The 89,546-nt window shown below is 66.0% G+C and carries 68 protein-coding genes, 1 tRNA gene and 7 pseudogenes; 28 read left to right on the forward strand and 48 right to left on the reverse strand.

Annotated elements, in window-relative coordinates; translation table 11 throughout:
- Positions 1–206: pseudogene (locus CDN38_RS11085) on the reverse strand (class I SAM-dependent methyltransferase); the annotation flags it as partial.
- A 212-nt stretch (positions 207–418) separates the two neighbouring features.
- Here CDN38_RS11085 and CDN38_RS11090 point away from each other — a divergent pair.
- A pseudogene (locus CDN38_RS11090) lies at positions 419–805 on the forward strand (ethanolamine ammonia-lyase light chain EutC); the annotation flags it as partial.
- A 2-nt stretch (positions 806–807) separates the two neighbouring features.
- Here CDN38_RS11090 and CDN38_RS11095 read toward each other — a convergent pair.
- The 9 genes from CDN38_RS11095 to CDN38_RS11140 form a co-directional block, all read right to left on the reverse strand.
- On the reverse strand, positions 808–2,025 hold the full coding sequence (locus CDN38_RS11095; RefSeq protein WP_075513193.1) for a vWA domain-containing protein: 1,218 nt from the start codon (positions 2,023–2,025) through the stop codon (positions 808–810).
- A gap of 4 nt (positions 2,026–2,029) precedes the next feature.
- Positions 2,030–2,662: an SRPBCC family protein gene (locus tag CDN38_RS11100; RefSeq protein ID WP_075513192.1), complete on the reverse strand. Its 633-nt coding sequence runs from the start codon at positions 2,660–2,662 to the stop codon at positions 2,030–2,032.
- 12 nt (positions 2,663–2,674) lie between these two features.
- Entirely contained in the window at positions 2,675–3,562 is an 888-nt protein-coding gene (locus tag CDN38_RS11105; protein ID WP_099318952.1) for an AAA family ATPase, read from the reverse strand.
- The gene (locus tag CDN38_RS11110; RefSeq protein WP_075513198.1) at positions 3,559–4,134 is read right to left on the reverse strand and encodes a nucleotidyltransferase family protein; all 576 of its coding nucleotides are present in this window, start codon (positions 4,132–4,134) and stop codon (positions 3,559–3,561) included. Before CDN38_RS11110 ends, CDN38_RS11105 begins: the two co-directional genes overlap by 4 nt.
- Positions 4,131–5,003, reverse strand: a complete 873-nt coding sequence (locus CDN38_RS11115; protein ID WP_075513197.1) for an XdhC family protein — start codon at positions 5,001–5,003, stop codon at positions 4,131–4,133. Before CDN38_RS11115 ends, CDN38_RS11110 begins: the two co-directional genes overlap by 4 nt.
- Positions 5,004–5,009: 6 nt before the next feature.
- Positions 5,010–7,418 carry an aerobic carbon-monoxide dehydrogenase large subunit gene (locus tag CDN38_RS11120; protein ID WP_075513190.1) on the reverse strand — a complete coding sequence of 803 codons (2,409 nt, stop codon included), beginning with the start codon at positions 7,416–7,418 and terminating at the stop codon, positions 5,010–5,012.
- Positions 7,415–7,894, reverse strand: a complete 480-nt coding sequence (locus CDN38_RS11125; RefSeq protein ID WP_075513189.1) for a (2Fe-2S)-binding protein — start codon at positions 7,892–7,894, stop codon at positions 7,415–7,417. The genes CDN38_RS11120 and CDN38_RS11125 overlap by 4 nt, the downstream gene beginning before the upstream one ends.
- A gap of 232 nt (positions 7,895–8,126) precedes the next feature.
- Entirely contained in the window at positions 8,127–9,017 is an 891-nt protein-coding gene (locus CDN38_RS11135; protein WP_075513188.1) for an FAD binding domain-containing protein, read from the reverse strand.
- 31 nt (positions 9,018–9,048) lie between these two features.
- Positions 9,049–10,209, reverse strand: coding sequence for an XdhC family protein (locus CDN38_RS11140; RefSeq protein ID WP_075513187.1), 1,161 nt, complete (start codon positions 10,207–10,209; stop codon positions 9,049–9,051).
- Between the two features lie 33 nt (positions 10,210–10,242).
- On the opposite strand from CDN38_RS11140, the gene CDN38_RS11145 reads away from it, so the two are divergent.
- Positions 10,243–11,208, forward strand: a complete 966-nt coding sequence (locus CDN38_RS11145) for a LysR family transcriptional regulator (protein WP_099318953.1) — start codon at positions 10,243–10,245, stop codon at positions 11,206–11,208.
- 17 nt (positions 11,209–11,225) lie between these two features.
- Entirely contained in the window at positions 11,226–11,444 is a 219-nt protein-coding gene (locus tag CDN38_RS11150; protein WP_023370097.1) for a dodecin family protein, read from the forward strand.
- A gap of 221 nt (positions 11,445–11,665) precedes the next feature.
- Here the strand turns inward: CDN38_RS11150 and CDN38_RS11155 are convergent, their stop codons facing one another.
- Genes CDN38_RS11155 through ttfA form a run of 5 tightly spaced genes read right to left on the reverse strand, consistent with a single transcriptional unit; the run spans position 11,666 to position 15,413 of the window.
- Complete coding sequence (locus CDN38_RS11155) at positions 11,666–12,310, reverse strand: TrmH family RNA methyltransferase (RefSeq protein WP_075513196.1); 645 nt, start codon at positions 12,308–12,310, stop codon at positions 11,666–11,668.
- Positions 12,307–13,200, reverse strand: a complete 894-nt coding sequence (locus CDN38_RS11160; RefSeq protein ID WP_075513185.1) for a hypothetical protein — start codon at positions 13,198–13,200, stop codon at positions 12,307–12,309. Before CDN38_RS11160 ends, CDN38_RS11155 begins: the two co-directional genes overlap by 4 nt.
- A 10-nt stretch (positions 13,201–13,210) precedes the next feature.
- On the reverse strand, positions 13,211–13,750 hold the full coding sequence (gene pyrE, locus CDN38_RS11165) for an orotate phosphoribosyltransferase (protein ID WP_036412481.1): 540 nt from the start codon (positions 13,748–13,750) through the stop codon (positions 13,211–13,213).
- Positions 13,737–14,510 carry an SDR family NAD(P)-dependent oxidoreductase gene (locus CDN38_RS11170; protein WP_075513184.1) on the reverse strand — a complete coding sequence of 258 codons (774 nt, stop codon included), beginning with the start codon at positions 14,508–14,510 and terminating at the stop codon, positions 13,737–13,739. Before CDN38_RS11170 ends, pyrE begins: the two co-directional genes overlap by 14 nt.
- Before the next feature lie 45 nt (positions 14,511–14,555).
- Positions 14,556–15,413, reverse strand: a complete 858-nt coding sequence (gene ttfA / locus CDN38_RS11175) for a trehalose monomycolate transport factor TtfA (protein ID WP_075513183.1) — start codon at positions 15,411–15,413, stop codon at positions 14,556–14,558.
- Between the two features lie 225 nt (positions 15,414–15,638).
- Between ttfA and CDN38_RS11180 the strand changes: the two genes are divergently transcribed.
- On the forward strand, positions 15,639–16,079 hold the full coding sequence (locus CDN38_RS11180) for a DsrE family protein (RefSeq protein WP_201258308.1): 441 nt from the start codon (positions 15,639–15,641) through the stop codon (positions 16,077–16,079).
- 56 nt (positions 16,080–16,135) lie between these two features.
- Positions 16,136–16,945, forward strand: a complete 810-nt coding sequence (locus CDN38_RS11185) for an enoyl-CoA hydratase/isomerase family protein (protein WP_275539810.1) — start codon at positions 16,136–16,138, stop codon at positions 16,943–16,945.
- Here the strand turns inward: CDN38_RS11185 and clpB are convergent.
- Positions 16,942–19,488: an ATP-dependent chaperone ClpB gene (gene clpB, locus CDN38_RS11190; protein WP_075513182.1), complete on the reverse strand. Its 2,547-nt coding sequence runs from the start codon at positions 19,486–19,488 to the stop codon at positions 16,942–16,944. The two genes, CDN38_RS11185 and clpB, sit on opposite strands and share 4 nt — an antisense overlap.
- 275 nt (positions 19,489–19,763) lie before the next feature.
- Here clpB and CDN38_RS11195 point away from each other — a divergent pair, with 275 nt between their 5' ends.
- The 4 genes from CDN38_RS11195 to CDN38_RS11210 all read left to right on the forward strand — a co-directional run bounded on the left by CDN38_RS11195 (position 19,764) and on the right by CDN38_RS11210 (position 32,937).
- Positions 19,764–20,411 (forward strand): GAP family protein, encoded by a 648-nt coding sequence (locus CDN38_RS11195; RefSeq protein ID WP_075513181.1) that lies wholly within the window; start codon positions 19,764–19,766, stop codon positions 20,409–20,411.
- A 137-nt stretch (positions 20,412–20,548) separates the two neighbouring features.
- Positions 20,549–21,715: an FAD-binding oxidoreductase gene (locus tag CDN38_RS11200; RefSeq protein ID WP_075513180.1), complete on the forward strand. Its 1,167-nt coding sequence runs from the start codon at positions 20,549–20,551 to the stop codon at positions 21,713–21,715.
- A gap of 89 nt (positions 21,716–21,804) precedes the next feature.
- Positions 21,805–22,695, forward strand: coding sequence for an aldose 1-epimerase (locus CDN38_RS11205; protein WP_075513179.1), 891 nt, complete (start codon positions 21,805–21,807; stop codon positions 22,693–22,695).
- Positions 22,696–22,872: 177 nt separating this feature from the next.
- A complete protein-coding gene (locus tag CDN38_RS11210; protein WP_099318954.1) occupies positions 22,873–32,937 on the forward strand; it encodes a PPE family protein in 10,065 nt (3,354 codons plus the stop codon).
- An 817-nt stretch (positions 32,938–33,754) separates the two neighbouring features.
- On the opposite strand, the gene CDN38_RS11215 is transcribed toward CDN38_RS11210, so the two are convergent.
- From CDN38_RS11215 to dnaK, 4 genes are read right to left on the reverse strand one after another with little or no spacing between them, the layout of a single operon-like run.
- Entirely contained in the window at positions 33,755–34,126 is a 372-nt protein-coding gene (locus CDN38_RS11215; protein ID WP_075512324.1) for a heat shock protein transcriptional repressor HspR, read from the reverse strand.
- Complete coding sequence (dnaJ, locus tag CDN38_RS11220) at positions 34,126–35,313, reverse strand: molecular chaperone DnaJ (protein ID WP_075512323.1); 1,188 nt, start codon at positions 35,311–35,313, stop codon at positions 34,126–34,128. The genes CDN38_RS11215 and dnaJ overlap by 1 nt, the downstream gene beginning before the upstream one ends.
- A gap of 58 nt (positions 35,314–35,371) precedes the next feature.
- On the reverse strand, positions 35,372–36,037 hold the full coding sequence (gene grpE / locus CDN38_RS11225; RefSeq protein ID WP_075512322.1) for a nucleotide exchange factor GrpE: 666 nt from the start codon (positions 36,035–36,037) through the stop codon (positions 35,372–35,374).
- Complete coding sequence (dnaK, locus tag CDN38_RS11230; RefSeq protein WP_075512321.1) at positions 36,034–37,908, reverse strand: molecular chaperone DnaK; 1,875 nt, start codon at positions 37,906–37,908, stop codon at positions 36,034–36,036. The genes grpE and dnaK overlap by 4 nt, the downstream gene beginning before the upstream one ends.
- Positions 37,909–38,374: 466 nt before the next feature.
- Here dnaK and CDN38_RS11235 point away from each other — a divergent pair, with 466 nt between their 5' ends.
- Entirely contained in the window at positions 38,375–39,805 is a 1,431-nt protein-coding gene (locus tag CDN38_RS11235) for an amino acid permease (protein WP_075512320.1), read from the forward strand.
- Between the two features lie 4 nt (positions 39,806–39,809).
- On the opposite strand, the gene CDN38_RS11240 is transcribed toward CDN38_RS11235, so the two are convergent.
- Complete coding sequence (locus CDN38_RS11240; protein WP_075512319.1) at positions 39,810–40,367, reverse strand: nucleotidyltransferase family protein; 558 nt, start codon at positions 40,365–40,367, stop codon at positions 39,810–39,812.
- A 46-nt stretch (positions 40,368–40,413) separates the two neighbouring features.
- Here CDN38_RS11240 and CDN38_RS11245 point away from each other — a divergent pair, with 46 nt between their 5' ends.
- The 7 genes from CDN38_RS11245 to CDN38_RS28940 all read left to right on the forward strand — a co-directional run bounded on the left by CDN38_RS11245 (position 40,414) and on the right by CDN38_RS28940 (position 47,701).
- The gene (locus CDN38_RS11245) at positions 40,414–42,753 is read left to right on the forward strand and encodes a xanthine dehydrogenase family protein molybdopterin-binding subunit (protein ID WP_099318955.1); all 2,340 of its coding nucleotides are present in this window, start codon (positions 40,414–40,416) and stop codon (positions 42,751–42,753) included.
- Positions 42,750–43,637 (forward strand): FAD binding domain-containing protein, encoded by an 888-nt coding sequence (locus tag CDN38_RS11250; protein ID WP_075512317.1) that lies wholly within the window; start codon positions 42,750–42,752, stop codon positions 43,635–43,637. The genes CDN38_RS11245 and CDN38_RS11250 overlap by 4 nt, the downstream gene beginning before the upstream one ends.
- Complete coding sequence (locus CDN38_RS11255) at positions 43,630–44,133, forward strand: (2Fe-2S)-binding protein (RefSeq protein WP_075512316.1); 504 nt, start codon at positions 43,630–43,632, stop codon at positions 44,131–44,133. The genes CDN38_RS11250 and CDN38_RS11255 overlap by 8 nt, the downstream gene beginning before the upstream one ends.
- Before the next feature lie 58 nt (positions 44,134–44,191).
- Positions 44,192–44,743, forward strand: a complete 552-nt coding sequence (locus CDN38_RS11260) for a hypothetical protein (RefSeq protein ID WP_075512315.1) — start codon at positions 44,192–44,194, stop codon at positions 44,741–44,743.
- A gap of 36 nt (positions 44,744–44,779) precedes the next feature.
- Positions 44,780–45,361 carry a hypothetical protein gene (locus tag CDN38_RS11265; protein WP_075512314.1) on the forward strand — a complete coding sequence of 194 codons (582 nt, stop codon included), beginning with the start codon at positions 44,780–44,782 and terminating at the stop codon, positions 45,359–45,361.
- 70 nt (positions 45,362–45,431) lie between these two features.
- Complete coding sequence (locus CDN38_RS11270) at positions 45,432–45,854, forward strand: oligopeptide transporter substrate-binding protein (protein WP_075512313.1); 423 nt, start codon at positions 45,432–45,434, stop codon at positions 45,852–45,854.
- 89 nt (positions 45,855–45,943) lie between these two features.
- The gene (locus CDN38_RS28940) at positions 45,944–47,701 is read left to right on the forward strand and encodes an Hsp70 family protein (RefSeq protein WP_075512312.1); all 1,758 of its coding nucleotides are present in this window, start codon (positions 45,944–45,946) and stop codon (positions 47,699–47,701) included.
- A 4-nt stretch (positions 47,702–47,705) separates the two neighbouring features.
- Here CDN38_RS28940 and iniC read toward each other — a convergent pair whose 3' ends face one another.
- The 4 genes from iniC to CDN38_RS11300 form a co-directional block, all read right to left on the reverse strand.
- A complete protein-coding gene (iniC, locus tag CDN38_RS11285; protein ID WP_075512311.1) occupies positions 47,706–49,187 on the reverse strand; it encodes an isoniazid-induced dynamin-like GTPase IniC in 1,482 nt (493 codons plus the stop codon).
- Positions 49,188–49,203: 16 nt separating this feature from the next.
- Positions 49,204–51,027 (reverse strand): isoniazid-induced dynamin-like GTPase IniA, encoded by a 1,824-nt coding sequence (gene iniA, locus CDN38_RS11290; RefSeq protein WP_075512310.1) that lies wholly within the window; start codon positions 51,025–51,027, stop codon positions 49,204–49,206.
- Positions 51,028–51,129: 102 nt separating this feature from the next.
- Entirely contained in the window at positions 51,130–53,496 is a 2,367-nt protein-coding gene (locus tag CDN38_RS31750) for an IniB N-terminal domain-containing protein (protein WP_204903242.1), read from the reverse strand.
- A gap of 271 nt (positions 53,497–53,767) precedes the next feature.
- Complete coding sequence (locus CDN38_RS11300) at positions 53,768–54,316, reverse strand: Rv0340 family IniB-related protein (protein ID WP_075512308.1); 549 nt, start codon at positions 54,314–54,316, stop codon at positions 53,768–53,770.
- A gap of 216 nt (positions 54,317–54,532) precedes the next feature.
- Between CDN38_RS11300 and iniR the strand changes: the two genes are divergently transcribed.
- The 5 genes from iniR to CDN38_RS11325 all read left to right on the forward strand — a co-directional run bounded on the left by iniR (position 54,533) and on the right by CDN38_RS11325 (position 64,951).
- Positions 54,533–56,989 (forward strand): isoniazid response ATPase/transcriptional regulator IniR, encoded by a 2,457-nt coding sequence (iniR, locus tag CDN38_RS11305; protein ID WP_099318957.1) that lies wholly within the window; start codon positions 54,533–54,535, stop codon positions 56,987–56,989.
- 179 nt (positions 56,990–57,168) lie between these two features.
- Positions 57,169–60,015 (forward strand): (Fe-S)-binding protein, encoded by a 2,847-nt coding sequence (locus CDN38_RS11310; RefSeq protein WP_099318958.1) that lies wholly within the window; start codon positions 57,169–57,171, stop codon positions 60,013–60,015.
- A gap of 30 nt (positions 60,016–60,045) precedes the next feature.
- Complete coding sequence (locus CDN38_RS11315; RefSeq protein ID WP_075512305.1) at positions 60,046–61,335, forward strand: pyridoxal phosphate-dependent aminotransferase; 1,290 nt, start codon at positions 60,046–60,048, stop codon at positions 61,333–61,335.
- A 183-nt stretch (positions 61,336–61,518) separates the two neighbouring features.
- Positions 61,519–63,186: a PE family protein gene (locus CDN38_RS11320; protein WP_075512326.1), complete on the forward strand. Its 1,668-nt coding sequence runs from the start codon at positions 61,519–61,521 to the stop codon at positions 63,184–63,186.
- A gap of 388 nt (positions 63,187–63,574) precedes the next feature.
- A complete protein-coding gene (locus tag CDN38_RS11325; protein WP_099318959.1) occupies positions 63,575–64,951 on the forward strand; it encodes a PE family protein in 1,377 nt (458 codons plus the stop codon).
- A gap of 289 nt (positions 64,952–65,240) precedes the next feature.
- On the opposite strand, the pseudogene CDN38_RS11335 reads toward CDN38_RS11325, so the two are convergent.
- The 10 genes and pseudogenes from CDN38_RS11335 to CDN38_RS11380 form a co-directional block, all read right to left on the reverse strand.
- Positions 65,241–65,831, reverse strand: a pseudogene (locus CDN38_RS11335) (molybdopterin-dependent oxidoreductase); the annotation flags it as partial.
- A 717-nt stretch (positions 65,832–66,548) separates the two neighbouring features.
- Entirely contained in the window at positions 66,549–67,415 is an 867-nt protein-coding gene (gene rfbA / locus CDN38_RS11340; protein ID WP_075512302.1) for a glucose-1-phosphate thymidylyltransferase RfbA, read from the reverse strand.
- Between the two features lie 10 nt (positions 67,416–67,425).
- Positions 67,426–67,800 carry a nuclear transport factor 2 family protein gene (locus CDN38_RS11345; protein WP_075512301.1) on the reverse strand — a complete coding sequence of 125 codons (375 nt, stop codon included), beginning with the start codon at positions 67,798–67,800 and terminating at the stop codon, positions 67,426–67,428.
- Between the two features lie 89 nt (positions 67,801–67,889).
- Complete coding sequence (gene ltrA, locus CDN38_RS11350; RefSeq protein ID WP_244307465.1) at positions 67,890–68,918, reverse strand: group II intron reverse transcriptase/maturase; 1,029 nt, start codon at positions 68,916–68,918, stop codon at positions 67,890–67,892.
- 517 nt (positions 68,919–69,435) lie between these two features.
- Positions 69,436–70,191, reverse strand: a complete 756-nt coding sequence (locus CDN38_RS11355) for a maleylpyruvate isomerase family mycothiol-dependent enzyme (RefSeq protein ID WP_075509359.1) — start codon at positions 70,189–70,191, stop codon at positions 69,436–69,438.
- A gap of 87 nt (positions 70,192–70,278) precedes the next feature.
- Positions 70,279–70,569, reverse strand: a complete 291-nt coding sequence (locus CDN38_RS11360; protein WP_142361273.1) for a DUF4190 domain-containing protein — start codon at positions 70,567–70,569, stop codon at positions 70,279–70,281.
- Between the two features lie 140 nt (positions 70,570–70,709).
- The gene (locus tag CDN38_RS11365; protein WP_075509357.1) at positions 70,710–71,513 is read right to left on the reverse strand and encodes a nucleoside phosphorylase; all 804 of its coding nucleotides are present in this window, start codon (positions 71,511–71,513) and stop codon (positions 70,710–70,712) included.
- Positions 71,510–72,691 (reverse strand): NAD(P)/FAD-dependent oxidoreductase, encoded by a 1,182-nt coding sequence (locus CDN38_RS11370; protein WP_075509358.1) that lies wholly within the window; start codon positions 72,689–72,691, stop codon positions 71,510–71,512. Before CDN38_RS11370 ends, CDN38_RS11365 begins: the two co-directional genes overlap by 4 nt.
- Positions 72,692–72,932: 241 nt before the next feature.
- Positions 72,933–73,133, reverse strand: coding sequence for a hypothetical protein (locus tag CDN38_RS11375; RefSeq protein ID WP_099318960.1), 201 nt, complete (start codon positions 73,131–73,133; stop codon positions 72,933–72,935).
- Positions 73,134–73,199: 66 nt separating this feature from the next.
- A complete protein-coding gene (locus CDN38_RS11380) occupies positions 73,200–73,799 on the reverse strand; it encodes a TetR/AcrR family transcriptional regulator (protein WP_075513568.1) in 600 nt (199 codons plus the stop codon).
- Positions 73,800–73,863: 64 nt separating this feature from the next.
- Here CDN38_RS11380 and CDN38_RS11385 point away from each other — a divergent pair, with 64 nt between their 5' ends.
- Entirely contained in the window at positions 73,864–75,231 is a 1,368-nt protein-coding gene (locus CDN38_RS11385) for a cytochrome P450 (RefSeq protein ID WP_099318961.1), read from the forward strand.
- A 9-nt stretch (positions 75,232–75,240) separates the two neighbouring features.
- Here the strand turns inward: CDN38_RS11385 and CDN38_RS11390 are convergent, their stop codons facing one another.
- On the reverse strand, positions 75,241–75,909 hold the full coding sequence (locus tag CDN38_RS11390) for a class I SAM-dependent methyltransferase (protein WP_075513570.1): 669 nt from the start codon (positions 75,907–75,909) through the stop codon (positions 75,241–75,243).
- Between the two features lie 234 nt (positions 75,910–76,143).
- Here CDN38_RS11390 and mddA point away from each other — a divergent pair, with 234 nt between their 5' ends.
- Complete coding sequence (gene mddA, locus CDN38_RS11395) at positions 76,144–76,923, forward strand: methanethiol S-methyltransferase (RefSeq protein WP_075513571.1); 780 nt, start codon at positions 76,144–76,146, stop codon at positions 76,921–76,923.
- A 23-nt stretch (positions 76,924–76,946) separates the two neighbouring features.
- On the opposite strand, the gene CDN38_RS11400 is transcribed toward mddA, so the two are convergent.
- The 3 genes from CDN38_RS11400 to CDN38_RS11410 all read right to left on the reverse strand — a co-directional run bounded on the left by CDN38_RS11400 (position 76,947) and on the right by CDN38_RS11410 (position 80,654).
- Positions 76,947–77,624 carry an Rv0324 family HTH-type transcriptional regulator gene (locus CDN38_RS11400; protein ID WP_075513572.1) on the reverse strand — a complete coding sequence of 226 codons (678 nt, stop codon included), beginning with the start codon at positions 77,622–77,624 and terminating at the stop codon, positions 76,947–76,949.
- 125 nt (positions 77,625–77,749) lie between these two features.
- Positions 77,750–79,099, reverse strand: coding sequence for a UDP-glucose dehydrogenase family protein (locus tag CDN38_RS11405; protein ID WP_075513573.1), 1,350 nt, complete (start codon positions 79,097–79,099; stop codon positions 77,750–77,752).
- A 76-nt stretch (positions 79,100–79,175) separates the two neighbouring features.
- On the reverse strand, positions 79,176–80,654 hold the full coding sequence (locus CDN38_RS11410; protein WP_075513574.1) for a DUF7159 family protein: 1,479 nt from the start codon (positions 80,652–80,654) through the stop codon (positions 79,176–79,178).
- Between the two features lie 220 nt (positions 80,655–80,874).
- On the opposite strand from CDN38_RS11410, the gene CDN38_RS32170 reads away from it, so the two are divergent.
- Complete coding sequence (locus tag CDN38_RS32170) at positions 80,875–81,051, forward strand: hypothetical protein (protein WP_306316088.1); 177 nt, start codon at positions 80,875–80,877, stop codon at positions 81,049–81,051.
- Between the two features lie 737 nt (positions 81,052–81,788).
- Here the strand turns inward: CDN38_RS32170 and CDN38_RS33540 are convergent.
- The 5 genes and pseudogenes from CDN38_RS33540 to pcp form a co-directional block, all read right to left on the reverse strand.
- A pseudogene (locus CDN38_RS33540) lies at positions 81,789–81,929 on the reverse strand (DUF7159 family protein); the annotation flags it as partial.
- A gap of 103 nt (positions 81,930–82,032) precedes the next feature.
- A pseudogene (locus CDN38_RS33545) lies at positions 82,033–82,394 on the reverse strand (DUF7159 family protein); the annotation flags it as partial.
- Between the two features lie 109 nt (positions 82,395–82,503).
- Positions 82,504–83,076 carry a dCTP deaminase gene (dcd, locus tag CDN38_RS11420; protein WP_075513577.1) on the reverse strand — a complete coding sequence of 191 codons (573 nt, stop codon included), beginning with the start codon at positions 83,074–83,076 and terminating at the stop codon, positions 82,504–82,506.
- Between the two features lie 95 nt (positions 83,077–83,171).
- A complete protein-coding gene (locus CDN38_RS11425; RefSeq protein WP_082277432.1) occupies positions 83,172–83,837 on the reverse strand; it encodes a VldE C-terminal domain-containing protein in 666 nt (221 codons plus the stop codon).
- A gap of 119 nt (positions 83,838–83,956) precedes the next feature.
- Positions 83,957–84,624, reverse strand: a pseudogene (pcp, locus tag CDN38_RS11430) (pyroglutamyl-peptidase I).
- Positions 84,625–84,666: 42 nt separating this feature from the next.
- Between pcp and CDN38_RS11435 the strand changes: the two are divergent.
- The 3 genes from CDN38_RS11435 to CDN38_RS11445 all read left to right on the forward strand — a co-directional run bounded on the left by CDN38_RS11435 (position 84,667) and on the right by CDN38_RS11445 (position 86,575).
- Positions 84,667–85,422, forward strand: a complete 756-nt coding sequence (locus CDN38_RS11435) for a ZIP family metal transporter (protein ID WP_099318962.1) — start codon at positions 84,667–84,669, stop codon at positions 85,420–85,422.
- Positions 85,423–85,451: 29 nt separating this feature from the next.
- Positions 85,452–85,525: transfer RNA gene (locus tag CDN38_RS11440), tRNA-Gly, on the forward strand.
- A 99-nt stretch (positions 85,526–85,624) separates the two neighbouring features.
- The gene (locus CDN38_RS11445) at positions 85,625–86,575 is read left to right on the forward strand and encodes a hypothetical protein (RefSeq protein WP_075513579.1); all 951 of its coding nucleotides are present in this window, start codon (positions 85,625–85,627) and stop codon (positions 86,573–86,575) included.
- Here CDN38_RS11445 and CDN38_RS11450 read toward each other — a convergent pair.
- From CDN38_RS11450 to CDN38_RS31760, 4 genes and pseudogenes are all read right to left on the reverse strand, one after another.
- Positions 86,513–87,235, reverse strand: a complete 723-nt coding sequence (locus tag CDN38_RS11450; protein WP_075513580.1) for a DNA methyltransferase — start codon at positions 87,233–87,235, stop codon at positions 86,513–86,515. The genes CDN38_RS11445 and CDN38_RS11450 overlap by 63 nt on opposite strands.
- Before the next feature lie 148 nt (positions 87,236–87,383).
- Positions 87,384–88,769 carry a tyrosine-type recombinase/integrase gene (locus tag CDN38_RS11455; RefSeq protein ID WP_306316090.1) on the reverse strand — a complete coding sequence of 462 codons (1,386 nt, stop codon included), beginning with the start codon at positions 88,767–88,769 and terminating at the stop codon, positions 87,384–87,386.
- Positions 88,770–88,921: 152 nt separating this feature from the next.
- Complete coding sequence (locus tag CDN38_RS31755) at positions 88,922–89,095, reverse strand: recombinase family protein (RefSeq protein WP_267888321.1); 174 nt, start codon at positions 89,093–89,095, stop codon at positions 88,922–88,924.
- 48 nt (positions 89,096–89,143) lie between these two features.
- Positions 89,144–89,329, reverse strand: a pseudogene (locus CDN38_RS31760) (recombinase family protein); the annotation flags it as partial.
- Between the last annotated feature and the right edge of the window lie 217 nt (positions 89,330–89,546).

Below are 89,546 nucleotides of genomic sequence, written 5' to 3' on the forward strand. Positions count from 1 at the left end.
AGCAGGTTCTCGGCGATCCACACCGTGGGCTGGTCCGCGTCGAAACCGACCCGCCACAAGGCCGCCAGCCAATCGTGGCGAAGGTCGATGCCGACCGCGCACCGCCCGTGCAACAAGCCGGTCTTGAATTCGATCACTCGGGGCTGGTCTATCTCGTACACCGTTGTCCCCGGTGGCCACCACAGCCGATACGGCCGGGCGGGGATTCGTCAGGCGGTGATCCTGGGGTCGGGCCTGGACGCCCGGCCCGCGTCGGCAAGGAAACCGTCGAGGAACCGGGTGTGCGTCACCAGGATGTCTCCAATACATGTCTACGTAATCGGCAGCCATCGGACGCGAAACACCTGCTCATAACGATGCAGACCCCTCAGGACCGCCCCGCAGGGGGGAACTTCGGACTAACCACGCGGTCGGCGTGGTTGAGGCGCTGGTCCGCGAATTCAACGGCCGGTATCGCATTGCCCCGCTGGTGATCGCAACCCAGGCGCGCGTCGCCCTCGGCGACCAGATTGGTCACGCCCTCGGGGTGAAAACACTGCTCGTGATCATCGGCGAACGCCCTGGACTATCGGTTACGGACAGTCTCGGCATCTACCTGACCCATCTGCCGGCGCCGGGACTCACCGACGCGGAGCGCAACTGCATCTCCAACATCCACCCGCCCGACGGCCTTGATTATCGAACGGCCGCGGCAACCGCTGCGGCGCTCATCTCGGAAGCCCGCAAACTTGGCCGCTCGGGTGTCGCCCTCAAAGACAACTCGCGCAACAAAGTGGTCGCCGGCGGCGTACTCAGTGTCGAATGACTTCACCGGGCTGGCGTCCTGGCCAGCGCCAAGAGCAGCTGGCGTAATCCGGTCCGGGAATGTGCCGGCAGAAAAAGATCGCAATAGGGCAGTGCCACCGCCATCGAACCGGTCAGCGGCCGGAACTCCGCCTGCGCGGCGCGCGGGTTGAGCCAGATCAGCAGCTCGGCGCGGCGACGCACCCGGGCCAGCGCGTGGTCCAGCACCTCGGGGGGATCGCTGTCCCAGCCATCGGAGGCGATGATCACCACCGCGCCGCGCAACGCATTGCCATAGGGCGGGGCCAACAGGGCGCCGACGCTGCGGCCGATGAACGTGCCGCCGTAGCGGTCGGTCACCTTGGCGTTGGCCCGTTGCAGCGCCACCTCGGCCGAGCGATGCGACAACACCGCGGTGAGCCGGGTCAGGGACGTCGAGAAGGCGAACACCTCGGGCCGGATTCCCGCCTGGCGCAGCGCCGCAGCTCGCATCAGATGCAGATAGATCGCGGCGTACGGCTGCATCGACCGGCTCACATCGCACACCAGCACAATCCGCCGCAGTCGGCGGCGCGGCCGGCTACGCGCCAGCAGCATCGCCTCCCAGCCGGTCGACCGCGACGCGTTGATGGTCGCGCGCAGATCAATGTGCTTGCCGTGCCGGCTAGACTCCAACCGCAGGCTGCGCCGACGCGGCCAGCGTTGCACCGCGGTCTCCAGCCACTCCCCGAGCAGCCTGAGGTCGTCGGGATCGAACCGGTCGAACGGTTCGTCGGCCAGGGCAGCGATGCGGCTGGGCAGGTACTGCGGCAGCTGGACACTGGGGCCGGGGGCGCCGGTCTCTTCGGGGCTGGTCCGGGTGGCCCACGGCAGCGTGTCGGCGCCACCGCCGGAACGGCTGCCTGCGCGGTGCACGGTCCCGGCCGCGGGGGTGCGGGGGCCACCGAGTGGCAGCGACGGCGCGGGCGGCCCCACAGCATCACCGTCGACGGCGCCGAACACCGCGGCAAACACCGCATCGAAGGCGACGAGATCTTCCATCCGGTTCACCAGCGTCAACCTGGCGGCCCAGTACAGCGTCGCCGCGGTGTGCGGCACCAGCTGACGCAGCGCCTGCACGAAACTTGCTGGGCCGCTTGCGGATACGTGAACCCCGGCGCTGCGCAGCCGTGCCACCATGGCGGCCGCGAACGCCGCCAGATCGACGCCCCGCAACAACGGCGTGTCGATGGGCGTGTTCATCTCGTCAGCGCCGCCGGCGCAGCACCCAGAGCAGCACCAGCACGGCCGTCACCGCCAGCGCCACCGCAGCGTACTTCTTCAGCCGGTCGGCGCCGGCGAGCTCCAGCAGGTCGATCGGAGCGCGTTCGGCGGCTGGACCTGCTGAGCGCGCGGGGCCGGCCGCGGGCTCAGGGCCGGTCGCGGTTGCCGGGCCCGTCGCCGCGAGTTCGGCTTCCAGCGAATCGACGAACTGGCTCAGCAACTTCTCCGAGACCTGCTGCAGCATTCCGCTGCCGAATTGGGCCAGCTTGCCGACGATCTTCAGGTCGGTGTCGACGGTCACCTGGGTACGCTCGCCCGCCTCGCGCAGCTGGGCGGTGACGGTGGCGGCCGCGTTGCCGGTGCCCCGGGCTTCCTTGCCTTTGGCGTCGATCACCGCGCGGTGCTGGTCGCGGTCCTGCTCGACGAAATGCACCTTGCCACTGAATTCGCTGGTCACCGGACCCACCTTGACCTTGACCTTGCCCAGGTAATCGTCGCCGTCGTGGCCGGTCAGTTGCGCCCCGGGCATCAGCGGGATCACCTTCTCGAGGTCGCACAGCACGTCCCAGGCCTGTTCGATCGGGGCGCTGACGCTGAACTCGTTGGCGATCTTCATGCTGCGGTCCTCTCATGTCCGGCTGCACTCGGTGAAAGCGGTGTACGCGTCACGAATCAGCGTACGGTCGTCGGGTGTCTTGGCCAGCGCCCCCAGGCTGGCGAGCGCCTCCGGAAACGATTCGTCCTGCAGGTCGGCGACGCCGAGCGACACCAGGGCGGCGACCCAGTCGATGGTCTCGGCCACGCCCGGCGGCTTGTCCAGGTCGAGATCGCGTGTGCGGCCCACGAATTGGGTGGCGTGCTGGATCAGCGGCGCGGTGGCCCCGGGCACCGTCCGGCGGACGATCGCCGCGGCCCGGGCCGGCTCCGGGTAGTCGATCCAGTGGTACAGACAGCGCCGCCGCAGGGCGTCGTGCAGGTCGCGGCTGCGGTTGGAGGTGAGCACCGCGACCGGCGGCCGCTCGGCGACGAAGGTGCCCAACTCCGGGACGGTGACGGCGGATTCGCCGAGGAATTCCAGCAGCAGCGCCTCGAATTCGTCGTCGGCGCGGTCGATTTCGTCGATCAGCAGCACCGGCGGGGTCGGGCCGCGATGGCGGACACAGCGCAGGATCGGCCGGTCCACCAGGTAGGCCTCGGTGTAGAGATCTGCCTCCTCAATACCGGTGCCCCGCGCTTCGGCCAGCCGGATGGCCAGCAGCTGGCGCTGGTAGTTCCAGTCGTACAGCGCCTCGCTCGCGGTCAGCCCCTCATAACACTGCAGCCGGACCAGGGTGGTATCCAGCACGGCGGCAAGGGTTTTGGCGGCCGTCGTCTTGCCGACGCCGGGTTCGCCTTCCAGCAGCAGCGGTCTGCCGAGGGTGACTGCGAGATAGATCGCCGAGGCGGTCCCCATGTCGAGCAGGTAGTCGTGCGCGTCGAACCGGTGGACGACCTCGTCGGGGTCGGTGAACATCACGATGTCACCAGCCGCTGGTAGTCGTCCCAGGTGTCCACGTCGAGCGGTACCGGGCCGTCGACCGTGAGTTCGCGCACCTGGTGCCGGCCCGACTCCATCAGCTTCCACACCCCCTTGTCACCGTGCAGTTGCGCCAGCTCGCCGAAGATGTTGCGGCTCAGCCAGAATGGATGTCCGATGCCGTCGGCGTAGCGGCACACCATGATTTCGGCGGCCGGTCCTCGGGTCGCCAGCTGCCGCAGCGTCGCGGGGTCCACGCCCGGCTGGTCGCCCAGCATCAGCACGATGCCGGCGGCCTGCGGGTCCACCCGTTGCAGTGCCTCCCGCAGCGACGCCGAACACCCGGCCCCGTGGTCGTCGACGACCACCACGTCGACCCCGGCCAGCGGCACCCCGTCACGCACCTTCTGGGCCGCGCCGCCCAGCGTGACGATCAGCTGATCGAATCCGGCACGGCGAGCGACCTCCAGGGTCGCTCCCAGCAGCGTCGTATCCCGGTATGGCAGCAGCTGTTTGGGCGTGCCCAGCCGTCGGGACCTGCCGGCGGCCAGCACGACACCGGTGACCGTCATCCGACCGGCCGGTTTGCGAATGCGGCACGGCATCCCGAACCGCAGAACCAGTAGTCGGTGCCTTCTCGCCGCAGGTGCTCGGTCGTGGGCCCGACGGTCACCGTCATGCCGCATACCGGGTCGACCGCCTCCGGCGGCGCGGTTGCGGGCGCGTTCAAATTGCCCTTGCGCAGCGCTGCGATCAGCTCGGCGGCGATCGACACCGCGATCTCCGCCGGGGTCTTGGCGCCGATCGGCAAGCCTACCGGGGTGTGGATGCGGGCCCGCTCGGCCTCGGACAGGTCCAGCGAACTCAGGATCGAGGCGCCGCGGACCTTGCTGGCCACCAGGCCGATATACCCGACGTCGTTATCCAGTGCGGCACGGATGGTTTCGGCCTCCGGCCCGCCGTGGCTGGCGATCACGACGGCGGTCGGCGAGGCGGTGGCATCACCCCGCTCGCTGTCGCGTTGCGCGTCGTACCCGAGCACGCCACACAGCTGGATCAGCGCGTCCGCGATCGGCGTGGCGCCGTAGACCCGGATCAGCGGCGCCGGCAGCTGCGGGGTCAAGAAGATCTCCAGCGCCCCGCCGGACAAACACGGGTTGACCACCACGCAGGCGCCGGGCGCTTCCGGGAAGTGCACGTCGCCGTCGGGAAGCACCCGCAGCAGCACGCTTTCACCGGCCTGCAATGCGCCCAGCGCCGCCTTGCGGACCGAGTGCTGCGCGCACTGGCCGCCGACGAAGCCTTCAATGGTACCGTCCGCCAACAGTATTGCCTCGTCACCCGGATAGGCGGAGGCGGGCGGCTGGGCCCGCACCACGGTCGCGTGCACGAACGGTGTCCGTGCCGCCAGTAGTTGCTGAGCCCGTTCGCTGATGGTCATCATGGTCTAAATCGGCGGTCTGGCGCGGCCTTGCATGGCCTCCCAGACCCGCGACGGTGTCAGGGGCATGTCGGCGTGGCGAACTCCGAACGGGGCCAACGCATCCACCACCGCGTTCACCACGGCCGGCGGGGATCCGACGGTGGCCGACTCGCCGATGCCCTTGGCGCCGATCGGGTGATGCGGTGACGGCGTGACGGTGTGGCCGGTCTCCAGGTGCGGCACCTCGAGCGCGGTCGGAATCAGGTAGTCCATCAGCGAGCCGCCCAGGCAGTTGCCGTCCTCGTCGAAGGCGATCATCTCCATCAGCGCCATCCCGATGCCGTCGACGACACCGCCGTGCACCTGGCCCTCGATGATCATCGGGTTGATCCGGGTGCCGCAGTCATCCACGGCCAGGAAGCGGCGCACCTTGACCACGCCGGTGCCCGGATCGACGTCCACCACACAGAAATACGCGCCGCAGGGGTAGGTCAGGTTCGACGGGTTGTAGCACACCTCGGCGTCCAGCCCGCCCTCGATGCCCTCCGGCAGATCACCGGCGCCGTGGGCACGCATCGCGATGTCCTGGATGGTCACTGACGCCGACGAGTCACCCTTGACGTGGAACTTGCCCTTCTCCCATTCCAGGTCGGCCACCGAGACTTCCAGCATGCCCGAGGCGATGATCTTGGCCTTGTCGCGCACCTTGCGGGCCACCAGAGCGGCGGCCCCACCCGATACCGGGGTCGAGCGGCTGCCGTAGGTGCCCAGCCCGAACGGGGTCTGGTCGGTGTCGCCGTGTACCACCTCGATATCGTCGGGCGGGATGCCCAGCTCCTCGGCGACGATCTGCGCAAACGTCGTCTCATGACCCTGGCCCTGGGTCTGAACCGAAAGCCGCACAACGGCTTTGCCCGTCGGATGCACCCGCAGCTCGCAGCCGTCGGCCATGCCGAGGCCGAGGATGTCCATGTCCTTGCGAGGCCCGGCGCCCACGGCCTCGGTGAAGAACGACATGCCGATGCCCATCAGCTCGCCCTGCTGCCGTCTGCGGCGTTGTTCCTCGCGTAACGCGTCGTAGCCGATCATGTCCATGGCCTTGCGCATGGTGGCCTCGTAGTCACCCGAGTCGTACACCCAGCCCGTTTTGGTGGTGTACGGGAATTGCTCGGGCTTCAGCAGGTTTCGCAGCCGCAGCTCGGCCGGGTCCATCTTCAGCTCGAAGGCCAGACAGTCCACCAGACGTTCGACGAAATACACCGCCTCGGTGATCCGGAACGAGCACGCGTAGGCCACCCCGCCGGGCGCCTTGTTGGTGTACACCGCCGTCATGTGGCAGTAGGCGGCTTCCAGGTCGTAGCTGCCGGTGAACACCCCGAAGAAACCCGCCGGGTACTTCGTCGGCGCCGCCTGGCCGTTGAACGCGCCGTGGTCGGCCAGCACGTTGCTGCGGATTGCGAGAACCTTGCCGTCCTTGGTGGCCGCGATCTCGCCGACCATGATGTAGTCGCGCGCGAAGCTGGTGGAGGTCAGGTTCTCGCTGCGGTCCTCCATCCACTTGACGGGCTTGCCCAGCACCAGTGAGCCGACGATCGCGCACACATAGCCGGGGTAGATCGGCACCTTGTTGCCGAAGCCGCCGCCGATGTCGGGCGAGATGACGCGGATCTTGTGTTCGGGCAGGCCGGCCACCAATGCGTACAGCGTGCGGTGGGCGTGCGGTGCCTGCGACGTGGTCCACAGCGTCAGCTTTCCGCTGACCGGATCCACATCGGCTACCGCACCGCAGGTTTCCATCGGAGCGGGGTGTACCCGCGGATAGACCATCTCCTGCTTGACGACGACATCGGCCTTGGCGAACACCGCTTCGGTGGCGGCCGGGTCGCCGGTCTCCCAGTCGAAGATGTGGTTGTCTTTCTTGCCTTCCAGATCGGTGCGGATCACCGGCGCGGCCGGGTCGAGCGCTTTACGGACGTCCACGACAGGATCGAGCGGGTCGTACTCGACGTCGATCAGCTCCAGCGCATCGCGGGCCGAATACCGGTCTTCGGCAACGACGAACGCCACCTCTTGGCCCTGGAAGCGCACCTTGTCGGTGGCCAGCACGGCTTGCACGTCGTTGGCCAGTGTCGGCATCCAGGCCAGGCCCTTCTCGGCCAGGTCGGCGCCGGTCACCACCGCCTTGACCTTCGGATGGGCCAGGGCCGCAGTGGTGTCGATGCTGACGATGCGGGCGTGCGCATACGGCGAGCGCAGGATCGCCAGGTGCAGCATCCCGGGCAGCGTGACGTCGTCGACGTAGGTGCCGCGGCCGCGGATAAAACGGGGATCCTCCTTGCGCAGCATCCGACCGTGGCCGCAAGGCTTCTGGTCGTTGTCAGCGGTGTCTTCCGGTGACGGAGGCCTTGATGCCCCCTCTTTAAAGGTGGTCATGACTCGGCCTTTGCGGTCTGGTGCTGGGCGGCCCATTGGATGGACCGCACGATTGTCGTGTATCCGGTGCACCGGCAGATCTGCCCGGAGATGGCCTCCCGGATGGTCTGCTCGTCGGGACTGGGGTTGCGGTCCAGCAGCGCCCGGGCGGTGATCATCATTCCCGGTGTGCAAAAGCCGCATTGCAGCCCGTGACAGCGCATGAACCCTTCTTGCACCGGGTCGAGTGATCCGTCAACCCCCGCCAATCCTTCAACGGTCCGCACGCTGCGCCCGGATGCCATGACGGCCAGCATGGTGCACGACTTCACCGGGACGCCGTCGACGTCGACCACACAGGTTCCGCAGTTGCTGGTGTCACAGCCCCAGTGAGTTCCGGTGAGCCCCAACTGATCCCGGAGGAAATGTACCAGCAGCATCCGGGGTTCGACCTCTGCGGTGACCTGTTCGCCGTTGACGGTCATGTTTACCTGCATGGGCTTGCTCCTTTCTGGTGGCGACCCGCCGCGCCCGGCTCCGCCGCGCTTGCGATCGCCACTAGTCCTGTCTGGCGGCGACCCGCCGCGCCCGGCTCCGCCGCGCTTGCGATCGCCACTAGTCCTGTCTGGCGGCGACCCGCCGCGCCCGGCTCCGCCGCGCTTGCGATCGCCACTAGTCCTGTCTGGCGGCGACCCGCCGCGCCCGGCTCCGCCGCGCTTGCGATCGCCACTAGTTCCCTTCCGGCTCAGGGATATTGCGCACCCGCTCGGTCGCGGTGCGCAGCGTACGGATGGTTAATTCGGAAGCCAGGTGGCGCTTGTACTCGGCGGTGCCGCGAATATCGGTCACCGGATCACAGGCTTGGCTTGCCTGCCGGCCCGCCTCGGCGAACGTTTCTTCGGTGGCCGGCCGGCCCACCAGCTCCTGGGAAAGCTCGGCGAGCGCTGTCCTATTGGGATTCACCGCGGTGAGACCCACCCGGACGGCGGCGATGGTGTCGCCGTCGAGCGTGATCGACGCACCGGCCGCGGTGACGGCCCAATCACCAACCCGCCGTTCAACTTTCGCATATGCGCTGGAGGTGTTGAGCCGCACCGGGATACGTACCTCGACCAGGATCTCGTTGTGCGCCACCGCGGTCTCGTATGGTCCCACCATGAAGTCGTCGATCGCGATCTCACGCTCGCCCGACGGCCCCCGCGCCAGGCACACGGCGTCCAGTACCGTGCATACCGTCGACAGGTCCTCGGCCGGATCGGCCTGACACAGCGAACCGCCCAGGGTGCCGCGGTTGCGAACCACCGGGTCGGCGATCACGCGTTCGGCATCGCGGAAGATCGGGCACACCGCCGCCAGCGTGTCCGACTCCAGGATCTCGCGATGCCGGGTCATCGCGCCGATGCGCACCAGGGTCGGGTCGGTGATCACGTATCCGAGTTCGGGCACCAGGTCGTTGATGTCGACCAGATACTCCGGGTTGGCGATGCGCAGCTTCATCATCGGCAGCAGGCTGTGGCCGCCGGCGACCACTCGCGCCCCCTCCCCCAACCGATCCAGTAATCCGATGGCGTGGTCGACACTGGTCGCACGCTCGTATTCGAAGGGCCCAGGTACTTGCATGCGCCCAGTGTCAGCCGCTGCTCAACGAGCGTCAATGCCGACTTAAGTGATCGCTGAACTCGCCTTCTACCTGCGGGTCATGGTGGATCCGCCCGTCGGTCTCGGCCAACGGGCGCCCGCGCCCGCCCCACCGCCGGGCGATGATGTCGGCGGCGATCGACACCGCCGTCTCCTCGGGCGTACGGGCGCCGAGGTCCAGTCCGATCGGGCTGGACAACCGGCTCAGTTCGGCGTCGGTCAGCCCGACCGCCCGAAGCCGCTGCACCCGGTCGTCGTGCGTCCGGCGCGATCCCATCGCCCCGACATACCCGACCCGGGGCAGGCGCAGCGCCACCTCGAGCACCGGCACGTCGAACTTCGGATCGTGGGTGAGCACGCAGATCACCGTGCGCTCGTCGACGGCGCCCGCCTCGGCCTGGGCCGCCAGGTAACGGTGCGGCCACTCGACGACGACCTCGTCGGCCGTCGGAAAACGCGCGGCCGTGGCAAAGACGGCGCGAGCGTCGCAGACGGTGACCCGATAGCCCAGGAACGATCCCTGCCGCGCCAGTGCGGCGGCGAAGTCGATCGCGCCGAACACCAGCATCCGCGGGCGCGGCGCGAAGCTGGACACGAAGACCTCCATGCCTTCGCCCCGGCGTTGCCCATCGGGCCCGTACTCGAGAATTTCGTTGCGTCCCAGCGCAAGCAAACCGCGCGCGTCGTCGGTCACCGCGGCGTCGGCACGCTCGGAACCGAGCGATCCGGCAATCACGTCGGGATACACGACAAGCCTTCGGCCAATCCATTGGGTGTCCGGGTGGGTGATCACGGTCGCGATCGCCACCGGCCGATGGGCGGCGATGTCCCCGGCCACCGCACCGAGTTCGGGAAACGTTGAGTGCGAGACGGATTCGACGAAGACATCGATAATGCCGCCACAGGTCAGGCCCACCGCGAAGGCGTCATCGTCGCTGACACCGTACCGTTCCAACCGGGGCGTCCCGCTGTGTACCACCTCGGTGGCGAGTTCGTAGACAGCACCCTCCACACAACCACCCGACACCGACCCGCTCACCGAACCGTCGGGTGCCACCACCATCGCCGCACCCGGGGGCCGGGGCGCAGACCGCAATGTCCGCACGACCGTCGCCAACCCCGCGGTATCACCGGCGCGCCAGATCGACAGCAGCTCGGCAAGCACGTCACGCACCCCCTTAAACTAAGCCAGAAGTAGGCTCTTTCCATGACTCCGGCTCAACTTCGGGCCTATTCGGCGGTGGTGCGGCTGGGCTCGGTGCGAGCGGCCGCCGCAGAGCTCGGCCTCTCCGATGCCGGTGTCTCCATGCACATCGCGGCGTTGCGCAAGGAGCTCGACGACCAGCTGTTCACCAGGACCGGTGCCGGGTTGGCGTTCACCCCCGGCGGGCTGCGGCTGGCCAGCCGGGCCGTGGAGATCCTGGGCCTCCAGCAACAGACGGCGATCGAGGTCACCGAGGCCGCCCACGGCCGCCGGCTACTGCGCATCGCCGCGTCCAGCACCTTCGCCGAGCACGCGGCACCGGGCCTGATCGAGCTGTTCTCGTCTCGAGCCGACGACCTGTCCGTCGAGTTGAGCGTGCATCCGACGAGCCGGTTCCGCGACCTGATTCTGTCTCGGGCGGTTGACATCGCCATCGGCCCGGCCAGTGAAAGCCGCCACGGTGCCGACGGCTCGCTCTTTGTGCGGCCCTTTCTGAAGTATCAGATCATCACCGTCGTGGCACCCAACAGCCCACTGGCCGTTGGCATTCCGACTCCCGCGTTGTTGCGTCAGCAGCAGTGGATGCTCGGCCCCTCGGCGGGCAGCGTGGACGGTGAGATCGCAATCATGTTGCGGGACTTGGCGATTCCAGAATCGCACCAGCGAATTTTTCAGAGCGATGCCGCTGCCCTCGAGGAGATCCGGCGAGTCGGTGGTGTCACACTGACCATCGGCTTCGCGGTCGCCAAGGACCTGGCCGCCGGACGGTTGGTGCACGTGACCGGTCCGGGACTGGATAGGTTCGGCGAGTGGTGTGCCTCGACGTTGGCGCCCTCGGCCCGTCAGCCCGCGGTGTCCGAACTGGTCCGGTTCATCACCACCCCGCGGTGCACCCAGGCGATGATCCGCGGCAGCGGGGTCGGTGTGGCGCGGTTCCGCCCGAAGGTCCACGTCACCTTGTGGAGTTAGCTATACGCTTTACCCCCATGAGCGTGTACAAGGTGATCGACATCATCGGGACCAGCCCGACCTCCTGGGAGCAGGCCGCGGCGGAGGCGGTGCAGCGGGCACGCGAAAGCGTGGACGACATCCGGGTGGCCCGAGTCATCGAGCAGGACATGTCGGTGGACTCGAGCGGCAAGATCACCTTCCGGATCAAGCTCGAGATCTCGTTCAAGATGAGGCCGGCCAAACCGCGCGATTAGCCTCAATCCGAGCCGTTGCGGTTGCCGGGCGGTTGCGCCGTCGGGCCGTCGCGCGTCTGGCTTCGAGTGTGCGCGTATGGCTTCGAGTGTGCGTCCACGGCTTTGACCGTGTATCCAGGGCTGAGAATTCGCCGCGAGCACGCCCCAGCCGCACACTCGGTGCCGCAGACGCACACTCGGCGCCACCAAAGCACACTCGGCGCCCCAGCCGCACACTCGATTCACCAAGCCCGCGACAAGTCGGCATGCTGCCTGATCCACGCATGCATCGCGATCCCGGCGGCCACGCCGGCGTTGATGCTGCGGGTTGAGCCGAACTGGGCGATCGACACCGTGATCGACGCCCCAACGCGGGCGTCGTCGGTGATGCCGGGTCCTTCCTGACCGAACACCAGCAGGCACTCGCGCGGCAGCGTCGTCTCCTCCAGCCGAGCCGCCCCGGGCACGTTGTCGACGGCGACCACCGTCAAACCGGCGCCCACGGCGAAGTCGAGCAACTCGGCGGTGCTGTCGTGGTGGCGCAACCGCTGATAGCGGTCGGTCACCATGGCGCCACGGCGGTTCCAGCGGCGGCGGCCGACGATGTGCACGGTGTCCACCGCGAACGCGTTCGCGGTGCGCACCACCGAACCGATGTTGGCGTCGTGACCGAAGTTCTCGATCGCGATGTGCAGCGGGTGACGGCGCCGATCAATGTCGGCGACGATAGCCTCCCTGGTCCAATACCGGTAGGCGTCGACGACATTGCGAGTATCGCCGTGGCGCAACAACTCTGGGTCATATCGCGCGTCGTCTGGAACCAGGCCCGTCCAGGGACCGACACCGCTGGCCGGCGTGCCCCATTCGGTGGGTCCCGCGTCGTTCATCGCGACGTCCACACCGCGGCGTGAGTACCCACGATCGCCACCGTCGCATACAGCAGCGCCTGGTTGATTTCACCCTGGGTGCACAGCGACGCGTCGACGTGTACGGCGTCGCGGGACGCATCCGGCAGGACCAGCACCGATGCGCCGTAGGTCGCGCAGGCCGGGCTCAATCCGCGGCCGGGCAACGTCGGCGCGGCAAGCAGCATCATCGGCCCGCCGCGGGCGGCGGAGTCGTCGCGATAGCGGGTCGCCAGCGCATCGGCCGCCAGCCCCAGCAACATGTAGCCGTTGCCGGTGAATGCCGCCGGGTCCCCGAGCTGGGTCTTGGTCACGGGCGTACCGTCGGCGCGCCAGGCCGACAAACTGGTGGTCTTGACCACCAGACCGGTGTCGTTCTGATTGGTCGGCAACATCCCCACCGGAAATGCGGCCGGATAAGCCGCCGCGGTATTGGGGATCCGATCATGAGGCGAATAGGCATACACACCGCGCACCGCGCTGCGGTCGGTCAGCGGGCCCAGACAGACCGTGCCGGTGAGCCGGTCCGGCGGCGCCGACAGCGGCTTGGCGATATCGCGCACCTTGGTCATCGCGTCGTCGCAACTGCCGATACCAGTCGACTCCAGCGGATGGGCCACGGCACCGTAGAGGCCGTAGCGAACGTCCTCCGGTTTGGCGTGCGGCGCATGGCGGTCGCTCGGCGCGGCATCGACGTCGACCAGCACGTAGTCAGCGGACCAGCGCAGATTCGACACCGCCATGTTCCACCCCAGCACCGGCAGCGACTCGCCCAGCCGGGCGCTCTGGGCGCCATAGATGCGATCGGGTCTCGAATCGGAGCAAGCCGCCAGACACGCCAACGCCATGATCAGCGCAACCAGAACACGCACCGCCGCCGGCCTAGCCCAGCCCCAGATCGGCAAGCCCCAGCACGCTGCGGTACGGCAGACCCGCGGCCTCGATAGCCTCGGCGGCACCGGTGGCGCGGTCCACGACAGTGGCCACGCCGACCACCTCGCCTCCGGCATCTTGGACGGCGTGCACCGCGGTCAGCGCGGAGTTGCCCGTGGTACTGGTGTCCTCGACCACCAGGACCCGCTGGCCGGACACCTCGGAACCCTCGATAAGTCGTTGCAGGCCATGGGTTTTCGCTGACTTGCGGACGACGAACGCGTCGATCGGGCGGCCGGGCGCGTGCATGATGGCGGTCGCCACCGGGTCGGCGCCGAGCGTCAGGCCGCCGACGAGCGCGTAGTCCCAGTCGGCGGTGAGTTCGCGCATCAGCCTGCCGATCAATGCCGACGCGCGGTGATGCAGGGTGGCGCGGCGCAGGTCGACGTAGTAGTCGGCCTGTTTGCCCGACGACAGCGTGACGCGCCCGTGCACCACCGACAACCGGCGCACCAGCTCGGCGAGCTCGCCGCGGTCAGCTTCGGCCACTGCCGCCACCGACACGTTTGACTGCCGCCCTGACCAGGCCCCGCGGCATCAGCCGCCCGGCCGTCACAATCGCCTTGTAGTGCAGGCCCGGGACACTGATCACCTTGCCGCGGATGACATCGGCCAGACTCTGGCTGACCACGTCGTCGACCTCGAGCCACATGAACGACGGGAGCTTGGCCATGTCAATGCCGGCCCGGGCATGGAATTCGGTGTGCACGTAACCCGGGCATACGGCGTGCACACTGACACCGGTGCCCTGCAACCCGTTGGCCAAGCCCTCGCTGAACGAGATCACCCAGGCTTTGGACGCGGAGTAGGTGGACCCGCGGCCGGAGAGCAGACCGGCGACGCTGGCGATGTTGATGACGGTGCCCGCGCCGGCTTCGAGCATGGCCGGCAACGCGGCCCGGGTCAGTTGCATCACCGCCGTCACGTTGACGTCGAGCTGCGCCTGCAGCAGGGCGGGATCGGTCGTCCAGAATTCCCCGGAGGTGCCCAGACCGGCATTGTTGACCAACACCCGCACGCCCCGGGAGAGCCGTTCGGCAACCTTGGCCCGGTCGGCCGCGTCGGCCAGGTCGGCGGGCAGGATCTCGACGCCGCCGGCCTGCGCTTCCAACTCGCCGGCCAATTGCCGCAACCGGTCGACATCACGGGCGACGAGAACCAGGTCGTAGCCGTCACGCGCGTAGCGTCGCGCGTAGCCGGAGCCAATCCCGGAAGTCGGACCTGTGATCAGCGCGACGGGCCGTGGCATGAGCGACAGTGTACTGACCGGCCGCCGGCCCCCAGGGCCCCGCTATCAGTGCTGGAAGTTGCTGGCTTGCCGGCCGTTACGACCAGCCGGCGGCGGACGCCGAACGCCTTCGGGACGACCTTCGTCACGACGCAGCGGCTCGGCCACCCGACGAGCCGGATCGGGTATCAGGCCGGCGGCCGGGTCCACCTGAGCGCGCCGGGGCGGCAGTTCGGCCTGACGCGCGGATGCCAGCGGACGCCCTGGTGCCGCGTTGCGCGCCGGTTCTGTGCTCTCTTGGGAGGTCTCGTCCTGCGGCAGCGGCGGCAACACCCGCAACAGGTCATTGAATTGGCGCACGGTACGCAGTCCCTCGTCCCACTGGGCGCGGGTGCTGGAGATCGGCAGGCTGACCAACGTCCAGTTCTGCTCGTTCCACATGATCTCGGCGCAGTCGGGCGCGGTGTGCGCGAAGGTGACCATGCGCCGGTCGCAGGCCCGCCGGGCCGCGTCGAGATTGGTGGAGTAGACCATCCGCGGCCCGATCGCGCCGAGCAACCAGATGTCGCTTTCCCGTGGTTCCTTGAGTCCCTTGAGCCGCAGGTCTACCACGACGTTGGTGCCCACCTTGCGGTGCAGGGCGATCACCGTGGCGACTTCCTCGAGATCGAAAATGTAGACGGCCTCGCCCCGGATCTGACCCAGCACGACGTTCTTGGCCGGGACATCACCGACCGTCGACATCACACCGCGCTTCCAGCGATGCAGGATTTCGGTCGACTCGCGCTCGTAGTCGAAGCCGTGCGACCGCGCCCACGACCTACGACGTCGGCTGCGCCCGCGTCGTCGATCGATGTCGACGTACAGCAACACCACCGCACCGACGAAACACAGCGCGGACAGCGTGAACCAAAGCGGGACCACGGGAGACAGCCTATCTGCTGATGGGCCCGAATAAAGAATCCGAGCAGGTCACAACCGAATCACAGGACTCAAAACCCAGGCGCGTCGGATGCCCGGTCTCGAGTGGCGGCCAAACGGCGGCTACCCGTATTTCCCCGTGGCCCGCGGCCCGCTGGTGGCCCGGGTGGATCATTGCCGACATCGAATCCGCACTATCGAATCGCACTATCGAGATAGGAGTCATCTGTGTCCCTGCCAGACGAGACGCTGCATATCGACGTTCCGGTCGAACTCGACGAGGTGAAGGTCGTGTTCAGCGTGGCATCGCTCACCTTCGAAGGGGACATGCCCGCCGTCCTGTTCCACCTGGGAATCGTGGTGGCCGACGCCGCCGCGTGGCAGGCCAGCTCGCACGTCGTCGCCGTGTTCCACACCAATGCCGGACACGTGACACTCGACGACCAGGCCTACAACGCCAACCGGCACGTCAGCACCGGCAATCCGTACAAGGCGGTGCTGGCCGACCTGATAGCCAAGGGAGTGCACATCGAGTTGTGCGGGGCCACCGCCAGGGCCAACGGCTGGCGCAACGCCGACCTGATCCCCGGAACCAGGATCAACAGAAACGCCATGGCCCGACTGACCCAGCTGGTGCAGCAGGGGTACGTGAAGATCTCGGAGGCTTAGGTCGTATTAGGGTCGTATTAGGGTCGTATCAGGATTACCGCCTCATCCGCATCTCCATCGCGAACGGTGTCTGCCGGGCGACGATCGATCACCCGCCGATCAACTTGCTGGACATGCCGTTGTTGACCGAGATCGACCGGCTCCTGGCCGAAGTCGCCAGCGACGACGGTGTGCGGGTGCTGATCGTCGACTCGGCCGATCCGCAGTTCTTCGTCGCACACGCCGACGTCGCGCTACTCGGCGACTTGGATGGCCGTCCCGAAAGTGCCGACACCGCGCTGCACGACGAGCTGTCGTTCTTCCACGCGATGACGCAGCGGATCCGAACCCTGCCCCAGGCAACCATCGCCGTCCTCGAGGGAGTCTGCCGCGGCGGCGGCTGCGAGTTCGTGATGGCCTTCGACATGCGTTACGCCGCGCTCGGCACGACCGTGCTGGGCCATCCCGAGGTTTCGCTGGGAATCATTCCCGGCGGCGGCGGCACCCAGCGGCTCCCCCGACTGGTCGGTCGCGGCCGGGCCCTCGAAGTGATCCTGGGTTGCCAGGACGTCGACGCCGCGACGGCCGAGGCCTGGGGATACCTGAACCGGGCGCTGCCGGCCGACGAGCTGCGCGGGTTCGTCGACCAGCTCGCCGCCCGCATCGCGTCGTGCCCGCCGACGGCGATCGCGGCCGCCAAACGCGCGGTGGACGCCGCCCTGGACGAGCGGCTGGACGTCGTGACCGGCCTGCGCATCAAGGATCAGCTGCTTCGCGAAACGCTGGCCGAACCAGCAGCGCGCCGACGGCTCCAGGCGATCATCGACGCCGGTGCCCAGACCCGAGAATTCGAGCTGGGCGCCGCGCCGAAACCGTCGGCGCGCTAGCCCAGGATCAGTGAATCGCCGTCGGCGCTGACATTGACGGGCACCACGTCGCCGTCGTGCACCTCGCCGGCCAGCAGCATCTTGGCCAGCTGGTCGCCGATGGCCTGCTGGACCAGCCGCCGCAACGGACGCGCGCCGTACACCGGGTCGAATCCGCGATGCGCCAGCCACTGCTTGGCTTGCAGCGACACCTCCAGCTGCAACCGCCGCTGGGCCAGCCGTTTCTGCAGCTGGGCCAACTGGATGTCGACGATCTGCACCAGTTCCTCGGGGTTGAGGCCCTCGAAGATCAGCACGTCGTCGAGCCGGTTGATGAACTCCGGCTTGAACGTCGCGCGCACCGCTGCCATCACTTGCTCGGGAGTGCCACCCGAACCCAGGTTGGACGTCAGGATCAGGATGGCGTTGCGGAAGTCGACGGTGCGACCATGGCCGTCGGTGAGCCGGCCTTCGTCGAGCACCTGCAACAGCACGTCGAACACGTCGGGGTGGGCCTTCTCGACCTCGTCGAACAGCACCACGGTGTACGGGCGCCGGCGCACCGATTCGGTCAGCTGACCACCTGCCTCGTAGCCGATGTACCCGGGCGGGGCACCAATCAGGCGGGCCACGGTGTGCTTCTCGCCGTACTCGCTCATGTCGATGCGGACCATCGCGCGCTCGTCGTCGAACAGGAAGTCGGCCAGCGCCTTAGCGAGCTCGGTCTTACCGACACCGGTCGGACCGAGGAACATGAACGCCCCGGTCGGCCGGTTGGGGTCGGACACGCCGGCCCGGCTGCGCCGCACCGCGTCAGAGACGGCCTGCACGGGCTTGCGCTGGCCGACGACCCGCTTGCCCAGCTCGTCTTCCATCCGCAGCAGCTTGGCGGTTTCGCCCTCCAACAGCCGTCCGGCCGGGATCCCTGTCCAGGCCGACACCACGTCGGCGATGTCGTCCGGGCCGACCTCTTCCTTGAGCATCACCTGCTCGCGGGCCTGCGCCTGCGGCAGCGCGGCGTCGAGTTGCTTCTCCACCTCGGGGATCCGGCCATAGCGCAGCTCGGCGGCCTTGGCCAGGTCGCCGTCGCGCTCGGCGCGCTCGGACTCGCCGCGCAGGGCTTCCAGCTGTTCCTTGAGCTCGCGGACGATCTCGATGGCGTTTTTCTCGTTCTGCCATCTTGTGGTGAGTTCGGCGAGCTTCTCTTTCTGGTCGGCCAGCTCGGCGCGCAGCTTTTCCAGCCGCTCCTTGGACGCTTCGTCCTCCTCCTTGGCCAGCGCCATCTCTTCGATCTCCAGTCGGCGCACCAGCCGCTCCACCTCGTCGATCTCGACGGGCCGCGAGTCGATCTCCATCCGCAGCCGGCTGGCCGACTCGTCGACCAGGTCGATGGCCTTGTCCGGCAGGAAGCGGGCGGTGATGTAGCGGTCGGACAGCGTGGCCGCGGCCACCAACGCCGAGTCGGTGATCCGCACGCCGTGGTGCACCTCGTAACGGTCCTTGAGCCCGCGCAGGATGCCGATGGTGTCCTCCACCGATGGCTCGCCGACGAACACCTGCTGGAAACGGCGCTCCAGCGCGGCGTCCTTCTCGATGTACTTGCGGTACTCGTCGAGCGTCGTCGCGCCGACCAGCCGCAGCTCGCCGCGGGCCAGCATCGGCTTGATCATGTTGCCGGCGTCCATCGCGCCCTCGCCGGTCGCGCCGGCGCCCACGATGGTGTGCAGCTCGTCGATGAACGTGATGATCTGCCCGGCGGAGTTCTTGATGTCGTCGAGGACAGCCTTGAGCCGTTCCTCGAACTCGCCGCGGTACTTGGACCCGGCGACCATCGAACCGAGGTCGAGCGCGATGATCGTCTTGTCGCGCAGGCTTTCCGGGACGTCGCCGGCCACGATCCGCTGGGCCAGGCCCTCGACGATCGCGGTCTTGCCGACCCCGGGCTCACCGATCAGCACCGGGTTGTTCTTGGTGCGACGGCTCAAAACCTGCACGACGCGGCGAATCTCGTTGTCGCGCCCGATGACCGGGTCGAGCTTGCCTTCGCGGGCGCGTGCGGTCAGGTCGGTGGAGTACTTCTCCAGCGCCTGATAGGTCGCCTCGGGTTCGGGGCTGGTGACGCGGGCGCTGCCGCGCACTTTGACGAAAGCCTCCCTGAGGGCTTGCGGGGAGGCGCCGTGGCCGGTGAGCAGCTTGGCAACGTCAGAGTCGCCGGTGGCCAGGCCGACCATCACGTGCTCGGTGGAGACGTACTCGTCGTCCAGCTCGGTGGCCAAATGCTGGGCGGCGGTGATCGCCGCCAGCGACTCGCGCGACAGCTGCGGCTGCGCACTGGCGCCGGTAATCTGCGGCAACCGGTCAAGCAGGCGCTGCGCTTCGGTGCGGATCGCGGCGGGCTCGACACCGACGGCTTCGAGCAGCGGCGCGGCGATGCCGTCGGTCTGGGTCAACAGGGCCATCAGCAGGTGCGCGGGCCTAATCTCGGGATTGCCGGCAGCCGAAGCCGCTTGCAGGGCCGACGTCAGCGCCGCCTGCGTCTTGGTGGTCGGGTTGAAAGAGTCCACGACAACTCCGTTCGGGATTTACGTTCGGTGAAAATGCTTGTCGGGTTGTGCAACGCCGTCAATGTTGAGTCTGTTCCGCTCAAGCCTAGGTTGTCGGCGAACGCCCGGCCATATGTCTGATACCACCTGGCTCAGCTTGGTAACAAGAGACCCCCGACGTCCGGGAAACCCGGCGGCGGCGACGGCCGGCGGACGCTCAGGCCCCCCGTGACGGCAGGTGCAACACCACGACGTCCGCTACCGTTCTTCGCGTGACGGTCGGAGAGCCTTCGTAAATGGTTGAAGTGCTGCCGCTTGCCCTGGTGATCACGGTTTCGCCGCTATCGATCATCCCGGGAGTGCTCGTCTTGCACGCGCAACATCCCCGGGAGAGCGGTCTGGCCTACCTGACCGGCTGGCTGCTGGGGCTGGCAGGGCTGACCGCGGTCTCCATCAGCATCTCCAACCTGCTGGGCGGTCTGCGTGAGGCGCCCCCCGCGTGGGCGTCCTGGCTGCGGATCGTCCTGGGAATAGCACTGATCGTGTTCGGCGTCATCCGTTGGCTGACCCGCCGCGGTCACGACCACATACCGGCCTGGATGCGAACGCTCACCTCGGTCACCCCGAGGCGGGCGGCGCTGACCGCAGCGGCACTGACCGTGCTGAATCCCAAGGTGCTATTCATCTGCGCGGCAGCCGGATTGGCAATCGGCACCGACGCGCTGGGTAACAGCGGGACCGTGATATCGGCCGCGCTCTTCGTCGCTGTCGCCGGGTCATCGGTCGCGCTTCCGGTGTTGGCCTACACCGTCGCCGGTGAGCGCCTCGACGCTCCGCTGGAGCGACTCAAGAATTGGATGGAAAAACACAACACCGCACTGGTGGCGGCGATCTTGGTGGTGATCGGGTTAGCGGTGCTGTACAAGGGAATTCACGCCCGGTAGGGCGTGGCGGGTTGCGCTCGCCGCTTGCTGTGCCAGCTCGAGGCGATGTTGCCCGCAGTCACCGGTAGTCACATTAGATGTTCGAAGATGTTCCAGACCGCTGAGCACCACGCCCGGCAAGCCTAGAATCGGGGTCCGTGGGCCTCGAGGACCGAGATGCATTGCGGGTGTTGCGCGACGCGTTCGCCCCTTCGGAGGGTCGCAACGACCTGGTCCGCCGGTTCTACACCACCTGGTTTGCCATCGACGTTTCGGTGCGCGACCTGTTTCCTCCCGAAATGGACAGTCAACGAGCAGCTTTCGCGCATGCGCTGCACTGGGTGTATGGCGAACTCGTCGACCAGCGCGCCGAGGAACCGGTGACCTTCCTGGCCCAACTCGGCCGGGACCACCGCAAATACGGCGTCCTCCCAACCCAATACGACACCTTGCGCCGCGCGCTGTATCAGACACTGCGCTTCGAACTGCGCGATTCCTGGACTGACGCCGTCGAACGGGCCGCCGAGCAGTCACTCAACCTGATCACCGGGGTGATGAGCGGCGCCGCCGACGCCGAGCAGGGGCCCGCGTGGTGGAACGGGACGGTGGTCGAACACACCCGGGTGTCGCGTGACCTCGCGGTCGTCCGCCTGCATCTGGAGCAGCCGCTGGACTACCACCCCGGCCAGTACGTCAACGTCCATGTCCCGCAATGCCCCCGCCGCTGGCGATACCTCAGCCCCGCCATTCCCGCCGACGCGGGCGGCCGGATCGAGTTTCACGTCCGGGTGGTGCCCGGCGGCCTGGTGAGCAACGCCATCGTCAACGAGACCCGCCCCGGTGACCGGTGGCGATTGTCCAGCCCGCACGGCGACTTCCACGTGGACCGCGACGACGGCGATGTGCTCATGGTCGCCGGCAGCACCGGCCTGGCACCGCTACGGGCACTGATCATGGCCCTCAGCCGGTTCGCGGAGAACCCGCGAGTCCACCTGTTTTTCGGAGCTCGTTATTCCTGCGAGCTCTACGACCTGCCCATGCTGTGGCAGATTGCCGCACACAATCCGTGGCTCTCCGTCTCGCCGGTCTCGGAGTACCCCCGCGACCCGTCCTGGGCCGCCGACTACCCCGACGTGTCGCCGCCGCGCGGCCTGCATGTGCGTCAGACCGGGCGGTTGGCCGACGTGGTCACCAAGTACGGCGGCTGGGGCGACCGGCAGATCCTGATCTGCGGTGGCCCGAACATGGTCCGCGCGACCAAGGCCGCTCTCATCGCCAAAGGCGCACCGCCGGACCGTATTCAGCACGATCCGCTGTTGCGGTAGGGTGACGCCGGCCGCGGTACCGGCCCATACCAGAAACGCCGGCGGCGGAAGCCGCCGATCAGGCCGGGCCGGCCGATTAGGCTGGCGGGGTGCACGTCGTCACGCTGCGCGACCCGTCCTCCCTGGTGGCAGCACAATTCGTGCCCGCGGCCGGGATGATCGGCAGCGCACTGACCGACGAGGGTGTGCAACTGCTCGGTCAACGAAAGGGCCTGGACGCCTACATCACCGCGGGAAAGACGATGGGGATACCGATTCTGTATCCGTGGGCGAATCGGCTGGGCGCCAATACCTATACCGCCGAAGACGCGACGGTAACGCTGACTCCGGGAGCAAACGGAGTTCGCACCGACTCCGCCGGGCTACCCATCCACGGCGTCTTGGCCGGATACCCGGGCTGGCGAGTGACGGCCGAATCGACGAACGAGCTGACCGCCGAGCTGGACTTCGGCGCAGACCCCAAGTTGCTGGCCAGCTTCCCGTATCCGCATGTGCTCGAGGTGGCGGTACGGCTGGCAGACCGGACGTTGACGGTGCGCACCACGGTCACCGCGACCACGGACCGGGCGGTGCCGCTGTGCTTTGGTTTCCACCCGTACCTGCACGTGACGGATGTCGCGCGCGGCGATTGGATGATCGAGACACCGCCGCTGCGGCATTTGTATCTCGACGAGCGGGGATTACCCACCGGCGAGACGGCCGAGCGACCGGCGATGTCACAGCAATTGCGTGACGAGGCTCTTGACGACTGCTACGACCAGGTTGGCGATGGTTCGGTGTTCGCGGTCTCCGGTGGCGGCCGGCGGCTGGAGGTGCATTTCGAATACGGCTTTCCGGCGGCGCAGATCTTCGCGCCCCCTGGTGAGGATGTGGTGTGCTTCGAGCCGATGACCGCGCCGACGGACGCGTTGCGCCGCGGCGGCTATCGGGTTGCGCGTCGCGGCGAAGCGGCGGTCGCCCGATTTTCCATCCGTGTGTGAGCGCTATAAATGCAAAAAGACCCGGATACGCCATCTCTGAAGTTTTTCTCCGAATCAAAGACGGTCCGCCGTCACACCTCTGAATAATCATTACGCTGGGACACTCACGGACCCGAGGGATGCGACGACATCACCTGCCTCTGCGACGGCGACCAACGGTTCCAGGCAGGAGAGCTGATGAATTTCGCGGTCTTGCCACCGGAGATCAATTCGGCGCGTATGCATCTCGGCGCCGGGCTGGGGCCGATGCTGACCGCGGCGGCGGCCTGGGACGGGCTGGCCGTCGAGTTGGGTTCGGCTGCGACCTCTTTTTCCACGGTAACCACGGGACTCACGGGTTCTCTGTGGCTCGGTCCGTCCTCGGCGGCGATGGCCGATGCCGCCGCGCCCTACCTGGGCTGGTTGAACGCCGCGGCGAACCAGGCCGAGCAGGCGGCCGTGCAGGTACGGCTGGCCACAGCCGCGTTCGAGGCGGCGCTGGCGGCCACGGTGCATCCGGCCCTTATCTCGGCTAACCGCAGCCAGTTTGTGTCGCTGGTGTTGTCGAACCTGTTCGGGCAAAACGCTACCGCGATAGCCGACGCTGAAATTCAATACGAACAGATGTGGGCCCGGGACGTGGCCGCGATGTTCGACTACCACGCCGGGGCGTCCGCGGCTCTGTCCACCTTGACGCCGTTTCCGTCGACGCTGCGGGGTCTGGCCAACCTGGCGGGTCCGACGGCGAGCGGGTACGGTACTGCCGCGGTCAACGCGGCCGCAGCCGCAGCCGCAGCCGCAGCGCAGGACATCACCGTCCCCTTCCGCAACGTGGGGTTGGCCAACGTCGGCCAGGGCAACCTCGGCAACGCGAACATCGGCGACTTCAATTTCGGCTCGGGCAACACCGGCAGCGGCAACATCGGCAGCGGCAACATCGGCAGCGGAAATGTCGGCTTCGGAAATTCCGGCTCACTATTGACCGCGGGCATCCGCAATATCGGCTTCGGAAACACCGGTAATAACAACATCGGTATCGGTAATACCGGCGATAACAACATCGGCTTCGGCAACACCGGCAACGGAAATAGCGGTATCGGACTCAACGGGGACCACCTGCGTGGGTTCGGCGGCATGAATTCCGGCACCGGTAACGTCGGCTTCTTCAACTCGGGCACCGGCAACGTGGGAATCGGGAACTCGGGCAGCGGCAACTGGGGCATCGGAAACTCGGGCAACGGCTACAACACGGGCATCGGCAACTCGGGCGACGTCAACACGGGCTTCTTCAACTCCGGCATCGTCAACACCGGTATCGCCAATTCCGGCAGCTACAACAGCGGCAATTGGAACTCGGGCAGCTTCAATACGGGCGGTTTCAACGTCGGCGACTACAACACCGGTTGGATCAACTACGGCAACTACAACACCGGCATCCTCAACGTCGGCGATGTCGACACCGGCGCTCTTATCTCGGGGAACTACAGCAACGGCATTTTGTGGCGGGGCGATTACCAGGGCGGCGGCCCGGGCATCGGAAATACGACGGGCGTCCCGTCGTCGGGCTTCTTCAACTCCGGCAGCGGCAGCACATCGGGCTTCTTCAACTCCGGCGCCAACAATTCGGGCTTCCTCAACTCGTCGACGGGGACCATCGGGAACACCGGAATCGATAACTACGGCGCGCTGCAATCGGGCCTGCTGAATACCGGGAACACCATCTCGGGCCTGTTCAACGTCAGCACGCTGAGCCTCACGGCAGCGGCCTTCGTCTCGGGCGCCGCGAACACCGGCAGCCAAATGTCCGGCTTCTTCGGTGGCCCGTCGAACTTCAACATCGGCTTCGCCGACACCGGCAGGCTGAACTTCGGCAACGCCAACATCGGCAGCTTCGATGTTGGCAGCGGGAATGTCGGCAGCGTGAACTTCGGCAGTGGAAATGTCGGCGACGCCAACCTGGGCAGCGGGAATGTGGGCTTTTTCAATGCCGGCTTCGGGAACTTGGGTAGCTATAACATCGGCTCGGCAAATCTGGGCAGCTACAACGTCGGCCCCGCGAACTTCGGCGAATTCAACATCGGCTTCTGGAACGCCGGCGACAGCAACCGCGGATTTGCGAACACCGGCGACAACAACGTCGGCTTCGGCAATACCGGCAGCAACAACATCGGTGTCGGCCTCACCGGCACCGGCCAGGTCGGGTTCGGTGCCCTGAACTCCGGCACCAACAACGTCGGCCTGTTCAACTCCGGCGCCAACAACATCGGCCTGTTCAACTCGGGCACCGGCAACGTCGGCATCGGAAACACCGGCACCGGCAACTGGGGAATCGGCAACCCGGGCACCGGCAACACCGGCATCGGCAACACGGGCAGCTACAACACGGGCCTGTTCAACGCCGGCATCGTCAACACCGGCTTCGCCAATACGGGCGACTACAACACCGGAGCCGCCAACAGGGGCAGCTTCAACACCGGCTGGTACAACCCCGGCGACTACAACACCGGATGGGCCAACCCCGGCGACTACAACACGGGCTTGTTCAACACCGGCAACGTCAATACCGGAGGGGTCAACTCCGGCGACTTCAATAATGGCTTCTTCATCAGTGCCGACAACCAGGGCCAGATCGCCGTCAACCTGAATATCACCACGCCGACCGTACCCATCGACTTCGATATTCGAATCCCGGTCTACAAGGTATATCAACTCGGCGGCCAGGTATATACCATTCCCGGCTTTTATTACCCCAAGACGGCTTTTGGAAACTTCTATCTCGGTCCGATGACCATTCCGACGTCCACGATCTCCGCTCCGTACGTGACCCTCACTACCGGCAGCCCCACTAATCCGATCGAGATATCTCTCCACGGCGCCCTCGAAGGGCGGACCATCCCGATCATCAATATCGTCGCGGCACCGGGTTTTGGGAATTCGACGAGTGCTCCGTCGTCGGGGTTTTTCAACAGTGGGTCGGGCGGTTCGTCGGGGTTCGGCAATTTTGGGGCCAACAATTCGGGGTGGCAGAATTTCTCGACGGGGGTGCTGGGGAATTCGGGGTGGCGAAATGTGGGGGCGTCGCAGTCGGGTCTGGCGAATCTGGGAAACACCATCTCGGGCTGGTACAACACCAGCACCGTCGATCCGGCCAGCGTGGCCCGGGTTTCCGGGGTGGCCAACATCGGCACCGATCTGTCGGGGGTGCTGCACAGGGCGTCGGGCACCTTGTTCAACGCCAGGCTGGGCAACGTGGGTCAGCTCAACCTGGGCTGGGGCAATCTCGGCAGCTTCAACCTGGGCAGCGGCAACATCGGCGACTACAACCTGGGCAGCGCTAATATCGGCGACTACAACCTCGGCAGCGCCAACATCGGCAACGACAACATCGGGTTCGGCAACACCGGCACCGCGGTGGTCTCGGGGCTAAACAACATCGGGATGGGCAACACCGGCAGCCACAACCTGGGCTGGGGCAACACCGGGGTCGGCAACATCGGCTTGGGTAACAGCGGCACCGGCAATATCGGCATCGGGCTTAGCGGTGATCATCAGGTCGGGTTCGGCGGATGGAACTCCGGCACCAACAACGTGGGCCTGTTCAACTCCGGTGCCAACAACATCGGTGTGTTCAATTCCGGCAGCGGCAACTTCGGTATCGCCAACTCCGGCAGCTACAACACCGGCATCGCCAACACCGGCACCACCAACACCGGATGGTTCAACTCCGGGGCGGTCAACACCGGCCTGGCTAACGCCGGTGGCTACAACAGCGGCTGGTACAACACCGGCACCACCAACACCGGCATCGCCAACCCCGGCGAACACAACACCGGCTGGTTCAACACCGGCACCGACAGCACCGGCATCGCCAACACCGGCACCCTCGACACCGGCGCCTTCATCACCGGCGACATGAACAACGGCCTGCTCTGGCGCGGCAACTCCCAAGGCCTCTACGGCGGCAATTACACGATTCATGTGCCCCAAATTCCGGTCAACGTGAACGGGACGCTCTTCATCGATATCCCCATTACCACGGCCTTCGACGGCAACACCGTCTACAGTGGCATGACCATCAGCGATATACCCTTCGGGTTTACCAACCATCTAGGTCCGATCCCGGCGCTGGTAGGCACAATCAATGCGTTGTACATCCCGCAAATCACGCTGGCCAGTCCCACGCCTGCGCCGCAGGGAACCATCGGCTCGCCGAGCACTTTGCTACCTATCACCGGGTACGGCACCATCGGTCCGTTCGACATCACCATTTTCAATTTCGGCATGGCGCCCGGCTATGGGAATTCAACCACCCTGCCGTCGTCGGGTTTCTTCAACACCGGATTAGGCAGCTCGTCGGGATTCTTCAATGTCGGCGCCAATAATTCGGGCTGGCAGAACGTGTCCTTCGGAAGCGTCGGAAACTCGGGAATAAAGAACTGGGGTTCGGCGCTGTCGGGACTGGCGAACCTCGGCAACACCATGTCGGGCTGGTTCAACACCAGCACGCTGGACCTGTCCACACCGGCCAATGTTTCCGGACTCCAAAACGTCGGCGCCAACCTGGCGGGCTTTTTCCGGGACTATGTCACCGGTACCACCGATTTTAATATCGGTCTCGGTAATTCCGGCGATTTAAACGTAGGTTTCGGCAATATCGGCGACTACAATTTCGGCTCAGGTAACAGCGGTAGCTTGAACTTCGGTAGCGGTAATATCGGGCTTTACAATGTGGGGCCCGGCAACGTGGGTAATTACAACATCGGGTCCGCGAACCTGGGCAGCTACAATATCGGTCTCGGAAACTTGGGCGCGAACAACTTCGGCTTCGGGAACCTGGGCGATTTCAACGCGGGCTTCGGGAACGCGGGAGACGCCAACATCGGCTTCGGGAACACCGGCACCGGCAATATCGGCATCGGGCTCACCGGCACGGGCCAGGTCGGATTCGGGGCTCTGAACTCCGGCACCGGCAACAGCGGCTTGTTCAACTCCGGCACCAACAACATCGGCTTGTTCAACTCCGGCGCCGGAAACGTGGGTATCGGAAACTCGGGCACCGATAACTGGGGCGTCGGCAACTCCGGCCATATCAACACCGGTGTGCTGAACGCCGGTGATGTCAACACCGGATTCTTCAACGCCGGCAATGTCAACACCGGTATGGTCAACGCCGGTAGTTACAACTCCGGCAGTTTCAACCCCGGCAGTTTCAACACGCTTGGATTCAACGCCGGCAACTACAATACGGGCTACCTGAACACCGGCGACTACAACACCGGTTTGGCGAATTCCGGCAATGTCGATACCGGTGCTTTCAACCTGGGCAGCTACTCCAACGGCGTCTTGTGGAGAGGTGACTACCAGGGCTTGGTGGCCATCGACTATGAGATCGTCATTCCCGACACCGCCATCCCGGCGTATCTGAGTCTTCAGGTGCCGGCCAATCTCCCATTCAGCGGCACATTCGGCTCCCTCGTTCTGGAGAGCTTCACGCTTCCCAAGTACACCGCCGATGTCAAAATACTCGGCTTTCTGAAGTTGCAGGCAGTCAGCGTCGGCCCGATCACCATTCCCAACATTTATATCGACCTGCCGTCGTTTTCCGGAACTCTCGGCTCACCCAGTTCTGTTCTGGAACTCAGCGGTCCTGGCAGCATCGGACCCATCAGGATCCCGATCGTCCACATCCCGGCGGCTCCAGGCTTCGGAAACTCGACCATGGTACCGTCGTCAGGCTTCTTCAACACCGGCAACGGCAGCTCATCGGGAATCGGCAATGTGGGCGCCAACCTTTCGGGCTTCTGGAACGCGGCGTCGGGCAGCTCGGGAATCTCTGGGTACAAAAACCTTGGCGACCTGCTGTCGGGCGTGTCCAACTTCGGCAATACCGTGTCGGGCTTCTTGAACACCGCGGCGACGAATCTCACCATGGCCGCCGATGTGTCCGGTATCGGAAACACCGGCAGCGATATTTCGGGTCTGTTCAATGGTGTGTCGAATATCAATCTGGGGTTTGCCAACCAGGGTAGCTTCGACGTGGGCAGCGGAAACGTGGGCAGCTTCAACCTGGGAAGCGGAAACGTCGGCAGTGACAACGTCGGCTTTGGAAACTTCGGCGACGGCAATATCGGGACCGGAAACTGGGGGAGCCGCAACGTCGGTCCCGGTAACTGGGGCATGCACAACATCGGCCTGGGAAACTTGGGCACCAACAACGTCGGTCTGGGAAACCTGGGCGACTTCAATGTCGGTTTCGGAAACGCCGGCAACTCCAATATCGGCTTCGGGAATGCCGGGACCAGCAACATTGGCATTGGGCTCACCGGTACCGGCCAGGTCGGATTCGGTGCGCTGAACTCAGGTAGCGGCAACAGCGGCTTGTTCAACTCGGGTACCAACAACGTCGGCTTGTTCAACTCGGGCACCGGAAACGTCGGTATCGGAAACTCGGGCACCGGAAACTTCGGCATCGGCAACGCGGGCACCGCCAATAGCGGCATCGCCAACCCGGGAATCGGCAACTGGGGTTATGGGAACCTCGGCGACTACAACACCGGCATCGCCAATTCCGGAAGCATCAACACCGGCATCTTCAACACCGGTGACGTCAACAGCGGCATCGCCAACCCGGGCGACTACAACACCGGCTCCTACAACACCGGCGACACCAACACCGGCATCGGCAACGCCGGCGATTACAACACCGGCTGGTTCAACACCGGCGACTACAACACGGGCTTGCTCAATTCGGGCGACGTCAACACCGGCGTCCTTATCGCCGGTAACTACAACAACGGCTTTCTGTGGCGGGGTGATTACCAAGGTCTGATCGGCTTCAAGGCCGGAATCTATGTTCCCGAATTCCCGTTGCTGAATCTGGGTTTGGGCCTGCCGGTGAACATTCCACTCAACCTCGGCATCACGGACCTCAACGTAACCGGATTCACCATTCCCGAGTTCAGGGTGGGCGTCTTGAACTCCGACTATCTTAGCGTCGACATCGGACCCATCGTCATCCCCACCATTACCGGCGTCCTGCCCCAGCTGACCGCCCAAATCGGCTCACCAACGACGTCGGTGGCTGCCGTTCTCACCAGCGGCGTGGGCCCCATCGACGTGACGTTCATCGATATTCCCGCGCGGCCGGGTTTTGGGAATTCGACGAGTGCTCCGTCGTCGGGGTTTTTCAACAGTGGGTCGGGTGGTTCGTCGGGGTTCGGCAATTTTGGGGCCAACAATTCGGGGTGGCAGAATTTCTCGACGGGGGTGCTGGGGAATTCGGGGTGGCGAAATGTGGGGGCGTCGCAGTCGGGTCTGGCGAATCTGGGAAACACCATCTCGGGCTGGTACAACACCAGCACCGTCGATCCGGCCAGCGTGGCCCGGGTTTCCGGGGTGGCCAACATCGGCACCGATCTGTCGGGGGTGCTGCACAGCGCGTCGGGCACCTTGTTCAACGCCGGGCTGGGCAACGTGGGTCAGCTCAACCTGGGCTGGGGCAATCTCGGCAGCTTCAACCTGGGCAGCGGCAACATCGGCGACTACAACCTGGGCAGCGCTAATATCGGCGACTACAACCTCGGCAGCGCCAACATCGGCAACGACAACATCGGGTTCGGCAACACCGGCACCGCGGTGGTCTCGGGGCTAAACAACATCGGGATGGGCAACACCGGCAGCCACAACCTGGGCTGGGGCAACACCGGGGTCGGCAACATCGGCTTGGGTAACAGCGGCACCGGCAATATCGGCATCGGGCTTAGCGGTGATCATCAGGTCGGGTTCGGCGGATGGAACTCCGGCACCAACAACGTGGGCCTGTTCAACTCCGGTGCCAACAACATCGGTGTGTTCAATTCCGGCAGCGGCAACTTCGGTATCGCCAACTCCGGCAGCTACAACACCGGCATCGCCAACACCGGCACCACCAACACCGGATGGTTCAACTCCGGGGCGGTCAACACCGGCCTGGCTAACGCCGGTGGCTACAACAGCGGCTGGTACAACACCGGCACCACCAACACCGGCATCGCCAACCCCGGCGAACACAACACCGGCTGGTTCAACACCGGCACCGACAGCACCGGCATCGCCAACACCGGCACCCTCGACACCGGCGCCTTCATCACCGGCGACATGAACAACGGCCTGCTCTGGCGCGGCAACTCCCAAGGCCTCTACGGGTTCAACTACACGATTACCGTTTCCGAAATCGCCGGGTTCTTCGACTTCTCCGTGTTCGGCGATATCCCGGTAACCGCCACCGTCACCCCGGCCGACGTGGAAGCCTTCACCATTCCGACAATTCCCTTCAGCGGACTCAACGACCATCTCGGCGGCAAAGTCGAAGGCACGGTTGGTCCCATCTCCGTATCAGCCATCTCCTTCAGCATCGGCAGCCCCGCGGTGAACCTGCATTTCGGCAGCTCCGACGGTTCGCCGGTGGTGGACATCGGTGGTGGCGGCAGTGTCGGCCCCATCTATATTCCGCTCATCGACATCCCGGCCAGTCCGGGCTACTTCAACTCCACCGTGCTGCCGTCGTCGGGTTTCTTCAACGCCGGCACGGGCAGCTCTTCGGGCTTCTTCAATTTCGGTGCGAACAATTCGGGCTGGCAGAATGTCTCTTTCGGGAGCCTCGGAAGCTCGGGGATCAAGAACTGGGGTTCGGCCCTGTCGGGCCTGGCCAACCTCGGCGACACCATGTCGGGCTGGTTCAACACCAGCTCATCGGATCTGTCGGCCCCGGCCCATGTTTCAGGACTCCAAAACATCGGCACCGACTTGGCGGGCTTCTTCCGCGACGGCACGAGCACGGTGTTCAACGTCGGGCTGGCCAACCACGGCATCGTGAATTTCGGCAGCGCCAACATCGGCAACGACAACCTCGGCAACGGAAATGTCGGCAGCTTCAACCTGGGTAACGCCAACATCGGGGACCACAACGTCGGCAGCGGCAACATCGGCAGCGCCAACGTCGGCAGCGGCAACATCGGCAGCGGCAACATCGGGTTCGGAAACGTCGGTAGCTCGTTGACGGCCGGACTGAGCAACATCGGGATGGGCAACACCGGAAGCCACAACTTCGGCTGGGGCAACACCGGAGACGGCAATATCGGCTTCGGTAACACCGGCAACGGAAATATCGGTTTTGGTCTCACCGGCGACAACCAACGCGGCTTTGGCGCGTTGAACTCCGGCAGCGGCAACATCGGGTTGTCCAATTCCGGGACCAACAACATCGGCATCGGCAACTCCGGCACCGGAAACTGGGGTATCGGCAACTCCGGCGACTACAACACCGGCATCGGCAATTCCGGTAGCACCAACACCGGAGTGTTCAACTCCGGCACCGCCAACACCGGGATCGCCAACTCCGGCAACTACAACACCGGTTTCTACAACGCGGGCGAAACCAACACGGGCAGCTTCAACACCGCAGACCACAACTCGGGTGGCTTCAACTCAGGCATGTACAACACCGGGTACTTCAACGCCGGCGACTACAACACCGGCATCGGCAACACCGGTGACGTCAACACCGGCGCCTTCAACTCGGGCAACTACAACAACGGCTTCCTCTGGCGAGGCGATTACCAAGGCCTGGTTCAACTCTCCTACAAAGTCACAATTCCCGAATTCCCGTATCAGGGCGGCGTGCACGGTGACGTCGTGTTACCAATCCAGGGCACCATCAACCAAATCACCCTGGACGCATTCACCATTTCCAAGATCCGGATCAAAGTCGTCTTGCACCAATGGCCGGGCATAAATATCACCGTCTATGACGGTGACATAGGCCCTTGGACCATTCCCGCGAATGAGCTTGCGGCTCCGATTAATCTCGATGACATCGTTCACACAACCTTCGAAAAATCCGGCGGTGGCACCGCGGGCCCGTACACCTTCGGTTTCGACTTCGTCCAGGGACCGGGATTCTTCAATTCGACGACGAGTCCGTCGTCGGGCTTCTTTAACTACGGCAGTGGCACGTCGTCCGGGTTCTTCAACTCCGGCGCCGCGCTATCGGGAATCATCAACACCGGCACTAACCAATCGGGTATGTGGAACGCCGGCGGACTGGAGGACTCGGGCTTCTTCAACTACGGCACGCTGGCATCGGGCCTGTTGAACAGGGGCAACACCATCTCGGGCATATTCAACACCAGCACAGTGGATCTCGCGACGCAGGCATTTGTTTCCGGCGTCGCAAACATCGGTACCCAAGTGTCCGGCTTCTTCCACAACGTCCGGCTGCCGTAACTGCCGTTCGCTCGTCCGCTTCGCGCCAAGACCGCCACCCCGCGGCGTTGATTCCCGACTTGCCTCGCGATTCTCGGTCCGGCGATGAGGGCCACACTCGGTGCGAACGAATCCCCGGGCATGGCTCGGATACGTGGATCCGGTAGTCGACAGAAGGCGCTGCGCGACAGACCAATAGGCGATTCCCCATTGCGATAGCGCCGGTGCTAGCGCATTTGGGAGTCGCCTTATGCCTCGGCCCCACGGTACTGACGTGGCTCAGGTGATTAGTGATGCCCTCGAGCACACATCCGGACCAGCTTCCCGGCCAACCGGCACGTCACCTACAGCTGGCCAGGAACGGGGACTTTCACATGGCCACGGACACGGGACACACCCTTTCATCGACAAGCCAACGGGCGCAACAAATTTGTTGCTCACCGGCGGGCAAAAGAGACACCCCGAACCAAAGATCGGAACGTCGCCGCTCCCGCAGATGGCGTTCGCGATGATGTTCACCACCAGCAGTCGTACGTCGAGAAAGCTTGCAGATGTCCCAACAGGCCTACAGGCTCGGCGGATCGACCACCAACCTGCGTGAATCGATCGCGGGCTGAGCCGAGAATCGGCTGCCTGATCGCGTTCAGTCAGCTACATCCAGTCCCAAATCGGTTGGAATTACTCTGCACCCGCGCCGCTGCCGCACCGGAAAACCACGCGTACCGGCCGCTGCTGATGGCGCCGTTCGCCGCGCCGCTGACGCGGGCTCCGGCTGATGGCGCCGTTCGCTCGCCCGCTGACGCGGGCTCCGCTCACCGGCGCGGCTCATCGGCGCGGTTCACCGGCGCGGTTGCCAGAGGACCAGGGCCGTGCTCTTGGGCAATACCGCAAGCTCACGACGTTGATTGGCGCGCAGGACCGCCAATTCCTCGGCCATCTCCTTGACCCTCGCCTGCAGCGCTTCCACCTGATTCGTCAGCTCGATGATGCGCTTGATGCCGGCGAGATTGACGCCTTCTTCCTGCGAGAGATGCTGCACATGACGCAGCAGATCGACATCGCGCTCCGAATAGCGCCGCCCCCCACCCGAAGTGCGCCTCGGGCTGACCAAACCCAGCCGGTCATAGGTGCGCAGCGTTTGCGCGTGCATGCCGGCCAGCTCGGCAGCTACCGAGATCAGAAACGTCCGCGACTCGTCCTTCTTGGCCATCAGCGATTACCCGCCCAACCGGCCCTGGGGTTGAACCCGCTGGACCGCTCAGCCGCCGCATAGGCCTGAAGTGCCTCTTCGGCGGCGCCTTCCAAGTTCGGCGGAACGGCCACCTTCACAGTGACGAGCAGGTCTCCGCTACCGCCGCTGCGCTTGGGCACGCCACGTCCGCGCACCCGCAAGATGCGACCGTCGGCGGTGCCCTTCGGCACCCGAACGCCGACGGTCCCATCCAGCGTCGGCACGGAAAGTGTTGAACCCAAAGCTAATTCGGTAAAGCTGACCGGAACGGTCACGGTCAGGTCATCACCGTCACGCCCGAACACGGGGTGCGGCCGAACATGCACCGTCACATACAGATCTCCCGACGGCGCACCGCGCAACCCGGCTTCGCCTTGGCCGGGCAACCTGATCCGCTGCCCGTCCTCGACGCCCGGCGGGATCCGCACATTGATGGTGCGGGTACGGGTGGTGACGCCCGTGCCTTTGCACTCATCACACGGGTGCTCGATGATCGAGCCGCTACCCCGGCAATCGGTGCAGGGCTCGGAGAAGCCGAAAGCGCCCTGGTTCCGGTTGATCACCCCGGCGCCGTTGCAGGTCGGACACACCTTAGGGCTGGTGCCCGGGCGCGCTCCGCTGCCGTGGCAGTTGGTGCACGGCGCCGGACTGGTCAGCCGCAACGGCATCGCCACGCCCTTGGCGGCCTCCACGAAATCAAGCTCGGTCTCGGTCTCCAGATCGTTGCCGCGTCGCGGCCGGCTGGGACGGGCGCTGCCGCCGCGGCCGAACAACCCGCCGAACAAGTCACCGATATTGGTCCCGCCGGAACGGCTGGCGGCGTCGAACAAATCGTTGAGGTTGAACTCGGCACCATCGGAGCCGTAGCTGCCGCCCCTGAAACCCCCGAAGCCGCCGGCGTCGAATCTACGGCCACCGAAACCGCCGCCGGCGAAAAGCCGGCGCGTTTCGTCGTACTCCTTGCGCTTGGCCGGATCGGTGAGCACTTCCTTTGCCTCGGAGACCGCCTTGTAGCGATCCTCGGCCGCCTTGTTGCCCGGATTCCGGTCGGGATGATTCTCGGCGAGCAACTTTCGAGCCACCCGCTTGATTTCTTCAGCGGTGGCATCAGAGGAGACGCCCAGCTCCTTATAGAAGTCCTTCTCGACCCATTCTCGCTGGGCCACGTTGCGTCACCTCCTCACCTTCGTCTCTGTAGTTATGTCTCGCCTGTGATTCTCGGCCTTATTCACCGGGCACGTCGGCGTTATCGCTCGTGTCGGGCTGCTTGGTTTCGACGGGCTCCTCGCCCGCGGGCGGTGTGTCCGATTCGGCCGTGTCGTCGGCAACGGTGTCGACGACGGCGACCAGGGCATTTCGCAGAACATGCTCACCGAGCTGGTAGCCCTGCCGCATGACGGTTCCGATCACCGGCTTGGCGTCTTGTCCGCCACCGCCCTCGTGCTGCACCGCCTCGTGCAGCACCGGGTCGAAATCCTCGCCCTCGGTGCCAAATGGCTTCAACCCCAGGCCGGTCAACGCGCTCATCAGCTTGTCGGCGACGGCCTTCAGTGGCCCGGAATCCAGGTCTCCGTGCTTGCGCGCCCGCTCGATGTCGTCCACCGCATGCAGCAATTGGCTGACAACGGCGGCCTTGGCCCGGTCCGCCGCGGCCTGCTGGTCACGCAGCGCACGCTTGCGATAGTTGGCGAAGTCGGCCTGCACCCGTTGCAGGTCGGCCGTCAACTCGGCAACCTTTTCCGCAAGTTTGTCGGTACCGACCGCCGAACTTCCGGGTACCGTCCCTCCCGGCGTATCGCCGGGAGGGACATGGCGTACCTCGCCCGTTTCTGGATCGATGCGCCGCTTGTCAGTGACCGTCACCTGTTCGTGTGGGTTGCTGTCGGTCACTTGGACTCCCGATCGTCGTCGACCACCTCCGCGTCCACCACGTCGTCAGCTGAGCTCGACGGGCCGCCGCCCGGCTGTGCCGCGCCGGCAGCGCTAGCCTCAGCCTGAGTGGCCTCGTAAATCGCCTGTCCAAGCGCCTGCGACTCGCGGCCGAGCTTTTCCATCGCCGACTTGATCGCGGCGATATCAGTGCCACCAAGTGCCGTCTTCGCCTCCGCGACCGCGGCTTCGACCTTGCTCAGCGTCTCTTCGGGGACCTTGGAGCCACCGGACTCGGACGCTGCACCCCGTTGTTCAGCGACGAACTTCTCCGTCTGGTAGACCAGCGTCTCGGCCTGGTTACGCACGTCGGCCTCTTCGCGACGCTTGCGGTCCTCCTCGGCGTGCGCCTCGGCGTCCTTGATCATCCGGTCGATCTCTTCCTTGGACAGGCCCGAGCCTTCCTGGATCCGGATGGTGTTCTCCTTGCCGGTGCCCTTGTCCTTGGCCGTGACGTGCACGATGCCGTTGGCGTCGATGTCGAAGGTGACCTCGATCTGCGGCACGCCGCGGGGCGCCGGCGGGATACCGGTCAGCTCGAAGGAGCCGAGCAGCTTGTTGTGCGCGGCGATCTCGCGCTCACCCTGATAGACCTGGATCTGCACCGACGGCTGGTTGTCGTCGGCGGTGGTGAAGGTCTCCGACCGCTTGGTCGGGATCGTGGTGTTGCGCTCGATCAACTTGGTCATCACGCCGCCCTTGGTCTCGATACCCAGGCTCAGCGGCGTAACATCAAGCAGCAGAACGTCTTTCACCTCGCCTTTGAGGACACCGGCCTGCAGAGCTGCCCCCACCGCTACAACTTCATCGGGGTTGACGCCCTTGTTGGGCTCCTTGCCCCCGGTGAGTTCCTTGACCAGGTCGGTCACCGCCGGCATCCGGGTCGAGCCGCCCACCAGCACCACGTGATCGATGTCGGACACCGAGATACCGGTGTCGGCGATCACCGACTGGAACGGCTTGCGGGTGCGGTCCAGCAGGTCTTGGGTGATGCGCTGGAACTCTGCCCGGGTCAGCTGCTCGTCGAGGAACAGCGGGTTCTTGTCGGCGTCGACGGTGATGTAGGGCAGGTTGATCGAGGTCGACTGGCTCGAACTCAGCTCGATCTTGGCCTTCTCGGCGGCTTCCCGCAGCCGCTGCATCGCCATCTTGTCCTTGGTCAGGTCGATGCCGCTGGTGCCCTTAAACTTGTCGACCAGCCAGGTGACGATCCGGTCGTCCCAGTCGTCGCCGCCCAAGTGGTTGTCACCGCTAGTGGCGCGGACCTCGACCACGCCCTCGCCGATCTCCAGCAGGGAGACGTCGAAGGTGCCGCCACCGAGGTCGAAGACCAGGATCGTCTGTTCCTTCTCGCCCTTGTCCAGGCCGTAGGCAAGCGCGGCGGCGGTCGGCTCGTTGACGATCCGCAGCACGTTGAGGCCGGCGATCTGGCCGGCGTCCTTGGTGGCCTGGCGCTGGGCGTCGTTGAAGTAGGCGGGCACGGTGATCACCGCGTCGGTGATGTCCTCCCCGAGGTAGGCCTCCGCGTCGCGCTTGAGCTTCATCAGGACCCGCGCGCTGATCTCGGGCGCGGTGTATTTCTTGCCGTCGATTTCGATGGACCAGTCGGAGCCCATGTGTCGCTTGACCGAACGCACGGTGCGGTCGACGTTGGTCACCGCCTGGTTCTTGGCGGGCTGGCCGACCAGCACCTCGCCGTTACGCGCGAACGCGACGACAGACGGAGTGGTCCGTGAGCCCTCGGAGTTGGCGACCACGACGGGGTCACCACCCTCCAGCACGCAGACGACGGAGTTGGTGGTCCCGAGGTCGATTCCGACCGCACGAGCCATGGTGATTCCTCCTGAGTATGTAGACCTTCTGTACTGCACTATGCTGAGTGAACCCCGCTCAAGCCTGCTCCCAGCGGGACTTGCTGTCAAACAGGGTTGAGCTTAGTCCACTCAACTTGTCGATCATGCTAACGGTGTCGGTCTCGAGGTTGTTCCCGGGGTGGGCGTCTTGGTTTTGGCTGGCGCGGCGCTCTTCGTTCATGGACTGTGCGCTGGCGGCGTCGACTGTGCGCGTAGGGCTTCGACTGTGCGCGTAGGGCTTCGAGCGTGCACGTAGGGTTGAGTCCGCCCGCTCAGACACGCCGCCAGCGCACACCCGAACCCGCCAATGCACACTCGACGCCGCCACCACACAGTCGACGCCCATTCAGCCGGCCACGCTTGACGGTGCGTCATATCGCGGGAGTGGGATAGCCTGGCACCCAGTCTCGCGGCGTTTCCGCAAGCTACGGCGATAAGGAATTCGATGGCACCGCCTCCTAGCATGCTTACCCGCGAAGACGCCGGTTACCACAAAACCCTCAACAATCGGCAGCTGCAGATGATCGCTCTCGGCGGCGCCATCGGGACCGGACTTTTCCTCGGCGCCGGCGGTCGGCTCGCGTCGGCGGGACCGGGGTTGTTCCTGGTCTACGGAGTCTGCGGGATCTTCGTCTTCCTGATCCTGCGCGCGCTGGGCGAACTTGTCCTGCACCGCCCGTCGTCAGGTTCGTTCGTGTCCTATGCCCGCGAATTCTTCGGCGAGAAAGTAGCTTTCGTCGCGGGCTGGATGTACTTCCTGAACTGGGCCATGACCGGAATCGTCGACACCACGGCGATCGCACATTACTTCCATTACTGGACGGCGTTTCACGTGATTCCGCAATGGGCGCTCGCGTTGGGCGCGCTGCTGGTGGTGTTGTCGATGAATCTGATCTCGGTTCGCCTCTTCGGGGAATTGGAATTTTGGGCCGCCTTGGTCAAGGTGCTGGCGCTGGTGGTGTTCCTCGTCGTCGGCACGGTTTTCCTGGCCGGACGTTTCAAGGTCGACGGCCAGCAGACGGGGGTATCGCTGTGGAACAGCCATGGCGGACTGCTGCCGGCCGGCCTGCTGCCGCTGGTGCTCGTCACGTCCGGGGTGGTGTTCGCCTACGCCGCCGTCGAACTGGTCGGCATCGCGGCCGGGGAAGCGGCCGAACCGGAAAAGGTCATGCCACGAGCGATCAATTCGGTGGTGTTCCGCATCGCGGTGTTCTACATCGGCTCGACTACGCTGCTGGCGCTACTGCTGCCCTACACCGCCTACCGGGAACACGTGAGCCCGTTCGTCACCTTCTTTTCCAAGATTGGTTTTGCCGGCGGCGGCAGCCTGATGAACCTCGTGGTGCTCACCGCCGCACTGTCGAGCCTGAACGCCGGGCTGTATTCCACGGGACGGATCCTGCGATCGATGGCCATCAACGGCAGCGGGCCGAAATTCACCGTACCGATGTCGAAGAACGGTGTGCCGTATGGCGGAATCCTGCTCACCGCCGGAATCGGCCTGTTCGGCATCGTCCTCAACGCCGTCAAACCGAGCCAGGCTTTCGAGATCGTGCTGCATATCGCCGCAACCGGAGTCATCGTGGCCTGGGCGACCATCGTGGCATGCCAATTGCGATTTCACCGGTTGACGACCGCCGGGACGTTGCAGCGGCCGCATTTCCGGATGCCGCTATCCCCCTACAGCGGCTGGCTCACGCTGGTGTTCCTGGTGGCCGTCCTGATCCTGATGCTGTTCAACCAGACATACGGTCGCTGGATGCTCGCCGCGATGCTCGTGGGTATTCCCGCCCTCATCGGCGGCTGGTATCTGGTGCGCCACCGCGTGCTGACCACCGCCCAGCACACCGCAGAAGCGACCCAGCCCACCCAATAGCGCATCACAGCGGTTCGTCGATATCGACGCCGCTGGCGAGGTCGCCACAGTCGACGACCTCGACCCCGGGCGCCCCCCGCAGATACGCGGCCGCCCCCTGGTCCCCCGAGATCGCGGCCAGCACTGCCGGCCAATGCCTGCGGGCGATCACCACCGGATGTCCGGGCCGCTGGCCGAAGTAGGCCCGCGCCAGACCACTGCGGGACGCCACCGCGCGGTTGACCACTCGCGCCACCACCGAGGCGTCGACATCGGGTGTATCGATAACGTGTAAGACTGCGTAGTCCCCGTGCATCCGATCGGCCTGGGCAAGGCCGGCGCGCACCGACGCGCTCAGCCCCTGTTGCCAATCCGCGGCGGTAATCGCGATGACACCGGGCGGGACCGCCACCTGGGCAGCGCCCAGAACCACGACGACGCCGGTGCAACCACCGCCGGTCAGCGCATCCAGCGCGGCCTCGAGCCAACCGTCCACGAGGACCTTCGGACGTCCGTACCGCCGCCCGGCACCTGCGGCTAAGAGGAGTCCGACGACTATCGACTCCGATAATGCCACTCTCATATGATGACATTGGCCTTCTCAAAAGGCGACAACCAGATGGAGCGCCATGACTCAGGACTTGCCACCGACCAGCGCTGCCCCGGCGCCCCGCTATGCCGGCACTCGCGTGCAGCGCGTCGAAGACAGCCGGTTGCTGACCGGCCACGGCAGCTTCGTCGACGACATTTCGCGGCCCGGCATGCTGCACGCCTGCTTCGTGCGCAGCCCGTTTGCTCGCGCCCGGATCAACAGCATCGACGCCTCGGCGGCGCTGGCACTGCCCGGCGTCCACGCGGTGTTCACCGCCGCCGACCTCAACCCCGATGTCCGGGAGGCCTGGCACGCGGTCGCGGGTAAGGACGTCCCGGACACCCCCCGGCCGCCGCTGGCCGAGGGTGAGGCGAAGTTCGTCGGCGACCCGGTCGCGCTGATCGTCGCCGAGAACCGCTACCTGGCCGAGGACGCGCTCGAACTGGTCGACGTCGACTACGAGCCACTGCCGGCAGTCGTCGACTTCAGGCAGGCTCAGTCCACGGAAGTGCTGGTGCACGACAGCTACCCGAACAACGTGGCCGGCGGGCTGGGCGGGGCCCCGCCGGACGAAAGCATTTTCGTCACTTCGCCTTACGTCGTGGAAGAGCGCCTGTACCAGCAGATCTATCTGCCGGTGCCGATCGAGACTCGCGGTTTGGTGGTCGAGTGGGCGGCGGCTTCGGGAGAACTGACCGTCTGGGCGTCGACCCAGACTCCGCACGAGCTGCGCGCTTTCTGTGCCCGCATATTAGGCATTGCGGCACAACGGGTTCGGGTTATCGCGCGGGACACCGGCGGCGGCTTCGGCCAGAAGGTCGTCCCGATGCGCGAAGACATGTGCATCATGCTGGCCGCCCGGAAGGTGCCCGCGGCGCTGAAGTGGATCGAGGACAGGCGCGAGAACCTGATGTCGGCTGGACAGGCGCGTCATGTCGACGGCAGGGCCAGGATGGCGTTCGACGACCAGGGCAACATCGCGGCCGCGGACATCGACTTCGTCCAGGACATCGGGGCTTATCCGACGCCTTATCCGGTGTTGACGACGGCTGCCATCGGCATGTTCTTCCCGGGGCCGTACCGGGTGCCCAAGGCCAGCTTCAACTACCTGACGGTGTTCTCCAACACCGCCGGGTTGGCGGCCTACCGCGGTCCATGGCAGTTCGAAAGCCTGGCGCGCGAAATGCTTCTCGACATCGCCGCGCGCAGAATGAACATCGATCCCGTCGAGCTGCGCCGGCGAAATCTGTTGCGCCAGAACGAGATGCCGTACTTCAACCCCAACGGCATGCCGTATGACCACGTCGCTCCGATCGAGACGTTCGAACAGGCCGTGAAAATCGTTGACCACGAGGGTTTCCGCAAAGAACAGGCCGAGGCTTTGGCGCACGGGCGCTACCTGGGCCTCGGCTTCTCGGCCTACATCGAGCCGACGGGCGCGGCGACCGGCCACCTGGCTACCGAAGGCGCCACCGTCCGGATGGAGCCGACGGGCAAGATCACCGTCTACGTCAACGGCGGTTCGAGCGGAAACAGCTTGGAAACCACGGTTATTCAGCTGACCGCCGACGTGCTGGGGGCAGATTTCGACGACGTGGGAACCATCCAGGGCGACACCGCGACCACGCCGTACGGGGCCGGGACCCAGGGCAGCCGTAGCGGACCGATGACCGCCGGGGCCGTCAGCGAGGCGGGGACCATACTGCGCGAAAAGATCGTCAAGCTGGCCGCGCATCGCCTGAAGGTGGCCGAATCCGAAGTGGAACTAGCCCATTCGCGCGCCGCCGTACGCGGCGACCCGGCAGCCCAGGTGTCCTTCGGCGAGCTGGCCTACCTGGCCCACTACGCACCGCAGCAGTTGCCGCCGGGAATGTCGCCCATTTTGGAGGTGAGCGCTCGGTTCAACTCGCCGAACCCGATTCACTGGGCCAACGCGACCCATGCCTGCACCTGCGAAGTCGACACCGAGACCGGCAAAGTCACGCTGCTGCGCTACATCGTCAGCGAAGACGTCGGGCCGATGATCAACCCGGCGATCGTGGAAGGACAGATCGCCGGTGGAACGGTGCAGGGCATCGGTGGCGCGTTGCTGGAAAATCTCGTCTACGACGACGACGGCAACCCGCTGGCCACGACATTCGTCGACTATCTGCTGCCGACCGCCACCGAGGTGCCGCTGATCGAATACGGCCACGTCGAATTCCCGGGTCCGGGCCCGGGCGGATACAAGGGCGTCGGCGAAGGCGGGGCAATCGGCTCGGTGCCCGCAGTGATCAACGCGATCAACGATGCCCTGGCGCCGCTGGGCGTGGCCATCACCCGGCTGCCGGCCAGTCCGTCGTCGATCGTCTCGTTGCTGGAAGAGGCGTCGCGGTGAAGCCGGCAGCTTTCGACTACCACCGACCCGATACCGTCGAAGCGGCCGTGGGCCTGCTGGCTGAACTCGGCGAGGACGCGAAAATCCTTGCCGGAGGCCAAAGTCTGGTGCCGATGTTGTCGATGCGGCTGGCCTACTTCGATCACCTCATCGACATATCCCGGCTGCCCGAGCTGCGCGGCATCGAAACCCGCGGTGACCAACTGTGGATCGGAGCGGGCGCCACCGAGGCCGTAGTTGGCGCCGATGAGCAAGTGCGCCAAGCGGTTCCGTTGCTGAGCTTGGCGACGCCGTTCGTCGGGCACTTCCAGATCCGCAACCGCGGCACCCTGGGCGGATCGATCGCGCATGCCGATGCCGCCGGTGAATACCCGGCGGTGGCGCTGGCCCTGGACGCGGTGATGGAGGTGCTGTCGCCGCGAGGCCGCCGCGAGATCGCTGCGGCGGACTACTTCGCCGGCCTGTGGGAAACCACCATGGAGCCCGACGAGGTGCTCACCGGCGTCCGGTTTCCGGTGTGGAATGGCCGATCCGGCTTTGCGATACGCGAATTTGCGCGCCGACACGGCGATTTCGCGATCGCCGGGGCAGTCGTCGGGGTGCGGCTCGACGACCGTGACCGGGTGTCGCGCTGCGCGATCGGGTTGCTGGGCCTGGGCTCCACGCCCAAGCGTGCGACGGCGGCCGAAACCGCGGTCACCGGCATGCCGCTGCGCAAGGTGACACCCGAGGAGATCGGCCGGGCGGCCATGTCGGAACTCGACGACATTCCGTCGGACCTGCAAGGGTCGGCGTCGTACCGCAGCCGGGTGGGTGCCGCCATGACGGCCCGCGCCTGGACGCAAGCAGCCCAGCAAGCAAGCGCCGGAGCCAGTTATGCATGAGCGATCAGTCCAGTTCTCGGTCAACGGAAATTCCGTCGCCGCCAGCGTTGAACCGCGGATGACGTTGGCGGACTTCCTGCGTGACAAGTGCGGACTCACGGGCACTCATCTGGGGTGCGAACACGGTGCGTGCGGCGCATGCACGGTGTTGCTGGACGGCGCTGCCGTCCGCTCGTGCCTGCTGTTCGCGGTCCAAGCCGACGGCATGGAGGTGACGACGGTGGAGGGCGCCGCATCCGCCGGCGGCGAGCTTTCGCCGGTGCAGGCGGCGCTGCGGGAGTGCCATGGACTGCAATGCGGCTTTTGCACGCCGGGTTTCGTCATGTCGATTACCGCGCTGCTGCACGACAATCCCCAGCCCTCCGACGACCAGATACGCCAAGCCCTGTCCGGGAACTTCTGCCGATGCACCGGCTACCAGGGCATCGTCGCGGCCGCGCGCCGGGCCGCAGAAGTAATGGGCCACACCGAAGCCGAAGGCGCGTCACTGCGGTAACTTGCGTCACCTGCTGCGTAATCTGAGGTTTGGTCTTTGAGAATCTCGGGAGTAGCGCGTGCGGTTATTGCAGATCGGGGCGGCCCTGCTGGCGGCGGGTGCGCTCGGTGCCGGATGCGATTCCACTATCGACGGCAGGCCGATCGCCGGACCGGGCGCTGGGCCGATCGAGCCGTCGTTCCCGACGTCGCGGCCCAGTACCTCGCCACCGAGCGGCACGGCGCCGCTGCCGCCGACAACGCCGGCCAGCCCGACTACGCCGGCCGGTGCCATCCCGTTACCGCCCGACCAGAACGGTTACGTCTTCATCGAGACCAAATCCGGCCAGACCCGCTGCCAGATCAACAAAGACAGCGTCGGCTGCGAGGCGCCGTTCACCAATTCCCCGATCAAAGACGGCGAGCATGCCAACGGCGTGCACATCACGGCCGCCGGCACCGTGCAGTGGGTCCTCGGCAATCTCGGCGCCATTCCGACCGTCACCATCGACTACAAGACCTACGACGCGCAGGGCTGGACCATCACCTCCACCGCCGAGGGCACCCGCTTCCAGAACAACAGCACCGGGCATGGCATGTTCGTCAGCATCGACCGGGTCAGCACCTTCTGAGCTGGGAAGCACCCCGGCGTCAGTACCATCGGTTTTGTGGCACGTTACGGACCACCCGAAGACTTCCACAACCAGCCGACCCAGTATGGCGGCTTCGGAGCGGGCGGATACCCGCCGGCCGGCCGGCCTCCGCCAAACCTGCCGTACCAGCAAGCCCCTCCCCCGCCGGCCCAGCACGGGCCGCCGTCTGAGCAATTCCCGCCGCCTGACCAATCCGAACCGCCCGAGCAATCCGACCTCGACGAAGAGCCCAAACCGTGGTACCGCAAGCCGGCGAAGCTGATCGGGTGGGCGCTGTTGTGCCTGATCCTGATCGCGCTGATCATCTACGGCATCACCCAGCTGATGGGTGATCAGCAGGGCGCCAACCCGACGCCGACCACCACCACGACGGCCCCCACGACCACCACCACGACAGTGGAGTCGACCACGACCACAACTGAGCCGCCCCCCACCACAATCGAGGCTCCGCCGGCCACCACGCCGCAAGGCCAGCCTCCGGCTCAGCAGCCGACACAGGCCCCGACGCGGCGCTTGCCACGTCTGCCGCCGTTGCCGTCGGTGATCACCATCCCGGGATTGCCGTCGCCGATCACCCTGCCACCTAACCTTCCGTAAGGCTGCTGATCGGTAACGGCCCGCGTGGCTGCCGGATGCCGGAGGTCGTCGCGGGCTAGCATCTGCGGCCGTGGCTAGGTACGACCCGCCCGATTACGGCGCCGACGACCCGACCGTCTACGGCAACTACGGATACGGCGACGGCCCGCGCGGACACGGACAACAGCCGCAACCTGAGCCCGGCACCCCGGGATGGCCCAAACCGCTGGCATTGGTCGGCTGGGGCGTACTGATCGCGGCCCTCATCGCGCTGATCGTCTACGGCATCATCCAGCTTGCGCACGGACGCCCCACTCCCGCGTCGATCACCACCACCGTCACCACCACGACCACGCCGCCGACGACCACCACAGCGCCGACCACGACGACGGCACCAACGACAACGACGACGGCGACGACGGGGGCCAACCCGTCGCCCGGGGCGTTGCCGACTCTGCCGCCGCAGATCACGCTGCCGATACCGACCGTGATCAACTTGCCGCCCGGCCTCTGAGCCGATCGCTGCGCTTCGACGGCGGCTATCGTGGGGAACGGCCGTCGGCCACCGATCGCCGGCACGCAATGGACCACAGGGGGTGCGAGATGACCGTTTCGCTCGGGTTGTCCATCGGGGTGGCCAACCTGGTCGCGGCCCGGGCGGACGGCAACCCTGTGCGACGGGCATCGGTGTTACGGCTGTTCGAGCATCGGGCAGCCGAAGTGGGCCTGCCAGAAGAGAACCCGGACTTGGCCGAGCCGGGACTGGTGCTGCGCGGTTTCGTCGAGCGGGTCGGCGACCCGGCTCCGCTGGTGGCGGCCGACGGGACCAGGCATCAGGGCGAGGCCCTCACGGTGGAAGCACTCAACGCCATGGCACGAACCGTCGGCTATGGCGCCCCGATCACCATCGCGGCTCCGGCCTACTGGTCCGAAGGCCAGTTCGCCGCGCTGCGCGCAGCACTGCTGAGCGAGCCCGCATTGGCGCCCGACGGCGTGCCGGCGACGGTGATCTCCGATGCCACGGCCTCACTGGCCGCGCTGCACGCCAGGCCCGGATGCCCGACGAGTGGCGTCGTCGCGCTGTGCGACTTCGGCGCCGGGGGCACGAGCGTAACCTTGGCCGACGCCGGTTCGAATCTCCGCCAGATCGGCCCGACGTTTCGGTACCGCGAGTTCTCCGGCGACGAAATCGACCAACTTGTCCTGGGCCACCTGCTCAGAGTGGCCCCCGATGTCGACAGCACCGAAGTGTCGGGCACCGCCACCCGCATGGGGTCGGTGACGCGTCTGCTCGGCGGATGCCGGTCCGCCAAGGAGCAATTGTCGGCACTGATGACGGCCACCATTGCCACCGGCGCCGGCGAGGCGGTTCGGCTGTCGCGCAACGAGTTTGAGCAACTGATCGCCACCCCCCTGGACCGTTTCGTCGGCTTTGTCGAAGAGATATTGCAGCGCAACGGGTTTCGGGCCGCCCTGGCCGCCGTGGCCACCGCCGGCGGCGGTGCCGCGATCCCGCTGGTCACCACCCGCCTGTCGGAACGCTTGCAGGTGCCCGTCTTCACCACGCCGCAACCGTCGTCCAGCGCCGCGATCGGCGCGGGCCTGCTCGGCCAAGCACAGTCGTCAGCGGGTGCCCCGACCGGTGCCGGACCCGCCGTCGACGCACCGACTCATATCGTCGGGGCGGTCGTCCCCACCGAGGCAGCGCCGACGGCGTGGGTCAACCCACCCGCCACCGAACCGGCCAACCTCCCGCTGGCCTGGTCCGAGGACGCCAACACCGGCAATGAACCGGTCCCCTACACCGGACCCGATGCCACTGGTGAATACGGCCGCACCGCAACGGCTGTCGACCAGCAGCATGACCAGCCGCCGGCTACCGAAGCCGAACCTCTGCCGTGGTACAAGCGCGCCGCCGTGGTCTTCAGCCTGGCCGCAGCAGGGTTGGCGATATTGGTCGCGGTGGTGTTGGGGCTGACACTGGGCCCAAGCAAAAGCAAGCCGGTCAACACCACATCGCCGGTGCCCCCGCCGACACCGCAGACGGTGACGGTGGTCGGGCCGAACAACAGCCCCACGGTGACGGTGATAACACCAAGCACCACAACGCCCCCGCCACCGCCGGCCACCACGACAACCGCCCCGCCGACCACCACCATGACCACGACGTCGCCGCCGACGACTACCACTACCACCACCACGACTGCTCCGCCGACCACCACAACAACCCAGCCGACCACCACCAAGCCGACGACCACCACCGCGCCGCCGACGACTACCGCGCCGCCGACGACCACTCAACAGCCACCGACAACGACAGCCGCGCCCGTCACGCCGACCACAGCGGCACCGGGGGCCTAGAGCGTCAACGCCGTGCGGCGAATCCGGCCACCATCGCCTCCGCACTGCGCACCGCCGCGCGACAGGCCCTGGTGGTGAATGGATCGTTGAGCGGATGTTCGGCTCGGCGGCGCCAGCGCTGCACCGCGGCGAGCGCGGCACGTGGACCGTCATGGTAATTCTGCGGACTCAGGCCCAGCCGGGCTGCGGGACTGGTCCCCGAGCCACCGATGATGCGGCGCAGCGACGAGAGTTCATCTTCGTTCAACGTCGTTGTCCGCGAAGGCAACAGGCTCAGCACTCGGAGTTCCTCGAAGGCGTGGGTGTCGGCCAGCAGCGGGTCGATGTCGGCGATCACGTACGGCGTCGCCATGACCGGGTGCAGCTGCACGAACCGGCGCAACGACACCAGCGCGGTATGCGCCTTGAGCATGTCGGCGCGTTGCGCGAACTGCTGGTCGATCACTTTGCGGAGCTCCACCAGCCCGCTGCGCTCCAGCAATTCGGCCGCCAGTCCTGAGGAATCGGTGATACCGGCCGCCAGCAGGGCAATCGAAATGCGGATGCCGAACATGCCGAACCGCTCGAGCAACTGCGCGCGCGTGCCCGCATCCACCGGTAACGGACTGTCCGGCCGGACGAAACGATCCACGCTCAACAGGGCTTTGTTGAGTTCGGCGCTGTCGGCTCCGGCCAGCTTCTTCAACGCGGAAAATTCGGCCTGGCGCAACGTGCGCGCGGTCAGTGCAAGCAGCCCGGATACCGGCACCACCGCCTGACAGACGCCCGTCCGACTCAGCTCATCGGTGAACCGCGTGGCCACATCCTTGGCCGAGACCATGGCATCGATGCGCCCCGCACCTATTTCGTCGGCCCGCGACGCCACACCGATGATGCCCAGCGCTCCCGCCGCGCCACCGACGAGCCCGCCGATCTGCTTGAGCAGGGCGATGTCTGCGGCGTTGAGAGTGCGTAACAGGAACACCACCGCGTCCACCCGCGGCACCCCGTCGGCGGGTACCAAGAGCCGCACGGTGCGCTCGGAGGTTTCGCGCGCCAGCGACGACGTTCCGGGGGTGTCGATGATGGTAGCGCCTACCAGTTCTTGGGCTGGCCACTCGACGTCGAGGTCGACGATGTCGGCCGGATCGAGCCGGCTCAAGTCGAAACTCAGACCACCCCGATGCGTGATCGGCACATTCGTGCGCCGTCCGCCGCGGTGATTGGCGGTGACCCTTGGAGCCGGACCGTGCCGGAACCAGGTCACGATCCGGGTTGCCTCGGTGGCATCGGTCGGGGCGATGTCGTCGCCGACGAGTGCGTTGACCAGAGTGGATTTGCCCGCCTTGAGCGTGCCGGCCAGGGCGATGCGGATCGGTTCGCCCAGCCGCGACCTGATGCGCTCGAGCTCGTGAAAGACGTCTGCCCGCTGCCGGTAGGCCGGCTCACCCCGGTAGGCCTCGATGGTTCCGCCCAGAATCGCGCGGACCCGATCGGTTGTGCTCACTCTCGTCCCAGCGGCGTCAGCATGGCTTCAACTTGCGCAGGTTGTCGGTCACCTGGTTCAGGATGTCGAGCTGTCGTTCGAGTTCGCGAATCCTGTTGTCGCGCTGGGCTTCTTCCAGATGTGCCGCGGTGACGGTGGCTTGCAGCGATTCGTTCAACGATCGGGTGAGCTCGTTGGCGATCTCGCGGTAGTGGTCGCGTAACGTGCGCTGGATCATCTTGAGCCGGTCGCGCGACTCCTTGCCGACCACGAACGAGACGTCGTCGACGAAGCGGCGCACATTAGTCTTGGCCTCGGCGCGGGCCCGCAACAGCCGGTTCTCCTTGTCCTCCTTGTATGCCATGCGGCCGAGTATCAGCCCGGCCCCCACCGACACGGGATTGAACAGACCGAGACCGGCCACCGAGGACAACATCCCGATCATCACCACGCCGCCGTAGGAACCCCGCAGGCCGGAGACCATTTTCTGAGCCTTGCCGGCTGGCTTGGATTCCAGCCGGGCCAGCGCCTTGAGCTCGCCGAAATCGGCGCCCATGGCGCGCTTGCTCAGCTCCGGGGACATCACCGAATCCAGCCCCGCGTCGGCGAACGAGCGGGCGACGTCGTCAGCCAGTACTTCGGCGCGCTGATATGCCCAGACGAAGTTGTCCCCGACGGCGGTGGCGATCGCGTTTTCCACGTCGGCGCCGATCTCGGCCCAGTGCAGCGTCGGATCACACGAATCGATTTGTCGCTCAGCATCTTCGGTGACCGCCCGGAAGCGCGCCCGCAAATCGTGGTCCACGTCGGTGCTCAGGTCGGTGAAACCGTCGTTGAGCACCTGCTGCCACAACGCGGTCTGCTGCAGCGCATCCTGGGCTTCGCGCTTGCGCCGCTCCAAGTCGGAAGCCAGCCGGTCCCGCACCGCCGGGTCGTTGATGACCGACAATTCCGAACCGACAGATATCGCTAATTGCTCTACCGCCGAATGTATTTCACGTAGAACTTCGTCGCGGACCCGGTCGGTCTCACGAGACAGCACCTTCTCGCTGAGGAACTTCACGATCGCCGGGAAGTTGGATTCTTCGTTGAGTTCCTTGTCGTTCAGCGTGACGGCGTGGCTGCGCAACAATGACGAAACTCCGATGATCGGCATGGGCACACGGGCGCGCTGCAAGTGCGCGGCATTGGTGTTGACGATCTCGCGCCAATGCGGGTACAGGTCGGTTTTGGTGGCCACCACCGCCCCGACCGGACAGACCTGGTGGGCCTTGCGGAGAAACCACATCTCCGGTTCGGTGAATTCCTGACTGGCATCGCTGACCATCAGCAGGGCGTCGGCGTCGGGCAGCAGACCCAGTGTTGCCGACAGATGCGGCTGCCCGTGGCCGCCTACACCGGGGGTGTCAATGAACGTCAGCCCGCCCTGAAGCAGCGGACTCGGCGCGCCGATCTCCACTCGAAGTACGGCGCGGCCGTGGGCCTGCGGGGCCCGACGCAGGTCAGTGGTGATGTCGTCGACCGGGATGTCAACAGCCGTCGTCTCACCATTGGGCCCCGCCGCAAGGATGATCCGGGCCCACGGCTGGGCGCTGTAGCTGACGACGGTGATCACGACGGTGGCCTCGTCGTCCCCCACCCGCGCGACCGGCAGATTGAGCAACGCATTGAGCAGTTGGCTCTTCCCCTGTTTGAGCTGGCCGGCGATCACCACCCGGATCTGCGGGTCGGTGATCCGCGCGCGGGCGCGCCTCAACCGTCGCACCAAATCACCGCGTTCGTTGAGTTCTGCGATCGCGATGGTGTGATCGATCAGCTCGACGATCACACCGACCCGACGCGGGTCATCGGGTTGAGTCACCGCACTGCCCCACTTTCTCGATCGCCTGCAATTACGGTAGGCGCACGAACCGGCGGGGACCACGAAGGTCCCCGCCGGTTTGGCCGCGCCGGTTCCGGCGAATCAGAACCCGTGCGGGCCGGCCGGGCCGGGCGACGGCGGCTCGGTGTGCACTGGCGGCGTGTGCGGCACCGGCGGCTCATTACCGAACACTGAGGCGCTCGGCGGCGCATACTGGGCGGGCGGTTCCACCGACACCTGCTCTTGCGGTGTCAACACCGGTGTGTGCTCAACCGGAGGAGTCGGCCCCGGTGCCGGCGTCGGAATCGGGGCATATGGAGCCGGTGCGTTGATCACGGGGGCATTCATGCCACCGAGTCCGACAGGGCCCGGGCTGTGGACGACGGGACCACCGCCCGACGGAGGAGTCACCTGGCCATCAGCCCCGGCGCCCGCACCGCCCTGGATGACGGGGCCGTGGACCGCCGGGATGGCCGGTCCGGGCTCGGCCGGCGTGGTGCCAGCGCCGACACCACCGCCGAGTGCGGCACCTTCGTGGCCGAGGATGTCGCCGTGCGCCCCGCCGGCCGCGGTTCCGCCGACCCCGGCTTGACCACCGAGGCTGGTATCGCCGCCGACGCCGGCAGCGGTGCCGCCGAGCCCGGCAGCGGTGGCGCCGCCCGCCCCGGTCGCCGTGCCACCGAGCCCCGCAGCTGTGCCGCCGCCCGCGCCCGTCGCCGCGCCACCGAGCCCCGCAGCTGTGCCGCCGCCCGCGCCCGTCGCCGCGCCACCGAGCCCCGCAGCTGTGCCGCCGCCCGCGCCGATATAGGTGCTTTCACCGCTCACGATGTCGCTGCGGCCGACCGCTCCAATACCCAGGCCGGCACCGCTGGTAACACCCGTTTGACCGCCCACGCCGACGCCACCCAGCGGACCTGAAATATGCGGGGTAGCCGCGCCGTTCAGGGCAGCGCCTTCGCTGGCGATCAACCCAGCCTGGCCGCTCGCGCCCAGCGATGCGTTGCCGCCAATACCGGTTAGGCCGCTGACGTTGGTTACGCCGGCGAGCCCACCACCCGCTGAGGCCGCTGCCCCACCGCTCAACGCTGCCTGTCCGCCGAGGCCGAGACCGGCCTGGCTTGCGATACCTGCCGAACTGGCGATACCCGCCTGACTGGCGACCGCGGCCTGGCCAGCGATACCCGCCTGACTGGCGACCGCGGCCTGGCCAGCGATACCCGCCTGACTGGCGACCGCGGCCTGGCCAGCGATACCCGCCTGACTGGCGACCGCGGCCTGGCCAGCGATACCCGCCTGACTGGCGACCGCGGCCTGGCCAGCGATACCCGCCTGACTGGCGACCGCGGCCTGGCCAGCGATACCGCCACCGGCACCTACAGCCGCCTGGCCTCCAATACCCGCCGCTCCGCCAACAGCGCCACCGGCCTGGCCCCCAATGCCACCTTGGGCGCCCACACCGACCTTGCCTACAAGGCCGCCACTGGCCTGACCACCAACAGCGATGTGGCCATTGCCACCGGCACCAACGGCGGCGCCAGCCTGACCCCCAACACCGGCACCGATCACGCCACCAGCCTGACCACCAACACCAGCACCAATCACGCCACCGGCCTGACTACCGAGGCCAAACCCTGCACCACCACCGATGGCGCCACCAGCCTCACCGCCGATGCCGCCGCCAAGGCCCCACCCCAGTCCGGCACCAGCCTGAGCACCAGCGGCGGCCTGGCCTCCAAGACCAAAGCCCACACCGGTCTGCAGTCCCAGACCCGTCTGAGCACCCAGACCTAGGCCGGCTCCAACTTGAGCTCCAATTCCGGCCTGAAAACCGGCAGAAAAACCTAGACCAGCCTGGGCGCCCAAGCCCGTCTGCGCGCCAAGCCCAAGGCCTAACCCAGCACCAACCTGTGCACCGATCGCGCCCTGGACTCCAGCACCGAAGCCCAGACCCGCCTCACTGCCAAAGCCTCCGGTCGGGGCGGCAAACACGACACCGGGAACGAATCCGCTCGCACCCGTCTGCCAACCCAGCCCGCTCTGGCTCCAGGCCCCGGCACCCAAACCACTGGTCAGCCCAGCGGCCAAACCGGCGCCCACGTCGGTCGCGATGACGCTCGCTGCGGAGGCGCGCAGCTCGCCCGCGAACAGGCCCTCACCGCCGGCGGTGGCGCCGGCGGTGCTCATGACGGCTCCGGCATCCTGGGCAACAACAGCGGACGACATATCCCCCCCATCAGCCGCCAGCGCAAGGCCGTGCTGATCGGCCACCGCCTGCTGTAAACCACCGATCGGGTCGCCGGCACCAAGATCAAGGAAAGGCAGCGCGCTGGCCGCGGCCGCCGAGAACTCCGCGGGCGACACATTGATCAAACCGGCGTTGGTCATGGCCTGCCCGGGAGCGGCGACGAACGACCTTGCCGCGTCTTCACTGCGGAACAGGCTCAGGATGTAGTCGACCAGCGAGGTCATGTTCATGTCCCTTCAATTCAATGTGTGGAGTTGTTCGCCGAGAAGGCCGGCGCTCTGCCATCAACGCTATGGAGTCAGCATCCCGCCGAAATCGGGGTCAGATCCCCCGGTCAGTCAGGTACCCATCGGGATCGGCCAGGCCACCCCATTAGGGGGTTAGGGGAAATCGACGCGCCCCTACGCGACACCGAAAACAGCCCCTATCAACCGCATTTCTGGACGTCAACAGCCACCGGTCAAGCCTTCACCGGGCGATCGATCAGGTCAGTAACTAATGAATTTCACCGTGGATACCGAACCCGCGGTGGTCGGGGTCGACGGTGTGCGGGTGAATGATCGGGTGGTCCCAGATCGCCGGGTCGTCCGCCGGGAAGCCACCATGGTCGAACCTCGAATCGGGCACGTCAGCGCCGGTGAGCAGCACCGACGGCTCATGCGGTTCGATCCCGACCGGATGAGGATCGGTGGGCATTTCGCCGGACCCCGGCAAGACCGGCTCGTTGATCACATGGCTTGCCGAGCTGTGCTGTTGGAAAGCCGGCGCCGTGGTGTGCGGTGAGAACGCATCGAGAGCAGCCGCCGCCGCGCCGCTTGCCCAGACGTTGCCATGGTCAGCGATTTGCGTCCCGGCAGCAGCTCCAGCCGAACCGGCCATTGACAGCGAATCCGACACTACTGGGATCAGATTCTTGACGTCGGCGCTGGTCACATTCGCAAGGTGAGCATCAGCGATCGCCTGAGCCGGGTTGGCCGCATAACGCGCGGCTACCTCCGGATCGCGTACCAGCGAGATGACGAAGTCGAGCAACGAGTTTGCCATCGCGCCTCCACTTCGCACATCTCTCGTGCTGGTCTCGCGTTAGCACGATGCTATCGGTTGACTGCGCCGCTGTGTTCGGTGTGAAACCCGCGGACCCCGCGATCCCATTAGGGGGTGTCACATTAGGGGAATACCGGGGTTATGGGGAATGACGGGCTATGGTGAAACGGCTGCCGACAAACCAGTGAAAACCAGTGGACTGCGAAGAAGCCGAGGATGCGAAATGAGCCACCGGCCGGACTCGCGCAATACGGCGACGCATCCGTGATCCCTTCGCCCGCCGATGTCCCGCCCGCCGCACGCGGTGTCGTCGATGACTTGGCCAATGCCGCCAAGACCCCCGTCAAAGCCCTTGTCTGTGGTGGCATCGGAACCGGCAAGACATCCCTGCTGGCCGCGGGCCGCGAGGCGCTGCGCCGCGCCGGGTTGACGATCCTGACCCGCCCTCCACGGGACGGTGATCCGTCCGACGCGGTGTTCGTCGTCGACGACGCCCACCTACTGACCGACGCCGAACTCGTTCGGCTGACCGAGCGGGCCTCCGAACCTCATGCCACGGTCGTGGTAGCCGCCGAAGATCACCAGCAGGACCCGGCGCTACGTGCCCTGACGATGGCCATCGAACGGCAGCGGCCTCGAGTATCACTGGGTCCGCGGCCGGTCGCCGAGCACCTGCGTGATTGCACGGCTGGGTTGCCGTTCCTGATCCATGCGGTGTCCGACGGGGCGCATCCGCCGGCACAGGCCGCCAAGTTCGCGCTCGTCAAGCGGTTGCGCCGACTCGACGAACCGACACTGGAGGCGATGCTGCTCATGTCGCTGAGTCCAGGGTTAGGGGTCACCGATGTGGCTGCAGCGCTTGGGGTTTCGACAGCAGACGCCCGCCGGCTAGTCGATCGTGCGTACGGCAGCGGACTCGTCGTACCCGCCCATCCCCCGGCCTTCCTGCAGGCTGTGCATGACGCCATCGCCCTGATTATCGGCAACGCGCGCCACCATCAGATCGAAACATCACTGCTGCGTAAGCAATTCGACATTTCGCCGATATCGCAGGATCTCGCGTTGCAACTAGCCGAACATGGGTTACATGACGACCGGCTGGCAGCCGTCCTCAGCCGATATGCCGTGGCCGACGGCGACTCGGCCCGCAGCGCACGGCTGTACCGGGCGGCGGTCAATGCGGGTGCCGCCGGACTGACCTCCCGGCTGGCCGATGCGCTTGCCCTCACCGCCGATTGCACAGCAGCGGCAGCACTGGCCGACGAGCTGCTCAGCTCGCCCGATTCCGCCCAACGCGCCGCGGCGGTGCGGATTGCGGCCAGCGTCGCCACCCATGACGGCAATACAGCTCAGGCCGCCGAATTGTTCGGCTGGCTGGGTCCACATCCGGACGCGGTGGTCGGTTCGGCCGCGGCGATCGTGCTTGCGGCCAGGGGTGATCTGACGGCTGCACGAGATACGTTGCGTATCAATGACTCCGGTCCACCGACGATGGCTGCGCGAGCTTCGCGCGGCCTCGCCGAGGGGCTACTGCTGACGATGGATCAGCCCTATCCGGTCGCGATGGCAAAACTGGGCCAGGCCCTTGCGGCCCAACCATCGGTGACCGAAGCCATGCCGGACAGCCCGGCCGCGCTGGTTGCCTTGGCCGCAATACACGCCGGCGACCCGGTTCGCGCCCGCAGCGTGATCGGGCGGGCGGTGCGCGCCGGTGGCGACGCAGTGTTTCGGAGCCGGCACCTGCTGCTGTCCGCCTGGATCAAGATGCAAGACGGCCAGCTGCCGTCGGCCGCCGCGGATGTCGCCGCAGCCGGCACGGAGCTTCACCGACGTGACGCGTTGTGGGCCGCGGCACTGCACATTGCGATCGCGCGCCGCAGCGGCGATACCGGTGTGCTGCACAAGCAGTGGTCCGCCGCCATGGATGTGCTCGCCGAATATTCGATCGACCTGTTCGCGCTGTTGCCTCTCGCCGAATTGTGGGTGGCCGCCACCCGAATACGCCAGGTGGACCAACTGGAATACCCCGTGAATGAGGCGTTCGCCCTTCTGGATTCGCTGGGCAGCCCGCCCTTGTGGGCCAATTCACTGCACTGGGCCGGCGTGCACGCCGGAATACTTGCCGGCTCACCAGAGTCGGTCGCGCCGCACGGGCAGGCCCTGGCCGCGGCGGCGGCCCACAGCGGCCTCGCGCAGATCCTGTCCGGTGCCGGCCGGACCTGGCTACGAGTGCTGGCCGATCAGGTCGACGCCGACGAGGTAACCATGGCGGCACGGTCGCTGTCCCGCGTTGGTCTGACCTCGGACGCGACCAGGCTGGCCGGGCAGGCCGCCCTGCAAACCTCGGACCCCAAGGTTTCGGGTGCGATGCTGCAACTGGCCCGAGACCTGAAGCTGGGCACGGGTTCTGAGGAGGTCAACGACCTGGAGCCGGCTGCGGGCGCGTCGGCTGCACCACGCCAGCCAGCGACGGGCACTCCGCTGTCCGATCGGGAACGCGAAGTCGCCGAGTTGCTGCTGCTGGGGATGCCGTACCGCGACATCGGCAGCCGGTTGTTCATTTCGGCCAAGACTGTCGAACATCACGTCGCACGGATCCGCCGACGGCTCGGCGCCGAGTCCCGCTCGGAAATGTTGTCGATGCTGCGCGCAATGTTGAGCCCACCGGACTGAGCCGCAGATAAGACGCAGCACCGACCGCGAAGTTAGGACAGCCTTTCTCGCATCGAACACGGCAAAGATGACAGTATGGGCAGGTTGAGCAGGCAATAGAGCACGCCAGAGTGACCCAAAATGACCCAAAAATGACCCAAAAATGACCCAAAAATGACAAGGCATTGGAGAGACTTTCGGTGACCACGCAGACGCTCATCAGACTGGTAGTCGGCCTGGGCATGACCGCGATAGTGGGCGCATTCGCGCTGCGACGGGTCTGGTGGCTGTACAAGCTGATCATGTCCGGTCAACGGGCCAGCGACCGCAACGACAACCTCGGGACCCGCATCTGGACCGAGATCGCCGAGGTGTTCGGCCAGCGCCGGCTGCTGAAGTGGTCGATCCCGGGTCTGGCGCACTTCTTCACCATGTGGGGCTTCTTCATCCTGCTGACGGTCTATATCGAGGCCTACGGGTTGCTATTCCAGCCCAATTTCCACATCCCGATCATCGGCCGGTGGGACGCGCTGGGCTTTCTGCAGGACTTCTTCGCGACCGCGGTGTTCCTCGGGATCGTCACCTTCGCGATCATCCGGTTGCGGACCGAGCCCAAGGAGTACGGCCGCGGCTCACGGTTCTACGGGTCACACACCGGCGGCGCGTGGCTGATCCTGTTCATGATCTTCAACGTCATCTGGACCTATGTGCTGGTGCGCGGGTCCGCGGTGAACAACGGCACGCTGCCCTATGGCAAGGGGGCATTCTTATCTCAGTTGTTCGGTTCGATCCTGCGTCCGCTGGGCCACACCGGCAACGAGATCCTGGAGACGGTGGCCCTGCTGCTGCACATCGGCGTCATGCTGGCCTTCCTGATCATCGTGCTGCACTCCAAGCACCTGCACATCTTCCTGGCCCCGATCAACGTTGTGTTCAAGCGCCTGCCCGACGGGCTGGGCCCGCTGCTGCCCATCGAGGCCGACGGCAAGCCGATCGACTTCGAAAACCCGCCCGACGACGCCGAATTCGGGCGCGGCAAGATCGAAGACTTCACCTGGAAGGGCATGCTCGATTTCGCCACCTGCACCGAATGTGGGCGCTGCCAGTCGCAGTGCCCGGCGTGGAACACCGGCAAGCCGCTCTCCCCGAAGCTCGTCATCATGGACCTGCGCGACCACTGGATGGCTAAGGCGCCCTACCTCCTGGGGGAGAAGCAACCGAGCGAAAAGGGGGGCGAGGGCGGCTACGTCGAATCCGGTCGCGGCGAACACCACCACGTTCCCGAATCCGGATTCGGCCGGGTGCCCGGCTCCGGGCCCCAGCAGGCGAACCGACCCCTGGTCGGCACCGCGGAACAGGGCGGCGTCATTGATCCCGACGTGTTGTGGTCGTGCGTGACCTGCGGCGCCTGCGTCGAGCAGTGCCCGGTGGACATCGAGCACGTCGACCACATCGTTGATATGCGCCGCTACCAGGTGATGATGGAGTCGGAGTTCCCATCCGAACTGTCGGTGCTGTTCAAAAACCTTGAGAACAAAGGGAATCCGTGGGGGCAGAACGCCTCGGACCGCACCAACTGGATCGACGAGGTCGACTTCGACGTCCCGGTGTACGGCGAGGACGTCGACAGCTTCGACGGCTTCGAGTACCTGTTCTGGGTGGGCTGCGCGGGCGCCTACGACGACAAAGCCAAGAAGACCACCAAAGCCGTCGCCGAACTGCTGGCCACCGCCGGGGTGAAGTTCCTGGTACTGGGTGCCGGGGAGACCTGTAACGGCGATTCCGCACGCCGCTCGGGCAACGAATTCTTGTTCCAGCAATTGGCCACCCAAGCCGTCGAGACCCTGGACGGACTGTTCGAGGGCGTGGAGACCGTCGACCGCAAGATCGTGGTCACCTGCCCGCACTGCTTCAACACCATCGGCAAGGAATACCGGCAGTTGGGCAGCAACTACACCGTGTTGCACCACACTCAGCTGCTCAACAGGCTGGTACGGGACAACCGATTGGTCCCCGTGACTCCCGTTTCCCAAGACATCACCTACCACGACCCGTGCTATTTGGGCCGGCACAACAAGGTGTACGAGGCCCCACGTGAGTTGATCGGCTTCGCGGGCGCCAACCTCACCGAGATGCCGCGCCATGCCGAGCGCAGCTTCTGCTGCGGGGCGGGCGGCGCGCGGATGTGGATGGAAGAGCACATCGGCAAACGGATCAACCACGAACGCGTCGACGAGGCGCTGGCCACCAACGCCGCCACCATCGCCACCGGCTGCCCGTTCTGCCGGGTGATGGTGACCGACGGCGTCAACGACCGGCAGGAAGAAGCCGGCCGCAGCGGCGTCGAGGTGCTCGACGTGGCCCAGGTGTTGCTCGGGTCGCTCGACCGCGACGCGGTGAAACTGCCGGAGAAGGGCACCGCCGCCAAAGAGGCCGAGAAGCGGGCCGCTAAGACGAAGAAGGCAGAGAAGGCAGAGAAGGCAGCGCCGAAAGCCGCCACGCCGACCGCTCCAGCTGAGGCTCCGGCCGAGGCTGCGGCTGAAGAACGGCCCGCCGCGCCGGTCAAGGGGCTGGGCATCGCGGGTGGAGCGAAGCGGCCCGGCGCCAAGAAAGCAGCTCCCGCTAAAGCGACGGCCCCCGCCCCTGGCGTCGAAAGCGAAACCGCCAAAGCACCAGCGGCCGCACCCGCCAAGGGGCTCGGCCTGGCCGCCGGCGCCAAACGCCCGGGAGCCAAGAAGGCCACCGCCCCGGCAGCGGCTCCAGCACCGGCTGCCCCCGCCGAGGAGACCGGCACAGCACCCGAAGCCGCGGCACCGCCGGCGGCACCCGGGAAAGGTCTCGGCATCGCCGCCGGTGCCAAGCGTCCAGGAGCCAAGAAGGCCAGTGCCCCAGCGGCGCCGTCGGCACCGGCCGCCTCCGCCGAACCTGAGACAAAACCGGAACCGGCAGCCCCCGCCGCGCCGGCCGATGCCGACGCGGCTCCCCCGCCGGCACCCGTCAAGGGGCTGGGCATCGCACCCGGCGCCCGTCCACCGGGGAAGCGCTGACCACGATTTGACACCTGTCAGCAAATTTCACTGGACAGCGATGAGACCATGGTTGACGTGACTACTCACCAGCTGCCCTGGCATGCCGCAAGTCATCACCGGCAGCGCACCTTCGCGCAGTCGTCCAAGCTGCAGGACGTCCTGTACGAAATCCGCGGCCCGGTACACCAACACGCCGCGCGGCTGGAAGCCGAGGGTCACCGCATCCTCAAGCTCAACATCGGTAACCCGGCGCCGTTCGGTTTCGAGGCGCCCGACGTGATCATGCGCGACATGATCCAAGCGCTGCCCTACGCCCAGGGATACTCCGACTCGCAGGGCATTTTGTCGGCCCGCCGTGCGGTGGTCACCCGCTACGAGCTGGTCGAGGGCTTCCCGCGATTCGACGTCGACGACGTCTATTTGGGCAACGGGGTATCCGAGCTGATCACCATGACGTTGCAGGCGCTGCTGGACAACGGCGATCAGGTGTTGATCCCGTCACCGGACTACCCGCTGTGGACGGCGTCGACCTCGCTGGCCGGCGGCACGCCCGTGCACTACCTCTGCGACGAGACCCAGAGCTGGCAGCCCGACATCGCCGACCTGGAATCCAAGATCACCGACCGCACCAAGGCCTTGGTCGTGATCAACCCGAACAACCCCACCGGCGCGGTCTACAGCCGCGAAATCCTCACCCAGATGGTCGATTTGGCGCGCAAGCATCAGCTGCTGCTGCTCGCCGACGAGATCTACGACAAGATCCTCTACGACGACGCCAAACACATCAGCGTGGCCTCGCTTGCCCACGACATGTTGTGCCTGACCTTCAACGGCCTGTCCAAGGCATACCGGGTCGCCGGATACCGGGCCGGCTGGCTCGCAATCACCGGGCCCAAAGACCACGCCAGCAGCTTCATCGAGGGCATCAGCCTGCTGGCCAACATGCGGTTGTGCCCAAATGTCCCGGCGCAGCACGGAATTCAGGTCGCCCTCGGCGGACACCAGAGCATCGAGGACCTGGTGCTTCCCGGCGGCCGGTTGCTCGAGCAGCGCGACGTCGCCTGGACCAAGCTCAACGAGATTCCCGGGGTGTCTTGCGTCAAGCCGGCCGGAGCGCTGTACGCGTTTCCTCGGTTGGACCCCGAGGTCTACGACATTGCCGACGACGAGGAACTCGTCTTGGACCTGTTGCTGTCCGAGAAGATTCTGGTCACCCAGGGCACCGGATTCAATTGGCCGGCACCCGATCACCTGCGCCTGGTGACATTGCCATGGTCACGCGATCTCGCCGCCGCGATCGAGCGGCTGGGTAACTTCCTGGTCAGCTACCGCCAGTAACTTCGCGAAACTCGTTGCCGGGCAAACCAATCGACTTGGAGACGGCGCACCTGCTCGCCTCGGCGACTCGGCAAACGTGGTCGATATTTACGAAAGCCGACCGAGGCGTGGCCGGCTGGCATACGCTGCTGGGTTAGTCAGTCGATGGTGGCCGCTATCGGCCACGGCCAGCGGGAGGGTTACGTGTCGTTTCTGATTGTGTCGACGGAGGCGGTGGGGGCGGCGGCCTCGGATGTTGCGGGGATCGGGTCGGTGCTCAGTGAGGCCGGCGCGGCCGCAGCGGCCCCGACCACAGCGGTGCTCGCCGCCGGTGCCGACGAGGTGTCGGCGGCCATTGCGACGCTGTTTAGCGCGCACGGCCAGGCGTACCAGGCACTCAGCGCGCAAGCGGCGGCGTTTCATAACCAGTTCGTGCAGGCACTGAACGTCAATGCGGGCTCGTACGCGGCCGCGGAAGCAACCAACGCGGCCCAAAGTATCCTTCTAGACCCGCTGAACGGAATCAGCCAGGTGCTGACCGGGCGCCCACTGATCGGTAACGGCGCCAACGGGGCGCCGGGAACCGGGCAAAGCGGCGGGGCCGGCGGCTGGTTGATCGGTGACGGCGGTAACGGCGGATCCGGCCGATCCGGAGTGTCCGGCGGACAGGGCGGCAACGGCGGGGCCGCCGGACTGTTCGGCAACGGCGGCCTGGGTGGCGCCGGTGGCAGCGGCTCGATCAACAACGGCGGGAACGGCGGAAGCGGCGGAACCGGCGGGCTGCTGTACGGCACCGGCGGCGCCGGGGGCGCGGGCGGATTCGGCACCGCCAACGGGGGAATTGGCGGCAACGGCGGCAGCGCCGGACTGATCGGCAACGGCGGCGTCGGCGGCGCCGGCGGTGTGGGCAGCGCAGGGTTGCAGTTCGGCGGCGGGAACGGCGGCCAGGGCGGAGCCGGCGGCTGGCTCCTCGGCAACGGCGGTGGTGGCGGCGCCGGCGGGCTGGGTGGCGCCGCAGCCGGTGGGTCCGGGGGCAACGGCGGTAACGCCGGGTTGTTCGGCGGCACCGGTGGTACCGGCGGGGCCGGTGGAAGCTCCGCGGAGAGCATCGGCGGGTCCGGCGGTACGGGTGGCCACGCCGGGTTGTTCGGCTCGGGCGGTACCGGTGGCGTCGGCGGGGTGGGATCTGCCGCGGGCGGATTCGGCGGTACCGGTGGCGACGGCGGTCGCGGCGGCCTGATCTTTGGTGCCGGCGGTGACGGCGGAGCCGGCGGAGCAGGCAGCCTTACCAACTCGCCGTTGTTCATCAGCGGAGGTCAGGGTGGCAACGGCGGCGACGCCGGCCTGTTCGGCATCGGCGGAGCCGGCGGCGCCGGCGGCCTTGGCTACGTCAATACAACGGGTGCCACCGCTACGGGCGGCGCCGGCGGCAACGGCGGAACCGGCGGCACGCTATTCGGCATCGGCGGTGTCGGCGGCATCGGTGGTGCCGCCTTCGCCGACACCCTCGCCGGTGGCACCGCCACGGGCGGCAACGGCGGCGCCGGCGGGACCGGTGGGAGGCTGTTCGGCAACGGCGGGGCCGGCGGCGCCGGCGGGGCCGGCTTCGAAAGCTTCGGCGGCGGCGGCGAGGGCGGTAACGGCGGCAACGGCGGTCAAGCCGCGCTGATCGGCAACGGCGGCAGCGGTGGCAACGTCGGGGTCCCCGGACCGAACGGCGTCGGCATCGGCACCGGCGGTAACGGCGGCAATGCGCAGCTGATCGGCAACGGCGGCAACGGCGGCAACGCCGCGACACTGTTGTCCGGCACGCCCGGTAATCCCGGCTCCGGCGGGCTGCTGTTCGGCCAGCCCGGGCAACCCGGGCTCTAGCCCGATAGTCCGGCCGGCTGCGGGCGCTGGCCGCGGCTGAGGGTATTTCGCCACGGCCCGCTATGGGCGCAGCCAGATTCTGCCCCACCAATGGCACTGAATCACGTTGGCCGGCAATTGCTCTGGGCATCATGTGGGCTCATGGCGTCTGCGGGGCGGGCCCGCCATCTCGCGGCCACCATGGAACCGCTCGGCAACCTTCCGGCAGTAACCGCCTCTCGTAGTGGCGGTGGTGTTGTGCGCGGCCGGGCCGGGCTGCGAAACGGTGGCGAAAGCCGGGCCTACTGCCGCACAAACAGAGGTCGAAATGCCCTAACAGGCACACCCGACTGCGCGCGACGCTGTTGTCTTCGCCAGGCACTGGGGATGACCGGGTAGGAGGATCGCGATGTCGCATATGGTGGTGGCACCGGAGATCGTGGTGGCGGCGGCAACAGACCTGACGAATATCGGTTCGGCACTCAGCGAGGCCAGCGCCGTCGCGGCAGCCCCGACCACAGCGATACTGGCGGCCGGTGCCGACGAGGTGTCGGCGGCCATCGCGGCGTTGTTCGGGGCGCACGCCCAGGTCTATCAGGCGCTGAGCGCCCAGGCGGAGGCCTTTCACACCCAGTTCGTGCAGGCATTGACCGCGGGCGCGGGCGCGTATGCCAGCGTCGAGGCCGCCAGCGCGTCGCCGCTGCAGTCGCTCCTGGACCTGCTGAACGCACCCACCCAGGCGGTGTTGGGTCGCCCGCTGATCGGCAACGGCGCCAACGGCACCCCGGGAACCGGGGCAAACGGCGGAGACGGCGGGATCCTGTTCGGTAACGGCGGGGCCGGCGGATCCGGCGGCCCCAACCAAGCCGGCGGCAACGGCGGGGCCGGTGGCATCCTGTTCGGCAACGGCGGAACCGGTGGTGCCGGCGGAGCCTCATCAACCGGGGTTGGCGCGGGCGGCGGGGCCGGCGGGATCGGCGGACTATGGGGTACCGGTGGCGCCGGTGGCGCCGGCGGGCCATCAACGGTCTCCGACGGCGGACCCGGCGGGCCCGGCGGGCGAGCGCTGTTATGGGGCCTCGGTGGCACCGGCGGCGTCGGCGGGGCCTCCTCGGCCGCCAGCGGCGGGGCCGGCGGTGCCGCCGGTGCCGGCGGGCTGTTCGGGGGTCCGGGCGGCACCGGCGGCACCGGCGGGTTCGGCGTCGTGCACGGCGGGCGCGGCGGCGACGGGGGCGGCGGCGGGCTGTTCGGCGCCGGCGGGGCCGGCGGTACCGGCGGAGCCACCACCACGGGTGAGGGCGGGTTCGGCGGGAACGGCGGCACGGGGCTGTTCAACACGGGCGGTGCCGGCGGCAACGGCGGTTCGGCTAGCGGCGGCACCAGTATCGGTGGGGGCGGCGGAGTAGGCGGGTTCGGATTCTTCGGTGACGGCGGGCCCGGCGGAACAGGCGGCGCCAGCACCACCTGGAACGGCGGGTTCGGCGGGGTGGGCGGTTCGGGCTTCTTCAACGGCGGCACCGGCGGGACCGGCGGCTACGGGGCCAACATCGGCGGGACCGGTGAAAGGGGCGGCAACTCCGGGCTGTTCGGCAACGGTGGTGACGGCGGGGCCGGCGGCACCGGCGGGGTGCTGGGCGGGCCCGGCGGCCGGGGCGGCTCGGCCGCGCTGATCGGCGACGGCGGAAACGGCGGAAACGCCGGAGGCGGCCCAACCCCGGGCAGCCCCGGCGCCGGCGGTACCGGCGGGCTGCTAATAGGCGCGGACGGGTTGAACGGGCTGCCGTAGGCCCCCGAGACGGCCCGGGTTTGTGACGAGGCCGAGCCGGTCCGATGGCGCAATCGACCTGGCGGAATAGCTTACGACGGGCTCGTCCCATGTCGGGCAATTGCTGACCGCGGCAGGTTCGGCCAAACCTCATCCACTGGCGTGTTGGCGAACCCACCCATCGGGGGTGTGGCCGGATTCAATGAGCCGGGCCAATTCCGCGGTCGTTCGAGGCGGCAGGTCGACGTCAGCGTGCGGATAGACGACCTGCTCCTCCTTGGAGTTGTGTTGGTCTAAGTAGATGTGCCGGCGCAGCGCGTCCACCGCGGGCCGTCCACAGCGGGTCATCCGGCACCGGCTTTGCCACCCGGAGCCACTCGTCCTTACCCGGCGTGGCATTACGACTGAAATAGAGCCGTGGATGGTCGCACAGGATCTGAATCCCGGAGCGGATGATGAACATCATCAGAAACAGGTTGAAGAAATGGGTCCAGCCCACCCAGGCGGGAATGCCCGGGCCAACACCGGACGGGACATGGGTGCCGGGATATCGCTGGATGAATGCCTGCACGGCCGGCATGTTGTGCAGCCCCTTGCCCACCGCCACCGCCAAGACCAACAGGGCGAACCCGATGGGAATCAGCCACAGCAGGTTCAGCCACCTGTCACGACCGACGCGCAGCCGCGGAGCGATCGCCCGCTGGTCTTCTATCCCGCCGGCCCAGGTCTCCGGGTTGACGCTGTTCTCAGCGAGACGCAGCTCAGTGCGATAACCGAAGTCCGGCTCTTCGTCGCCGGGCGCAGCGGTAATCGTTCCCGGCGAATCGACGTGTCCGGCCGCGCTGCGACCTTCGTCAGAAAGGTTTCGGACATCGAGGTCATGGGGGTCTCGGTCGGTCATCGGATCGCGCCCAAATCTATCTTCTACAATGTGTACTGTGCAAACTGTACGCCATGGTAAGCATGATTGGGAAACCGTGCGTCGACGTGCCGAGTTCGCCGGTGTACGCCACTAGCCCGGGATCACGCCGAGCGGCTCGAGTCCGCCGGCGAGTTTCGAATTACCTTGCGAGGCTGGGCTATTGAAAATTCACCGAAGTGCGCTGCGGCGTTGTCCGCACGATCGGCCCGGGGTTGCAGGTGCGGCCGCGCCGGCCGCCGTTGCGCGCCGGCGACTGATCACGTCAGTCACATGAGCCAGCTGGATGGTCCGGGTATCCGTTGCGCCCGGCTACGCGCGACAAATCCGTTGCGCCACCCCTGGGCTTGTCGCTGCAAGCGGTCGTGGGCTGCGCCCCGGCGGCTGACGGCGCCGAGTGTGCCCTGACGGCGCCGAGTGCGCCGTCAGGGCGGCCGATCGCGGCGGTTCGCGCCCTACATACACGGTCAAAGCGCTCACTGCACACTCGATGCGGCGGCATGGCAGCCGACGCGGTGATCATGGGAGACATCCCCCGAACAACTACCATCACAAGAGGTTTGAGCAGACCCGACAGGTATCCAAGGCCGCGCAAGCGGACACCGTTGACCAGCAGCATTCCTGCTCCCACTAAAATTTTCCGAGTGGGGCGGACGAATTGGCGCCGCCTCTTGCCGGCAAGTCCGGGGTTGACCGAAATCAGTTGCGTTCCAACAGATCCAGCAAGTAGCTGCCGTATCCGGACTTGGTCAGGCTGCGGGCATGCCGTGCCAGTTGCTCGTCGTCGATCCAGCCCAGCCGCCACGCCACTTCCTCGGGAATGCTGACCTTGAGTCCCTGCCGACGTTCCAGCGTCCGGACGAAATCGGCGGCATCCAGCAGCGAGTCGAACGTCCCGGTGTCCAGCCACGCCGTGCCCCGGGCCAGCACCTCCACCGCCAACCGGCCCTGGTCGAGATAGATCTGGTTGACCTCGGTGATCTCATACTCCCCACGCGCCGATTTCTTCAACCCCCTGGCGATCTCGATCACGTCGTTGTCGTAGAAGTACAGCCCCGGCACCGCATAATGCGACTTCGGGGTGGCCGGTTTTTCCTCCAACGACAGCGCGATGCCATCGGCACCGAACTCGACCACTCCGTACGCCGACGGGTTAGCCACCCAATAAGCGAAAATCGCCCCACCACTGACGGATTGGAATCGGCTCAGACTAGTCCCCAGGCCGGGACCATAAAAGATGTTGTCTCCCAATACCAAACCCACCGAATCATTACCGATGTGATCAGCACCGATCACAAAGGCCTGCGCCAGTCCCTCGGGCCGACCCTGGGTCGCGTAGCTGATATTGACCCCAAAGTGCCTGCCGTCGCCCAGCAGACGATGAAACCCCGGCGCATCATGGGCCGTCGTGATCACCTGAATATCGCGGATACCGGCCATCATCAGGGTGGTCAATGGATAGTAGATCATCGGCTTGTCATAGACCGGCAACAGCTGCTTGCTGATCCCCATGGTGATCGGATACAACCGGGTCCCCGAACCACCGGCCAAGATGATTCCGCGCATCAGCGGCTCCTCAGTCCACCAAGTCGTCGTCGGTGAGTTCGGTGGCCGCTAGCGCCGACGCCAAGTCGTCATGACGAAAGACCGCGGTGACATGGTCTCGTACCACACGGAATGCCGACGCGGCGGTCGTGACGGCCCCGGGATCGTCACGGCCGGTGATCTCCTGTTCGACGACCACGACGCCGTCGTGCACATACATCTGCCCAAGCTCCGCCGCCACCATGACCGAGCCGGCCCATCTGCGTAGCGCCTCATGACCCTGCACCGCCCCATGCGCATCACCGATGTCGATATCGTCACTGGACAACGACACCAACGTCTCCACATCACCGGCAGTCAACGCGTCGTGCCAAGCCAACACCGTGGCGATCTCCGAAGTGGTCATTGGTAGTCGGGGGCGCGGTGCTCGGTGAGCCCGTTTCCCCTTCCCCCTTATCTGTGTTGAGGACCCCCGTAAAGGTGGATCCGTTTTGGTCATTTCGTGTTGTTTGGCCTCGTTCGTCCTGACATGCGGGCGCGGAAATGACAGCCTAGAAAATCCAGGCCCTCACGTCCCTCCCGCAGGTCGACCACTTTCGTTTTGTCCGGATGCAGCCGCAACCCCAACGACGCCAGGACTTCTCCCACTACCGTCAGGGCATGCTCGGCCTGTACCGCATTGCGGCACAACACCACACCATCATCGGCATAGCGCACCAACTCACTCACATTTCTGCGGGTTAGTTCGGTGTCGAGCACATATAGATAGATGTTGGCCAACAGCGGCGAGATCACCCCGCCCTGCGGGGTGCCCGCGACCGTCCGCTGGGTCACCCCCTCGACCATCACTCCCGCCTGCAGCCACAATCGCAGCAGTTTGAGCATCCGCCGATCCGAGACCCGCCTGCTGACTTCCACCAGCAGTCGGTCGTGGTCGATCTCGTCGAAGAAATTGGCGATATCGAACTCGACCACAAACACCTGGCCCGCGATGAACCCGGTCCGCAACCGTTCCTTTGCCATCGTCGCCGACCGCTTCGGCCGAAACCCATACGAGCACGACAGAAAATCCGCCTCGAAAATCGGTTCCAGCACGATCTTGGCCGCCGCCTCGACCACCCGGTCTCGCACCGTGGGAATCCCCAACGGCCGCACACCGCCTTGTGGTTTAGGGATCTCCACCCGACGCGCCGGCGCCGGACGGTAACGACCCGTGCGAAGGTCATGGCGCAACTCACGCAACATGCGGTCCACGCCGTAGTCCTCCACCGCAACCAGGGTGATTCGATCCACCCCAGCCGCACCCTTGTTCTTACGCACCCGTTCCCACGCCTCCCACAGGACGTCACCCCTGTAGACACGGTCATACAGAGCATGGAAACGCCGACCCGAAGACTGCTTGGCCGCAGCCCATAGCGCACGTTGCAGTTGTCGTACTTTCACCGGCGATGGGCTCAACGGCTCATCTTCGGCTACGGCGGGCTGTGGCCCGCCGGGGGAATTGAACCAGGCGGACCCGGTCATGCCCTCGCACTTACCCACTTCGCACGCGTGATCAAAGCAGGGGCCCTTCCCTCCCGATGTGTCTCTCACACCGATCAGCGGTACTACGACCCCCTCGGACTCCCGTTGCCCTCCAAGGGACTTCACCATCGGCTTATGCCCTTGGTCTTTGCCCGACGCAGGTCAGGCAGACGGGTCTCTCCCCTTCCGAACCAGACTGTGTGCACGTGCCGCTCCCCATACCCCGGAAGGACCCGCCGAGCTAACCCCGGACCAGGGCTCGACAGACATAGGCCTTCGCCGTGACATGAGCGGCTCGGCTCCTCCGTTGTGACTGTGACGAGGCTGCAGGACTCGCACCTAACGGCACTACGGCCCGCGCACTTGCTCCCTCCAAAGAGGCTCTTGACACCCCGCTTAGCCCGCCGCCTCTCGACGACGAACCGGGGCCTGCTACCCGGCGCTCCGGTGCCTACCGGGACGGGACTTCCACCCGCAAGCCTGATCCAGCTTCTAGGACGCACCATGGTCTGCCAGTCTAAAGAGGCGTGCCATCCAGCCATTTCCGCCACACGGCATCATCACCGAACACCTCGATACCGGTGTCGGCGACCGGAACTCGGCGCACCATCGCCAGCAGCAGCTCGGCTGCACTGCCGCGAAGCGCCACCGTTCCCTTGCCGTGCTCGTGCGACCAAGTAATCCGGCCCGCGTCGACGCCGACCGTCCATTCCCCCGCGGTACCCAGCCCCCGATCGGTGGCGTGCAGATGTAAGGTGTCGCCGGCCTGAAGCGGTAGCGCAGCATCGTCGCCCCCGGCCTGGATCGCGATTCGCTGCAGAAATTCACTGATTCCGTCGGCTGCGATGTCCGGTTCCAGCGTGAATCCGCTCCCGATGGCGATTGCGGCATCGGCGCGATGCACCGCCACCTCGTGCAGCCGGCGCCGGATCCACCAGCCCGCCGGCCTTGGACCGAGAAATGTCCACACCGGCGTTTCCGCGCCGGTTCGCGCGACGGCATCGACCAGACGCTGTGCTCCACCGCGCAGCCAGGTGATGGCGTCGTCCACATCCGGTGGCGGCTTTCCCTCTTCGACACTGCGCGGGTCCACGAAGCTGTCCAGTCGATCGCGCACGATCTGCGCCGCCCAGCGGTCCCCGCGCCCGACGTGGCGGAACAGCTGTCCGAGGTCCCAGCCCGGACAACTCGGCACCGGCGTCGATTGGTCGGCGTTGCGGATGAGGTCACCAAATTGGCGGGTCTGGTCAAGATATGCCGACGTGTAATCCACGGCGGTCACGCTACTCGCGGCCCGAAGTTATCCGCGGCGCGGAGTTCGGTCATGGCGCCGTTACCCCGCGTAGGTCGAGGCGCGAACTCAGCGCGAGTGGCGAACGGGACGCGTGAGCCACACGAGGAGTATTGCGACGGCAATCGCGACAAGGGAGGACAGCCACCATGCGGAGATCACCAGCGCGGCTATCGCAAGTTCACGACCCTGCTGGCGGCGGTGGGCGATCTGGTAGAGCGCGACGATTCCCAGGGGAATGCTCACATATAGCGGGCCCAGCACACTCGTCACCAACGCCGCGATCGCAAAGCCGCTAATCGCCAACGAGCTCACAAAGTCAGCCGGTGGAAACGCAGTCGCCTGGCGGCCGTTGGTCATGTTCGGCACCTATCTGGTTGCTGGCCGCGACGCGGCCGCTTGGTTGACACGAAAAATCCTCGTGGCCAGCGCTACCCGGATGCTTGACGAATTCTTGGAAGCGACGCTGTTGTTCAAGCAGCCGCAACGCCGAACGAAAACTACGGCGAGCCAAGGATCGCCGTCGCGACGGCGTAGGCCACCGCGAGCGAAACGTTGACTCCGTTGTCGCTGCCTTTTTCGAAGTCGTCGCCGTCAACGGCCATGGTGTTGGTGATGTGCGCCAGGCAGACGACGTTCCGGCCGGCCGCAGCGGCGTAGGCGTACAGCGCTGCGGCCTCCATCTCGACGCATGCGATTCCGCGCCGCTCGGCTTCCTTGATGGCCAGTGCCGTTTCCCGGTAGGGAGCATCGGTCGTCCAGGAACTTCCTGCCACCACATGGATACCGTTCTGGTCGAAGGCATTTCGGAGTTTGTCTTTGAGCCCCGCGGCCAGGCAGCTCCATTCACCGGGCGCAACGTAATGCGCGCTGGTTCCTTCGTCGCGAAGCGCCCGCTCGATGAGCACGAAATAGGGCGGTGTCTCGCTGCCGCTGATACGTCCCGCGGACGTGATGCTCACGAGCAATGATGCGCCGGATACGGACAGCTGCTCGGCGACTAACACCGCAAACGGCGCGCCGACAGCCATTCCGACAACCCCGATTTCGAGCCCGTCGACCTCGACGACCCACATCTCGGTGTGGTAGCAGGCCCAACCCAGGTGGCGATATCCGCTCCCGGCCCGGGCCAGGTGCCGTACGACGTCCCCGTCGGGATCCAGAACACACACCGCCGGAACAGGATTGTCCGGCAACGACTTTTGACGCCGAGCCTCGCGCAGCAGATTTGCGGGGCGAAACACCGAAGGCGCGTCGAAGTCCTTTGGTGCAACCAGCGGGTAACCCTCTTGGCCGTCGGTCACCGTGCCGACGTTAGCGTATTCCAGCGGTCCAGCCAGGCCCTTTCTTGGGCAACTTTCTCTTCGTGGAACGCCGCCGAGGGCGGGTACAAGGTCACCGAAGGTGCCGGTGCGCACAGGAAGTTGCCTGCGCCCTTGGCGGCCAGGTGATCACCGGTCTCGACGTAGCAGGCGCCCTCGCCGGTGAACAGCCGCTCCGGCACGTCGTAGCCGAGATGGCGAGCGACGCCGTGCGCCACGACTCCAGCCTGGGATTGGGCGAACACTGCCGCCTTGGGCAGCGGCTTGCCATTCGGCAAAGTAACCACAGTCGCGTCACCGATAGCCCACACGCCGTCGACCCTAGTGGACAGCGTCTGCGGGTCCACGGGTATCCACCCCGATTCGCTGAGCCCGGCTGATCGCGCCGCCGCCGACGGCGCATGCGGCGGAACCACCGCAAGCAGGTCGAACGGCTCGGTCGTGCCATCACCGAAATGCAACATCCGTTCCGCCGAGTCGACCGCGGTGACGGCCTTGCGGGCGTGGAAACCGATGCCGCGATCCTCGAGCATCGCCACCAGAGCCTGGCCGACCTCGGGTCCTGCGACGGGCATCGGCAGCGGATCGGGTGTGAAAGTGTCGATGTGTACGGTGCCGTTGGCGAAGCGGTCGCCGAGTTGGGCAGCCATGAGGAACGCCGCCTCGAACGGCGCGGCCGGGCACTTGAACGGCACCCCCGCAACCAGCACCACGATCCGGCCGCGGTCCAGCGCGTCGACCTTCGCGTGCAGTTCCGTCGCCCCGTCAAGCGTGTAGAACTGGCCCGCGACGCCGGCCCGAAGTGCTTCCGCCAATCCGGGCACCGCCGCCTCGTCAAGCGTGGCACCCAAGGCGATCACCAACGCGTCGTAGCCGAGGACACCGTTGCTGGTGTGCACCGCATTGGTCCCGACGTCGATGTGGCTCACGGTTGCTGCCACCAGCTCGACGCCGGGTAGTGACGTCGGGGTCACGCGGACGCGGACTTCGTCGGGGAGACGCCAGCCCCGTAGCACCCAGAGCAGCGAAAGGCCGAGGGCCCCGTCAAAGCTCTTGTCCACCAGAATGATCCGATCTTCGGGTGGCAGCAGCTGGCGAAGGGTGTCGGCGGTGGTGAGACCGCCAACACCGGCCCCGAGGATGACAATCGTCTTACTCATGATGTTGACTCCCTTCCCGTGAACACGTTGCCCATCCGCTGACCGACGAGCAGAACGTGCGGCCTCTTCCAGCACTATTCCAAACATCTATGGAGTAGTAGATACTAGCGGAAAGGTTCGCGCAAGGGCCGTACCGTCAGTCAGTCGGCCCGGTCAATCAGCAATGCGTTCAACCGGTGGGTTGCGTGATTCCGGGAGAGGTCCTCGGCGACAGAGTTTGGTTAGCCTCGATACCGTTTACTTAAGAGCAGACGATCGGTCGACGGTGGATCGTCGGCGCATTGCGGTGGTAGGCGTGTTTGAGCTGGTAGCTCGACATCTTGCGTTTGACGACCCGCGGATTGGCCCGTGGGCGGCGCTCGGGGAGCAGTTCGTCGAGGATTTCAATGTGATCGGACAAACGCTGGTCGCTCTCCGGCTTGACCCACCCAGCGCGTGGCACGCGATTAGAATAACAAGCGTGTCATCTTAAGTAAACGGTATTGATGGTTAGCCTCGATCCTGCGATTCACGACGACTGGGACGTGACGGTGCCGATGTCGGTGAGTGCTCGCAGAACGTCGGCCGATCGCGGCGTGGCCGACGGGTCGGCAATCCACTGGACCATCAGGCCGTCGATGACGGCCATCAATACCGAGACGATGGCGGGCAGGTTCTCGGGTGGTTCGGCGTCGGAGCCGGCGAGCGCGGTGCGAGCCAGATCCACTGAATGTTGCCGTACCTCGGCATATCCGGCGGCAAGTCGTTCTCGTAGCACCTCCGAGCGCAGCGCCGGCGCGTACGACTCGACACATGCATACACGGCGGGACGGATCTGCTCAAACGAATCGACGGTGGCCTCCAGGACAGCGCGGATCTGTCCGGAAGGACCGGTCGCCGCGGACTGATCGAACGCCTCCCGGACCCGCACGTTCCACGTCGAAAAGCACCTGCTGAGCGCGTCGTCGAGCAGAGCCTCTTTGCCGCCGAAGTGGTAGTTGATCGACGCGACGTTCACCCCCGCGGCCCGGGCGATGTCGCGCGAGCTGGTGTTTCCGTAACCGCGTTCCCGTATACAGGCGAGGGCGCCGTCGAGGAGTTTGTCGCGGTTGCTGCGCGGCTGTTGCACAGCCGCAGCTTACCGTGATAAGCATTTGTTTACATCAAACATTTGTTTATGACGCGGGAGCGTGATGGCGAGCAGGGTTGGCCGGTTTATTGGAGTGTTCAACGGTGACACCGTGACCGCGGGCCTGCCACCAGGACCGCGGCTGCCCAGCCTCGTCCAAAGCGTGCTGTACCTGAAGTTTCGGGAATGGTTCCTGCCGGCGATGCACCGCAAGTACGGCGACGTCTTCTCGCTGCGGGTGGCACCGTATGCCGACCATCTGGTGGTCTACACCCGTCCCGAACACATCAAGGAAGTATTCTCGGCCGACCCCAGGACGCTGCACGCTGGCGAAGGCAACCAGATTCTCGGCTTTGTCATGGGCGAGCACTCGGTGCTGACCACCGACGAAGCCGAGCACGCGCGGCTGCGTTCGTTGCTGATGCCGGCGTTCAGTCGGGCCGCGCTGCGCGGATACCGCGACATGATCACCTCCGTTGCGCGCGAACACATCGAGCGATGGCCTGCCGGTGCTCACATCAACAGCCTCGACTGCATGAACGCACTCACCCTCGACGTCATCCTGCGGGTCGTATTCGGCGTCACCGACCCAGAAGTCAAGGCCGAGTTGACCACTCGGCTACCGGACATCGTCGACATCCATCCACTGATCCTGGCCGTGCTTCGCTATCCGTCGCTCAAGCACGTCAACCCGTGGAAGCGTTTCTTGTCCAACCAGCACCGGATCGACGAGCTCCTCTACCGCGAAATCGCCTCCCGCCGAGGCGCTTCCGATCTCCCCATCCGCACCGACGTGTTGTCTCGGCTGCTGCAGACCAACGACACGGCCACCACGCCGCTGTCCGATGCGGAGCTTCGCGATCAGCTGATCACACTGCTGCTGGCCGGGCATGAGACGACCGCCGCGGCCTTGTCCTGGACACTCTGGGAACTTGCCTGCAACCCCGATATCCAAAGTCAGGTCGTGGCGGCCGCCGCCGGCGGTGATGACGGGTTCTTGACGGCGGTGTTCAAAGAGGGGATGCGCCGGCACACCGTAATCGCCTCTACGGCACGCAAACTCACCATACCCACCCAGATCGGCGGATGGCGGCTGCCCGCGGGCACGGTAGTCAACACGTCGATCCTGCTGGCTCATGCCAACGCGGAATCACACCCCGACCCCACCGAGTTCCGTCCCAGCCGATTCCTCGACGGCGGCGTGGCGCCCAACACCTGGCTCCCCTTCGACGGGGGTGTGCGCCGCTGCCTGGGCTCCGGATTCGCGCTGACCGAAGGCGCCGCTATCCTGCAAGAGATTTTCCGCCAGTTCACCATCACCGCGTCGGGACCGAACCAAGGCGAGAGTCCGCTGGTCCGTAACATCACCACCGTCCCCAAACATGGGGCACGCCTGCGGCTTACCCCGCAACGTGACGGCGCACTGGTCTGAAGACCGGCACTACTTTGGCTTGGCGACGGTGACACGCCACAGCCGCCGGGGCAATTCACCTTCTTCGAAGGCGTGCACGCCGTCGAGTATCCAGTCGGCAGCCAGGCTCGCAACCAGCTCGCGGGAGAAGAAGTGCACGGCGAACCCGCCGCACTCGAAGATGTCGTCGCCATGACACTGTCCCATGCCGTAATGCCCATCACCGGTGTGCCGAACGGTGTAGACGAACTTCCCGCCCGGCTTCAGCACCCGGCGAACCTCGTCGACGATCGCATGAATTTCCTTGGTGGACAGCGCCATACACAACGCCATGTGGGCGAAGACGGCATCAACGGACCCGGTCTCCACGGGCAGTGGCTCGCGCAGGTCGTGCACGAGTGCCCGCACCCGACCACCCAGGCCTTGGGTGCGCGCGGTTCGGCGCAGCTGGGCAACCGCAATGTCGCTGAAATCGGTGGCCAGCACCTGCAAACCCGCGCGGGCGAAATGAAGGCTGTCCCGGCCCTGGCCGGCCGCCAATTCCAGCACCCGGTTGGCCCCGGCCGTCTGGAAGACCTCGAGTGCGTACCTGGCCGGCAGGGACGGGCCGGACCCATACATCGCCGGGTGCGCCCGGTAGGTGGCCTGCCAGTGTTCGCGCTGCTCCACGGCCAGCTCCGGCTGCCCGGCGAAGAACATATCGAGGTCCTTTCTGTGGAAGCCGGTAGGGCCGATCCGGTCCGAGCTTTGTCACTACTCTATTGAATTATAGATTATTGGATTATAGTGATCTGGTGACCACTGCCCACCAGGTCAAACGTCACTTCACCCACCGCCCGCACGGGAGGCGCGCCTGGTTTCACGGCGGGTCGGCATCTGCGTGCCCTGGAAAGCGCAACACCGTCGCAGCACCACGAAACCAGGAGGGCAAATATGAGACGGGTACTGGTAGTCGGGTACGGAGCAATCTGCTACCTGATCTTCGTAGCGGCATTCCTTTACGCGATCGGTTTCGTCGGCAATCTGCTCGTGCCGCGCACCATCGACAACGGCATCAAAGCGTCCACGGCCGAAGCGGTTACGGTCAATGTCGTTCTGCTAGGGCTATTCGCGGTGCAACACAGCGTGATGGCGCGCCCGTGGTTCAAGTCACGGTGGACCCGAGTCGTGCCGGCGACGGTGGAGCGCAGCACCTACGTGCTGTTGTCGAGCCTGCTATTGCTCCTGCTGTTCTGGCAATGGCGAACGATGCCCGCCGTCATCTGGGCCGTTAGTTGGCCGCCGGCGAAACTGCTTGTGCAGGCTGTGTTTTGGCTGGGCTGGGCCATCGTGTTCACGTCGACCTTCATGATCAACCATTTCGACCTGTTCGGCCTGCGGCAGGTCTATCTGGCCGCGCGGGAACGGACCTACACCCACCTCGAATTCCGCACCACGATGCTCTACCGGCTGGTGCGGCACCCGATCATGCTGGGGTTCATCCTGGCATTCTGGGCAACGTCCACGATGACTTCCGGCCATCTGCTGTTCGCGGTGATGACGACGGGTTACATCCTGATCGCCCTGCCTCTCGAAGAGCATGACCTGAGCCGGTCGCTGGGCGATGACTACCGGCGATACCGCAACCGGGTGCCGATGCTCATTCCCGGGCTTGTCCCGCGCAAGCAACGCCGTACGCTGCACACCGGTCCAGCGGGGACGGCAACCCGCTAATCCGCACGAATGCCGAGGCAGCGCTACGGGCTTCGAACTGCCGCGCCTTCATCCACCGGCAGGCCGGCCAATCGCCATTCGAGCATTCCGTCGTCGAGCCGCATCGCCCCGCGGCCCGCGGTGCGAGCAATACGGACTGCGTCGGGGGCCATGACGCAATAGGCGCCACGGCAGTAGGCGACGATGTCGCAGTCGGCCGGAAGTTCGGCGAGCCGATCGGCCAGTTCGGCTACCGGGATATTGATGGCGCCCGGGATATGGCCGGCCTGGTATTCCTCGTGCGGTCGCACGTCGACAAGCGTTACCTCGCCGGACTTCTGCCGGCGCAGCAGCTCCTCGCGGGTGATCGCATCCTCGGGTGAGCCCAACACTGCCGCGGCCGCGACTGCCACGTCAGCCAGATGCTCATCGGCAACGACTTGCACCAACGCGAACAGCCGCGCCACGTCGTCCCCGGCGAGCCGGTAGTACTGGCGGGTCCCGTCGCGGCGGGCCTCGACCAGCCCGCCGCTCTTGAGCGCCTGCAGATTAGCGGATGCCGTAGTCAGGTTCATCCCCGTCGCAGTCGCGATCGCCTCGACCGTGCGTTCACCCTGGGCGAGTAGGTCGAGGATCTGCAATCGCCGGCCGTTTCCCAGCGCCTTGCCTACCCGAGCGATCTGCTCCAGCAGCGCCGCCTTGCGATTCGACTGTCCGGCCATTCAGCTTCTCCAAGACTCAGTGGAATACTGATATTCCATCGTTCATTGGAACTGCATAATACGCGCGACGGTTGATCCGCACGCACCGCCTAACGGCGGTCACCGCGAGGATTCGGCGAACTGGCTCAGGCGCCGTTCTGAGTGTCCCCCATCGGCAGCCGGGCACCCAGGCGGAACACCCGCCAGCCCGAGCGCTCCCAGCGGCCGACGTCGAGGCAGTTGCGGCCGTCGACGATGACGCGGGCCCGCACCCGGTCGGCCAGGTCGTCGGGGTCGAGGTCGACGAACTCACGCCATTCGGTGAGCACCAGCACGGCGTCCGCCCGCTCGCATGCTTCCGCAACCGAAACCGCGTAGTTCAGGGTCGGAAACAACCGATGCGCATTGTCGAGGGCCTTGGGGTCGTACACGTTGACCGCGGCGCCGTTGAGTTGCAGCTGGCCCGCGACGTTGAGTGCCGGCGAGTCGCGCACGTCGTCGGATTCGGGCTTGAACGCCGCGCCGAGTACGGCGATGTTGGCACCCAACAGCGAACCACCGCACGCCATTGTGGTCAGCTCCACCATGCGAGTGCGCCGACGCATGTTGATGCTGTCCACTTCGCGCAGGAAGGTCAGCGCCTGGTTGGCACCGAGTTCGCCGGCGCGGGCCATGAACGCGCGGATATCCTTGGGCAGACATCCGCCACCGAAACCCAAACCGGCGCTGAGGCATTGGCGTCCGATGCGCGAGTCGTACCCGAGCGCGTCGGCCAACAGGCTGACGTCGGCGCCGGCGGCTTCGCACACTTCCGAAATCGCGTTGATGAACGAGATCTTGGTCGCCAGAAAGGCGTTCGCGGATACCTTGACCAGCTCGGCGGTCTGCAGGTCGGTCACCAGAAACGGCACGCCGGCCTGCAGCAGCGGGCCATACAGCTCACGAACCGCTGCCTCGGCACGCGTCGAACCATCCTGTACGCCAAGCACAATGCGGTCCGGCTGCAATGTGTCATGGACCGCGAAGCCCTCGCGCAGGAATTCCGGATTCCATGCGATTTCGACGGTCACGTCCCGGGGAGCCAGCGCAGCGGCCCTGCGCCCCAGTTCGGCCGCCGTCCCGACCGGGATCGTCGACTTGCCGATCAGGACCGACGCCCTGCTCAGACGCGGTACCAGCGCGTCGATGACCTCGTGGACATGACGCAGGTCCGCACCGTATTCGCCTCTCTTCTGCGGGGTGCCGACGCCGAGGAAATGAACGTCGGCGAACTCGGCGGCTAAATCGTAGTCGGTGGTGAACTGCAGCCGACCAGCAGCCAGGTTGTCCCTCAACAGCTTTCGCAAACCGGGCTCGTAGAACGGAATATCGCCACCGGCCAGCTTGGCGACCTTGCCCGGATCGATATCGACCCCGACGACCTGGTGTCCCAGTTCCGCCATTCCCGCGGCGTGGCTGGCACCCAGGTAACCGGTGCCGAAGACGGTGCATCTCACACCACCGTGTGTAGGTGCCCGCGATGAGCAGACCACATCGTGGCGCTGAACGATAGATGACGGCTACCCGGCGAAATCAGAAGCCGGGAACAAACGGGATGTTGAACCCGCCGCGACCGTGACCGCCACCGTGTCCGCCACCGTGCCCGCCGCCGCGGTCATCACCGTGGCCGCCACCGCCCGGGAAGCCGCCGCCGGGCGGACCAAAAATGGGAACCGGTATCTGGATGGGCACCGGAATAGGCACCGGTGGCGGGGCGGGAGCGGCCGGTACCGGCGCCGGCGCGGGGGCGGGAGCCTCTGGAACCGGAACGGGAGCCGGAGCCCGGGGAGCCGGAGCCGGTGCGGGAGCTTGCGGAGCCGGCGCGGGAGCCTGGGGAGCCGGCGCGGGAGCCTGGGGAGCCGGCGCGGGTTCCTGTGGGGCCGGCGCCGGAGCCTGCGGAGCAGGTGCGGGGGCCTGCGGAGCAGGTGCGGGGGCCTGCGGAGCAGGTGCGGGGGCCGGTGCTTGTAGTGTCGGCGCAGGAGCGTTAGCCGCCGGTGCCGGCGCCGACGGTGTCACGACGTTGTGGCCGGGGTCGGGCTTTACATCCGTTGACGACCGGATGCTGACGGCCAGCGAAAGCGCAAGGGCCGCAACGCCGATGACGAAGATCGACGTCACGATGCTCGCGAGCAGCGGGAACGGCTTGCGCTCGGGCTGATCATCGGGGACCGCACTGTCCGGGCCGACGTTGTCGGGGCCGACGCCGTCCGGGACGGCGCTGTAAGCCAACGGCCCCTCGCCGGTTTGCACGCTGTCGGAGACGTCGTTGAAGTAGGCGGCATCGAGCCGATACGGGTCCAGGGCGCCAGTACCGGGATCCTGTGCATAGGCCAGCGCGGCCGTCGACGACACGAAGAGGGGGGTGTTAGCCGAGGCCAGCGCCGCGCCACGGGCCAGCGCAGTATCGGGCTCCTCGGCCGCGGTCACCGGAAGCGCGGTCGCAGTCTCCAGCGCCGGCTTGATCATCGGGATGTCGATGCCCGAGCCGACGACGAATATGGCGTCCGGATGTGTCTCCAGATTTTCGGCGCTGGCGACCATCTCGGTTAACTGGGCCACCGCGGTGTCGTCGTCGTCGGACAGCAGCTGTCGCTGGATGTCGGCGATCGAGCCATCCGCGCTGTCGACCACCGCGAGAGTCGCGGTCTCGGGCTCGATGAACAGCAGCGCGGTGTGGGCATAGTTGGTCTCGTTGCCGACCGCTTGGGCCAGGGCGGCCGCGGCCAAGAATGCCGAGACCAGCACGACCTTCTCGATCTTTTGGTTGGCCAACGCCTCCCGCAGCGCAGCGGCCTGGGCCGGATCCCGCCAGGTCACACCGGTCGAGGCCAGCTTGTAGCCACCCTCGGACGCACCTTCGCGGGTGCCCAGGATCGCCGAGACCACCTGCTGGGCCGCGCTGACAGTCGCCGCATCCCCGTCACCGGAGACGTCGAACTGGTCCTGGTCAACTAGTGCGCCGTCGCCGTTCTCGCCTTCAACCAGCACCATCCGGACTTCGGTTGGCGCCATCGACACACCAAGTACGGTGTCCAAAGCTCCCCCATATAGTCTTTTGCGTCGTCGCGGATACGTGATTGCGAGCCTGCCTCGGGTTCCCCAACCCGTATGGCAATCGTACTCGCCTTTCACAATCAACTCTCTGAGTTGATTTGCTACGACGGCCACAATTCGCTTCCCCGTCGTGCCAGTAAACCCGCGCTCGCTAGTTCGAAGTTTGCTACCTGGGTCCGTGCCCGCCGCCGTAGCCGCCGTGGCCACCGCCCCCGAACGGGCCACCACCGCCGTGGCCACCGCCCCCGAAGGGACCCTTACCGCCGAGCGGGCCCTTGCCTGGACCGCCGCCGAACAGCCCGCCTCGACCGGGAGCACCGCCGCCACCACCGGGGGTATGCCCCGGATTCGGTGACGGCGCCAGGACCGGAGGAGGTTGTCGGACCGGCTTGCGCGGAACTGGACTCGCGATTCGCGGTGGTGACGCCGGAACCTCGACGCGAGGTGCAGGCACCTGCGGTTGGGGCCGCGGCACTTGCACCGGGGCCTGGGGCACCGGCGGGCGCAGCAGCGTCTCGGGACCAGTCGCAAGGACCGGGGGCACCAGGATCGGCAACAGCGGCGGCACGACGACGGCCGGGTCACGCGCCGGCGCAGCCTGCCGAATCGGAACCTCCGGAGCCGGTAGCACCGGAGCCGGTAGAGCCGGTAGAGCCGGAGCCTCCGGGACCGAGGCAGCGGGCAATGGTGCAGGTGGTTGCGGGCCGGCGGCGCGGGGTGCCTCAGCTGGCCGCGGCAGGTCGATCTTCGGCTGCGGAGCCGCGGCGACCTGCGTGGGCGCTGGAGCAGGCTCCGTGGGAGTGACGAGATGGTTTTCGCTGGGCTTGGGCAGCAAGGCGACGGTCGGGCGGATATTGATCGCCAGGGCAACTTCGAGCGCCACCACCGCGGCGATGGAATCACCGCGACTGCGCTACCGATCAATAGGGCCGACCGGCGGCCGGCGGAGTCGTCGCCGGGCACGGAGCCGGCGACGAACTCGTCACCAAGAAGGTCGGGACCGGGCAAATCCTGCGCATACGCCAGAGCCACGGTGGAGGAAGCGAACAACGGCGCGTTGCCCGACGCCAGCGCCGCACCCCGAGCCAACGCCATCTCGTCTTCCTCCGGCACACTCACCGTCAGCGACGTCGCCGCGTCGAGCGCGGGCTTGATCAGAGCAACGTCGACGCCAGTGCCCACCACGTACACACCGTCGGGACGGGACGGCATCGACTCGACGCCGGCGACCATGTCGACCACCTCGGCCGCCGCCGTGTCGTCGTCCTGGGAAAGCAGCTGCCCGGCACACCTCGCTGACCGACCCGTTGGCGGTGTCCACCACCGCCAACGTCGCTGCGTCCGGTTCGACGAACAACACCGCGGTCCGCTCGTAGCCGACGGCGCCGCCGATCGCCTGCCCCAGCGCGGCCGCAGCCAGAAACGCCGAAACCAGCATGACGTTTTCGAGCTTGTGGGCGGCCAGCGCATCGCGCAGTGCCGCAGCCGAAGTGTCGTCGGGGCACGTCACGCCGACGGAGTAAAGTCGCAAGCCGGCCTCGACCGCGCCCTCCCGGGTGCCCAGAATCGCGGCGATCACCTGTCGGGTGCGCTGATAGTGGAGGAGTCCTGGCCGACGGGGAAGGTGTCTTCCTCGACGATCAGGCCGTTACCGTCTTGGCCTTCGACCAACGCCATCCGAACCGCGGCCGGGGCCATCGAAATGCCGAGTACAACGTCCAAAACCCCTCCCAAGGTTTTGCGACCGGCTGTGGAGAACACGCCAAAAAGATGTTAGTCCAACAAACAATGCCGAGCCGGCTCGAAGCTATGTAGAACGTATGAAGTTCACGTAGGACCGCGACGGCGTCGGGCCACGCTGACCTTGATATTTGGACCCGACACCGCTGCTCCCGTACGGGTGCTCAGACGGGCTGGTCAATCGCAGAATGCACAACTGGCCGATTTTCATTCCTGGCCATAACGCAATCGGCAGGTTGGCGACGTTGGACAACTCCAGCGTGATGTGGCCACTGAAGCCGGGATCGATGAAACCGGCGGTGGAGTGGGTGAGTAATCCCAGCCGACCCAGCGACGACTTGCCTTCCAGGCGTCCGGCGAGATCGTCGGGCAGCGTGAACAACTCCAACGTCGAGGCCAGCACAAACTCGCCCGGGTGTAGGACGAACGGATCTCCTTTGGCCGGCTCCACCAGGCTGGTCAGCTCGTCCTGTTGCTTGGCGGGGTCGATGTGGGTGTAGCGAGTGTTGTTGAAGACCCGAAACAGGCAGTCAAGTCGGACGTCGACGCTGGACGGCTGCACCAGGCTGTCGTCGAATGGGTCGATGCCCAGTCGCCCGGCGGAGATTTCGGCTCTGAGGTCACGGTCAGAGAGCAGCACCCGACGAGCGTAGCTGCTGGTGGCTGCGCAGCGGCTCGTGTCGGCTCAGCGGCGCGCGACTCAGCGGCGGGGGGCTCAGCCGGCTGGCGCAGAGCTCAGCGCAGGTAGATTTCCTCACCGGTCGGGTAACCGCCGCCGGTGGTGGTGATGTGGACGTGATCGTCATGGCCGGCACGGGCCGAGCGGGCGCCTTCGGGCGTGTAATAAACGCCCCGCCAAATCGCATCCTGTATGCCGAATCGGCTTGCGTTCAGCAACACGTAGCCGACGATCTGATTACCCAGCGCAATACCTTCGGCGCTGCCCGGATCCGGAATCATCACGTCGAGCGCCAAACCGTTGGGATGCCACCGCAAAGCGTCCGCTCGAACTCCGCCGATTTCGTGGATCTCGGGGAACAGCGCACTGATACTGCGAGCCACCAGGATGGTCTTGACCTGAAGGCCCCGCTCTGGCGCAACCCCTGGCGGCAGGGCCCGGGACCGGGTGTCGACCCGCCACCGGGATGCCGCAGCGAACTGGCCGCCTCCCAAACTCATGCCCGCCTCGCTACCAGGCATTCTCGACACCAAAGCCGGCGGAGTAGCCACTATCTCCACGCAGCAGGGTCCGTCAACCTGGTCGACAACACGCGCGCCAGGGGGACCGACATCTCCGGCCACCGCGAAGAAAACAGCAGCTGGGGCAAGGATAGGGCCCACGACCGCGGCCAGGACTGCTGGCGACCTTCGCCGTTCCCGGGCCAACGAGTGCCTTCCCACCTGACGCACTCTACGAGATCACGAAACAATAAACATCCCCCAATATAGGAAATTATTCTTTGCGTAAACCAGCGGTTTATCGAACGGCACCGGCAAAGGCGCCGCTACCAGTACTGATGTCAGATCTGCAATCGAGACCTGACGGGCCTGTCGATATCAGACAATTGTCGAACGGCGGCCTCGATACCGGCGCGACCCCAGCGACCGCTGTTTCCACGGACATGCTCGGAGCGCCGAGGTTGTGCTCCAGGGCGGCAACGCTGGGCAGGCACGGCAGGTGAATCCAGCCGGCGCGGATCGGCAGGCCGTGCTTCGCGATGTGATGCAAGACGCCGTACATCAGGTGATTGCAGACGAACGTTCCGGCAGCGTCGGAGATGTCGGCCGGCACGCCGGCCGCGCGCATCGCAATGACCATGGCGTGGATCGGGACCGTCGCATGGTAGGCAACGGGGCCGGTCGGGTCCGTCTGCTCTCCGACGAGAACCGTGCCGGCGTTGTCGGCAAGCCCGTATCGCCCGCAATCATTGACGTTTTGTGCGAGCCGCTCGACAGTGATCATGGCGCGCCCCGGATATTCGCCCAGCATGACCACCACCTCCGGCCGAATATCGGCGATGGCCTGCTGCGTTGCGGCGATCGACTCGAAGAACACATTCGGAACGATGCGGGCGGTCACCGTGGCGCCGGCGATGACACGACCGTCCAGCGCCTCGGCGGTGTGCTGTGCCGGGTTGGCGGGCGTGTTGCCGTACGCTCCGAATCCGGTGACCAGTACCTGCGACATGATGCTCCTTGATCTGCGGTTCACGCGCCTGCGCGATGACACATTTTCGACCGAACCCAGGAGGTTGGCATCAGCATCGTGACGACGGCCGCATCGTTGGTCGCCTTCCCCGTTGTCGCCGGGATCATCGGCGGGGTGGTCGCGGTGGTGCGGAGCCCGTCGCCCGCACTCGTCAGCGGCGTACAACATTTCGCCGCTGGAGTGGTCATGGCGGCAGTGGCCGGTGAGGTGCTGCCGGACCTGCGCGCCCGGGGTTCGCTCTGGCTGATCGTCGTCGGCTTCAGCGCGGGCGTCGCGGTGCTGGTCGGGCTTCGGCATTTCGACGGCGACGAGGGTTCCGGCGACCTCGAGTTTTCTGGCGGCGTCTTGCCCATCGGGTTTCTCGCCGTGGTGGCCGTCGACCTCTTCATCGACGGGTTGCTCGTCGCAACCGGCGCCACGGTGTCTCGGCGTACCGCGGTCATCATCGCGATCGCGCTGACGGTCGAGGTGCTATTCCTGGGGCTGACGGTGGCGCTGCGCCTGGCCGGCTCCGGGGTGCCGCGGGTCCGGGCCGCGGTGATCACCGGGGGCGTCAGCCTGGTCACCGCGGCGGGGGCCGTGCTGGGTGCGCTGGTGCTCGGCGGAGCGGGCGCGAGCGTCCTCACCCTCGTGTTGGCCTTCGCGGCCGCCGCGCTGCTGTGGCTGGTCGTCGAGGAGTTGCTGGTCGAGGCGCACGAGACGCCGGAGCGGCCGTGGATGGCGGTGATGTTTTTCGCCGGATTCTTGATCCTGTACTGCCTAGGAGTGATGGAATGACCCGGATGCTAGCCTTCTGAAGCAACCACGCCGATGTAGTTCAATGGCAGAACATCAGCTTCCCAAGCTGAATACGCGGGTTCGATTCCCGTCATCGGCTCCAATCTGACCAGGGCGTTTTATCCGTTTGACCGAGGCGCGAGCGGATCGCGGTCCCGTAACGGTCCCGTACGCTGACGCGCCCGACGCATACACTGCGGCGATGGCATCCCCGTTGGAGCCGAGCTATACCGAGCTATCGAACCAGGCCGCAGCACACGGTCTCGGTCATCCCGCCGTGAGCGAAGCGTTGATCGACTGCATCGCCCAATCGCTCGAACTGCTGGCTGACACATCGCGGTCTCCGCTCGTTTCCAATGTGCCCGGCAAGGAGTACTTCGCGTTCACGAAAACTACGCCGAGGTCGCGCACATCACGCGGCATCAACGAGGCTCTGTTCCTCGACAACATCGACGAGGTGCTGCGGACCATCACCAAGATCATCAACGGTGAGGTACCGGCTGATCCCATCGAGCTTCACGAAGCGCTGTACACGGCGGCCATCTCGTACCCGGCTGGCACCGACGTCACAAAGGACAACGACAAAAAGTCGCCCGGCACCTTCCTGGAGAACTTCGTGGGCCACTTGGTCGCTGCGACCTTCGGCGTGTCGCCAACCAAGTCCGTAGTCGCGCCAACTCTGGACATCGAAGTTTCGCTCCCCACGGATTTTGTATTCGACCTAGGCCGGGACAAGAGCCGAATTCACCTGCCAATTAAGGCATCCACGCGCGAGCGGGTTATTCAGGTCTGGGCGCACCAACGTGTACTCGACGGAATGCACGGCGTCAACCGCTTCCGGGGGTTGCTGGTAGTCCTCGCTGAGACGAATCGTCAAACCAGGACAAATTCGATTGCCGAAGTTTGCCTTCCAAAGCAGTGGATGGCTTACCAGATGTACATCGCACAGCTTCATCGCGTCTATTACTTCGACGTGCCGGAGAAGTACCGCGCACTACGTGACCAGTACCCGTTCCTTGAAGTCAAACCGTTCGCGGACTTCTTCTACGAGGCAGACGAAATTGTTCGTCCCAACCTTGCCGTACAGAGCTCAGTCGAGGCGGCCGGGCCACCGCCGTCGTTTGTCGGCCTTCCAGAAGACGAGGAAGTATGAATGGTTCTTCCGCGCATGACGTTGCCTGATCATCCGACTTAGGCCTGGGCGGTGCGGGCGCGTCACTACAAACAAGTCCTCGGCCTGAAACCCGTAGCCCTCATACTCATTGATGATCTCGACGTGAGTGAGGCGTTGCCTGTTGGCACACACTTCGTCCTGGCATTTGACGATGAAGATGCCGCCGTCTTTGAGGACTCGCGACGCCTCTTTGCCGGCCGCAAAGTACAAGTCCAGTATCGCTTCGTGGTACTTGCTCCCACCGGTGTTGGCGGTGGCGTTGTTCCGGTAGTACGTCTCGAAGTTCTGGTGCCCGACATGGGCGCCTTGGCCGGGGGTGTGCATGTACGGCGGGTCCAAGACCAGTGCGTCGATTGAACCGTCCTCGTATGGAAGTTTCCGGCAGTCAACACCATCCGCGAGGTCGGTCGCGAGGAGGCTGATGTCCTCCCGCTTGACTTTCTTCCAGAACGCTCCCGAGCCGTAAGTCACGTCCGCGACCGTCGCACCCTTACTGACGTACAGGTCGAGAATCTGATGAAACAGGTCCGCGTTGACTCCAAGATGCGACGAAAGGACTAGATCGTTTGTGGCTTTCCCTTGCTGCTGCTTGCGGCTGCCCCGAACGTGTCCTGGCGCGGGCTTCTCACTAGCTGCCATTGCTCCCTCTCCCACTCTTCCAAGACTCGCCGTTAAGGATCACACCCTAAGTCCTCCGCTGGTCGGAGGCTCATGCTCGGCGAGTTGCGTTGATGCAACCAAGTCTATTCGCACATCTGTTCGATTTGAGAGTTATCCACAGGCCGATTCAGCCGTGTAGTGGAATCACGTTGTTGCCGTACTTAGGCGCTGCCGCCGGGGCGGCGAGTGCGCCGAGCGCGGTCATGTTCGCCGTGTGGTCGTCGGTGTTGATCAGGTGCGCGTAGACGGTCAGCGTCGTCTTGACGTCGCGGTGCCCCATCAACTCCGCGATGTCGATGGGCCGGATGCCCGCCGCAAGGCACAAGCTCGCGTACGTATGGCGCAGCGAGTGGAACGACTGCTCGGGGTCAAGCTTCGCGGTCAGCGTCAGCCGATTGGCACGCAGCACCGCCGGTCGGTAGACGGCCTTGTAGAACGTCGCGTGGCGTAGCGGCGTCGTCCAGTCGAGCACCAACTGCTTCTCGGCATCCGACACGGTGAGTTCGGCCAAGGCTTCCGCTTGCCGTTGTGCGCGAGCCTTCGCGGTGGCTTTCGGTGATTTGTCTTGCGCGCCCGTAGACGCCGCTCCCGATGCGGCGGGGGTCGCCGGTACGCCGGTAGGCCGGGGCCGCGTCAACGTCGTACCGGGAAACAGCAGGGCTGTCGGCTCATCCCTGCGCGGGTGCTCCGCGAGGTAGTCCCGCAGCAACTCGGTCGTCTCGGCAGACAACGGCACCCGGCGATAGCTCTGCTTGGTCTTGAGAGGGCCGTACTCGATGGCCGCACCGTTCGCCCGCGCGGCCTGCTCGACTCGCAGCACTCCTGGCTTCGCCGGGGTGTTCCGATTCAGCTCTGGGTCCGGCAGTTCGACGTTCGCGATAGTGAGGCCGCCCAGTTCCGCCGCGCGCAGACCCGACCACGCCGCCAGGTTCACCAAGAAGTTGTAGGGCCAAGGCGTCGCTCCGATGAGCGCCGAAACCTCTGCGGGCGTGAGGAACTGCGCCCGATCCACGACCACGCCCAGCTGGCCGCCGTTGGTGCCGGTCTCGGTGGGCAGCTTGATGTACTCGGCGGGGCTCTTCGCCAGCCGACCATCAACGACAGCCTGCTCCAGCACCATTCGCACGGTCCAGAACGCGTGCCGCACGGTGGACGGCTTCTTGCCCGCGTTGGTCAGCCGGTTCACCCACTCCTGGATGTACTCGCGGGTTAACTTGTTGAGCGGGTAACCGCCGAACACCGCGTCAATGCCGAGGGTCTTACCGTCACCGCGTCGGGTTGCGGCCGGGGCGAGGGCGTAGCGGTGGTTCGCGGCATTGTTGCGTGTGTCGGCCTTGCGGGATTCCAGCCAGAGCGCCGCCGCGTCGCGGAACACCATCTTGCCCTTGCCGGGGTCGAAGTCCATGCCCGTCAACATCTCGGCATCGGCCTTCGCGGCGAACGCCTTAGCGTCCTTGCAGGTGCGGAACCCGCCCTTTGTGCGCTGCGCGCCGTCGGGGGTGTACCAACGCACAACGTACGTTGTTGTCCCACTTGCACGTACGCGCTTCTGAATACCTGCCATCTCCTCGCTCCCTTGCTGAATATTGATGGATTATTTGTGCACGACGCGCGGGGAGGGCAACCCGCCAGAACACACCCCTACCCCTGTTTCGGGGGACCCGCTCATGAGGCTTGCTCTAATTCGATTGTGGCGGTGGCACTCTGATAGATGAGGCGCACGGTCGATGCCTGCCATGTTGGCCGGCCAGCCGGGCTGAGGATGCCCTCGGCCTCCAAGGCGCGGGCGATGCGGCCGAAGCTCAGGCCCGCGTTGCGATCAAGCACGATGCGTCGCACGACGCCCGCCGTCGCGAGCCGAGGCCGGCCAATCGGCTCTCCGCGCCGCTTGCGTGCCGCGAGCGTGTCCTTGGTGCGCTGACTGATGAGGCGTCGCTCGAACTGCGCGAACGTTGCGAGCATGTGCGCCATAGCTTCTCCCGCTGGCGTGGTCAAGTCCATGCCCAGATCAAGCACCACCAGCGACCAGCCTTGTCGCTCTGCGAGTTGTAGTATGTCGACGGCGTGGCCGACCGAACGTGCTAGGAGCGCGGGTCAGTAACGGTTCACGCGGGTCCGGCGCTGCCAGAACCGGGTTAGGTTTTCATTCTGCGCTGAGGGCGACGAAATCGCGGTCCGAAGCGCTCTGGAGGCAGACTGGATGCCCTGGATGCAGACTCGCACGTCAAACCGCCCGGGAAACGGCAGGCGACTCAGCTGATCGCCAGGGCGGCCAGTCCGGTGGCGCCGA

It is taken from the genome of Mycobacterium ostraviense (assembly GCF_002705925.1).
Lineage (GTDB): Bacteria > Actinomycetota > Actinomycetes > Mycobacteriales > Mycobacteriaceae > Mycobacterium > Mycobacterium ostraviense.

Bases quoted from the DNA above. Each gene is read 5' to 3' on its own strand.
- CDN38_RS11095 (WP_075513193.1), bottom strand. From the start codon at position 2,025: ATGAACACGCCCATCGACACGCCGTTGTTGCGGGGCGTCGATCTGGCG.
- CDN38_RS11100 (WP_075513192.1), bottom strand. From the start codon at position 2,662: ATGAAGATCGCCAACGAGTTCAGCGTCAGCGCCCCGATCGAACAGGCC.
- CDN38_RS11110 (WP_075513198.1), bottom strand. From the start codon at position 4,134: ATGACGGTCACCGGTGTCGTGCTGGCCGCCGGCAGGTCCCGACGGCTG.
- CDN38_RS11115 (WP_075513197.1), bottom strand. From the start codon at position 5,003: ATGACCATCAGCGAACGGGCTCAGCAACTACTGGCGGCACGGACACCG.
- CDN38_RS11120 (WP_075513190.1), bottom strand. From the start codon at position 7,418: ATGACCACCTTTAAAGAGGGGGCATCAAGGCCTCCGTCACCGGAAGAC.
- CDN38_RS11125 (WP_075513189.1), bottom strand. From the start codon at position 7,894: ATGCAGGTAAACATGACCGTCAACGGCGAACAGGTCACCGCAGAGGTC.
- CDN38_RS11135 (WP_075513188.1), bottom strand. From the start codon at position 9,017: ATGCAAGTACCTGGGCCCTTCGAATACGAGCGTGCGACCAGTGTCGAC.
- CDN38_RS11145 (WP_099318953.1), top strand. From the start codon at position 10,243: ATGACTCCGGCTCAACTTCGGGCCTATTCGGCGGTGGTGCGGCTGGGC.
- CDN38_RS11150 (WP_023370097.1), top strand. From the start codon at position 11,226: ATGAGCGTGTACAAGGTGATCGACATCATCGGGACCAGCCCGACCTCC.
- CDN38_RS11155 (WP_075513196.1), bottom strand. From the start codon at position 12,310: ATGAACGACGCGGGACCCACCGAATGGGGCACGCCGGCCAGCGGTGTC.
- CDN38_RS11170 (WP_075513184.1), bottom strand. From the start codon at position 14,510: ATGCCACGGCCCGTCGCGCTGATCACAGGTCCGACTTCCGGGATTGGC.
- CDN38_RS11195 (WP_075513181.1), top strand. From the start codon at position 19,764: ATGGTTGAAGTGCTGCCGCTTGCCCTGGTGATCACGGTTTCGCCGCTA.
- CDN38_RS11210 (WP_099318954.1), top strand. From the start codon at position 22,873: ATGAATTTCGCGGTCTTGCCACCGGAGATCAATTCGGCGCGTATGCAT.
- CDN38_RS11215 (WP_075512324.1), bottom strand. From the start codon at position 34,126: ATGGCCAAGAAGGACGAGTCGCGGACGTTTCTGATCTCGGTAGCTGCC.
- dnaK (WP_075512321.1), bottom strand. From the start codon at position 37,908: ATGGCTCGTGCGGTCGGAATCGACCTCGGGACCACCAACTCCGTCGTC.
- CDN38_RS11235 (WP_075512320.1), top strand. From the start codon at position 38,375: ATGGCACCGCCTCCTAGCATGCTTACCCGCGAAGACGCCGGTTACCAC.
- CDN38_RS11240 (WP_075512319.1), bottom strand. From the start codon at position 40,367: ATGAGAGTGGCATTATCGGAGTCGATAGTCGTCGGACTCCTCTTAGCC.
- CDN38_RS11245 (WP_099318955.1), top strand. From the start codon at position 40,414: ATGACTCAGGACTTGCCACCGACCAGCGCTGCCCCGGCGCCCCGCTAT.
- CDN38_RS11255 (WP_075512316.1), top strand. From the start codon at position 43,630: ATGCATGAGCGATCAGTCCAGTTCTCGGTCAACGGAAATTCCGTCGCC.
- CDN38_RS28940 (WP_075512312.1), top strand. From the start codon at position 45,944: ATGACCGTTTCGCTCGGGTTGTCCATCGGGGTGGCCAACCTGGTCGCG.
- CDN38_RS31750 (WP_204903242.1), bottom strand. From the start codon at position 53,496: ATGACCTCGCTGGTCGACTACATCCTGAGCCTGTTCCGCAGTGAAGAC.
- CDN38_RS11300 (WP_075512308.1), bottom strand. From the start codon at position 54,316: ATGGCAAACTCGTTGCTCGACTTCGTCATCTCGCTGGTACGCGATCCG.
- iniR (WP_099318957.1), top strand. From the start codon at position 54,533: ATGCGAAATGAGCCACCGGCCGGACTCGCGCAATACGGCGACGCATCC.
- CDN38_RS11325 (WP_099318959.1), top strand. From the start codon at position 63,575: ATGTCGCATATGGTGGTGGCACCGGAGATCGTGGTGGCGGCGGCAACA.
- rfbA (WP_075512302.1), bottom strand. From the start codon at position 67,415: ATGCGCGGAATCATCTTGGCCGGTGGTTCGGGGACCCGGTTGTATCCG.
- CDN38_RS11345 (WP_075512301.1), bottom strand. From the start codon at position 67,800: ATGACCACTTCGGAGATCGCCACGGTGTTGGCTTGGCACGACGCGTTG.
- ltrA (WP_244307465.1), bottom strand. From the start codon at position 68,918: ATGACCGGGTCCGCCTGGTTCAATTCCCCCGGCGGGCCACAGCCCGCC.
- CDN38_RS11360 (WP_142361273.1), bottom strand. From the start codon at position 70,569: ATGACCAACGGCCGCCAGGCGACTGCGTTTCCACCGGCTGACTTTGTG.
- CDN38_RS11370 (WP_075509358.1), bottom strand. From the start codon at position 72,691: ATGAGTAAGACGATTGTCATCCTCGGGGCCGGTGTTGGCGGTCTCACC.
- CDN38_RS11385 (WP_099318961.1), top strand. From the start codon at position 73,864: ATGGCGAGCAGGGTTGGCCGGTTTATTGGAGTGTTCAACGGTGACACC.
- CDN38_RS11390 (WP_075513570.1), bottom strand. From the start codon at position 75,909: ATGTTCTTCGCCGGGCAGCCGGAGCTGGCCGTGGAGCAGCGCGAACAC.
- mddA (WP_075513571.1), top strand. From the start codon at position 76,144: ATGAGACGGGTACTGGTAGTCGGGTACGGAGCAATCTGCTACCTGATC.
- CDN38_RS11400 (WP_075513572.1), bottom strand. From the start codon at position 77,624: ATGGCCGGACAGTCGAATCGCAAGGCGGCGCTGCTGGAGCAGATCGCT.
- CDN38_RS11410 (WP_075513574.1), bottom strand. From the start codon at position 80,654: ATGGCGCCAACCGAAGTCCGGATGGTGCTGGTTGAAGGCGAGAACGGC.
- CDN38_RS11445 (WP_075513579.1), top strand. From the start codon at position 85,625: ATGGCATCCCCGTTGGAGCCGAGCTATACCGAGCTATCGAACCAGGCC.
- CDN38_RS11450 (WP_075513580.1), bottom strand. From the start codon at position 87,235: ATGGCAGCTAGTGAGAAGCCCGCGCCAGGACACGTTCGGGGCAGCCGC.